We start from the raw sequence: 115,343 nt of genomic DNA, 5'->3' as shown, positions 1-115,343 counted from the left end.
ATCGCATTCAAATTCATGTGCCTTATGTGATGGGAACGGCTCAAGAGCGTATGTTCCGTTGGTATAATGAAGGCTTAAATATTTTTAATCAAATTTCACCAACAGCTCAAACTTTGCAAGAAAACTTTATTGCTGAATTAAAAGATTGTTTATTAGCCGATAAAGGTCAGCAATTTGAAGATTTATTGGAAGAAGTTAATGTACAGCGTCAAGCTTTAGAAGCTGAATTGCACGATGGGCGTGATAAATTATTGGAATATAATTCATGTCGTCCTGTAGTTGCAGGTAATTTGGTTCGTTTAATGGAAGAGCATGATGAGCATAGTCTATTGCCACAATTTATGAAACGCTTTATGAATTCGACCAATATTGATTATGAAGAGCAGAGTAATGGTACGTTGATTATTAAACCAAGCGACCAAATGCAAGTACAAGGACTGGACATTAACGAAGATGGTATGACAGTAACTTTTGACCGCAAACAAGCACAAATTCGTGAAGATGTACAATTTTTGACTTTAGAACATCCATTTATTGAAAGTGTGATTGAAGTGATTTGCACACAAGGTTTTGGTAGTACTAATGTTGCATTATTAAAAACCAATGCTTTAAAAGCTGGTACTTTAGTCATGGAATTATGGTTTAAAGTGAATGTCATTGCACCAAAAAATCTCAATGTACATGGGGCATTAAGTCGTCCATATATTCGTGTATTTTTACATGAAAATGGGCAGGATTTATCGGAAAAAATTCAATCACAAATGTTAAAACCATGTATTAGCCATTTAGATAATAATAGTTGTCGTCAGGTGGTGAAAGCTCGCCGAGAAATTATTGAACAACGTTATGAACAAGCATTGATATTAGCACAACAACATCTACCGCAAATTAAAGAGCAATCAAAGACTAATTATCAAAAACGTTGGCAATTTGAGATTGACCGCCTTAATCATTTAAAACAATACAATCCAAGTATTCGTCAAGATGAAATTGACCGTTTAATTAAATTGCAACAAGAGGGTATAGAAGCACTCAATCAAATGACGGTTAGCCCTGATGCGATACAACTTTTAGTGGCAGTTAAGCCTTGATTGAATAAGTTCGGTCATTGTAGTAGATGAGTTTTATGTAAGGGCAAAAAAATTTTGCTCTTACAATAATTGGCTAGGTCATGAATTTAACTGTACGGAATGAATGATAAATAGGATTAACATTCGTGAAACAGCATATTAAAATTGCTTTTATAATTTACATAGTATTTGCTATATTTTTCCTTATGAAAGAGAAGTATATGGATGTATTTATAGCAACAGATATGTTTGTTTTGTCTATTCCTTTTATATGTCTTAATGCTTTTCTTAATTCTGGAGATAAAAAACCTGAGGATAGAAATCAATCCATAGACATGATGTTTACACTTATTATGTGTATCATCTGTATAATTATATTTGCTTTGTCTTTTAAAGCAAGTGATATTTTATTGGGTCATGTATTTCAAGATAAACCTAGACAAGAGTTTTGTGGTGTGTTTAAACAAGAGTTTAGTACTGGGCAGGGTAAAGGCAAACGTACATATTGGGCAATAGAAAATTCTCAAACTCGACAAACGATTAATTTCCCTAAAAATAGAGATTTTTTCCATGATTTTTATCGTTATGGAGATAGAGTTTGTATAATTTATGCTATTGATGAACGTTGGCTTGAGGTTCCTTATATTTATTCTTTCTCTAAAGATTTTAGTCGTAATTAGTAGTAAATAATCAATAAGAGCGAAAAAAATATTCCGCTCTTACGTAGCAATTTATACTATGAAATAATAATCAATAAATCGCCATATTATTACGATGAATCATTTCTAAAGAACGTGTTTCACCTAAAACTTGCAACACTTTATCTGATGCTAGACCTTTAATCATATCGGCAGATTCAGAACTAAAATTCACACGTCCAACAGCAATACGCACACCTTTTTGGTCGATACACTCTACCACATCGCCACGTTCAAAATGTCCTTCGACTTTAATCACACCTACAGGCAATAAACTACGATGTTGTTGTTTAATCGCATTTACCGCACCATCATCAATCATAATTCGTCCAGATGTTTGTAGATGTGCAGCAAGCCATTGTTGATGAGCGGTAATTCTATCATCATCAGCAGTAAATAATGTGCCTATCATTTCACCAGATATCAAACGTTTTAACACAAACTCACTTTCACCACTGGCAATCAAGGTTGGACAACCCGAACGTGCTGCTAAACGAGCCGCACGCACTTTAGTAATCATACCGCCACGCCCAAGCAAACCACCTTCGCCTGCCATATCAAAGAGTGTATCGTCCATTGCTCGCACGGTAGAGAGTAGTTTTGCATTTGGATTTTTGCGTGGGTCACTATCAAACATGCCTTGTTGGTCTGTTAAAATAATCAATAAATCCGCTTGCGTTTGTCCAGCAACCATTGCTGATAGGGTATCATTATCACCAAAACGCATTTCTTCAGTCGAAACAGTATCATTTTCGTTAATGACTGGAATCACACGCCATTCAATCAACTGATGCAAAGTATCACACGAATTAAGATACCGTCTGCGGTCAGCCAAATCATCATGAATGAGTAAAACTTGAGCAGTTTGAATATCGTATTGTGCTAATGCACTCGACCATGTTTGAATAAGCCCCATTTGTCCAATAGCAGCACAGGCTTGTAAGCTAGCTAAATCAGTTGGGCGTTGCGTTAAATTCATACGCACCATGCCTTCTGCTACTGCACCAGATGAAACTAGAATAATATCATGCCCTTGTTGATGCAATTCAGCAATTTGCCCTACCCAATGATTGATAATCTCCGTGTCTAAACCTTGACCATTTGCCGTTAATAAGGCTGAACCAATTTTAATAACAATACGCTTACACGCTGAAAAATCACGTTGTAACATAGATTTATCCCTAGCTATTAACGAACATAAATGGCTTCAACATCATCAAAATCGTCATCGTCAAAATCATCAACATCATCATAGTCATCAACATCTAAACCTGCATTGAGACGTTGTTCACGCTGTGCTTTACGCATTTGACGATAGGCTTCTTTTGCCATGAGCGTTTGTTCTCGTGTTTCAGCTTCGAGCTGTTCACGGAATGCTTTCATTTTTTGAGCATATTCGGGGTCTTCTTGCTCAAGTTCTTGTTGTTGTTCAATTTGTTCCATCAAATAATAGACAACATCTTGTGTACCTTCAGCCAATAAACCTGAGGTTTTAAATACTGCACCTTGCCAATTTAATTCATCAAGCAAATATTGACACCATTCATCACGGCTTTCTTCGCTAATTTGATCGAGTTTATTTAATACCAATACCATTGGTAATTTTGCCAATGTTGGTGAAAATTTTTCCAATTCTGCCATAATCGCTTTGGCATTATATACAGGGTCAGAACCATCAATCGGTTGTACATCAACAATGTGTAATAAAATGCGTGTACGAGCCAAATGTTTTAAAAAGCGAATACCTAAACCAGCACCATCAGATGCACCTTCAATCAAACCCGGAATATCCGCCATGACAAAAGAACGATGTCTATCCACATCAACCACACCTAAATTTGGTACCATTGTGGTAAATGGATAATCAGCAACTTTTGGTTTTGCCGCACTCACCGCACGAATAAAGGTTGATTTTCCAGCATTTGGCATACCAAGCAAGCCGACATCTGCCAAAACTTTTAACTCAAGACGAATTTCTCGATGCTCGCCTTTAAATCCTGTGGTACATTTGCGTGGTGCTCGGTTGGTTGATGATTTAAAATGAATATTGCCTAAACCGCCATCGCCACCTTTGGCAACGAGAATTTTCTGTCCGTGCTCTACCAAATCGCCAATAATATCACCGCTATCCATATCGACAATGGTCGTGCCAATTGGTACTTCTAGGATAATATCTTCACCGCCACGTCCTGTACAGTTTGCCCCTGCACCATTTTTGCCACGTTCCGCACGATATTTACGAGTATAACGAAAATCGACTAAGGTATTGGTATCTTCATCGGCAACCACATAAATGCTACCGCCTTTACCACCATCACCACCATCTGGTCCACCAAAAGGAACAAATTTTTCACGGCGGAAACTGGCTACGCCATTGCCACCATCGCCAGCTTCTACACTGATTACTGCTTCATCAACAAAACGCATTACCAATCTCCGACATCTAAACAATAAAAATATTAGCCGAATATTATGCCATATTTTTAGGTTAAAGTATGATAAAAATACATCATTATGACAATGATTATTTTATTTTGTTCGTATTTTACCCAATATTAACAATGATTTTGAAATCCTTGTTGTCGCCATGCTTCATAAACGATAATTGCGGTGGCATTGGATAAATTTAAACTACGAGAATGCTCAGTCATTGGTAAACGTATCCAATGTTCTTGCGGAAATTTTAAGCGGATATGTTCAGGCAAACCACGTGTTTCAGGACCCATGAGTAGGGCAATTGGTTGATTTAAATTGAGTGTATAAGGTGTATTATAACCTTTGGTAGTTAAAGGGAATATTTGATTGATACTAATATTCTGTGTAGCTAAATCTGCCAAACAGTCATCAAAATGTTCCCAAATTTTTATTTGAGCATATTCATGATAATCAAGACCTGCTCGTTTCAGTTTTTTATCATCTAATTCAAAACCTAAGGGCTTGATTAAATGTAATTTTGCACCTGTATTGGCACATAAGCGAATGATATTGCCAGTATTACTTGGAATTTCAGGTTCATATAAAATAACGTGAATATGTGGATTAATGTACGGATGTTGTGTCATGTGAATGTTGCCAATTTAATTGTTGGTGTAATTTTACCACTTCGCCAATAATGATTAAAGTCGGTGCTTTAATTTGTTGTTGTGCTACTTTATCGGCAATATCTGCTAAAGTACCAATCACAATTTTTTGTTCAGGTGTTGTGCCTTTGGAAATTAAGGCAATTGGCATATCTGCTCGCTGACCGTGTGCAATCAGTTTTTGACAAATTTGTTCTAATCCAACTAAGCCCATATAAAGAACAAGTGTTTGATTTTCATAGATTAATTCTTGCCAAGGTAATTCAGGTGAGCCTTCTTTTAAATGACCTGTTAAAAAGCGTACACTTTGTGCATAATCACGATGAGTTAATGGAATACCTGCATAGGCGGAACATCCTGAAGCTGCGGTAATCCCCGGTACAATTTGGAAGGGAATATGATATTGCATTAAATGCTGAATTTCTTCACCACCTCTCCCAAAAATAAATGGGTCGCCACCTTTAAGACGGCACACACGTTTACCTTGTTGAGCATAATCCACTAATAATTGATTAATATCTTGTTGGGGAATAGTATGCTGACAGCGAGCTTTACCTACATAAATTTTTTGAGCATCACGGCGACATAAGTCTAAAATGGGTTGTGAAACAAGGCGGTCATAAATAATCACATCGGCTTGTTGCATTAAACGTAAAGCTTTAAGAGTTAATAACTCTGCATCGCCTGGTCCTGCACCGACTAAATAAACTTCGCCTTGTGGAATTGTCCAATCATCTAATGCTTGTTGCATGGCATGATTGGCTTGTTCGATTTGACGGTTAAATACCATTTCACGAATTGGGCTAGCGTAAATATTTTCCCAAAAAATACGGCGTTGTTCTGGATTTTCAATTTTTTGTTTGACTTGTTGTCGCCATTGTCCTGAAAAATCAGCTAATAACCCCATTTCTTGTGGAATAGACATTTCAAGTTGTGTACGAATTTGTCGAGATAATACAGGTGATGTACCATTACTCGCAACAGAAATCACCAACGGTGAGCGGTCAATAATGGCAGGAATCATAAAACGACAATGGGGAACATCATCTACACTATTGACTAAAATATTCTGTTGTTCACACGTTTCAAAAACTTGTTGATTGGTTTGAGTATGATCTGTTGCAGTAATAACTAAACGATAATGGCGTAAATTGGAATATTGTTGTAAAAAATCAGCAAATTTTTGTTGATAATGATGACCATTGCTTTGTTTAATCAGTTCGGCTAATTCTATATTGATTTTTGGAGAAACAATATCAAGAATAGCACCAGCTCGTACTAAAAGCTGTGCTTTACGATATGCAATTTGACCACCACCAACAATTAAACAGCGTTGTTGTTGTAATTTGAGAGAAATCGGAAAAATATCCAAAATATATACCTATCATAATGATAAAAAAGCTATTTTAGCATTGTTCTATTTGAAATTGAATGATTGCGATATAAGCTTTAGTGCATAGCTTAGTGTTAAATTTGAATAAGGTGATAGGAAATAAAATTTATAAGATTGCAATAAAAATAGGGATTATTGCTAACCCCTATTTTTGAAATATTTCAACCCATTATGTTAATTGAGCTGCAATAATTTTCTTATCTACTTTTTTCACATCAACTGAATTAGCAGATTCTGTATAGTCTGCCATTTGGTCGAAGTTCAAATATTTGTAAATGTCGTCTGCCATGCTATCGATTTTCGTTGCATATTGTTGATATTCTTCAACAGTTGGCAATTTACCTAAAATCGCAGCAACAGATGCTAATTCAGCAGAAGCTAAGTACACGTTGGTATCTTGACCTAAACGGTTAGGGAAGTTACGAGTTGATGTAGAAACTGCTGTTGCACCTTTCGCAATACGTGCTTGGTTACCCATACAAAGTGAACAACCTGGCATTTCTGTACGTGCACCTGCACGACCATACACGTTATACACACCTTCGTCCATTAATTGACGCTCGTCCATACGAGTTGGTGGAGCAATCCATAAACGAGTTGCCAATGAACCGCCTTCTACTTTATCCAACAACTTACCAGCTGCACGGAAATGTCCAATATTTGTCATACAAGAACCGATGAAGACTTCATCAATCTTGTCGCCTTGAACTTCAGATAATAATTTTGCATCATCTGGGTCATTTGGACAGCATAGAATCGGCTCTTTGATTTCGCTTAAGTCGATTTCATATATTTTAGTGTATTCTGCATCTGGATCAGCTTTGATTAAGCTTGGGTTAGCCAACCATTTTTCCATATTTTCAACACGGCGAGCCATAGTACGAGCATCACCATAACCTTGAGAAATCATCCACTTTAACATTACGATGTTAGAGCGTAAGTATTCAGCAACTTTCTCTTCAGATAATGTGATTGAACAGCCTGCAGCAGAACGTTCAGCAGATGCATCTGATAATTCAAATGCTTGCTCAACAGTTAAGTCAGTTTCCATTTCTGTTAAGTCGATTTCTAAGATACGACCAGAGAAAATGTTTTTCTTACCTTTCTTCTCAACCGTTAAATCGCCTGCTTTGATTGCATAGTAAGGGATTGCGTGTACAAGGTCACGTAATGTGATACCTGGTTGCATTTTACCTTTGAATTTGACTAATACTGATTCAGGCATATCCAATGGCATAACACCAGTTGCCGCTGCGAACGCAACCAAGCCAGAACCTGCAGGGAATGAAATACCGATTGGGAAACGTGTATGAGAGTCACCACCAGTACCTACAGTATCAGGCAATAACATACGGTTTAACCAAGAGTGGATTACACCGTCACCTGGACGTAAAGATACACCACCACGGTTCATAATGAAGTCTGGTAATGTGTGATGTGTTACGACATCAACTGGTTTTGGATATGCAGCTGTGTGACAGAAAGATTGCATCACTAAGTCAGCAGAGAAGCCTAAACACGCTAAGTCTTTTAATTCATCACGAGTCATTGGACCTGTGGTATCTTGAGAACCAACAGTCGTCATCTTAGGTTCACAGTAAGTACCTGGACGAATACCTTGACCTTCTGGAAGACCACACGCACGACCTACCATTTTTTGTGCTTGAGTAAAGCCTTTACCTGTGTCAGCAGGCTGTTGTGGCTGACGGAATAAAGTTGATGGTTCTAAACCTAATGCTTCACGAGCTTTACCAGTCAAACCACGACCGATAATTAAGTTAATACGACCACCTGCACGTACTTCATCTAAAATAACAGGGGTTTTTAATGGAGCTTCAGCGATTTGAGCACCATCTTTGAATGCTGTAACAATGGCAGTTTCGTGGTTGATTTTTAATACCACTTCATCGCCCATGTTCATATTGGTTACATCGATTTCAACTGGTAATGCACCTGCATCTTCCATTGTGTTGAAGAAAATCGGAGCAATTTTACCACCTAAGCACACACCACCATCTTTTTTGTTTGGAATGTGTGGTAATTCATCACCGAAGAACCATAATACAGAGTTAGTCGCTGATTTACGGCTTGAACCTGTACCAACAACATCACCCACATACGCAACTTGGTTGCCTTTTGCAATCAGCTCTTCGATTTGTTTAATTGGACCAATTTCACCATGTTTTTCTGGGTTAATACCATCACGGGTATTTTTTAACATTGCAGTTGCGTGCAATGGAATATCTGGACGGCTCCAAGCATCTTGAGCTGGCGATAAGTCATCGGTATTGGTTTCGCCTGTTACTTTAAATACAGTGATTTTAATTTCTTCTGGTACTTCAGGACGACTAGTAAACCATTCTGCATCTGCCCAAGATTGTAAAACCGCTTTCGCATTGGCATTACCTGCTTTTGCTTTATCCGCTACATCGTGGAACGCATCAAATACAAGTAAAGTTTTCTTTAAAGCGTCAGCAGCTAAAGCACCCAAGTTTGCATTGTCTAATAAATCAATCAATGGAGCAACGTTATAGCCACCCAACATTGTACCTAATAAATAAACAGCACGTTCTGGGCTAACTAAAGGAGAAGAAGTTTCGCCTTTTGCTACAGCAGCTAAGAAAGCAGCTTTAACATAAGCAGCTTGGTCAACCCCTGCTGGAACACGATTTTCAAGTAAATCGACTAAATATGCTTCTTCGCCTGCAGGTGGATTTTTTAATAATTCAACCAATGCAGCAGTTTGAGCATCATCAAGTGGTTTTGGTGGGACTCCGAGTGCGGCACGTTCAGCAACGTGTTGGCGGTAGGCTTGTAGCACGGTGTTATTCCTCTGATTAAAAAATTATCATTAATATTGTATTGTTCAATTTATATAAAAAAATCACAATACAATACGCTTATGTATAACACAGAGATTGTACTAAAATTGTTTAAGAATGTTAAGTACAAATTCATAATTATATTATGATATTTGACATTTTCTATAAAAATAAAAGAATGAGTTTCATTTTTATAATGAATTAACTTAGGGAATATAGGGTGTATCATTTAGGCATGATTTGAAAATTAGATAATTTTAATTACAAAAAAATATTTGATTTTACAATTTGATTACATTAAAATGACATTAAATGAGAATTAATTTAGAGTAATGTATGAATATCAGAACTTTGCGTATCGTGAGTATTTTAGAAGGTATTTCGTTTTTATTTTTATTAGGTATTGCGATGCCATTAAAATATTTATATGACAATCCTGTATTGATGAAATTCGCAGGTATGTCGCATGGTATCTTATTTATTGTATTCATTGTGGTATTATTAGTCGTTTGTCAAAAAATGAAATGGTCATTAGCTATGTTTGTCATGGGCTTAGTGGCATCATTATTACCATTTGCTCCTTTTCTTTTTGACTTAAAATTGAAGAAATTAGAGCAACAACAATCATCTTTAGACTAGGTAACTTATTAATTATATTAGTTACATGGACTTATAGGAGTGAATAATGATTCACTCTACATTTATTATTGACCACGAAAATGGGCAAAATCTTGCTGTAAGCGTTGTACAGTCGGCACTTGTTCATAGTGGATAAAATGATACCCCACACCTTGTAATGCAACATTAATTTTTTCTTGTTCTGCATGAGTTTGCGGATTGAGTTGAATTAATGCAATCACATTAAAATTTAAATCAAAAATCACAAAATCAACAATTTGTGTCATCAATAAATTATTGATTTTACTTTCTCGTGCTGTGATAATATTACTTAACGGAATTTGCGTAAAAATCGTATGTTGCGGTAAATGATATTTTAATAAAATAAATAGCTGTTTTTGTTCTTCATTTAAAAGAGCTTTACGTGAAAAGGGTGGTGTTTTAGCCTTATTCACATTGACTATAAAATAAATACCAACTAAAACAATGACAATAATAATTGCAAAAATCCAAATTTCCATAATTGACCTTAATCCTGCCATAAGAACGCATGCTCTATCCACTCATAATGATAAGGGATAGGACGATGCTGTTGCAATAAATTTATGGTATTTTGTGTTGAGTATTGAAATTGAATCGCAAATAAATCAAAACGATAATCATAATTTGCATATTCAGGATAATGTTGTAAAAAATGCTGAATAGCTTTCATCATCTTTTTTTGTTTACTGGCGGTTAGCATTTCACTAGCAAGTCCATAATGTTGATTGGAGCGTGCTTTTACTTCCATGAAAACCAATAATTGATTTTTGACTAATACTAAATCTAATTCGCCACCACGACAGTGATAGTTTTGCGTGATAAGATGAAAACCTTGTTGCTGTGCATGATAAGTCGCACATTGTTCAGCCCAATCGCCAAGTTGCTGTTGTGGTGTACGGATAGTATCCATGATGAAATTGAATATAATTACCAAACTTATGCTGATTAGTGTAACAAATTTCTTTATAATAAGGGATAATTTTTAAAATTTTTTGAGTAAATTAATGGCTGGTCAATTATTTGTAGTGGCAACACCGATTGGTAATTTAGATGATATGACATTTCGTGCGGTACAAGTATTAAAATCGGTAAACTTGATTGCTGCGGAAGATACACGTCAATCATTGCCTTTATTAAAGCATTATCAAATAGATACACCTTTGACTGCGTGCCATGACCATAATGAAAGTCAAAAAACGCAACAATTGATTGATAAATTATTAGCAGGCGATGATATTGCATTAATTAGCGATGCAGGAACGCCATTGATTAGTGATCCTGGATTTAAATTGGTGCGTTCCGCCCAACAGCAGGGTATCCGAGTTATTCCAATTGCAGGAGCTTGTGCTGCGATTGCAGGGCTGAGTGCAGTGGGTTTACCAAGTGATAAATTTAGCTTTCAAGGTTTTTTACCAGCTAAATCATCTCAACGTCAAAAGCAGTTGGTCGAATTAAAACGAGAAACACAAACGTTGATTTTTTATGAGGCTCCGCACCGTATTGTGGATTGTTTAACTGATATGGTAGACATTTTTGGTCAGCAACGCTTAGCAGGTTTTGCTCGAGAAATCACTAAAACTTTTGAAACTATTAAACAATTACCTTTAGGCGAGTTATTAGCATTTGTTAAAAATGATAGCAATCAACAAAAGGGCGAAATTGTATTAATCATTGATGGAGCGGAAGCCCAAACCGAAGTAGAAAATGCCGAATTAGATAAATTATTACAGCGTTTATTACAAGATGTATCGGTAAAAGTTGCTTCACAATTAGCCAGTGATATTTTAGGTGTGAAAAAGAAAGTGGCTTATCAACGAGCTTTAGAGTTGGAAAATGGATAATTTATTTGAACATTCTGATATTATTATTACAGATGACTTAACGTACAAAGTGTATGGCAAAGGGAATAATCGCCTTATTCTGTATGATACAAAGTATGCTAATGATTTGATAGAGCAACATCATATCCAAATGACGGTAAAACAAGAATATGTGAGAGATTATCATTGCTTTGTAAATATAAATCTTGAGAATACCATATATCATTTTAAATCATCGATATTACTGTTGATGAATAAGCAAGATATAAATTATGGTTGTTATCAAATTAAATTCAATCGTTATTTTATAAATCAATATGTTCATCTGAATAAGCAATTTATCAATCATATCACATCCTATGATAGTTTGTATAATGCAAGATTGGACTATGGTCAAAAATTACCAAGACAGAACAATAAGCAAACAGAGATAACAACAGGACAAATTTTCTTGTATATCATGATTGCTTTGACTTTATTCTATGCAAGTTTAGATTATTTATCGAGATAGATAAATTTTCATTAGGTTGCTAATGGAATAATATGTAATATCGATAATATTGATAAATAAATCGAATTTTACTATTGATAAAAAAGACATTATAATTTTATGGAATTACTGAAATTGGTCAGCAGTCGCTAGCTATATAGGGTATGCTCATGAATGCAAATGTTAAAAGTAAACACGATAGTCAAGCAAAATCAAATATGAGTTCAAAATCTTTTAAATCAAGAAAACATCAGGTATTACAATTGCTTATGCGTTCAATCTTAGAGCGTGATAATACATGATGATAAAATGGCTTTATGATAACTAAAGCCGTTTTTATTTGCGATGGCATAATATTAAACCCAAAGCAATTAATGCAATACCCATTGCATGATAAAATTGAAACGTTTCGCCTAATAAACTGATGGATAATAATACGCCAAATACAGGAATTAAATGAATAGATAATCCTGCTTTTACTGCTCCAACTTTTTCAATGGCGAGCGTATAGAGTACATAGGCAATCACTGATGGAAAAATACCGACATAGGCAAGACCTAATATTGATTGAGTATTAAAAATCATGGTTTGTTGTGAAAAATATTCCCATAAGAATAAAGGGAATAAGGCGATAATTGCAACCAACATTTGAATTGCTGTTAAACCAATTTTGTTGATGTCTGTTGGTATTGATTTGGTCCAAATGGTATAAAATGCCCAACAGACTATTGCTAAAAATACCCATAAATCGCCAGAATTAAAGGATAAGGTGAATAAACGTTGTAAATCACCTTGCAAGATAATATTGAATACGCCAAATAAAGATACGATTAAACCGACAATTTGTAAAATTTGTAATTTTTGGGCGTAAAATAATCGTCCAAATAAAATAATTAAAATTGGAATACATGAATTTAATAATAGAGCATTGGTGGTTGTGGTATCGTGTAAGCCTTTATAAATTAAACTATTAAAACAGGTAACACCGATAATTGCTGTAGCGAGTATACGTCCATAATGTTGTTGATATAAGGATTGATCACGTTGAATGAATTTCCATGCAAAAGGTAAAATCACTAAAAAAGCAATCACCCAACGTAAAAATGCCAATGAAAAAGGCGGAATATCAGCATGAATAGCTTTGCCAACTACAAAATTTCCTGCCCAAAATAATGGCGGTAAAATTAAAAAGGGTAGGGTATTGAGCATAAAATTTTGCTGTTTCATCGACATTCCTTTGTGCTAAAGCATAGAATGAAAGTCCTATCATAACAGAATTGATAGCGATAAAAAAGTCTAATGACTTTACGTATTGATGTTATGTATGGTAGGATATAAAAATATACGGTTGGTAAACTAAAAGTCATATGATGAAAAAACTATTTAACGATATATTAAATGGTGTATTGTTAATATTCATGCTTTATATGCTTTTTATTCAACCAAATTTGAATAGTGTAACACCATTTCGTGATATTTCAAAAGACTTTATAGTAGAGTTTTTTACCGATATTTTTTACAGTTGCACTCGTGTTTTACTGTGAATTAAAACTCATAAGACATTATCAAAAACAAAATCCTGAGCCATTTTCTATCAAGTGGAATGAAACTGTACCAGCTAAAACAACACGATTTATTCTACTCAATATTTTTATTATCATCATGGGGATAATGATTGGATTGTTCGGTTTTTCTTGGATTTTTAAGCAATTATCAACGATGATATTTTCTTGAAACTCACTTAAAAATGATGTTAGAATAGTGTGATTTAAAATTCACATTTATATATTTTATGAAAATTATCATTATTTTATTGGTTTTAGTGGCTGGGTATTTTGGTTATGACTATTATCAAATTAAGCAAGCTAAAAAACAACAAGCAGAATTACGCGACAAAATTCGTCATGAATTAAAAGTATCGGATATTTTAAAGCCCGATGTTACAGAGTTACAAAAGAATTTACCAAACGCTGTGGTTTCAAACAGTTTGAATTATCCACAATATAAAGTGGTAATACAGACAAAATTGACATCATATCAACAACAAATATTAGATAATAATCAACAAATACTCTCTAAAACTTCATTTGCATTTCATGAAGATATGAGTTGTCGTACTATTATTAGACGTATGGAAAATCGTTCTAAAGATGAAAAACAAGCCTTTGTGTATGTGTTACAAGCAGACAATGTACAAACCGTATTACAAATTAAAGATGGAGCAGGTAAAATCCTTTTAGATACAACTGTTAATCTAGGTTCGTGTAGTCAATTTTATTTATTGGGTAATATGATGTTCAATAATAACAAAGTTGAATTACGCTGACTATTACACACCATTTAAATTTTTATATTATTTCCAATAATATAAAATTGGAAGTTCATCATCAATTAAACTTAAATAATCTAAAATAAATTCTATTGGCGTCATTTGGTCGGTTGGGTCGGGTTTATTATTTAAAACGGATGGATAAAGCAAAGTAATGGTTAAGCGTTGGGAGTGCTGTTCAATATGCTTTAATTTATCGTGTTGTTTCCACGCAATAACACAGCGATTTTCTAATTGTTGAATAGAAATTTTCTTAGACAAAAAATCTCTTGAAACTTTTAAATCTTCCAACAAATTATCAATATTTGATAATTTTAATTTTTGAAATTTTTTCTCAAAAAAATCAATCGTCAAATCCATAAATCTTGGATAAGTTAATTTTTTAATGATTTCATTTTCTTCAATTAAATCATTCACATAAAATGGCACATCATCTGAACCATTTTCTTGGCAATATTGGTAAATTAACTGTTTAATTTCATCAAAACTCATTGCAATACGCTCATTTTATTTTGAATAAAGACAGACTCCTTATTCATCACTTGTTCTAAAATTACACGTATTGAAACAGTCTAATTCATCTATATCAATTATTCAAGATGATTGTACAACAAATATCATGACAAATTTTTCCCATCTCCCCATCAATATCGGGTAAAATATGCTTTTATTTTTGATGAGTGATAGACGATGAACGCACCTTTACAAACCTTTTGGATTACCTGTGCTGATGGTTTAGAACAATTATTACAACAAGAATTGCAAGAGATGGACATAACCATTATTGAGCAAAAAGCAGGGCGAATCGTGGTACAGGGTACGCTGGAAGTGGCATATCGTGTGTGTTTATGGTCAAGATTAGCCTCTCGTGTGTTATTACCAATTGTACAACATCACATTGAATTTAGTCATGATACCCGAGATATTGCTGAAGAATTATACGAAGGTGCAGTCAATTTTGATTGGTCATTAATTTTTGCACCACAAAGCACTTTTGCAGTACGTTTACATTTAGATAAAGATGTCAAAGCCAATAGCCAATTTGCGACTTTACGTGTAAAAGATGGTGTGGTCGATAGTTTTATGGAAAGTGTGGGTCGCCGACCGAGTATTGATTTAAAACAGCCTGAAATTACTTTATATGTATTGGCAACAAAAACAGCTCATCATTATTGTTTAGATTTATCTGGCGATAGCCTACATAAACGTGGTTACCGCCGTGTGATGACCGATGCACCCATTAAAGAAAATTTAGCGGCTGCGATTTTGCAAAAAGCTCAACTGAAACAACGTAAACCAACTGTATTTTTAGACCCGATGTGTGGTTCAGGCACGTTTATTATTGAAGCCTTAATGATTTTAACTGATAGAGCACCGGGATTAGTTCGTCGTTTTGGTTTTAATGGTTGGCACGGACATGACCGTGAATTATGGTTAAAATTAAAAGCTGAAGCAGTTGAGCGTCATGAACAAGCATTACAACAACCTTTACCACGTTTTTATGCTTACGATGCGGATTGGGACGCTGTAAAAGCAACACGACAAAATATTATCGCCAGTGGTTTTGAAAAATTATTAGAGCATATTCGTATTGAAGAACGTACTTTAGCTGATTGGGACGATTTTCATTTAAAAGTTGATGATGTTGCCTTTGTGGTTACAAATCCACCCTATGGTGAGCGTTTGGGCGATAAAGCATCAAATCGTAGTTTATATTTAGGTTTATCTGCACAATTACAAAAATATTTTCCACGACACTATACCGCAATTATTGCATCTCAAGTGGAAAATGCTGATGTATTAGCCTTACAAGACACTGCAACTTTACGCTTAATGAATGGTAAATTACCAATTTATGTGCGTTTTGGGCAAATTAAAGTTATTGAAAATAAACAGCCATTTTTAAAAACATGGAATGCAGAAAAAATTGATTTTCCAGAAGCACAAGATTTTGCCAATCGTTTAATTAAAAATATGCAAAATTTAAAAAAATGGGCAGTGCAAAATAATATCTATTGTTTACGTTTATATGATGCGGATTTACCCGATTTTAATTTGGCGATTGATTTATATGGCGATAAATTACATGTGCAAGAATATGCACCACCAAAAAAAATTGACCCTGAAAAGGCGAAAAAACGTTTTAATTTGGCATTAGCGGTGATTCGTCAAGTAATAGGTTTAAGCCGTGATGCGGTATTTATTAAAACGCGTGCTAAACAAACAGGTAAAAATCAATACGAGAAACAAAGTACAGCATCGAAACGTTTTGTGGTGCAGGAAGGGCAAGCCAAAATTTTGGTGAATTTAACCGATTATTTGGATACAGGATTATTTTTAGACCATCGTGCTATTCGTTTGCGTATTGCTCAAGAAGCGAAAGGTAAACATTTTTTAAACTTGTATAGTTATACATCAACTGCAAGTTTACACGCGGCTTTAGGTGGTGCATTAAGTACGACAAGTGTTGATTTATCGAATACTTATATTAATTGGTCTAAAGAAAATTTTGTCCTTAATGGTTTGACTGTGGAACATGCTGATGAACAGCATATTTTTTATACGAGTGATTGTTTTGAATGGCTTAAGCAAGGTACAGAGCAGTATGATTTAATTTTTATTGATCCGCCAACATTTTCCAATTCTAAGAAATTTTATGGGACATTTGATGTACAGCGAGACCATGTATCATTGATTAAACGGGCAATGAATCGCTTAACTGTTGATGGAGTACTCTATTTTTCAAATAATTATCGAGGTTTTGTGTTAGATGAAAGTTTAGCCCAATGGTATGATATTCAGGAAATTACCGAACAAACCATCGACCCAGATTTTAAGCGTAATCAAAAAATCCATCGTGCTTGGAAAATTCAGCATCCGTTTGAATAATATTTTTGACTATCAGAAATCATAAATTTGGGTGTGTTATAACACCCATTTTTATATTGCGACAACATCAAATTATTCATAGACTTTAGCTGATAAGTTATGTATAATATGTTTTTAAGTTTAAACAGGCTTGTATGCAAATCGGTTTAAAAATCATTGATTTGTATTATATATGCATCATTACAGCTTAAAAAATTAAGGAGTTTTGCCTTGAGCATTCCAGCTATACTCGCCCTAGCCGATGGTACTATTTTTCGTGGTATTTCCATTGGTGCAACAGGACACACGACTGGAGAAGTCGTTTTCAATACAGCCATGACAGGCTATCAAGAAATCTTAACTGATCCAAGTTATGCTGAACAAATCGTTACTTTAACTTATCCACACATTGGCAACACAGGTTGTAATAATGAAGATACCGAATCTGGACGTATTCATAAAGTGTGGGCAAATGGTTTGATTATTCGTGATTTACCATTATTACATAGCAATTTCCGTGCTGAACAATCATTAAGCGATTATTTAAAACAACACAATGTCGTTGCCATTGCTGATATTGATACACGTAAACTCACTCGTATTTTGCGTGAAAAGGGAGCTCAAAATGGGGCAATCTTGGCGGGTGAAAATATTACAGAAAAACAAGCGATTGAATTGGCTCAAAGTTTTAAAGGTTTAAATGGTTTAGATTTAGCCAAAGAATGTTGTGATAAAGATGGTTTTGAATGGACAGAAGGTTCTTGGGAATTAGGCAAAGGTTTTAAACAGCTTGAGCTTAAATATAATGTTGTCGCTTATGATTATGGGGTTAAAACCAACATTTTGCGTATGCTTGCCGATAGAGGGTGTAAATTAACCGTTGTACCTGCCGAAACTCCTGCCGAAAAAGTCTTGGCACTAAATCCTGACGGCATTTTCTTATCCAATGGACCGGGCGATCCGTCTGCCTGTGATTATGCCATTGATGCCATTAAAACTATTTGCGATACGACCAAAATTCCTGTGTTTGGCATTTGTTTGGGTCATCAATTATTGGCACTGGCAAGTGGGGCAAAAACCATTAAAATGAATCACGGTCATCACGGTGCCAACCACCCTGTACAAAACTTGGACGATGGCACAGTGATGATAACCTCCCAAAATCACGGCTTTGCGGTTGATGAGTCCACCTTGCCAAGTACTTTGCGAGCGACCCACCGCTCACTGTTTGACGGCTCCAATCAAGGCATAGAACGCACCGACCGTGTGGCGTTTAGTTTTCAAGGACACCCAGAAGCCAGTCCTGGTCCGCACGATTGTTCACCGCTTTTTGATAGATTTGTGAGGGAGATTGAGAAGTTTAAATCTTGATTTTAAGGGCTAATTTGTTGATTTTGTTTAAGGTTGGTTAAGATGTTCAAAAGCAAAATAATTGCTATTTTTATGGCTATAATTACTTGTCAATCAGTATTTGCCAATAATGAACAAAATCAGCAAATTGCTGAAAAAGTTGCTTATATTTATGCATCGGGTACAATTTCTAATCAAATTTTAAATACTGAATATCAAAGATTAGATAAGAAAAATATTCCGATTGCTACAAAACAAAGATTTGAATGTTTGTCAAGTCATAGTAATGATGCGACTTATGCTCAGTTTTTATTGCCCAAAATTGCTGATTTTATGCAAGGTAAAACAAAATCTGAAATTCGGGTATATCAAAAGGCTTTAAATGATAAAAAATTGATTGAGTTGCTCAGAAATATTGTTTTAAGCAGAAATAGAATGACTAGTCATAATACAGCTTACTATGCAGAACAACTAGAAATGTACGAGAATGCAGAAAATGTAATTGCATTATATGAATTGATGGTGCTGGAAAACATTGATTTAAATAAGGCGACCACATCACAAGAACAATACAATAAAGCTAGTTATTTTGGAAAACAAATGTCAGAGCAGTATTTGGATTATATTTTCCAAAAATGTGATATTATCAAGTGAGTAAAATTGATAGGTAGTGAAATGAGCCAAATTATTTTAACTGTGAATGATGAATTAGCGAGCCAAATGTTTGCTTATACTGCAAAATATCAAATCTCTTTTGATGAAATGACTGAGAGATTATGGGTAGATTTTTTACAAAATCATCTTGAAAATGAATTGTCAATCAATAGTGAGCAACAACAAATTTTAGAGCAACGTTATTTGGCTGTAAAAAATGGTCATGCCGATTTAATTGAACATGATGATATGATGGGTTACTTGAAAAACTCTTTAACTAAAGCCATAAATTTAAAAACTTAAGGTTATTCTTCATCATCTTCCCAATCTTCAAAATTATCATCTACCCATTCATCGTATTCTCTCTCAAACATGTCATCAGAGAAATCATCAGCAAAATCATATTGTTGATGAAATTTATCAATATCACGGCGGTCTTTTTTATTGGGACGATGGGACATAAACATCATACTATTAAGTTTACGCTGTTCGGCTTGTTGAATTCGTCTTTCTATACTTTCTGCTGTTTCTTCATAAAGTTGTTGTGCAATAGGTGCAGAGCCACGCACATCTGATAAGCCTTTAACTAAAACAGTTTTTTTCTCAATGCCTTGTTGAATGGTTAATAGCATACCAATTTGTACTTCACGAGAAACTTTCACTCGTTCGCCATTTAAATGTACTTTACCACCTTCAATTGCATTTTTGGCAATCGAGCGTGTTTTAAAAAAACGTGCTGCCCATAACCATTTATCTATGCGAATACCTGATGTTGGTGTGTTGGTGTTTAGGCTATTTTTGTTGTTTTTGTTTTTATTTTGACGTTTACTCATGATTGTAGCTCGATTTGTTGTAAATGTGGAATTAAGTCTAATAAATCATCAAGTGCAGGGTAAGGCAAATCTTGTGCTAAACGTGCAGGATTAGTTGATGATGGTTGCAAAATAGTAAATTGATAAGCAATACCAAATTGTTGTGCTGTTTCTAATACTTTTAAATTATCATCAATCATGATAGCAGATTGCGGGTTAAATGCAGTCATAGCTTGTAATTGTTGCCAAAATTCAATTTGTTCTTTAGCGTAACCGATTTGCTCACTGCTAATCATATATTTAAAATATGAAGCAAAATGTGGTAAAGTTTCACGTTTAAAAGCTAAATTAGCTTGGTCAGCATTGGTTAAAATCCAACATTCATAACCATGCTGTTTTAAATAATTTAATAATTCAAAACAATGTGGACGTGTAGCGATTTTATGTTGATATTGGCGATGAAGCTGTAAAAGATCAACGCCTGTACGTTGTTGCCATAAATTTAAGGAATACCATGCTAAACTATGTTGATCTTGCTGATAAAAAAGGTTAAGTTTTTCTAAACTATGTTGTATACTACAATCATGTAGAGTGGCATAAGCTTGTGGTAATTGTTGATGCCAGATAAAGTCATCAAAAGCTAAATCGAGCAAAGTGCCGTCCATATCAAACAAAATCGTGGGTTTCATTTCGCTATTCTCAATAGGTTCTAACAATGAATAATTTATTTACAATGACTCAGCCTCCACAGCATTCGTGGTTTATGGCATTAGTACCTATTTTAACTCAAGCGAGTCATTTATTGTTAGTAGAATATCAGTATTATTGTAATGGCGATGAATTTAAAATTTTAGAAAAGAATGATAACTCTCCTGTAACTCAAGCTGATTTACGAGTTAATCAATATTTAATACAGCAATTACAACAGCTTACACCAAATATTCCGATTTTATCTGAAGAAAGTGATTACACACAACGTCATACATGGTCTTTATGTTGGCTACTTGACCCTTTAGATGGTACTAAAGAGTTTTTACATCGCCGTGATCAATTTACCATTAATTTAAGTTTAATTGAGCAAGGAAAAACAATTTTTTCAGCGATTGCTGTACCATGTGAGCAAGTGATTTATTTGGCAGATACGCAGCATTTACCATATAAATATCATATTGTAGATAATGAATGGCAACAATATACGCCACAGCATCGTGGGAAGCGTGATACATTATATATTGCTACAAGTCATCATAGTCATAGTGCGTTATATCCTAAATTTATGGATTATTTACAGCAAAAAATTCCTATTCGTTTTATTGCAGCAGGAAGTGCTTATAAATTTTGTATGATGTTGGAAGGGAAAATTGATTTATATCCACGTTTTCATCCTACATCTGAATGGGATACGAGTGCAGGGCAGGGATTATTAGAACAAATTGGTGGCGGATTATTAGCATTAAATCAAAAGCCTTTTACCTATAATCAACGTCCACAACTACTCAATGGTGGATTTATTGCTGTTACAGATAGTGAATTATTTGAGCTTGCCTTTGAAACGTGGCAAGCAGTTCATTCATCAAATCTAGCAGAATAAATTGTCAAATCGTTCGTAACGGGCGTTGTGTAATTTTACATAATAATTCATAGCCTATACTGGCATGACATTGAGCTACATCATCTATTAAACGATGTTTGCCCCATAGCTCTACAGGTGTTCCTATTTGAATATCAATCCCTTGTGTGATTAAATCTGTTACATCAACCATAGCCATATCCATACTCACACGTCCAAATAAAGGAGCAAGTTGTCCTGCAATACTTACATAATTTTGTTGCTGATACGTGCGTGGATAGCCATCACCATAACCTACAGCAATAATTGCTAAAGTAGTTGTACGTTGTGTTGTGATACTTGAGCCATAGCCTACACTTTCCCCTATATCTAATTGATGTAAGGCAATAATTTCTGTAGAAAAAGTCATGACGGGCTTTAAATTTAAGTTTGCACTTGAGCAATCTGCAAAAGGTGATGCTCCATAGAGCATAATGCCGGGGCGAACATAATCCAAATGTAAATCAGACCAGTTAAAAATAGCGGCTGAATTGCAACAAGAAAATTGAGCTTGGGGAAATTGTTGTTGTAATTGTTTAAACTGTTGAATTTGTTGATGATTTAAACTATGAGTTGGTTCATCAGCATTGGCAAAGTGCATAGTAATGACGCATTGAAAACCTTGTGCTAATAATTGTTGTATCACAGGAATAATATCATTCAATGGGAAACCTAGACGGTTCATACCACTATTGAGTTTAATCCAAACCTTTAGATGTTGTGCGATATAGGCTTGTTGATGATTTAATAACCAATCAACTTGCTGTTGATGATGAACGACACATTCTAAACGATGGGCTAAAACTTGCTCCATTTCTTGTTCATGAAAAATACCTTCAATTAGCGTAATATCTTGTTGATAGCCTAAAGCACGGATTTCTAAGGCTTCTTGTAAACAGGCTACACCAAATGCATCACTACTTGCTAATGAAGGTAAACATTGTGCAATACCATGCCCATAGGCATTGGCTTTTACCATACTCACCACTTTTGCGTGTGGTGCAAGCTGACGAACACGTTGTAAATTATGTTGTAACGCTTGTTGGTCGATATGAATTTGAGTGTTACGCATATTTTCCCTAAATTATTCTTCATCTTGTTGATAATATTCTGGCGATAAATTACTAAAACGAGTATAAACCCCTTCAAAGGCAAGACGTACTGTACCAATTGGGCCATTACGTTGTTTACCAATGATGATTTCTGCTGTGCCTGCATCTTTTGAATCAGGATTATAACGTTCATCACGATAGATAAACATAATCACATCGGCATCTTGTTCAATTGCACCTGATTCACGTAAATCTGACATAACAGGGCGTTTATTTGGACGGTTTTCTAATGCACGGTTAAGCTGAGATAAGGCAATGACTGGACATTTCATTTCTTTAGCTAAGGCTTTTAAACTACGTGAAATTTCTGAGATTTCGCCTACACGGTTATCGCCCATACCCGGTACTTTCATTAATTGTAAATAATCGACCATAATCACGCCAATTTGCCCATGTTCTTTGGCGATACGTCTAGCACGAGAACGTACATCGGTTGGTGATAAGGCTGATGAGTCATCGATGAATAATTTTTTCTCTTGTAGTTGTAAGACTGTGCCTGTTACACGAGACCACTCATCGCTATTCATTTTGCCTGAACGTAAATGTCCTTGATGAATTTTGCCATAAGCTGAAACCATACGCATTAAAATTGAGTCAGCGGGCATTTCCATTGAAAATACTAATGCAGGTAAATCTTTGGTAAATAATACGCTTTCCACAAGATTCATGGCAAATGTCGTTTTCCCCATCGATGGACGTGCGGCCACAATAATTAAATCGCCTGCTTGCATACCAGATGTATAATTATCAAGTTCGATAAATCCAGTTGAATAACCAGTAATATCACCTTCTAAACGTGATAATTCATCTAAACGGTCAAGCATAGCAGCAGCAACAGCCGAAATTGGTTGAGGACCTTGACTATTTTGACGGTTACTGTATTGTTCAGCGATAGAAAATAATTGTGTTTCTGCTAAGTCTAAAATTTCACTAACTTCACGACCTTGTGTTTCATAAGCAGTTTGTAAAATATCTGAGCTGACACGAATCATGTTGCGTAAAGTGGAAAAATCTTTAATTTTTTCTGCATAGGCTTCCAAATGATAAAAGCTACTTGGTGCTTCACTCATCAGTTGGATTAAATATTCTTCGCCACCAGCTGCTTGTAATAAATTTTGTTTTAATAACCAGTTATGAACCAAGAGAGAATCATAAGGTTCATTTTCATTATCTAGGGTTTGAATGGCTCGGAAAATATATTTATGACGTGATGCGTAAAAATCATCTTCACGTAAAATATCACTTACTTTAGAAAATGAGTCTGCAACAGTCATTAATGCGACCAAAATTCCTTGTTCCATCGCTAAGTTATGTGGGGGGTTGCGTAGGTTGCGTAAAGTATTTGATGTAACATCATCTAAATCATTGTTATTATGTTGATTTTTAGTGCTATTCGGTGATGTGTCAGACATGAAACGATACTCTAAATAAAAACGGGAAGCTGATATTTTTCAGTTTACTATCATATCAAAAAAATAGCTTAGACTGTAGCTCTTTTATGTAGATAAAAATAAAGATGGATAAATAGACATCAAATGATTATGGTATTAAAACAAAAAATAGCAGTGAGTATAGCACTGCTATCATGTGAAGGGCTTAACGTCCATATTCTTGAATTGCAATACAAATTTCTTGATTTTCTGCATCGCCTGCTTGTAGAGCAAATGCACGTTCAGTTGCCATAATATCCTTATACTCTGGTGATTCAGTTAATAGTTTAAATTCTGCAACAGGATTTTTAGCATTAGGTAATAATTCTTTAATTACTTTATGATAACCATTAGTAAATGCATCATCTGTTTCAATCAGTGTTGGACATAATTCGCCCAATACGGCAACTGTTGCTAGTTCTGCTGGCATAGCGTGTTGAGTATCAAAATCCAAAACTTGTTCATCGGCTTGAACAGTTGTTATCATAGCACAACTGAGCATAAAAGCGGTTATAGAAGTAAAAAAACGCATAGATGATAATTCCTTAAACTGAGTGATAAGCCACTTAAAATTCATTCAAAAATAACGTTTAAGTAGGATACATATAAGTATCATTCAAAATAATGAATAGGTTTGCCTAAGTTAAAAATAACCATTGGGCATATATGCTTATCTTAAAATAAAATTGTAAAGAAAGCAAAAATGATATGTAAGCAAACGTTGTAAATTGTGTGAATAAAGTCAAATCTATCACATTTTTACGATGAAATTTCAGCTTGATAATAAAATAGGCAATTTAAAATTAAATTGCCTATTTATGGAATTTAAAGTTTTATATTAAGCTTAGAATTTATAGCCGATTTTTAAGCCATAAGCCCAAGCTTTGTTGTCTTTAAATTCTGATGAGTAATCGTTCCCACCTGCTTGTGCACCAGTTTGGGCTTTTGCATCACCTAACCAAAAGTGTTTGACACCGCCTGCAATAAAATAATTTTTCTGTGGACTATATTGTACACCTAAACCTAAATTCCAATAACCTTTGGTAGGACCTAGAATACTTACAAGATCGCTTGTACCACTATCCCAACCTACTGCAACGCTACCAGTCCATTGGTCATTAAACTTGCGACCAACACCTGCAGTTGCTGAAATTTGGTCTTTAGAATATTGGATTAAATTAAAACCATTAGGTCGTTGAGCTAATGCACCGATTTCTTTTGATAATAAGCCAAACTTATGTGGTTGAATAGCAAATTTTGACCAATCCACCCAACGCACATTCACAAATGCTAAAGTATCAGGTGCAATACCACTTTGTAAATCTAAATTTACTGATTGTGGTAAAGTAATTTTAGTTTTATTTTCACTTGCTGCAATAGCCTGCATATTAGCAGTAGAAGAATTAAGTTGTGTTAATAAACCTCCTAATGCTGGGTGTGAAACAACATTTAATGCTGGAATTGATTCAGTACCAGAAATATCATGGTCAATTTCAGAACGATAAGTTACTGCTGCACGTAAAGCAATTTCAGGTTTAGAATAAGCAAAACCTGCTAACCAGCCTACACCACCTGTTTCAGGTGCATTAAAATCATAACCATTAAATAAGCTATAAGCAGTTCCACGCAAATGAACATCGCCTTTTACAGTTTGATAGACTGGACCTGCATAGATATTAAAGTTTTTAGTTGGTTGATAACCAGCAACTAAAGATAAACTTTGAGTATGTACTGATACATTGGTTGCTTCACCATCAGCCCCTAAGAAGTTACCAAAGTTAGATGTAAGAGCAGTAACTTGAGCATTTGTTCTAGTATTAATTTGGCTTTGTACAGCAGGATTTTCAGCAATTGCTTGTAACTGTGCTGATGTTGGGTTAGTAAGACCTTGTTGTCCTGCAACTGCTGTTGTTACAGCACGAGTTACAACAGGTTTAATTAAGTTGGTTAATGAATTAGTTGTATCTGTTGCAGAATTTGCTACAAAGGCATTGTTGCCAGAATACTCAGCTTCAGCACCAAATGGTTGGTCATATAATAAACCTATAGAAAATTTTTCATGTGGCTGTAATTTAAGTGCTGCAGTTGGGAAGATATAGCTTTCCCCCATATCTGGAACATTACGAGAAGTGGGTGTTTTACCAGCTTCTTTACCAGATACAGTTGGGTCTAATACAGAAAGACCTGCTTCAAAATAGTTTCCTTCTTGGAAAAAAGCATTCATTGGCTGACCAGAACGGTCTAAAGCAGCTGCAAAAACGCTCATTGTTGGTAATGTTGTAATTGCAACAGCAAGGGCTAATTGATGTAATTTCATGTGCAATATCCTTGGTTAAAAAAACAGGCATAAAATATCATAATTTGTATTATGAGGAGAGAATAATATAAATTATGAAATTGATATGACTACAAAATAACATATTTTCTAAAAGAGTAAATACTCTAAAATATCTATTTTAGATAAATTATACTAAAATACTATTTTTTTGAGTGAAAAATAAACTATTTGTGAATTTTAGACAAATTAAATTTAAAATTAGATATGTAATTAATAATCAAAATCATTCATAATTTATTTTATTTTTCAATATCTAACATGATTATCTCTAAAAAATATAGCGTGTATCGTATAAGTTCAATGTAGTTTAGTATATAATGTCAAAATTGATGATAATTTGAGATGTTAATCTATGATTTCTGTTGGTATTGTTGGTGGTACAGGTTATACAGGTGTAGAATTATTGCGTTTATTATTACGTCATCCACAAGTGCGTGTTGATGTATTGACTTCAAGAAGTGAAGCGGGTAAACGTATTGATGCAATGTTTCCAAGTTTGCGAGGACATTGTGATTTAGTATTTTCAGATTTAGATGTAGAATTATTAAAAAAATGTGATGTGGTATTTTTTGCAACGCCACATGGTGTTGCAATGAATTTTGCTGAACAGCTATTATCAGCAAATACTAAAATTATTGATTTAGCGGCAGATTTTCGTTTGCAAAATTTAGCACAGTTTGAACATTGGTATAAAATGCCACACGCTTGCCCAGAAATTTTAAAGCAAGCGGTGTATGGTTTATCAGAATTAAATCGTGAACAAATTAAACAAGCACAAGTGATTGGTAATCCTGGTTGTTATCCAACAACGGTACAGCTTGGTTTAGCACCATTATTAAAACAACAAGGTTTAATTGATACCCATAATATTATTATTGATGCAAAATCAGGTGTATCAGGTGCAGGTCGTAAAGCTGAGTTGGGCATGATTTTTAGTGAAGTGGCAGATAGTTTTAAAGCGTATGGCGTGGCTGGGCATCGTCATCACCCTGAAATTGTTGAAGCGTTAGAGAATATTGCAGGTCAAAAAGGCATATTTGGTAATTTAATTTTTACACCACATTTAGTGCCTATGATTCGTGGTATGTTAAGCACGATTTATGTGGATTTAACCGAGCAAGGACAACAAACGGATATTCAAGCTTTATATGAGCAATTTTATGCTAATGAATATTTTGTTGATGTGATGCCTAAAGGTAGCTTACCAGAAACCCGTAGCGTGCGTGGTTCAAATCAGTTAAGTATTGCAATTCATCGACATGGTAAAAAATTAATTATTCTTGTTGCACAAGATAATTTGGTCAAAGGTGCTGCAGGACAAGCTATTCAAAATATGAATTTGATGTGTGGTTTTAATGAAACAACGGCTTTAACAGGTATTGCGTTGTTGCCTTAATCATGATAAAAAAATCATATCTTATGGTAATGTAAGATATGATTTTATGATGATAATATTGCATTTATTTTAGCTAGATGATATTTTATCTGTAACAAGAAGATAATCGAGTTTTTATGAGTAATACACAACATACAACCCCTAAACAAAAGACACATTTATCAAATATTTCACCTGTTAAAGATGCTTTAAAACGTCATGCACCTGTCGTAATTGCAGGATTGGTGTTAGTATTGGGTTGTACATATTTTGGTTATGTTATGGGTAAACGTCAAGGCTTAACCGTTGTTGGTTTTGATATGGATGCAAAACAGCTGAATAATATTGTACAGCAACAAAAAGCTGAACTAGAAGTGATTGGTCAGCGTTTTAATGCTACTGTACAAGAGCGTGATGTTGCGGTAAGTAATGCCAATAAATTTTATCAAGCTTATAATGATGAAAAAGCCAATACCTTACAATTAGAGGGTATTAATAAAATGTATCGTGAGTTACTGAAAGCACGTGGTGGTGTAGAATTAACGATACAAAATATTAGTATCAATTCATTGCCTGATAATGCGTATGAATATGCGATTGATTTAGTACAAGTGAGTCCAAGTGGTCGTAAAGTAGCGGGTAATGTAGAATTACGTTTGATTAATGGCGAAAAAGTGATGGGTGTCCCATTGGAAGACCGTACTTTTAGTTTTGAGCATTATGAACGTTTAACGGGACGTTGGACTATGCCGAAAGGCTTTACACCACAATATGTGGAAGTGCATCTAACAGGTGCAACTCCTGTGGTGAAACGTTTTGCTTGGCAACGTGGTAAAGATCAAGGAGCGACAACAAAATCAATTTCTGAAATTCCACAAGCAAAAGCCAATTCTAAATAATATGAGTGCTTAAATTAAAATGCATATTTTATTCTTAGCTTAAATCATAATATATTGATGTGATTTAGAATATTGAAATTTGTATAGATGAAAAATATTCTATCTCTACACAAAATCAATGAAGTTACTCATGCGTTGAGCGTGGTATTGTAGGTTGTACAAAAATATTTAAACATATCATAATATAGGTAAAATTATGCCCTTGATGATTTCACAATTATCCATTTATGCCAATACGCAACATGATGAGCATGAAGATAGTGATTTAGTTGTACAATCAGCTAAACCTAAATTACAACGTCCACCTTTGTATGCTGTTTTATTATTGAATGATGATTTTACCACGATGGATTTTGTGGTCGAAGTATTGCAGTTGTATTTTGGTTTAGATGGTGATAGTGCGATTGAAGTGATGTTAAATGTACATCATCATGGTAAAGGTGTAGCAGGTGTTTATGTCAGAGATATTGCTGAGACCAAAGCTCAACAAGTGATTGACCATGCACGAGCTGAAGGGCATCCTTTAATGTGTGTGGTTGAAGCTCAAGACAAATAAATTTAAAAAAGGTAAATAACTTATGTTTAGTCCATCAGTTGAAAGAGCATTACAGTCAGTTGTATCATATGCACGCAAAAACGCCCATGAATATTTAACAGTAGAACATTTATTATGGATTGTATTGCAATATAAAGAACCAAGCCAATTTGTACGTGCATGTGGGGCAAATTTAGAAAATTTAAATGATGAACTTGACCAATATTTAGAAGAAACGACACCTAAAAATCGTTATAAAAAAGATGATTCGCCACAACCGACTACAGGGTTTGACCGTGTGCTACAACGTGCAATATTTCGTGTACAGGCACAAACACAGGGTGGTAGTGTTGAATTTATGGATATTTTATTATCTATTTTTATGGAAAAAGAAAGTTTTGCCGTGATGTTATTAAATCATCATCATGTTACTCAAACACAGCTCAAATATTATTTAACACATGGTGAAGTAGAGCAAGATACTGATTCTGATCATATTATCTCAAGTGATGATGACGATGAAGATACAAGTAGTCAGCAAAATGAAGCAACAGCCTTGGCAAGTTTTACACAAAATTTGAATCAACAAGCACAACAGGGACGTACCGATCCATTAATTGGTCGAGAACATGAAATTGAACGTACCGCACAAATTTTATGCCGTCGTCGTAAAAATAATCCTCTATTGGTAGGTGATCCCGGTGTAGGGAAAACGGCAATTGCTGAAGGATTAGCATGGTTAATTACACAAGGTAAAGTGCCTAAACCACTACAAAATGCAGAAGTGTATAATTTAGATATGGGGGCATTATTAGCTGGTGCTAAATATCGTGGCGATGTGGAAAAACGTCTTAAAGCCTTATTAAATGAATTACAAAAAAAGCAAAATGCTATTTTATTTATTGACGAAATTCATATGTTGATTGGTGCTGGTTCGACAATGGGCAATAGCATGGATTTATCGAATTTGTTGAAACCTGCTTTAGCCAATGGTTCATTGCGTTGTATGGGGTCAACTACTTTTCAAGAATATCGCCAAGTATTTGAAAAAGACCACGCTTTATCACGCCGTTTCCAAAAAATTGATGTGGTTGAACCAAGTATTGAGCAAACGATTGCTATTTTACAAGGCTTAAAGAGTAAATTTGAGCAATTTCATCAAGTAAAATATGAAGATGAAGCGATAAAATTGGCAGTAGAATTATCTGCTAAATTTATTAATGACCGTTTCTTACCAGATAAAGCTATTGATGTGATTGATGAAGTTGGAGCAAAACGCCGTTTACAGACTGAAGAATTAGATACGCTGATTAATACACAAGACATTGAGCAAATTATTGCGAAGATGGCTCGTATTCCAGCAAAACAAGTCTCGCAAGATGATAAATTAATGTTGAAAAATTTAGAGCGAGATTTAAAACACGTTATTTTCGGGCAAGATGAAGCGATTGAAGCCTTATCATCAGCGATTAAATTATCTCGTGCAGGTTTAAAATCACCTAATAAACCAATTGCTAATTTTATGTTTGCAGGTCCAACAGGTGTGGGGAAAACGGAAGTAACCAAACAATTAGCTAAATTATTAGGTGTAGAATTAATCCGTTTTGATATGTCGGAATATATGGAACGTCATACCGTTGCTCGTTTAATTGGTTCGCCCCCGGGTTATGTTGGTTATGAACAAGGTGGGCTTTTGACTGATGCGATTCATAAAAATCCGCATTGTGTATTATTGCTCGATGAAATTGAAAAAGCTCACCCAGATGTGTTTAATCTATTATTACAAGTGATGGATAATGGCACACTAACTGATAATAATGGGCGTAAATCTGATTTTAGAAATGTGATTTTAGTGATGACCACCAATGTGGGGGCAGATAGTATTGCTAAAAATAGTATGGGCTTTGTTGAACAAGACCATAGTCATGATAATCAAGAAGCAATGAAACGTGTATTTGCACCAGAATTTCGTAATCGTTTAGATGCGACTATTCAGTTTAAACCACTTGATGAACAGCGTGTGATGGCGGTAGTTGATAAATTTATCACCGAGTTACAAGTACAACTTGAAGATAAACAAGTGGTGCTATATGTTGATGAATCTGCGAAAAAATGGTTGGTTAAGCAAGGTTATGACCGCTTGATGGGGGCAAGACCGATGCAAAAAGTGATTCAAGAGCATATTAAAAAGCCATTAGCTGAAATGATTTTATTTGGTGAATTGGCTGAACAAGGTGGGGAAGTGCATATTACTACGAAAGTTGAACATGATAATGTTATTGGTTTAAGTCTAAATATCAAATGAGTGGCGTGCATATTTTTTACACTATTGGCTTATTTATATTAACAGCAATTGCAGAAATTTTAGGCTGTTATTTTCCTTATTTGATTTTAAATCAGGGTAAAAGTCATTGGCTATGGTTACCTACGATTGCGAGTTTAGCGATATTTGTTTGGCTTTTGACTTTACATCCTGAAGCGTCAGGGCGGATTTATGCGATGTATGGCGGTATTTATATGATCACTGCTTTATTGTGGTTGCAATGGGTAGATAAAATACCGCTAACACGTTGGGATATACTTGGTGGTGTGATTATTGTAATCGGGGCATTATGTATTATTTTACAACCAAAATAAAATGATAAAAAATTAGTCTATCATATGAGCAATACTATGACTAAACGCCCATTAACTTTACATATCTTATTGTTTATTATTGGATTTGTTCTATTTTTAGATGGTGTTATCCTAATCTTATTTAAAAAAATACATTTAGGTACGATATTGCCTATATTGATTGGGGCTAGTTTTTGTGCCTATGTTTTATTTTTCAAACAAATTCAAAATTTTTTAAAGCAGAAAGTATTTTATCAACGTACTTTCAAATTGATACAGATTGGTTTTGTGCTATGGGTGTTGAGTTTTATCGGTTTTTGTATCTATCTTAATCAGTTTATACAGCAACGCCAAACATTTAATTTTAAGCCAGAAATTATTATTGTGTTGGGAAGTCAAGTGAAAAATGGTTATCCCACACCTGCATTAAAATCTCGCTTAGACCAGTCAGCCCTATTAGCCGAACAGTATCCACACAGTTATTTATTAATGACAGGTGGTGTGGATTTTGGCGAACAAATTGCTGAAGCTGATGTCATGGCAGATTATTTGATGAAATTTTATCATATTTCTGCACATCGTATTTTGATTGAAAATAAAAGTACTAGCACCGAGTTGAATTTAAAATATGGTGAAAATATTTTAAATCAGTATGGTTTAAATAAACGACAAGCCATTCTTATTGTAAGTAATGATTTTCATTTATTAAGAGCTGAGAAAATTGCCACAAAATTAGGTTATACGCATATCAGCAGTTTTCCAGCTTCTACGCCATTAACTATTCGTTATAATGCATGGTTGCGTGAATATTTTGCTTTTATTAGTGGTTATGTTTTAAATGAATATTGAGTTGAAATTTGCTTAAAAAACCAGCTTAAATGTAAATTTAAGTGATAATAATTCTTAATAAATATAAAATAAAGTTATTTAAAATCAAATAGTTATTTTTATATCTAAAAAACATCAAACCATTGCATAATTTTGTTATAAATAATATAAAAAAACATTGGATAAAAGGTAAAAATTTGATTAAAATAGCCCCCATTAAATCTTTAGGGTAGCGTGTGCTATGACTTTTGTTGTTACAGAAAATTGTATTAAATGTAAATATCAAGATTGTGTTGAAGTCTGTCCTGTTGATTGTTTCTATGAAGGTCCTAACTTTTTAGTGATTAATCCTGATGAATGTATTGATTGTGCATTGTGCGAGCCTGAATGTCCAGCAAATGCCATTTTTTCTGAAGATGAACTACCTGAAGGGCAAGAAGTCTTTATTGAACTCAATGCTGAATTAGCACAAATCTGGCCGAATATTACGCAAATTGGCGACCAACCAGAAGACCGTGAAGAATGGAACGGTAAGACAGATAAATTACAATATCTTGAGCGTTAATCGTGTAAAATAGCATTAAATTTATTTTAATGCTATTTTTTATTATGAAACTAGTTGCTCTGAATAAACCTTTTAATGTACTTTCACAATTCCGTACTGATGGTGTACATCAAACTTTAGCGAATTATATTGATGATAAAGATTTACGTATCATTGGACGTTTAGACCTTGATTCAGAAGGTTTATTATTATTCACTGATGATGGTCGTCTGAATCAACATATTACACATCCTAAATATAAACAATGGAAAACCTATATCGTACAAGTAGATGGGCAAGTTACTGATGAAGCGGTACAACAATTAGAACAAGGCGTACTGTTGAATGATGGACGTACATTACCTGCTCAAGTGCGTATCATTGAACAACCAGATTGGTTGTGGCAACGTGAACCACCTGTACGTTTTCGTAAAAATATCCCAACATCTTGGTTAGAAATTAAAATTTGTGAAGGACGTAATCGTCAAGTTCGCCGTATGACAGCAAGTGTGGGATTTCCGACCTTGCGTTTAATTCGTACACAAATTGGTTCAATTCATTTGTTAGATTTAGCGGTGGACGTAGGACAAAGTGTTGCGTTAAATGTCGAAGATTATGTAGAATTAAAAGCAATGGGATTGATGGATAAAAAATCATTGACTCAACGTACATCAACCCAGCCACAACGTAGAATGAGAGCAAAATCTGATGTTAAAACTGGTGTATTACGTTCCCGAAAGTCATTTAGAAAGCACTAAACAAGCTATTTTTCAAGCGGGTGCAGGACAGTTTAGTCAAAAAGGACAATTGACTTATACCCAATGTGCATGGCAAGTAAAAGGAGTCGGACAATTTATGCCAATGTTAGGCAGTAACCCATTTTTAGGTACATCGAATCAATTAGAACAAGTTGAAGAATGGCGTGTTGAAGTGATTGTTGCTCAAGATGTGGCTGGTCAGGTAAAAAATGCTTTATTGGACAGCCACCCTTATGAAGAAGTGGCTTATGAATTTTATACAATTTTAATGATTGATTGAGTAAATAAAATGTATTTAAATCCACAATTGGTCTGTAATAGTGATTATGCTTTACGTTTGCGTGAAATAGAATTAGAGATGTTTGTACAACATTTGCATTGGCAAAGTTTAGAAGTTAAGCAAACTGTAGAAAAAATACGTTTACCCATTGCTTTTTTGGATATGTTATTAGCAAAGCAACGGGTGCAAAAAGTTTTGTATTTAGTGAGTGTATCGAGTGCTAAATCGGAAGTTGCACAAAGTTTAGCCTTACATACAAATTGGCAAGTGGTTGATATATTAGATAAAAATATTCAAGATGTGAATGAGATTCAACAGCACGTTATATTAAGTTCGTTGATTGAATTTATTGATATTTTTGCTCAAGCAGCTACAGCAGAACAATTTTTAGCTCAGTTTGATTTAGTTGTGGTGGAACATTCAGATTTAAAAATTTATGAATTGGTACAATATCGTTTAAAATATGTTTATCGTAAGCCTGTTTTTGAGCTCATTTATAAACCGCAAGTGTTGCATTTATAATCAAGCATTATCATCAAAAAGTCTTATTTTTAGGAATATAAATAAGACTTTTTAAAGATAATCAATTTATCGAGCTCGAGTTAGGACTGAATAAGCACGATAAGCAATGGTAAATAAAATTAAGAAAATTGCTAAGAATTTCAGGTAACTGGTAAAAGAATGACTAGAGCCTTGACCTTGCCAAACTTGTAATTCGACTGAACTCACTTTAATATTATTACGCTCACTAAGCTCCCAAGCACTGTGGTAATAGTAATTTTTCGGGTCTTTTGCATTGCCTGAAAATGGGTCAGAACTTAAAACAAGTGTTATGTTTTCATTCATTTTCGCTTTTGTTGTAGGGTGGTCAAAAATGGTTGGTGAATATCCAGAACTCGTTTCTTTTTCAGTACCGCCAAATAAACGAACTTTTACTTCGCCATCATTAATCGCTGTACCTCGAATTACCGTTACAAAACGATAAGGATTTTTCTTTGCATCTAGTTCATAAGAAATCCCCATTTTAGGACGATTTTTAATGTCAGGTTTAGGCATAGCAGTTTGATTAATTTGCTCAACTTCTGCTTGAGTTGCTTGTATAGAAGCAATTTTGACCTGCCCATATTCACCTACTTTGGGCTCATGTTGTTTGCTACTACACCCTGTTAAAATGAGACCTAAGCTTAATAGTGTAGGAATGTAAAATTTTTGCATTTGTTGCCCTTAATAAATTAAATTAGGATGCTGAGATGCATTATAATAATGACCAAAATAACCAAAAAGATAAATTCGTCTTAATTCTGGATTAGGCTCGGATTGAATCTTTTGGATAATAGCAATCATTGCATCACAATTTTGGCGTGTTTGTTCACCGTGTAAATGATGACCTGTACTTTGTTGAATATAATCTGCAAGTTGTTGCATTTTTTCAAGGTGGTCATGTCGATGATAATCAAAATATTCACGATTATCTTGATTTTTCAATGCTTTTTCAAACACACGATTCATTTTATCTTGTGTTCTGTCTGTCAAAATTGAGCGTAATTGTTGTGCATCAATGGTTTCTTGTTTTAGAATCGCACATTGATTTGCACGTCTAATATCACGCAATTGCGAAATATAAGCTTCTAACCATTCAAACATAATTTCGCCACTTACATTAAAAGGTTGATTACCATTTCCCCAGATATTCCAAAATGTTTCAAAATAAATTTTCTGAATATCATATTGAACATTTTTTTGATATTCACTTGGATTTAAGCCATGTCCTGCATTATTTTTAAGCTCTTCATATTTTTGTGGTGAGCCTTGCTGAATGGCTTTAACCAATTGATATTCATGTAATAACTGTAAACGCTGTTCTATAGGCGATGATTGAGCGCTATCATTAGTATTAGAGTTAGATGGGCGACTAAAATAATTGATACACATAAATGCCAACATTACACCAATCACAAGTGCAATCATATTTTTCATGTGGAAATTTCCTAAACTTTTTATTTATTATAAACATAAAGTCTATAAAAATAAAATATTTATGCAAAATAATGGATATTTTATGTTTGCCATCACGCATTTTATGCAAAATAACACGAAAATTTACGCTATTTTGATGATTATGGCGAGGTTTTAAGTATATAATATACGCCATTTAAATAAAACAAATTGGGTAATGATATGTCAGATTGGCCACCAAAACCACAGCAAACACCTGAACCAGCTCCACAAAAAAATAGTCAAGCTCCCATAGGTAAAGAATGGCAATTATTGGAAAAAGCCGTTTTAGCCTCCACGCAAGAACAAGCTCGAGCAAGACGTTGGAGTATTTTCTTTAAAATTCTGACTTTTATTTATATTTTTGTTGTACTTGCGATGATGACTAAAAGTTGTTCAGTTGAAGATGGAGCAATGAATAAAGTTACAGGTGAGCATTTGGCAGTGGTGGATATTATTGGTACCATTGATGCTAATAGCCCTAAAGGGGTGAATAGTGCTGATACAAATGAAGCATTGCAACAGGCATTTAAATCATCACATAGTAAAGCGGTGGTATTGAATATTAATTCACCCGGTGGTTCTCCTGTTCAATCTGATGAAATTTATCAACAAATTCGTGATTTAAAACAAAAATATAGCAATAAAAAAGTATATGCTGTGATTGGTGATACAGGTGCATCTGGGGCATATTATATTGCGGCAGCAGCTGATGAAATTTGGGTAAATCCATCAAGTATTGTTGGTTCGATTGGTGTGATTATGCCGAATTATGGTGTTGATGGTTTATTGCAAAAATGGGGTATTAGAGACCGTACGATGACTGCAGGTGAAAATAAAGCAATTTTGAGTATGACTAAACCGATTGATGAGAAACAACGTCAGCATATTCAAAGTTTGTTGAATAATGTACATCAACATTTTATTAATGCAGTGAAACAAGGTCGTGGTGATCGCTTAAAAGATAACCCAGAGATTTTTTCAGGTTTGTTTTGGACAGGCGAACAGGCGATTGCTTTAGGTGTTGCGGATAAAGCAGGTGGTATGCAACAATTGAAACAAGAGTTAAAAGTTGAGCATATGGTCAATTATACAGTGAAACGTAATGAATTACAGCAATTATTAGGTGGTTTGGGCGTTGTATTTGGACAGGGTTTAAGTTCAGGTATGGCTCAACAAATGCAATCACAACAAGATGTACAATTAAAATAAATGATTAAACGCTATTGATTTGATGTAAGGGTGTAACATTTGCCCATATCAATAAACATCATAACAATAGCGTTTTATTGTTATTATTCCATATCATAGGCATGAATTTATGTTTAAACCGATTTCTCTTTATATAGGTCTGCGATATACCAAAGCAAAACGTAATAATCACTTTATTTCGTTTATTGCGTTAGTTTCCATGATTGGTTTAACACTGGGTGTAGCAGTATTGATTACTGTACTTTCTGTGATGAATGGGTTTGACCGTGAATTAAAAAATCGTGTACTAGGTATGGTGCCACAAGCGATGGTGGCTTCTAATCAAATTATGACCGATTGGACAACAACTGCAAAAGAGTTAGAGCAAAAGCAACATGTACAAGGCGTTGCTCCTTTTATTCAATTACAAGGTATGTTAGCGGCTTACGGGCAAGTTGCTCCAATTCTCGTTACAGGTATTGACCCTGAATATGAAAAAAATGTATCAATTGTACATGACTATATGTTTGCAGGTAAGGTTGAAAATTTACAATCAGGCGAATATGGCATTGTGATTGGTAAGCAAATGGCGGATAATTTAGGTTTAGGGCTGAATGATAATGTAACGCTGGTTTTACCTGAAGCAACGCCATCACCTGCAGGAGTTGTGCCACGTTTTAAACGTTTTAAAATTGTGGGGATTTTTAATGTTGGTGCGGAAGTTGATGCGATGATGGGCTATATTGCATTAAATGATGCGGCAACATTATTACGCTTACCCGATGGGGCACAAGGGATTCGTTTAAAACTTGATGATATTTTTCTTGCTCCACGTGTTTCACAGCAAATGGTACAAGAGCTAAACCAAGATGGTGGACGTTATTATTATGCGTCTGATTGGACACAAACACACGGTAATTTATTTAATGCGATTCAAATGGAAAAAACCTTAGTCGGTTTATTATTGTGTTTGATTGTATTAGTGGCAGCATTTAATATTGTTTCATCATTAGTCATGGTTGTTACTGATAAAAAATCAGATATTGCGATTTTGCGTACCTTAGGAGCTTCACCAAGTACCATTACTCGTATTTTTATGGTACAAGGTACTGTGATTGGTGTGATTGGGACAGTTGCAGGGGCGATTTTAGGGACGATTCTAGCTTTAAGCATTAGTGATATTGTTGGTTTTGTGATAGGCGTTTTAGGAGCTGATGGTTTGATGGATGCTTATTTTATTCAATATTTACCATCGTATTTACGTTGGCAAGATGTTGCTGTGATTGTAAGTGTATCATTAATTTTAAGTTTTTTAGCAACGATTTATCCAGCACGCCGTGCAGCAAAAATCCAACCTGCGGAAGCATTACGTTATGAATAATTCAACAGTTATTTTAGAAGCAAAACATATTTTTAAACAATTTAATGATGGTAAAAATAAAGTTGAAGTGATTAAAGATTTATCATTAACGGTAAATGCAGGGGAATTTGTATCCATTATTGGAGCAAGTGGCTCTGGTAAAAGTACATTATTGCACATTTTAGGTGGTTTGGATTTACCTAGTCAGGGTGAAGTCTATCTCAATGGTCAGCGTTTAGACCGTTTAAATGAAACACAACGTGGCGAATTACGCAATCGCAATTTAGGTTTTGTTTATCAATTTCATCATTTATTACCAGAATTTACTGCTTTAGAAAATGTAGCCATGCCGTTAATGTTGCGTGCAGATGCTGATTTTAAAATAGCCAAACAGCGTGCGGAATATTTACTTGAGCGGGTTGGTTTAGCTCATCGTATGACTCATAAATCAGGTGAGCTTTCAGGAGGAGAACGTCAGCGTGTGGCATTAGCTCGTGCTTTGGTGGCAGAGCCAAAAGTGGTATTGGCAGATGAACCGACAGGGAATTTAGACCGCAAAACGGCTTTGGAAATTTTTGACTTACTTAATGAATTAAAACAAGAATTTAGCATGGCAATGTTGATTGTTACTCATGATGAAATGTTAGCTAATTCTGCTGACCGTATTTTAAAAATGCAAGATGGACGTTGGTTATAAGCGATGTATAAAGGAATATTGATTGCATGGATTGCAGGTATTGCTTGTATGGGAATGGTCAGTCCAATACAGGTAAATATTTTTGTTTATGGTATTTTAATTGCCTTAATGGTGTTTATTTATTGGGGCATTAAACAGCAGATTTATCGTTCGATATTACTAATGTTATGTGCCATGCCTATGGTGTTTAATTTGGGGTATTATTATGCCAATCATCAATTAACACAACGTTTAGCTTACCAAGAAAAAAATGTTCAAGATGGCGAACTCATTGTTTATATTGATAATATTAATCAACTGACCAATAGTGCTATTTTACAAAAAGCGGAAGTATTAAGTGGCTATCAAATACAGAAAAAGGATTTATTGCAACCGATTTACTGGCTGTTACGCACACCATTACATCAAACACAACATCATCCCTTATTAAAAGATTATCGTGATGAACAAGATGATACATCAGTATCTCATCAAGCTGATGATACATCATCGACATCATTTTCTATGAAAAAATCTTCTAATAAACAAAATCCTAAAAAAATTGAAACCTTAAAATTAGGTCAATATTATCGTTTAACAGGACAAATTCGCCCTAATCATGGTTATGCCAATGCAGGCTCATTTGATAGTGAAAAATGGCTGGTGCAACAAAATGTTATGGCGGGTTTTAAAATTAAAACAGTTGAATTACTTTCACAAGATGATGTGATTAAACTTGGTTTTGCTAAACATATTAAACAACAGCAAGCATGGACTAAACGTATCGCATTATCCATTGAGCAAATGAGATTAGATATTCGTGAATTTATTATTTCAAAGCCATTAAACCATAAGGGATTACTATTAGCACTATTAACAGGCGACCGCAGTTTATTGACCGATGAAGTGGAACAGCAATTTCAGCAATTAGGTATTAGTCATTTATTAGCTATTTCAGGACCGCACGTTTTGATTTTAGCGTTAATGCTCACATGGTTAATTAATCGTGTGATTATTCGTTATCGTGTAAATCTGTATTTAAATATCGCTCGTCCTTATGTGTTATGTATTCCATTTTTAACTACGGTTTTATTTTATACTGCTTTTGTTGGTTTTGAAATTCCTGCTTTACGGACTTTATTGGTTAGTAGCGTCATTGTGGTTTTACTGTTATTACATCGTCAATTAAATGCGTTTAGTATTTTGCTAATAAGTGTGAGTTTATTGCTATTGATTGATCCTTTTAGTATTTTATCAGCATCATTTTGGTTAAGTTTTGGGGCATCATTTATTTTATTGCGAGTTTATCAAACCATTAATGTGGATAAAATCCCTCACAGCGAACAAGAGTTAGCACAACAAACATGGTGGGATAAAAGTAAAATTGCGATATGGGCTTTATTTAGTTCACAATGGAAAATTTTTATTGCACTTTTTCCATTAGTGATGATATTTTTCCAAAAAGTATCATGGTTTTCGCCTGTGGTTAATTTAATTGCCATTCCGATTTTAGGTTTAGTAATTGTTCCACTCAATATGATTGCAGGGTTATTGTATTTTATTTATGCAGATTTTGCTTATATTGTGTGGTGGATGGTTGATTTATTATTGAGCTTATTTTTATGGATTTTAAATGGTTTACAAACCTTATTATCAATCGAGTTAATGTCAATTGCGATGCAACCTGCGATGATTATGATGTTAATCATTGCACTTGTTTTATTGTTTTTGCCTAAAAATGTATTGCCTAAATCATGGATTGCTGTGTGTTTTATTGCCGTATTATTATTACAATGGCAAAGACCACATTTTGAATTGCATGTGTTAGATGTTGGGCAGGGGCAATCGATTTTTGTCAAAACAGGGCAGCACAATACACTGATTGATACAGGAGGTTATTATGATGAAGACCGCTTTAGTATTGGGCAAAATGTGGTTGTACCATTTTTATTACGACAAGGGGTAAAACGTCTTGATGATGTGATTTTATCACACTTAGATAATGACCATAGTGGGGCATTGCCGTATATTGTACGTGATATTCAGGTTAATAATATTATCAGCAATGAAAATTTACAAGGTACAGATTATATGGCGATGGTTGAAGCAGAAGCTAAAAGAAATATTCGTCATGAATTGTGTCAAGCAGGGCAACATTGGACACCGACCGTGGAGAGTATGTTTCGTATTTATTCACCTTTTGGTGATGTGCCACAACAGCAAATTGTTAAAAATCGTAATGAATATTCTTGTGTGATACATTTAGAAATATTTGATAAGGCAGGAAAATATAGTAATTTTTTGATTATGGGTGATGCAGGTCATCAAACAGAAAAAGAATTGATGAGACTCTATCCTGATTTAAAAGTAGATGTGTTGATTTTAGGACATCATGGTAGCCGTCATAGTACATCGGCAGAATTTTTAGATTTTTATCGTCCTAAACTTGCAATTGCATCTGCGGGTTATGCCAACCGTTATAAACATCCACATCGTGAAGTGGTAGAACTATTGGCACAGCGTAATATTCCATTACTCAATACGAGTGAGCAAGGGACGATTAGTTTTAAATTGGTTGATGGACAAATGCAACTGGAATCTTATCGTGATGGGTATCGTTGGTTAAAGAAAAAATAGTTGGTTATTCATCTTCATCAGCTTGGTGTTGAATAGCTTTAAAAATAACGTCCATACTAAATCCACGATATTGTAAAAAGCGGATTTGTTTGGCTTTAAGTTTTGGGTCTTTAGTAATTGCAGTACCAAATTTTTTGACTTTTAATTCATAAGCTTGTTGAAACCAGTCAATATTTTTTAAATCATCAGCGATTAAATCAACATCTAAACCTTTATGTTCTAGTGCTTGTTTAACACGATGTATACCTTTGCCTTTGCGTATTTGGCTAGATAACATGGCTTGAGCCATACGCTCATCACTTTGATAATTTGATGTGGCAAATTCTTCAACTAATTCAAGTACTTCTTGTGGATTAATTGCATATAAATTGAGTTTTTCAATCAGTTCAACTTTGGAATATTCTCGCCGTGTGAGTAGGGCAAAAGCATAGGAGCGTAATCTTGCCCCTGTTAATGTCTTTTTTATTTCTTCAGCGCGTTTTTGATAAAACATAGGATTATCTGATATTATAATTCAATTAAAAAATGAACAGTAGGGGCAAATTATATTAGCCTAAGCAATTGATTTTACAGAAGGTTTATGTAATAAACCCCTACATTTGTTGCATTGTTCCGATATAAATCAACTATAAAATGAAAACGCCATAGCAATGATGATATGGCGTTTACGATGGATTTAGATTTAAAATTCATCTTCAGGGATAAAATCATCACCGTCCAATAATAATTCATCTTGTGAAGAATCTGTTGATTCATCAGCATTATCATCTTTTTTCTTATCTTTAGCAGTCGGTGGTGCAACTTGGCTTAATGCGATTTGACGTGCTTGTTGTTCAATAGTTTGGAAAATTTCAGGATTTTCTTCAAAGAAACGATATACATTATTTTTGCCTTGACCAATCTTTGAGCCGTTATATGAATACCACGCACCAGATTTTTTCACAATGTCATAATCTGTCGCAATATCAAGCACTTCACCCATGTAATTAATGCCTTTTCCATATAAAATTTGGAATTGAGCTTCTTTAAATGGAGGAGCCATTTTGTTTTTAACGACTTTCACTTTAGTTTCGTTACCGATTATTTCATCACTGTCTTTGACTTGACCTGTACGGCGAATATCTAAACGTACTGACGCATAGAATTTAAGTGCATTACCACCTGTTGTAGTTTCAGGGCTACCAAACATCACACCAATTTTCATACGGATTTGGTTAATAAACACCACCATACAATTTGAACGTTTTGCATTACCTGTAATTTTACGCAAAGCTTGGCTCATCAAACGTGCGTGTAAGCCCATGTGAGAGTCCCCCATTTCGCCTTCAATTTCAGCTTTAGGGGTTAATGCTGCCACGGAGTCTACTACAATTAAATCAACTGCACCAGAACGCACCAACATATCGGCAATTTCTAAGGCTTGTTCGCCATTATCAGGTTGTGAAACCAATAGATTATCAATATCAACACCTAATTTGCGTGCGTATTGTGGGTCTAATGCATGTTCAGCATCAATAAAGGCACAAGTACCACCTTGTTTTTGATATTGTGCAATAATTTGTAATGTGAGTGTCGTTTTACCAGAGCTTTCAGGTCCAAAAATCTCAATAATACGACCTTTAGGTAAACCACCAATCCCTAAGGCAATATCTAATGATAATGAACCTGTAGAAACTGATTCAACAGGTTGTACCGTATTATCACCTAAACGCATGATGGTATTTTTACCAAAATTTTTCTCAATCTGTGCAAGTGCTGCATTGAGTGCTTTTGATTTATTTTCGTCCACTGTTTAAACCTCAAAATGTATCATAAAACCTTTATATACTCGCAGAATTTTATCTGCTTGTAAAATGTTTTTTGGTTAGAAAAATGTAGTTGAATAAGCTTACTTTTTAGGTGCATCAATTTTAGGACGATTAGGCGTTACTTCACGAGCTTCGCCATCAATAATAGTACTATCGCCACCAAATTGTCCCTGCTGGCGTTGCATTTGTTGCATTATATCAGCAAAAGGATTTTGTCCATTCATACCACCCATACCCATATTATTCATCATCTCTTGCATCATTTTTTGCTGGCGTTTTGCCATAGCAGTCATGACTGCATTTTTAACAATTTTATGCGTAAATGGTAATAAAATTAGCACTGCAAATACATCACTGATTAAACCAGGAATTGCCAATAATAAGCCACTAATTGCCATTAATAAACGTTTACCAATCACACCTTCAAAATTAGCTTGACCTGTCATTTGCATTTGTTGTAGAGCAGGCATAATGGTGCGTATGCTGGACATCATTAGCATTAAGCCTAAAATAAATGCCAACACAAACCAAAAAAATACATACCAACCGCTTACAAATTGGGCAACAATAATCCATACAATAATTTCGATGATTGCACCAAAAACAAATAACAACAGCATAAAAAAATTCCTATTAAATGGGGTTAATCTTATGATTAAACTTAGTGTACAATATTTAAGGTAATATGTGCTAAGTTTTTAATGTCTGTTATGCAATAATAAGGGCATTTTTTAGTTTTTAAAGTAATTTTTTAAGTGATAGATGTAGCAAAATGTCAATTATTATTGGTATCGACCCTGGTTCACGTTTAACAGGCTATGGATTGATTGAAAAGAATGGACAAACATTACGTTTTATTGATGCAGGTACGATTCGCACTGAAACGCAAGATATGCCAGAGCGTTTAAAACGTATTTATGCAGGTATTGAGCGAGTAGTTAAATTTTATCAGCCAACACAATCGGCAATAGAGCAAGTGTTTATGGCACAAAACCCCGATTCAGCTTTAAAATTGGGGCAAGCTCGTGGAGCAGCTATTTCTGCTTTGGTTAATGCTGATTTACCTGTAGCTGAATATACTGCACGTCAAATTAAGCAATCGGTTGTCGGATATGGTGCGGCTGATAAACAACAAGTACAAATGATGGTCATGAAAATTTTAAATCTTGAAATTTGTCCACAAGTTGATGCTGCCGATGCTTTAGCTACAGCGATTTGCCATGCTCATGCGACAGGAAGTTTAACACGGTTACAGGTGTTAAATGAATTATCAGGTATGGCTCGTGGACGTGGGCGTTATAATCGCAGACGTTAATTATCACATTATTAGGATACTTATATGAGTGTACGTTTTATTCATACTGCTGATTGGCATTTAGGACAATTATTTCATCAACATAGTCGTTATAAAGAACATACATATTTTTTACAACAATTATTAGATTATATTGAGCATTATCAACCGCATGCTTTATTAATTGCAGGTGATATTTTTGATGTGATTAATCCACCATCACAAGCACAAAAACAATTGTATCAATTTCTGTATGATGCCCATCAACGTGCAAAACATATGCAAATTTTAATGATTGCAGGCAATCATGATTCTGGTTATCGTATTGAGCAGGTTAATCCATTATTAGATAAATATCATGCCAAAGCGGTTGGTGTTATTCAATGGTTAAATCAAAATGATGATGAGCAGTTAGATTTTGAACATTTAATCATTCCAATTTATGATGAATATCAAGCGATTATTGCATGGTGTGTGGCATTGCCATTTTTAAGAAGTGCTGAAATTACAGGGCATAAATTGACTGATAGCGACCCAATGATTGCAAGTGAAAAGCTTTATCAAATTTTGTTGCAAGAAGTTCAAAGACGTTGTGAACAACATCAAGTGATTATTATGATGACTCATGCACATCTACAAGGTGGAGTAGAATCACCTGATTCGGAACGTCCCATTATTATTGGTTATCAAGAAGCATTATCAATACAGCATTTTATTGAGCAAGTAGATTATGTTGCTTTAGGGCATCTGCATAAAGCACAAAAAGTGCAATATGATTATATCCGTTATAGTGGTTCACCAATTCCACTCTCTTTTAGTGAAATGAACTATCATCATCAGGTAATGTTTGTTGAATTTGATGAAAGCAAAAACATGAATTTAACAGTATTACCAATTCAAAAACAGGTAGAATTATATACTTTAACTGGCGATATTGAACATTTATTTGAGCAAATTGCACAGCTTGAGCAGGGCGAAATTGATGATGTAGATTTACGCCATTTTTTAAATATCGAATATGAAAGTCAGGATATTGCACCGCCTGATTTACGTCAAAAAATTGAGCAAGCCTTACCTAAAAATCGTTATCGCTTGGTACGACTGGCACGAAAAATAAAATCTCAAGTAACATCATCACTACAAGCAGAACAGAAAATCAACATTGAACCCCCAACGCCATTACAATTATTTCAAATGATTTGGCAAAAAAATTATCAAGATTTATCACATTTTGATGAACAAGTTATGCGTGATTTTCAATATTTAGAAGGTTTAGCATTAGAGCAAGACAATGAACAAGGATGAGCTTAAACAGTTGCGTAAAAGCATACGCCAACAACGCCGAGCTTTAACTATTTTTCAACAAAGGCAAGCAGAGCAAGCGATATTAACTTATAGTTATCATCATAAGAAGCTAAAATCAGCTCAACATATAGGATTATATTTACATGATTTTGGTGAGATTTTTACTCGAAAATTGATTGAATATTGTTTTTCACAACAAAAAAGTGTGTATTTGCCACAAGTATGTGAGATGAATCAACGTTTGGTTTGGGTACCGATTTCACGTCATCAATATCGTCATCAGCGTTTTGTGAGACATCGTTTAAAAATGTTAGAGGCAAAAGTGAGTCGTGGGCATTCGATTAAAAAATTAGATGTGGTTTTTATGCCTTTATTAGCTTGTGACCGTGTGGGTATGCGTTTAGGTATGGGCGGTGGATTTTATGATAGAACCTTAGCCAATGTACCATATCGACTGTATCGTATTGGTTTAGCTCATGATTTTCAATATTTACGGTATCTTTTACCTGCACAAAAATGGGATGAAGGCATAGATGAATTGTGGACTCCATCAACATTATATCGGTTTAAACGTTGAAATATTGAGTTTTATCGAAATAATATATTTTATTAAACAAATAAACCATTTGATTTTTATCAATAATTAGGTATATTCAATATACAAAACCGATAAAATCAGGTAGAATAATAGTGTTTTTATATCAATGTAATTGAAATTGAGTTAAATATGGCGACACGCATAACCAATCAAAAACTATCCAAAAGTAGTCGTGCTTGGATGCGAGAGCATTTAGATGATCCTTTTGTTAAGCAAGCTCATAAAGATGGCTATCGTGCTAGAGCTGCATATAAGCTATTAGAAATTCAAGAAAAATATAAAATTATTAAACCGAATATGACGGTGGTTGATTTAGGGGCAGCACCGGGAAGTTGGTCGCAAATTGCAGGTAAATTGGTTGGCGATAAAGGTTTAGTGATTGCGTCAGACATCTTAGCTATGGATGCTCTGCCTGATGTTACTTTTTTACAAGGCGATTTCCGTGAACAAGCTGTATTTGATGAATTATTAAATATTTTAGATGGTCGCCAAGTCGATGTGGTCATTTCTGATATGGCACCAAATACATCAGGTAACCGTGCGGTTGATCAGCCACGACAAATTTATTTATGTGAATTAGCTTTAGATTTTGCACAAAAAGTCCTGCATAAAAATGGACAATTTGTAGTAAAGGTATTTCAGGGCGATGGTTTTGATGAATTTCGCAAACAAGTTTTAGATAGTTTTGATGTACTGAAAACGGCAAAACCTGCAGCTTCTCGAGCACGTTCAAAAGAAGTATTTTTGATTGGGCAAGGGCGAAATAAAGCATTCAAATAGATAAAAATATCTATTTATTTGAGTAAAATGTGTAAAAAATTACACAAATACTACTTTAAATTTACATCATTATCCCCCATATTAGGGAGATAGTTTTAATACGATATATGTAATGTATATCTTCCTTACATCAACACAGGAAATAGAGTTTTGAATAATAGTCTATTCAAGAGTGCCATTATTTATTTAGTCATTATTGGTATTCTTGTACTGATTTTTAGTTCTGTTGGTAACAACAAACAGCCACAAACCATGAATTATTCTGAATTTGTGGCAGCTGTTAATGCTGGTGAAATCAAGAAAGTTACTATTGATGGCGAATTGATTACTGGCGAAAAAAATAATGGCTCATCGTTTGAAAGTATCCGTCCTGCGGTACAAGATACGACTTTGATGCCAAACTTAATCAGTAAAAATGTCGTAGTTGAAGGTGCTGCACCAGAGCGTCAAGGCATTTTTATGCAACTTTTGGTTGCAAGTTTCCCAATTTTGCTTATCATCGCATTATTCATGTTCTTTATGCGTAATATGGGTGGTGGTGCTGGTGGTAAAGGTGGACCAATGAGCTTTGGCAAATCCAAAGCAAAAATGCTCACCGAAGACCAAATTAAAGTTACTTTTGCCGATGTTGCAGGTTGTGATGAAGCAAAACATGAAGTGGTTGAAGTTGTTGATTTCTTAAAAGATCCAGCAAAATTTAAGCGTTTAGGAGCAAGTATTCCTAAAGGTGTTTTGATGGTTGGTCCACCGGGAACGGGGAAAACTTTATTAGCTAAAGCAATCGCAGGTGAAGCAAAAGTACCATTCTTTAGTATTTCAGGTTCTGATTTCGTTGAAATGTTCGTGGGTGTAGGGGCATCTCGTGTGCGTGATATGTTTGAACAAGCAAAACGCCATGCACCATGTATCCTATTTATCGATGAGATTGATGCTGTTGGTCGTCAGCGTGGTTCTGGTACTGGTGGTGGAAATGATGAACGTGAACAAACTTTAAACCAAATGCTCGTTGAGATGGATGGTTTTGAAGGGAGTGAGGGTATTATTGTAATTGCAGCGACTAACCGTGCTGATGTATTAGATAAAGCTTTACTTCGTCCGGGACGTTTTGACCGTCAAGTTATGGTAGGTTTGCCAGATATTCGTGGTCGTGAGCAAATTTTAAATGTACATTTGAAAAAATTACCATCGATTACTGGTGTTGATGTGCAAGTATTAGCTCGTGGTACACCGGGATTTAGTGGTGCTCAATTAGCAAATCTTGTTAATGAAGCTGCATTATTTGCTGCTCGCCGTAATAAAAATACGGTTGATATGCATGATTTTGAAGATGCAAAAGATAAAATTTATATGGGTCCTGAACGTAAATCAATGGTATTACGTGAGGAAGAACGCCGTGCAACAGCTTATCATGAAGCAGGTCATGCCATTGTTGCAGAATTGCTTGAAGGTACTGACCCTGTACATAAAGTAACAATTATGCCTCGTGGTTGGGCATTAGGTGTAACATGGCAGTTGCCAGAACAAGATAATGTCAGTATGTATAAAACCAAAATGTTGAATGATATTTCCATTTTATTTGGTGGTCGTATTGCTGAAGAAATCTTTATCAATCAACAATCAACAGGTGCATCAAACGATTTTGAACGTGCAACGAAAATGGCACGTGCGATGGTTACAAAATATGGTATGTCTGATTCAATGGGCGTAATGGTCTATGAAGATGATGATAATCCGTATGGTAGTTTAGGTCGTCCAATTTCTGAAGCAACTCAACAAAAGGTTGATGCAGAAATCCGCCGTATTTTAGATACGCAGTATAAAGTTGCATGGGACATTTTAGAAAATAACCAAGACATTGCACATGAAATGGTAAAAGCTTTGATGGAATGGGAAACGATTGACCGTGAGCAAGTAGTTGATATTATGAATCGCCGTCCACCACAACCACCAAAAGTGTATGTACCAGAAAATCCAGTGGCAGAGCATTTAGATCTTACAGCTCAAGATCCAAATTCTCCACCACCATTACCTGCAACTTAAAGATGTAAGTGTGTTGATGTAAATAAGCCGATTACTGAAAAGTAATCGGTTTTTTATGACAAATACTGAAAAACATATTAAAATAACATTTTAATTTATTTTATGTAGAGAGTATATACGATGACAACAAAACAGCTTGCACCTGTTGATGCTATGCCATCTGTTTGGATTTTAGCAGCTTTATATCAATTTAAACAAGTAGATAATCCTGCTGATTTAAAACAACGTTTATTAGAGTTAGTGAATAGCATAAATTTATGTGGTACGCTCATTGTGGCTGATGAAGGTATTAATGGCACGGTTGCAGGTGATCGTCATGCAATTGACTGTATTAAACAATTTTTATACGACGAAGGTTTTCATGATTTAGAATATAAAGAATCAACTAGCCAAGAAAAGCCTTTTGGTAAAATGAAGATTAAACTTAAAAAAGAAATTGTTACTTTAGGCGTGGATGTTAAGCCACGAGATTTAGTAGGGCATTATCTTAATCCACAACAATGGAATGAGTTATTAAGCCAAGATGATGTAATTGTGATTGATACACGCAATGACTATGAATATAAAATTGGTACTTTTAAAGGGGCGATTGACCCACAAACTGAAACTTTCCGTGAATTTCCAGATTATGTTGAACGTGAATTAGCACAATATAAAGATAAGAAAATTGCCATGTTCTGTACAGGTGGCATTCGCTGTGAAAAATCAACATCATTGTTATTGCAAGAAGGATTTAAGGAAGTGTACCATTTAAAAGGTGGTATTTTAAAATATTTGGAAGAGATTCCTGAAGAGCAGAGTTTATGGCAAGGTGAATGTTTTGTTTTCGATGAACGTAATGCTGTAACACATGGTTTAAAGCAAGGACAAACGACACGCTGTTATGCTTGTGGTTGGGCTTTATTACCAGAAGATACTCAGTTAGATAGCTATGAAGTCGGTGTATCTTGTGTGCATTGTATTGACAAAACGACTGAGGAGCAAAAAGATAGATTCCGTATGCGTCAAAACCAACGCAGTACAGTGTAAAAAATATCTATGATTTGAAATTACAGGCTATCTAAAATCAGATAGCCTGTAATTTACCATTATTTCTTATTAACTTGCCAAACGTTCCAACGCTGACCTGCTTCAATTTCTTGAATTAAGCGGTCAGCAACATTGGCTTCAGTTGGATATTTAAGTTTATATTGCTTTAAAGTATTGATTGCATTTTTCTTATGTTCCATACCTAAATAAGCATTTACAGTAGCTAAATAGGCTTCTTGTACATTAGCTTTCATCGCTTTATCTAAATAAGGTAAAGCTTCACGTTGAGCACCGCCTTCAGCTAAAGAAAAACCAAACCAAAGATTAAACTCACCATCATTTGCATTCATTTTAGCTAGACGCTGTGCATAACTTAATGATTTAGTTGTATAAATTTGACCCAAATCAAGATTGCGTGCCATTACATTAGCTTTAAATGCTCTTAATAATATATCAAAAGATGCATCAGGTAATACAGCATATTGGTCTAATTCAGTAATAATTTTTTTCAATTTTTGTGAATAGCCGTAGCGTTCATTTTTGCTATGGAATTGAGCTGGATAATGACGTGCTTTACCTTCAAGTAAATTTATAAAATCATCAATTTCGGTAACATCTAATTCGCCTTCATCAGGTAAAACAGCAAAACGTGTTGCACGTTGTGTTTGTTGAGTTAAAGGAATAATGAGCTTATTTTTATCATAGAGAACTACTGAACCATCAGCTTGCGTAATTTGATAGGCTTGTACAGGACTATTTTTAGCTTGTTGTAAAGCAAGTTCGAATACAGGCGGTTGGTCATATTGAAATGGGTTTAGTGCATAAAATGGTGCAGAAATCACAGGTTCTTCAAAAACCGTAGCTTGTGGTGCTTGTACAACGGGTGTGTTTGTTTTGGTTTTTTCAGGTGTGGTTAAACATGCGGTTAAACCTACAGTTAAGCCAATAATACTGAGTGTTTTTAAGTTCATTTTCATATATTTGCATATCATCAAAAGGTTAATATCACATAGATTTTAAAATATCATAGGTTGAGATACAAGCTAAGTGTGTGATAGATTTTGTTGTAATGTTGTTTATAGTCAGTTTATAAATGCTAATTATACATAATACCCCAAAAATAAACGATTTACTTTTGGGGTATTATTGATAAAAATATAGGTGCTGACTTATATTACTTTTTCTTTTTAGGTCCAAGTAACATACCCATTTGGCGACCTTCTAATTTAGGTGCTTGTTCCACTACCGCAAATTCAGCAGTATCTGCTTCAATTTTTTGTAATTGAGCAAGACCTAAGTCTTGGTGAGCCATTTCACGTCCACGGAAACGTAAAGTAATTTTTACTTTATCGCCATCTTCTAGGAAACGTAAAATTGCACGCAATTTGACATTATAATCACCGACATCAGTACCAGGACGTAATTTAATTTCCTTAATTTGCACTTGATGTTGCTTTTTCTTAGCATCTTTTTGCTTTTGTTTTAAGTCAAATAGATGCTTGTTATAATCCATGATTTTACATACTGGTGGTTGAGCATTGCTAACAATCTCAACTAAATCAAGATCAGCTTCTTCAGCCAATTTTAGGGCTTCAGCTATTGCGACAACCCCTTTTTTCTCACCAGTTTCATCAATCAATAGCACTTCTTTAGCGCGAATTTCACCATTTAATGCAGGACGATTACTTTTAGCCCCTTGCTGTTGGTTACGATCAGACGGTTTAATGTTTATTACTCCACTATATAGCGACCACGTTCCGCAATCGCAGATTTCACTAAGTCAATAAATGCTTCTACTGACATAGTCCCTAAGTTTTTACCTGTGCGAGTACGCACATTGACTGTACCTTCTTCTACTTCTCGGTCTCCCAAAACTAGAAGATAAGGAATACGTTCTAAAGTTCTTTCACGAATTTTAAAGCCAATTTTTTCATTACGCAAGTCAGTGATGGCACGTAAACCATGAGCTTTAAATTGCTCTACCACTTTTTGACACGCATCAGCTTGAGCATCGGTAATATTCATTACACAAATTTGTGTTGGTGATAACCAAGGTGGCATAAAGCCTGCATAATGCTCAATTAAAATTCCAATAAAGCGTTCAAAGCTACCCAAAATTGCACGGTGCAACATGACTGGTTGAGCACGACCATTATCTTCAGTTACAAATGATGCTTCTAAACGTTCTGGCAAATTGAAATCGCATTGGATTGTACCACATTGCCATACTCGACCCAAACAATCTTTCAATGAAAATTCAATTTTCGGCCCGTAGAATGCACCTTCACCTGGTTGTAATTCCCACTCTAAACCTGCATTATCCAACGCATCAGCAAGAGATTTTTCTGCTACATCCCACAATTCATCACTACCTACACGTTTTTCAGGGCGTGTAGAAAGTTTCATTTGTACTTCTTCAAAGCCAAAATCTTTATAAACATCTAAAGTTAGTTTGATAAAATCAGCTACTTCTTGACCAATTTGCTCTGTTGTACAGAAAATATGAGCATCATCTTGCGTAAAGCCACGCACACGCATAATACCATGCAATGAACCAGATGGCTCATTACGATGACATGAACCAAATTCAGCCAAACGAATTGGTAAATCACGATACGATTTTAAACCTTGATTAAAAATTTGTACATGGCAAGGGCAGTTCATTGGTTTGACTGCATAATCACGGCTTTCTGAGTTAGTTGTGAACATATAATCTGAATAATTTGCCCAATGTCCAGATTTTTCCCATAAAGCTCTGTCCACGATTTGTGGAGTTTTTACTTCTTGATAGCCATTATCTTTTTGTACTTGACGCATATATTGTTCAAGTACTTGATACATCGTCCAACCATTAGCGTGCCAAAACACCATTCCCGGTGCTTCTTCTTGCATATGGAATAAATCTAAGGCTTTACCAATTTTACGATGGTCTCGCTTTTCAGCCTCTTCAATACGTTTGATATAGGCAGCAAGTTGTTTTTTATCCGCCCAAGCCGTACCATAAATACGTTGTAATTGCTCATTTTTTGCATCACCACGCCAGTACGCACCAGAAATTTTAGTTAATTTAAATGATTTTAAGAATTTAGTGTTTGGAACGTGAGGTCCACGACACATATCAATATATTCTTGATGATAATATAAGCCCATTGCAGTTTCATCAGGCATGTCATCAATTAAACGTAATTTATATTCTTCACCACGCTCTTGGAATATTTTAATAACTTCATCTCGTGGTGTCATTTTTTTGATGACATCATAGTCTTGGTCGATGAGTTCCATCATACGCTGTTCAATTTTTGCCATATCTTCCAAAGTAAATGGGCGTGGCATATGAATATCGTAATAGAAACCTTCTTCAATTACAGGACCAATCACCATTTTGGCTTCTGGAAACATTTGTTTTACGGCATGACCTACTAAATGTGCACAAGAATGGCGAATAATTTCTACACCTTCTTCGTCTTTTGGCGTGATAATTTGAACGGTAGCATCTTCGGTGATTAAATCACACGCATCAACAAGTTTACCATTGACACGACCTGCCACGGTACTTTTAGCTAAACCTGCTCCAATACTTTGAGCAAGCTCCATCACGGAAATTGGTTGTTCAAACTGTTTTTGGTCGCCATTCGGCAAAGTAATAATCGGCATAAAAAATCCTTAAGGAGTGATGCACCCTACATTAGTGCATATCACCGCAAGATAAAAATTAAAAAATATACCTGTCTATTCTAACATGACATGATATATTTAACTAGACTATTCTGCTGTTTTTTTGAAAGTTTGTTCCAATTTATCGATAGGCATAGGTTTGGCTAAAAAGAAACCCTGTGCTTTTGGGCAATTGAATTGTTTTAAAATATCTAATTGAACTTGGTTTTCTACACCTTCTACAGTAGCAATTAAATCGAGTTGTTGTGCCAAATCAATCATATGTTTTAAGATGATACGATTTTTTTCAATATATTCAATATTATGAATAAATTGGCGGTCAATTTTTAGTTCATCAATACATAACTCTTTTAAATACATAAAATTGGAATAGCCAACACCAAAATCATCAATTGAGATTTTTACGCCTAATTGCTGTAATTTTCTACATTTTTTTTGGCTCAGTTGTAAGTTTTTCATTGCTGTAGATTCTGTAATTTCAAACATTAGATCATGTTTCTGTAACTGATAACGTTGAATAAATAATTCTGTATAGTGAAGTAGTTTTTTTTGTTCAAATACCAAACCTGAAATATTAATTGAAATAGGAAGTAAGTGTTCTAAACCTTGTTGTCGCCATAGTTGTACTTGACGGCAACTCTCTTCAAGCACCCAATAGGTCATAGGAATGATATTACCTGTTTTTTCAGCGATATTGATAAAATCCTTAGGGTATAGTAAACCATGTTGTGGATGTTGCCAGCGTAATAATGCCTCAATACCACTAATATGTAAGGTTGATACATCAAATTTTGCTTGATAATGTAACACTAATTGTTGATTTTGATGTGCTGTATATAAATCATTTAAAATTTGCTGATTGAGATGTTCTATATCATAACATAATTGTGGGTTATAAAGATGATAGTTATTACGCCCTTGCTTTTTAGCTTGACTCATAGCAGTGTCAGCATGAATTAATAATTCTTGTAATGTTTTGCCGTGTTGTGGAGAAATTGCAATACCAATACTACAGGTAATATAAATATTTTTATCTTCAATCTTAAAGGGACGACTTAAAGCCTTAATGATTTTTTCAGCCCATTGTTCAGTGTGTTGAGTATGATGGTCTTCAATCACAAATAATAATTCATCACCTGCGATACGAAATAATAGTGTTTTTTCTTGCATTAATGTATTTAAACGCTGTGCAATTAAGTTTAATAAAATATCAGCTTGTTGATGTCCAAATACATTATTAATTAATTTAAATCGATCTAAATTAATATGTAAAAAAGCGATATTTTTTTTAGGAGCTTGTTTGTATAAATATTGATTTAGGTATTGTCGATTTGGTAGTTGTGTTAAATGGTCATGCATGGTCATAAAATCATACATATCTTGATTAACACTTTGATGGGTATAACGATAATAGAGTATGGAAAGATGAATAATCAATAAACTCATCAATGCGATGAAATCAATACGAGTTGGTGCTTTGTATAAAAGATGAACAGTTTGTAGTATAATTAATATAGTAATGGTATAAATTACAAATCGATGTCGGATAAAGTCTACTTTTTGAGTAAATAACCACTGTAGTAATATGATGATGGCAAATACTACACAGGCGGATACGGTGGCATAATAAAGTAGATAGAAGAACATAAAAGGGTGTCTACATTGGATTTTTATAACTATTATAACTATTATAACTATTATAACTATTATAACATAACTATTTTATTTTTAAAATATTTTAGCAAAATATTTAAAGTATTTTTTTTGTAAATTTAAGAGAGATTAAATGTTGTTTTTTACAGTTTATTCTATGATAGGTAACAAAGTGAATATTTCATCAGTAGGGAAAATTTGCTATGATAGCATTTGTTCTAATGATGAATTTGAGTGAAATATGTACAATATTCGTACGATGACTACAGCTGACATAGAAGCAGTTTATGCGATTGAACAGCAGGTACAATCACATCCGTGGAGCTTCAATCAGTTTAAAGATGCTCAACAAAGTTATGTGTGTACCATACTTGAATATCAGCACCATGTGATTGGTTTTTGTATTTTACAAATGGTACTTGATGAAGCAAGTTTATTATTAATGGCAATAAAACCACAGTTTCAGGGTCAAGGGTTGGGCTATCAATTATTAACAGAATCTTTACAACGTTTAAATCCACAACCTGTACAAATTTTTTTAGAAGTACGAGAAAGTAATCATTCAGCAATTAAATTATATGAAAAAGTGGGTTTTCATCAAATTGATATGCGTAAAAATTATTATCCTCATGCAGAGCAAGGGAGAGAACACGCAATTATTATGGTTAAATCACAAGTGGAAAGTTTCCAAGATTTATTTAAGTGATTGATTTTCAATTATTAAGTAAGGTGCGTTATACGCACCATCTATGTTGTTTTACCAATAATTTTCTACCGCAATATTACCTTCACCACGTCGATTCATGGTTAAGCCTTTCTGTTTTAGGCTTTCTTTGGTATCTTCCACCATTTGTGGATTACCGCAGAGCATGACATGGCTTTTTTCTACATTAAAATTTAATTGAGCGTGTTGTTCTAATTGTCCATTTTCAATTAAGAGAGGTAAACGTTGTTTTAAGCCTGCAAAATGCTCATCACGGGTAACAATAGGAATAAATTGAAAACCTGTATGTCCTTCGCCAAATGTTTCTGCAAGTTGTTGAATTTTATCAATATAAGCAAGTTCATTAGCATGGCGTACGCTATAGACCAAACGGATATTTTGATAATTTTTCCATGCTTCAAAATCTTGTAACATAGAAATAAATGGGGCTATTCCTGTACCCGTGGCTAATAACCATAAATCTTGTGGTAAAGGTTTTTGATAGCGAGCTAAAGTTAAAAAGCCATAGGGAACACGCTCTAAATAAACATCATCATTTATTTTAAGATGTTGTAAATTAGAGGTAAATGCACCATCAGGTACGACAATTGATAAAAACTCTAAAATTTCATCAAACGGTGATGAAACGATAGAATAAGCACGTACTACCAATTCACCATCGACTAAAATGCCTAAACGTGCAAATTGTCCTGCGGTAAATTTAAAATGTGCAGGACGTGTTAGGGTAAAACTAAACAGTGTATCGGTGTATTTATGTACAGATAAGACTTTTTCTATGCTGAATTTTTCATTTATCATGATTTATACCATGTCAATAAATTGATGGATATTGTGTTGTACTACTTTCCATTCATCGCCTAAATCAAATTGGCTTGCAATGTTAATTTCTGGAATTTGACCACGCATTTTTTCTAAACGTGCTTGCTTTGGCATGGAAATATTAGCTTGTTGTAAACCTTGTAAAGCAATGATAGCTGATGGGCGGTCATTACACACTAAGCCCATATCACAACCTGCATTTAATGCGGCGAGAATACGAGCATCGGCATTACCTGCAACACAAGCGGCTTGCATACTTAAATCATCAGAAAATAATACACCATCAAAATTTAAGCGTTTACGCAAAACTTCTTGTATCCAAAATGAAGAAAAACCTGCAGGATTTTCATCAACTTGTGGATAAATGACATGAGCAGGCATGAGTGCATCAAGTTGTGGCATCAGTTGGATAAAACTTTGCATATCTTTAGCAAAAATTTCGTCATAACAGCGGTCATCAACCGCAGGTACATGATGGGTATCAGCCTTAACAGAACCATGTCCAGGGAAATGTTTGCCTGTAGTTGCCATACCTGCACTGTGCATACCACGCATAAATGCACCTGCTAAAATGATAATATCATCAGGATTATCTGCAAAAGCACGGTCGCCAATTACATCACTAATATCATTAATATCAAGTACAGGAGCAAAACTAAAATCAATACCGACAGCAAGTACTTCCGTTGCCATTAACCAGCCAGATTGTTCAGCTAAATCAATCGCTTGTTGTGGTTGTTGCTGGTATAATTCGCCTAAACGCCCCATTGCAGGTAAACGGCTAAAGCCTTGACGTAAACGTTGTACACGCCCACCTTCTTGATCGACAGCAATCAAAATTTCTGGTCGAATTTGGCGAATATGGTCAGTCAATGCACGCACTTGTTGTGGTGATTCTATATTGCGTGAAAATAAAATTAATCCACCAACATGAGATGCTTTTAATAATTCAATATCTTCACTTGAAAGTGTTGTACCTTGAATATCAAGCATAAGTGAGCCAATCATGTTATTGTTCTCGTGATTGTAAAAATGATTTATATTTTAGCAAAAAACTCGGAATTAAGGTAAAATAATTCCATTAAATTGATGAATTGATAATTGAGTTTTAAAATGATGTTAATTGCTGGTGTAGATGAAGCAGGGCGTGGACCATTGATTGGTTCTGTGGTGGCTGCTGCGGTGATTTTAGACCCACAAAATCCGATTGTGGGTTTGAATGATTCTAAAAAATTATCAGAGAAAAAGCGTGAGCAATTATTTGTGGAAATTCAACAAAAAGCCTTGGCATGGTCGATTGCAGAAGCAAGCCATGATGAAATTGATGAGTTGAATATTTTAAATGCCACATTGCTTGCTATGCAACGAGCGGTTGATGGCTTAAAAATGACACCAAATAAAGTGTTGATTGATGGTAATAAAATTCCTAAAACCATGACAATTGAGTGTGAAGCGGTGGTTGGTGGCGATGCGTTACACGCTGAAATTAGTGCGGCGAGTATTTTGGCAAAAGTAACCAGAGACCGTCAATTATTAGCATTGGATAAACAATATCCTCACTATGGTTTTGCTCAACATAAAGGTTATCCAACCAAAGCACATTTGCAAGCGATTGAACAATATGGTGTTTTAGTCGAACATCGCCGTAGTTATAAACCAATTAAAATCGCATTAGGTTTAGTGGATTAATCTTAAGTACTTAATCCCTTTACACCATCGACTGCTAAAAATAGGGCAAAAGCCACAAAACATAAACCTGCAATACCATCAATATAACGTTCATTTTTTTGATAAAGTGGTTGGATTTTAGGGTGTGATAATGCCCAAGCTAAAGCTAAAAACACTAAAAATGTTTCGATAATCACCACAATCGCTAAAACAGATTTAAGACTTTGTAATTCAGGTGATTTAATGGCTAAAGAAAATACACTTGCGAAATAAATTACTGCTTTAGGATTAGCTAGATTAGTCAGAAGTCCTTGTGTGAGATATTGCAAATTGCTTTGTTGTTGAATATTGGGTTCATCAATGTGCGGGTGGGGATTTTCTCCTTGTTGAGCATGGGCTAATTTTTGCGTTTGTGCATGATATGAACGAATCATGGCAATACCCATTTTTGCTAAAAATATTGCACCAAACAGCATAATAAGTGGTTGTATCCATGTAAATTGACTTAATAATAGACTGAACCCTGTTAATGTTAAAATAATCCAAATGGCAATACCAAGTGTAATGCCTGTAATAGAAAAAATCGCAGGGATTTTGCCTTTAGTCATCGCTATTTTGCTAATGAGTAAAATATCAGGGCCGGGAGTAATTTGAGCAAGAAAATGTAAAATAATAATACTAAATAAAACAGTCATAACAAAATCACTTATTTTTATGCATGAAAAAAATCCAGTTATAAAAACTGGATTTTTTAAATATGGTGCCGACAATCGGATTCGAACTGATGACCTACTGATTACAAGTCAGTTGCTCTACCAACTGAGCTATGTCGGCTTGTGATGTGTATTATAGTGTATTTTAGAGGTAATTCAAGCATTATTTTAGAAATAATTGTTTGACTGTGGATTATTTGTACAAATCGTTAAATTGATTATCTAGTTACTGTGAGTTTAGCTTAATATTTTTACAGTTTGTTGTAAAAAATATTTTCAATACTGTTAAAATCTGTTATCTTTAGTTATGATTTAAGTGTAGATAATGTTGTATGATATTGTAACTTTATTAGGCTGTTGCTTTTAATATGACATTATGTATTTGATTTTGATAATTTAAATTCTTTTTAGCATGGTACTTTTTAAATTAATCTGAGTTTGCAATGATATAATTTGTATTTAATGATGGATATATGGGTTTACTTAAGATGCTAGAGTGTACATTATGTGCTAGCATATTTTGATGTGTGTTGCACATTCTACTTAAGTCGTATTTTTTAAATCATTGAATAAATTATAATAGCACTAGCAAAAAAAGAACTCATTTTAAAAATTAGTTAAAAAGTGCTAAATGGTATAGTCGTAACTTATTTGATTTGATATTTTTCATATCCGTAAGCATAGACGAGTTGATATAGTTTACCTCGCTGTCGCATGGTAACATAAAGAAGTATTGATTATGGTTGTTAAAAAAGCTCCCTTCTATAAAGCCCTCTATTTCTGGGTGGTAGTTGCAATTATTGCTGGTATTTTACTAGGTCATTTTGCACCAAAAGTTGGTGCTTCATTAGAACCGTTGGGTAAAGCCTTTATCCAATTAGTAAAAATGATTATTGCTCCCGTTATTTTCTTAACCATTGTAACTGGTATTGCAGGCATGAACAACATGAAAACAGTTGGTCGTGTTGCTACTAAGGCAATGATTTACTTTTTAACCTTTTCAACCTTAGCCTTAATTATTGGTCTTGTGGTCGGTAATGTCATTCAACCTGGTGCAGGTATGAATATTAACCCTGAAACCATTGCTAAAGGTGCTGCAAAAGTTACCGAATATGGTGAAAAAGCTCAAAAATCAGGTGTGGTTGAGTTTTTAATGGCGATTATTCCAAATACATTGGTAAGTCCTTTGGTTGGGAATAATATCTTGCAAGTGTTGTTTGTATCAGTATTGTTTGGTTATGCACTTTCAAAAAGTGGTGAAGCTGGTCGCCCAATTACTGAATTTTTACAACAACTTGCAGAACCGATTTTTATCATTGTGAATTTGATTATGAAACTTGCTCCAATCGGTGCGTTTGGTGCGATGGCATTCACAATTGGTAAATACGGTTTAAGTTCTTTAACCAGTTTGATGACGTTGATTGCAACATTCTATATCACTTCTTTATTGTTCGTATTTATTGTGCTAGGTGCAGTGGCGAAATATAATGGATTTTCTATTTTTAAAATGATTCGTTATATCAAAGAAGAATTATGGTTAGTGTTAGGGACAAGTTCATCAGAAGCAGCTTTACCTACTTTAATGAAAAAAATGGAAAAAGCTGGTTGTGAAAAGTCAGTGGTGGGTTTGGTAATTCCTACAGGTTATTCGTTTAACCTTGATGGTACTAACATTTATATGACAATGGCTGCATTATTTATTGCACAGGCTTATGGCATTGACTTGACATTATTTGAACAAATTACCTTATTATTAGTTGCGATGGTGAGTTCGAAAGGTGCGGCGGGTGTTACAGGTGCAGGCTTTATTACTTTAGCGGCAACTATTCAAATGGTACCTAGTATTCCACTTGAAGGTATGGCATTGATTTTAGGGATTGACCGCTTTATGTCAGAATGTCGTGCTTTAACTAACTTAGTAGGTAATGCGTGTGCGACAATTGTTGTGGCTCGTTGGGAAGATGCTTTAGATAAGGAACAGTTAGATAAAGCATTTGCAGGGCAGTTAGATGATAATCTACCACCGCCAGTTGCACCAGCTACTTAATTGATAGTTTGCGAAAATCTATAAATAGAGTGGTGAGTGCCACTCTATTTTTGTGATCTATATTTATCTTGCTATAAATTATGTTAGTATATCGTATCTTTATCTAGTTTATATTTTGTATGAAAAGTATACAGCAAGTTTTACAATATTTGAATTTAAATAAGCTAAAAGCTGGCGAACGCCGTTGGTTGGGAAATATTCAAGGCTCTATTGGTAGTTTATTATATAGTAAAATCACTCATCAACATTTGCTTGTGATGATTGCTCGTAATTCAACCCATTTGCAACAATTAGAAGACGAATTACAATTTTATGGCATAACGCCATACGTTTTTCCAGATTGGGAAACTTTACCATATGACCGTTTATCACCCCATCAAGATATTATTTCTGAACGTTTGCAATTATTGATGAATATTCCATCTACAGGGATTGTTCTCATTTCTGCCAATACCTTGATGCAACGTGTTTGTCCACCATCATGGTTACTCGGACAGCATTTTAATATTAAAAAAGGACAAGCATTTAACGTAACACAAATGCGTGAACAACTGATTCAAGCGGGTTATCATGCCGTTGATACGGTTTATGAACATGGCGAATTTGCCGTGCGTGGTAGTTTGATGGATATTTTTGCATCAGGGCAAAATTTTCCTATTCGCATTGATTTATTTGATGATACGGTAGAAAGTTTGCGTTATTTTGACCCTGAAAGCCAACGCACGACTGAAAAAATTGATGAATTTATCGTTTTACCTGCCAAAGAATTTCCATTGATTGAAGGTCGTAGCACATTCCGTGAGCGTTATGCCCAATGTTTTCCGACCACAAATGCCAAACGTCATAGCATTTATCAAGATGTGATGGACGGTATTGCCAGTCAAGGGATTGAATATTATTTACCTTTATTTTTTGATGAACAACAATTTAAACAAAGCTGTTTCCTAGATTATATTCCGCTGGATAGTTTATTGATTACCCCACAGCATTTAGAACAGGAATTTGACCAACATTGGGCAGAAATTACACGGCGTTATGATGACCGTTGTCATGATAGTCAATTTCCGATTTTAGCACCAGAACAGCTATTTATTCAAAAAAATGATATTTTCCAACGTTTTAATCAACACCCACGTTTGATTGTGAATGTAGAATGTGTTGATGAACAGCAAGCAGGTGCATATAATTTAACCGCATCAATACCGCCAACTTTAACGGTTAATCCACGAGATGAACGTCCATTTTCTGCCTTGCAAGATTTTGTCAGCCGTGCGAAACAACCAATTTTATTGGTGACAGAAAGTGCAGGTCGCCGTGAAAGTTTAAAAGATAGCCTAAAACTTGCCAATTTAGCTACTGTTGCCAATTTCCAAGAATTTTTACAAGCAGGCATTCCATTAGCGATTACTGGAGCTCCTTTGCAACGTGGTTTGTATCTTGAAGGTGAGTTGTGTGTCATCACCGAAACTCAACTCTACGAACAACGCATTATCCAACAACAACGCCGTAGAAAATCACAAAAAGATGTTTCCGAAGAATTTTTAATCCGCAGTTTAACCGAATTGTCGATAGGTTCACCTGTAGTGCATATTGATTATGGCGTAGGACGTTATGCAGGGTTAATTACCCTTGAAATCGATGAGCAAGAGCATGAATTTTTACAGCTTAATTATGCCGATGATGCCAAAGTCTATGTACCTGTCAATAATTTGCATTTGATTAGCCGTTTTAGTGGTACTGACCCAGATTTAGCCCCACTGCACAAATTAGGTACAGATGCTTGGAGTAAAGCCAAACGTAAAGCCTTAGAAAAAATTTATGATGTAGCAGCAGAATTATTGCACACGCACGCACGCCGTCAAGCACAATCAGGTTTTGCTTTTGATATCGATTGGACAGCTTATCATCAATTTGTACAATCATTCGCCTATGAAGAAACGCCTGACCAAGCCAATGCGATTATGGCGACCTTGCAAGATATGCAATATGCTCGCCCAATGGATAGATTAGTGTGTGGCGATGTTGGTTTTGGAAAAACTGAAGTGGCTATGCGTGCGAGTTTTATCGCCAGTCAAAATGGTAAACAAGTGGCGATTTTAGTACCAACGACATTATTGGCAGAACAACATTATGAAAATTTTAAAGATAGATTTGCCAATACTGCGATTCGTGTAGAAGTGCTTTCTCGTTTTGGTACCAGTAAAAAACATCAACAAGTGATTGCTGATATTGCTGATGGTAAGGTAGATATTATCATTGGTACGCATAAAATTTTACAATCGAGCGTACAATTTAAAGATTTGGGCTTAATGATTATTGATGAAGAACATCGTTTTGGTGTACGAGATAAAGAACGGATTAAAGCCATGCGAGCCAATATCGATATGCTGACCATGACCGCAACACCAATTCCACGCACGCTCAATATGGCATTTGCAGGAATGCGTGATTTATCGATTATTGCCACACCGCCTGCGAGACGTTTAGCAGTAAAAACATTTGTGCAAGAACACACTGATGCAACCATTAAAGAAGCGATTTTACGTGAATTGTTACGTGGTGGACAAGTGTATTTTTTGCATAATGATGTGGATACGATTGAACGTTGTGCTGAAAATATTCGCTTATTATTGCCTGAAGCTCGAGTGGCTGTGGCTCATGGGCAAATGCGTGAGCGTGAACTTGAAAACGTCATGCAACAATTTTATCATAAACAATACAATGTGTTAGTATGTTCAACCATTGTAGAAACAGGGATTGATGTACCGAATGCCAATACTATCATTATTGAACGAGCGGATAAATTTGGCTTAGCACAGCTACATCAACTGCGTGGACGTGTGGGACGTTCACATCATCAAGCCTATGCGTATTTGCTTGTGCCATCGATTAAACATCTGAAAGGCGATGCGGAAAAACGCCTCGATGCTATTATGCGTGCCAATACGCTAGGTGCAGGTTTTATGCTTGCCAGTGAGGATTTAGAAATTCGTGGTGCAGGTGATTTATTGGGCGAACAACAAAGCGGAAGTATGCAAGCCATCGGTTATAGTTTGTACATGGAAATGTTGGAAAAAGCCACCACTGCCATTCAAAAAGGTAAACAGCCGAATTTTGATGCCCCACTCTCTTTAACGGCTGATATTAACTTGCATTTGCCTGCGTTAATCCCTGATGATTATTTGGGCGATGTTCATCAACGTTTAGTGTTTTATAAACGCATTAGCCATGCAATCAATGTGGAAAAATTGGAGAATATCCGCCTAGAATTGATTGACCGTTTTGGTAGTTTACCAACTGCGGTAAAAAATTTATTTACACTTCATCAATTACGCTTAAAAGCGGAACAACTTGGGATTGCCAAAATTGATGTCAGTAAAATGGGCGGTTATATTGACTTTTTACCTGATACGCCTGTGCAAGCCATCAGTGTCATTCAATTACTGCAAAAATATCCAACGCACTACAAAATGGAAGGCGGGCAACGTTTACGCATCACTGTCGATGTTCGAGAAAATGAACAACGAATTGAATGTGTAAGTAAAGTATTGGATTATTTTTTAGGTACGATAACATCATAACGCATTGAGCTATGGTCAAAAAATCATAAGGTATTTATCTATAGTTTACCTTATTTTATTGTGTGTTTAGCGTTAAATATATGGGCAGAATATGTACAAACTGCAATGATTGATTTACTTAGATTGTATATTCAAGAGGTAAAAATGAATACGATTTATTTACTACAGGGCGATTATGCACAAACCCAAGCGACATTACGACAATTAAGTGGTTTATTAACCGAACATGATGCTGTAATGTTGTTTGGTGAAGCAATTTTGGCATGGTTAGATCTGGATATACGCTTTAAACAACCGATTTATATTTTAGATGAAGAGTATATTTATGTGCAAAAATTAGACAATTTATCTTTAAAAATGATTAGTTTTGATGAATTGGCTGATTTGATTTTAGCTTATCAACAATGTGTACGTTTACAGTAAAAATGTAACAAGTCTTGCAATTTGTGCATAAAGCCTTATTATATTTGCCAGTGATATTTTATATTTTAGAGATAATTTTATGTTATTACACATGACTAAACAACCGACAGAAATTCATATCAGTCATTTAAATGAAGCGGTTAATCATCATCGTAAGACTTTGTTACAACGTTTAGGGGTTAAACCTGAACTGGGGCAAATGTTGCAAAAATTTACTGATAAGAAAAAGAAAAAACAAGATAGTCGTATTTTTGTGATTGATTTTAAAGGTGATATAAAAGCATCAGCAGTTGAGCATTTACGTGAAGAAATTACGCTGATTTTAGCAACAGCAAATACTGAACAAGATAAAGTTGTTGTACGTTTAGAAAGTCCTGGGGGATTAGTCTATGGCTATGGTTTAGCGGCTGCTCAATTATTACGTTTGCGTGAAGCTGGTATGAATGTAACTATTTGTGTGGATAAAGTGGCAGCAAGTGGTGGTTATATGATGGCGTGTATTGCACATCAGATTATTTCTGCACCGTTTGCGGTTTTGGGCTCGATTGGTGTTGTGGCACAAATTCCGAATTTTAATCGTTTATTAAAAGAGCATAAAGTTGATTTTGAACAATTTACTGCAGGTGAATATAAACGCACCGTAACCATGTTTGGTGAAAATACGGAAGATGATAAACGTAAATTTGAGCAAGAGTTACAGCAAACACATGAATTATTTAAGCATTTTGTAGAAAAATATCGTCCGCAATTGAATATTAGCCAAGTTGCAACAGGAGAGCATTGGTATGGACAAGATGCATTGGATTTAAATTTAGTGGATAAATTAGCAACATCTGATGAATATTTACTCAACTTGATGCAAGAGCATGATGTGTATTTATTACATACACGTGGTAAGCCGACATTAGGCGAAAAATTAGGTTTACAGGCTGCACAAATTAGTGATAAAGTTGTGCCAAGTATTTTAAATCAGGTAACTGAGTTTTGGCATAAATCGAATTTGAATCGTTTTTAAGATAGCAATTTATTCATCAAAATAAAATATCTGTTTAGTCAGTGATTAAACAGATATTTTTTCTGCTAGGCATTTTATTTCATGTTACAATAACGCTTTTAAAATTTTGAGAAGATTACAATGAAAGATTCCTTACGTTTACGCCTTGACCAACTTTGCGACCGCCATGAAGAATTGACAGCATTATTGGCTGATGGGGAAGTCATTGCTGATAATAATAAGTTTAGAAAATTATCACGTGAACATAATGATTTACAAGAAATTGTTGATGTATGGACGCAATATAATCAAGCTGAACAAGATATTATAACAGCTGAGGAAATGCTGTCTGACCCTGATTTTAAAGAAATGGCTCAAGAAGAAATTAAGGCTAATAAAGCTTTATTGCTTGAGTTGGAAGATAAACTGAATATTTTAATGATTCCTAAAGACCCAAATGATGCAAATTCTGCTTATTTGGAAATTCGTGCAGGAACAGGCGGAGATGAAGCAGCAATTTTTTCTGGCGATTTATTTCGTATGTATAAAAAATATGCAGAAACACAAAGCTGGCGAGTGGAAGTTTTATCGGAAAATGAAGGTGAACATGGTGGCTATAAAGAAATCATCTGCCGTGTGGAAGGTGAGGGTGTCTATGGGCGTTTAAAATTTGAAAGTGGTGCTCATCGTGTACAACGTGTACCTGCAACCGAAAGCCAAGGACGTGTACATACATCAGCGTGTACAGTTGCAATTTTACCTGAAATTGATACTGATACTACGGTGGATATTAATCCTGCGGATTTACGCATTGATACTTATCGTGCGTCTGGTGCAGGTGGTCAGCATATTAACAAAACTGACTCTGCGGTGCGTATCACACATATTCCAACTGGTGTGGTAGTGGAATGCCAAGAAGAACGTTCGCAACATAAAAATAAAGCTAAGGCGATGGCATTATTAGTTTCTCGTCTTGAAAATGCTAAACGTCAAGCTCAACAAACAGCAACATCAGAATTACGCCGTGATTTAGTCGGTTCTGGCGACCGTTCAGAACGTATTCGTACCTATAATTATCCGCAAGGGCGTATGACTGACCATCGCATTAATTTAACATTGTACAAATTAGAAGCGGTGATGGAAGGCGATTTAACAGAATTATTAGATAGTTTACATCGTGAATATCAAGCTGACCAGTTAGCATTATTGGCTCAGGAAAATGGTGGTTAAATTTACATGATTATATCATCATATATTGACAATAAAATAGCCATTCTTTAGTATGATAGCGATTAATTTTAGGATTTAAGATGACCATGAAAAAAGCTAAACCGACTGAAAAAAATGCTCCTGAAATGAATTATACATCTTATCAGGAAAATCCTGCGTTACAGCATTTGAAACCGAGTCATTCTTTAGCAAAATTATTGCTTAAACATATTAATGCTCAAAATTTAACACTGACAGATGTGGTAACTCGCTTAGAATATCAACGTATTCATGAAGAAAAAGCCTTAGTCCGTTTACAAGCTGTTTTAAATAGTGAATCTTTAGGGTTATATGACCAACCGCAAGATGTAAAATACAGTCGTAGTGAATTTTTATACGCAATTTTTAAAGTATTAGATATTGATGAAGCTTTATATTTAAATCATTTGCAAAAAATCATTAAATCAGTTGAATATCGTGTAGATAGTATTAGCTATGATTTTAGTGCAAATATTGTTTATAAAGAACGTTTTTCACGTCTTATGTTACGAAGTTTAGAGCAACGTTTTTCACATATTCCTGTGCCAGCGTATTTTTATCAACTCAAACAAGCTGATAAAAATGAATGGATTTTAAATGTAGTTCACCAGCATTATCGTCAATATAAAGATAAATTACCATATGGTGGGCGTATTGTGAATTATTTACTTTATTCTGATGGTCGTTTAGAAGCTGAATTTGAATGTCCAAATTTAGAACGTACGGAGTATTAATGGGTTTTGGGGCGGATATTTTCGCCCTAAATCGATTTAAAATTTATCCAATAAATGATAATTCTTAGCTTGTCTAGGATTATAAGTTGATGGACTTAATTGTTGGTAAAATTGTTGTGATAATTCAGGAGTAATCGTTTCTAAATGAAATGGAAATGTACCATGCTGACGGTCATTAAAATAATGGCGTAAAGTTTGAGCAATCGTTAAAAATGCTAAATCTTGCCATGGGATTTCATGTTCATAAAATAAACGACATTCTAAACTTTCATCGCCTACACCAAAAGTTGCATTTTTTAAGGTGCTTTTAAACATCATATATACATGACCAACATGGGGAATATCATAAGTGCAGTATAAATGTTCAATATCAATCTCAGCTTGAGCTTCTTCCCAACATTCACGCATAGCACCTTGTTCTAATGTTTCGCCAATTTCCATATAACCTGCAGGTAAAGTCCAACGTCCATAACTTGGCTCAATTGCTCGGCGACAGAGTAGTACTTGCTCTTGGTAGGTTACTAATGCACCTGCGACAATTTTAGGATTTTGATAATGAATAAAACCACATTTTGTGCAAATATCACGCAACTGATGGTCTAATTCAGGGATACTTTTATGGGTTGGATTTCCACATTTTTGGCAATAATGAACCATAATTAAATTACAAATAATAGTGTTGATTTTTAAGTTAGCATAACTTAATTTTTATAAAAAGGCTAGTATTCGGAACTAAAATCAGTTATTTTATAAGTCGAAATGATAGTTAAGGTTGCACCAATGTCATCATTACAACTTTTACAACAACGTTTATTTTTTAATGCTTATCAAACTTATGCTGATGCAGCGGTCTTGGTTGCTATTAGCTATGAATCTGAACCACGTTTGCTTTTAACTAAGCGAGCGAGTCATTTACATCAACACGCTGGCGAAGTGTCATTTGCAGGAGGGAAGCGTGAACTTGATGATAAAGATGATATTGATGTTGCGTTACGAGAAAGTCAAGAAGAAATTGGTTTAGAAATTACACAAGTACAAATTTTGGGTGAATTGCCGACACAGCAATCAAAATATGGTTTAAGTGTGCAACCAATTGTGGCATTTATCCCAGCAAATAGTCAATTTGTCGCACAGCCTGATGAAATTGAACGCATTTTTTGGGTGAAAATTGATGATTTCTTAACAGCAGAAATTATGCCTTATCAAATCACATATCAAAATCAACAAATTAGAGTGCCGAGTTTTCAGCTTGAAAATGAAGTGATTTGGGGATTAACCGCACGAATTATTGTTGATTTACTCAATCAAGTCTTTGATTATAATAAAACATGGAAAATGTTGATGTAAATGCATTAAATGATTGATTTATTTAGTATGATGGATTGGATTACTTTGTCATCTGTATGAATATTCTGTATAATACATGACAGATAGGCTGAAAGTAAAGTTTTGATGAGTTGATGTATGTTACCTATTTTTACTATTGTGATTAATTTTGCACTTTTTTTGGTGTTTTTCCGTTTTTTAACACAACTTGCACAAATTGACCGTTTTAATCCTGTGATTATCGCACTCAATAAAGCAACTTTAGTGATTGATTTATTAAGTAAATCTATTCCTACGGTGGCAAAAGGACGTGTTAATTTAGCGTGTATTGTGGTTTTAGTGATTTTATATTTGGTAAAAATTGCAGGTATTGCACAATTATCAGGCGAGCCGATTTATAATCCATTGCATTTAGTGGTTTTAACTTTTGTAACAATGATACAAAATCTCATTACCTTTTGTCGATATTTAATTTTTGGTGCGATTATTGGTAGTTTGATTATGGCATTTACACAAAATTCATCGCCATTTTTCCAAGTTTTGGATGAATTAGCTGAGCCAATTTTAGCACCATTTCGTAAAATTATGCCAAATATGGGTATGTTTGATTTATCGCCAATGTTAGCAATTTTAGTGTTAATTTTAGCTGAAAATATTATGGAAATGGTGGCAAAAGTTTTATTAGCAGGTTTTTGATTATAAAAAATGATGAATGAACTATCAGTACATTTAAAACAAATTTTAGCCAATTTGCCAAAATCCGCAGGTGTCTATAAAATGCTTGCGGAAAATGGTGATTTACTCTATGTCGGTAAGGCGAAAAATTTAAAAAATCGTGTATCTAGTTATTTTGTTAAAACCATTGAACATCCTAAAACACAGGCTTTAGTCAGTCGTATTGCAGATATTGAATTATTATTAACTCGTTCAGAAACTGAAGCATTATTATTAGAACAAAATTTAATTAAACATCATCGTCCGCCTTACAATATTATGTTGCGTGATGATAAATCTTATTTATATATTTTTATTTCTGCCGATGCACCTTATCCTCGTATTGCCAGTGGGCGTGGTAAGGGTAAACATCAAGTGGGGAAATTTTTTGGACCTTATCCATCGGCACAAAAAGTTAAAGAAACCTTATTATTACTACAAAAATTATTTTATGTGCGTCAATGTGAAAATAGTTATTTTAAACAACGTAAAAGACCTTGTTTACAATATCAAATTAAACGTTGTTCTGCACCGTGTGTGGGTTTAATTTCTGCTGAAGATTATGCACAAGATATTCAACATTCTAAAGATTTTTTACAGGGAAATATGCAAAGCATTCAACAAGATTTAATTGCAAAAATGGAATATTCTGCCGAGCAATTAGATTTTGAACAAGCGGTATTTTATCGAGATAGATTGGCGACTTTAAGAGATATTCAAGCTCAACAAGCCGTATATAAAATGAAAGGTGAAGCAGATATTTTTGCGATTGCTTATCAAGCTGGTGTAATTTGTGTACAGATTTTATTTGTACGATATGGACAAATGTTAGGCGGACAACATTATTTTCCAGATGTGCCAATCTTATTAAATGATGATGGTGTACCAGATTTAATGCAGATTTTAACAGATTTTATTATTCATTTTTATTTTCAAGTGAATGATGATATTCCAAGTGAAATTATTATTCCTTTTGCATTGGATAATCAAAAACAACTAACAGAGATATTGGGTGAGCAGGCAAATAAAAAAGTTGAGTTTAAATATCGTGTCAAAGAGTTTCGTGCCGATTGGCAACAATTGGCTCAAATGAATGTGGAGCAGGCAATAAAATCACAGTTGAGCCATCATCTTGAATTAAAACAACGTTTTGAAGCATTATCTGCGATTGTACAACGACCGATTGACCGTATCGAATGTTTTGATATTAGTCATACCATGGGCGAAGAAACAGTCGCATCTTGTGTGGTTTTTGACCAATCAGGAGCGAGAAAACGTGATTATCGTCAGTTTAATATTACGGATATTCAAGCAGGTGATGATTATTCTGCTATGCGTCAGGCATTAACTCGGCGTTATAAAAAGCACGGATTGCCTGATTTATTGTTGATTGATGGCGGAAAAGGGCAACTACATATTGCTGAACAAGTGATGGCGGAATTGGGCTTAAATGCCTTTATGGTTGGTGTGTCGAAAGGTGAAGGGCGAAAAGCAGGTTTAGAAAGCCTGCATTTTACCAATGGTGAACGTGTGCAACTAGCAGAAGATCATAAGGCATTGCACTTAATTCAACAGATTCGAGATGAAGCTCATCGTTTTGCCATTACCAAACATCGAGCAAAACGAGACCAAAAACGTGGACAATCGATTTTAGAAGTCATTCCTAATTTAGGGGAAAAACGTCGCCGTGATTTATTAACTCATTTTGCAGGGTTGCAAGGTGTATTATCTGCATCAAAACAAGATTTAATGCAGGTGAATGGTATTGGCGAACAGCTTGCAGATACGATTTATAAAGTGTTACATGGTGATTGATACACTTTTTCGTTGGAAAAAATGTGATATTTAACATTTTTTCGTAGGAAAAAGTGTGTTTATTCTTTAAAATGATAGTATTGACTTTAGAGTAGCTAAATATGAAAGTAATCAATACCAACGTTATTAGAGACCAATTTGCAGATTTAATTGCAATAGATGATATTATTGATTTTCTATTTGAAGAAGAGCATATTTGGCTGACTTTGCAAACGAATAAAAAGAAAAATTTTGATTATATTCAAATTCATTCTGAAACAGATATTTCAGGTCGTGAAGAGCTTGAATTTTTACAAAATCACCCTAATTCATCGTGGCTGGAACGAGCACAAAATGGAGAAAATCTTTATGTGATAGAAACTCGAAAATATGATGAAAATGGTGATTTTAAGCATTATCGAGCTTTTATTCCTGATGCTGAAGTAATTAAATCTTACTTTGAGAAATTTTTTAATGATGAAGCATATTCACTAGAAAATTGGTTTGATGTGACTGAAGAGTTTAAGTAGTTCAAAAAATGGTTGTGGTCTAGAAAGTATGCTGACTATACTATTCATGAAAAATAATAACTTTGTAAATCAATATGTTACATAAATTTTTATGAGATTAAATATGAATAGCATACTTTTCCAACCACTACCCAAAAAATGATAGTTAGCGGATATGAATATACTTAATTTATTTTTAATTAACATTTTTTAACATTAAAAGTATTTTAGTATCTTTTTTAGCTGTTTTATGAGGTTGAAAAGGATTGTATTTCTGATATTTGGCACCATTCAATCATCAAAAGTTTTTTATAAATATACGTCTAATACAAAAGTATGATATAATTCGCACAATTTGATTAACATAGTTCCGTTTAGCATGACGACAGGTCGTATTCTCAACATTCCCAATATTTTGACGTTGGCACGCATTGCACTGATTCCAGTCTTTGTGCTTGTGGCGTATATTTCGCCTAATGATTGGACATATTCTGCAGAAACGTTGGAAGATACAGGTTTATTGTTACGCAATGTAATTTTGGCATTTATCTTTGTATTAGCTGCAGTTACGGACTGGTTCGATGGTTATTTGGCTCGTACGCTTAATCAGACTTCAGCATTTGGTCGTTTTTTAGACCCTGTGGCAGATAAATTGATGGTCGCTACGGCATTGGTAATTTTGGTACAACAACATCCTAATGTCTCTATGGCATTTGCAGCGATTGTAATTATTTCTCGTGAGATTACTGTATCAGCATTACGAGAATGGATGGCAGAATTGGGGGCGAGAGCCAGCGTTGCAGTTTCAACCATTGGTAAATATAAAACTGCTTTTCAAATGATTGCGATTAGCGTGTTTTTATTACAATGGCAACCTGTGATGATGATTGCTTATATTTTGCTCTATATTGCGGTGATTTTAACCTTATGGTCAATGTTTATTTATCTTAAAGCGGCATGGCCTTATTTAAAACAACCTTGATATTTTGGGGAGAGTGAAAAAATTTTTCCTTTATCTAAGAAATGATAAAAAAGATTTTACAAAATAATGAAATGTTGCAGAGTAATAATATGAGTGATTTAACTTATTGATTTTATTAAATTATTCTTAAACACTAAAATTAATAATTCATTAAAAATCAATATCTTATCATATTTCATATAATTAGTTTGTTAAAAGTCGAAAAATTGACATCTTATTCAAAAAATTTGTTAGAATAACCATTATTTTTTTATGATTGATGATAATTATGATCTACTATATTTCAGAGCAAAAATTGTATACGTTTAATGGCACATCGACACAGGAAATTCCGTGCCAAGCCATTGAACAATATAAGAAAAATTTAAAAGAAATCCATCAACGTAAAGAATGGAAATCTCGTGGTACAGGTGCATCATTTATGGGATTGACCCAAGACTATGAGGTTAATTTAGAGGGTATTTTTCCAACAGATATGGTGGTGCTTGATGGACAAAAAGTAATTTATAGTGCCAATTTACAAGGAGGTAATGCTATTCAAAACAAGGCGATTGATGATTTAAGCCAAGCAGAAGGTTTAGTCTTACGCAATACAGAATATCAAGTTTATGATATGGCGTATGATAAACATCGTCATCGTTTGGCATTATCAGTAGATGGGCAAGGGCATTTAGAACGTTATTTAAGCATTTTACCAATAGATGGCAATCGTATACAAACCATTACGGAGGGCGAATGCCGAGATAGTAATCCATGTTTTGACCCTAAACACGCTGATATTTTATATTATGATAGTTGTGGTTTGGCTTATACACATGATGATATTGTAGAAAGTCCACGTGTGATTAATCGTTTGAATTTGAGTACGGGTGATTTGGAAACCATCTTAACTGATGATAAATATGACTTTTTTAAACCTTATATCGACCAAAATGGGAATTTATATGTGATTCGCCGTCCATATCAAGGGAGAAATTTAGCATCTTCGCCAATGACGACATTCAAAGATATTATTTTTGCACCTGTTAAATTATTAAAAGCAATGTTTGGTTGGTTAGACTTTTTTACTCAACGTTATAGTGGTGAAACTTTAAAAACATCTGGAGCAAATCCAGCCAAAGTCAAACAACAATCGGAAGAGGAAAGATTTATTGAAGGTAATTTGCTAAAAGTTCATCAAAATCGACAAAAGTCTCAGCAAGATGGTGATAAATTTATTGGCGTAATTCCAAAAAGTTGGGAATTGGTAAAATATACACCATCTGGGGAAATGTCTATTTTGAAAAAAGGCGTGATGGCATTTGCCATTGATGGCGAAAATATCATCTATTCTAATGGTCAATATATCATCAAACAGCAGGCTGATAGTTCAGAACAAATGTTGGTTGAAGCAAAATGGGTAAGTAAAATTCGTATTCCTTCACTTTGAATAGAATATCTCCTTATTCTTAACTCATAGTAAGTTATTGATTTTATGTGTGTTGAATGATTATTTTTTCGTACAAAATTCAATATTTTAAATTATATCAATATATTATATATTATGATTTTAAATTGAGAATAGAGTTATTGTTGATTTTGTTCACACTCAACAGCAACCTGCATATTATGTTGATTTGATGACTAAAGTTGAATATTCTCAATGCCATGATAAATAATTTGGTATTCATCATCTGATAAATTGGCAGATATAGAGTTGTATATTTGTATGTGCTATAATGAGCGTGATAGAGTTGGAGATGATTGATATGAGTAACAAAAAATATGCTGTGTGGAACAACAAAGGTGGTGTAGGTAAAACCTTTTTAACTTATAATCTTGCGATTGAGTATGCATCTACTCATCCAAACGAAAATGTTGTGGTGATTGATGCTTGTCCTCAAGCCAATGTTTCAGAAATTATTTTGGGGGGAAATGGGACTGGTGAAAATAATCTGAATAAGTTTGTGGATAGTAATAAAACGATTGCTGGATATATTAAAGAGAGATTTAGACGTTCTCCTTTAAATAAACTTGGAACAGAAACGAATTATTTTGTGAAAGCATATTCCGTGAATGATAAAATGCCTAAGAATTTATATCTGTTATCTGGGGATATAGACTTAGATTTATGTTCACGAATTATTAGTCATATCGCGAGTTCACCGATTAAAGGGGCTTGGAAAGCTAGCCGTTCTTTACTCATTGATTTAATTGAATCTTTTGAACTTAACCCAGAAGAAATCAATAAGCCAGCAACATTTTTTATTGATTGTAATCCGAGTTTAGCTAACTATACAGAATTAGCATTATTAGCTGCTAATCGCTTAATTATTCCTTGTACGGCTGATGCTGCATCTATTCGGGGTATGCGAAATTTGGTGAAATTGATTTATGGTATAAACTTGGGAAAAACGGATTTAACCGATGATTTTTTAGGTTTTCATCAAGAAGCAACAACATATCAATTTGAATTACCAAAATTGCATCTTTTTATACAAAATCGTTCGAGAACTTTAGACAGAGAAGCGACAACAGCTTATACTGCACATTCCGAAGAAATTGCAAGATTGGTTAAAGAATTAAAAAGTAAACATTCACCAATTTTTACCGATTTTTCAGATGAAGTGATTAAACACGTCAAAGATGGTAATACATTAGCTGCAATTATCAATCATGAAGGTTGTCCTCTTCATGAAGTTAAATCGAGAAAATACTCCATTTATGGCAAAGAAACTCAGGCAAATCAAGAGCAAATAAAAACATTGCTTGATAATATCGAAAATGTGATAAAAGATTTATAAAGATATGTTGTTTTCAACTCAATGTAAATTATTGATTTTATGTAGGAGCGGAAAAAATTCTGCCCCTACAAAAACTAAATTATATAAATAATATCAACATATTATGATTTTAAGTTGAGAATGGAGTTAAGGCATTATCCCATCAGCATTTTCATACCAATGTTGAATAAAAATACAAGCTGCCATACTATCGGTTTTAACCCGTTTAGCCTGCCCATTTTGTTGAAAGGCTTTAAGTTTTTCTCGTGCTTGGCGAGTTGTTAGGCGTTCATCAACCATAAGTGTATAAATATTGCTATGATGGCGTAATCGCCGTGCAAATTTTCTTGCTCTTAATGACAATTCTGATTCGCTATCATCCATATTTAAGGGTAAACCGACTAAACATAAATCAGGTTGCCATTGTTGTATAATGTGTAATAATTTATCCCAATCAGGAATACCATCTCGCATAGGAAATGTATCAAGTGGATTGATGCTTTCAATCATGGTATTACCAACAGCCATGCCCATTTTTTGACTACCAAAGTCAAATGCCATAATCAAATTAATGTGTATAGGTGCTGGATAATGTGGATTTGGCTCAAGCATTGCCAATTTCCTCAACTAACCAAATTGGATCAATATTGATTTTGTCATAGGCTGCTTGCCAACGTTGTTCATAAGGTAAATTGAACAATAAATCCATATCAACAGGACAAACTTGCCAATCACCTTGGGCAAGTTCTTGTTCTAATTGATTTTTTTTCCAACTACAATAACCTAATGTCATATAATAATGTTTGAGCTGATTATTGGCAATTGCTTCTAAAATATCACGGCTAGTCGTTAAACAAATATTTTCGCCAATTGCTTCAGATGATTGCCAATGTGGTTGTCCTGTGTGTAAAATAAATCCTGCTTCTGGGCGTACAGGTCCTCCAATTAATACATCATGAGGCATTAATTCATCATGATGAATACGTAAATCTTCAAATAACTCTCGAATATCAATCGGTGCAAGACGATTAACCATTAAGCCATAAGCACCATTTGGTGTATGACGAGCCATATAAATAATGCTTTGTTGAAAAAATGGGTCTTCCATGTGTGGTGAAGCAATCAATAATTGATTTTTTAATGAATTTTTCATGGTTGTTTCCTTACATTATGATACATTAAATTTTAATTTGCGTAATTGTTTAGCATGATTGAGCGTTGTTTCGTTGATTTCTACGCCACCTGTCATGCGTGCCAATTCTAAAATTAAATCATCTTCATTGAGTTGCACAATGGTACTACTTGCTGGGTCAGTTTGTAATTTTTTCACCAATAAGTGTTGGTCAGATTGACCAGCGACTTGTGCTTGGTGAGTAATACATAAAATTTGTACATGTTTAGCTAAATCGGCTAATAAGCGTCCGACAATTTCAGCAGTACCACCGCTAATACCCACATCAATTTCATCAAATACTAAAACTTCAGCTTCGGTTTTTTCAGCATTCATGACTTGCATGACAAGGGCAATACGAGATAATTCACCTCCAGAAGCCACACGAGCCAATGGTTGTGGTGGAATGCCTTTATTGGCTGAAAATAATAATTGAATAGTACTTAAACCTTCGGCATTAGGTTGTTCTAAAGGTTCAAATTTAAATTCAAAATGAGCTTCTGGTAAAGCAAGTTGTTTGACTTGTTCAGTTAATTTTTGTGCAAGTGGTATTGCAGCTTGTTGGCGTATATCATCTAAATATCGAGCTTGTGTTAAAAACTCTTGTTGATAATGTTTGACTTGTTCTGCTAAATCTTCAGGGGCTTGTAACTGATTTAAATTTTCAAGTTCTGCTTGCCATTCATCATATTCTTGTTGTAAATACTCAGGTTGTGTGCGATATTTGCGTGCTAAACGATGAAATACTTCAAGTTGATGATTAAGTTCTTCCATACGTTCAGGGTCAAAATTTTGATGGTCAATAAAATCACGCAATTCGCTAATTGCATCATCAATTTCGCTTTGTGCATTCATTAATGCGTTGTAAATGTTCGTTAAACTGCTGTGGCGTTCAGAATGTTGTTCTAAACGGCGTAAAATATTTGATAATTCACTACTCATATTTTGGTCAGCTTCATCAAGACTATGTAAACTATATTGGCAGTCTTGCATAATACTTTCATGATGGCTAAAGCTATCAAACTCTTGTTCAATTTCGCTATAGTTAAGGTGAATAACTTCTTCTAATTCTTCTAATTGTAGTTGTAAGGTTTGAATACGTTGTTCACGTTGTACTTGATTCTGCAATGCTTCTTGATGTTGGCGAATAGCTTTTTGCCATAAGCTATAATTTTCTCGTACTTTTTGTGCTGGCTCCGCAAAATTACTGTAGCGATCAAGCCATTGACGAGGATAAGGTGGATCAAGTAATTGTTGTTGGCTATGTTGGCTATAAAGTTGTACTAATAATCGTCCTAATTCTTTTAACTCACTTAGGCTTGTTGGGCGACCATTAATCCATGCTTTACTACGTCCTGTAGCAAAAATCACACGGCGTAAATGAATTTCACCAGAACCATCATCAAGTTCATGTTGTGCTAACCACTCAGCTTCAGGACTGTGTTCATGAAAGCTAAATACTGCGGTAACATCAGCTTTTTCAGTGTCATAACGTACATAATTACTATCAACACGCTCACCTAAACAGGCTGATAGAGCATCGAGTAATAATGATTTTCCTGCACCCGTTTCACCAGTCAAGACATTAAATCCTTGATGTATATCGATACTTAAATGTTCAGCAAGTGCAAAATTAATTAAGGTTAGATGAGTGAGCATAGGTGTATATCTCAGAATGACACTGATAAAGTGCTTATTTTAATCAAAAAAATCGTTGATGAATAGTAGAAAACACAGATTTAAAATCATAGTTTCAATATATAGTCAAATAACTTAAAAACTGGTACAAAATTAACCATTATGCTGTAGGGGCGAATCATATTCGCCCAATAAACACAATGTTTTCACAGGGCAAATGTGATTTGCCTCTACAAATCTGTACCAATTTTTAAGTTGAATTAGTATAGAAAGTTAAGTTGATTTAGATAACTCATTGAAAATAAATAAAAAGTAAGGTGCATGATATGCACCCTACGAGCTAAGATGGTATTGTAAATCTATCATTCTATTGCGTATTTTTATCTTTACCCAATAATCCAAAACTTAATCTATTTAATAGACTAGGTTTTTCTGTTGATTGTGGTATCGCTTGATAAGATTGTTGTGTTTCGGTATTTTGCCCAAATAAACCTAAAGTTGCTTTATTCCATACGCTACGTTCTTTACGAGCTGCACGTAAATTCACTTCATTATTAGATTTAACTAAATGTGGATAATTGGCTTTAAGCAATTCGATATATTGGTTTGCAGCTTGCGTATTACCAAGTTTATCGTAACAATAAGCAATGGTAGCAATCGCCTCAGGAATTTGTGGGGTTTGCGGATAACGTTCAAGTACCCATTGTGCACGTTCTAAAGCAGCTAACCATGCTTTACGTTCAATATTAAAACGAGCGACATTTAATTCACTTTCTGCTAATTCTTGACCGATAAATGTCATACGCTGTGCTGCATCTACTGCGTATTCGCTACTTGGAAACCGTACAATTAAATCACGGAAATTATGATAAGCAAGTTTTAAATAGCCTGTATCACGATGTGCTTGTTTTAATGATGTATAGCGAATAAGGCTATCATAGTTTTGTTCCATATTGGCAACACCACGTACATAATACACATAATCTAAACGTGTAAATTGTGGGTGTAACTGAATAAAACGCTCAGCAAGCTGAATAACGGTAGGATAATCTTTTTGCTGGAATTTACTATAAATTAAATCGAGTTCGGCTTGTTCTGCATAATTACCTGTAGGGTAATAGCTTGTAATGGCTTGTAAATTTTTGGTTGCTTCGTGATACTGACGTTTATTTAAAGCTTGTTGTGCTTTTTCATAATACGCTTGTTCGGTCGCTTGTGGTCCTAAATCAACCACGTCTTTCTCTTTTTTCAATCCTTTAAATGTACTACAACCTGTAACAGTTGCACCTAAAGCGAGACTCAGTAACGCTATTTTATAATGTTGTTTCATAGAAAATCCTCAAAAAGATGTATAAACATTTCAAGTGTAAACGAATGTGAAATGTTTGCATACTATATTTGTGCTATAATACCACAAATTTAGTCAATAAAAGCGTAAAAATCATGTCTATCACGTTATTGAATGTAGAACAATGTCAAGATTTATCAACAGAATTGTTTGATGATGAGCAAGAGTTGGCAGAAAGTTTGGAAAATAGAACAAAAATCACATTACAAGCCCAGTTAGATAATACAATGCTTGGTATGCGTATTGACCAAGTCGCAGCAGAATTATGGTCAGAATTTTCTCGTGAAAAATTAAAACAATGGATTAAAGATGGGTATTTATTAGTCGATGGACAACAGGTTAAACCTAAATATCAATGTAAAGGCAATGAATTATTATCGTTAAATGTGGTGTTAGAATCACAAACGCACTATCTGCCTGAAGCAATTCCGCTCAATATTATTTATGAAGATGATGATATTTTAGTGATTAATAAAGCAGTGGGTATGGTGGTTCATCCTGGTGCGGGTAATACATCAGGTACTTTATTAAATGCTTTATTAGCCTATTATCCAAAATCAGCAGAGTTAGACCGAGCTGGTATTGTTCATCGTATCGATAAAGATACCAGTGGCTTATTGGTAGTTGCCAAAAACTTAGAAGCACAATTTGCTCTTAGTCAGCAATTAGCACAAAAAGCGGTCTATCGTTTATATGATTTAGTGGTTTATGGTGAGGTGATAGCAGGTGGTACGATTGATAAACCAATTAAACGCCACCCAACCGACCGAGTGAAAATGGCAGTGCAAGCAGGCGGTAAAGATGCGATTACTCATTATAATGTAAAAGAACGTTTTAAGCATTTTACACGTTTATATGCTCAATTAGAAACAGGACGTACACATCAAATTCGTGTGCATTTTAGCTATTTGGGTTATCCTTTGGTGGGCGACCCTGTGTATTTACAGCGTGTGCGAGTGCCAGCAGGTGCAAGTGCTGAATTAAAAGAAATGTTACAACAATTTAAGCGACAGGCATTACACGCTTATCAATTAGGTTTAGTTCATCCACGCACGGGCGAAAAAATGACCTTTGAAGCCCCGTTACCTGATGATTTTGAACAATTATTGCAAGTATTGCGTCAGCAAAATCCTGCAGATTATTAAAAGAGTATCCATATGTCAATTCGTTTTGTACAAGGTTTACCACAGGGTGTTTATGTTGGGCAAACTAAAATCAATAACTTACAGCCATTAAACAGTGAACAGCCAGATTTGGCAGGATTAAATTTAGCATTACATGTACACGATGAGCCTTATCGTGTACATCAACATCGTATGCAATTATTAAATTATTTTGCACCTTATGGCGTAACACGTTTAACATGGTTAAATCAAACGCATAGTACCATTTGTCATCGTGTTGATGGGCAATATCATATTGATGCTTTAACGGGGGATAGCTTGGTTACGTCAGATGTAGGGAATGCGTTAATGATTATGACGGCAGATTGTTTGCCAATTGCTTTAGGGAATGCTGATGGTACAGAAATTGCTAATTTACATGCAGGCTGGCGTGGTTTAGCCAATGGTGTGATTGAGCAAACCATTCAACAAATGAAAACTAAACCAACATGGGCATGGCTAGGTACAGCAATTAGTCAGCCTTGTTTTGAAGTAGGGCAGGAAGTTAAAGATAGATTTACGCAAGCTTATGGAGAAAAAGTTGTTAATTATTTTCAAACAGTAAAACAACAGAACAAATATCAAGCAGATTTATATGCGATAGCTCGCTATATTTTAGGACAACAAGGTATCCAAATTATTTTAGGTGGAGAGCAATGTAGTTATCAAAATATACAAGATTATTATTCTTACCGCCGTAATGCAAAAACAGGGCGTATGGCGAGTTTTGTATTTTTAGGTAAATGAAATAAAGGAGTATTTTAATTTTTCAAAATTTAAATGTTTATCTAAAATATAAACATTTCTATTTGAAAACTATTGACATTTGTGAGGCTTAAAAGTAAAGTTATAACGTTATTATTTATCTGCATGGCGATGCTTAAAGTCATGATATATTTAATGATTTATAATTTAAACATCACAAGCAAATAGATGATTAAGTGGATTATATTGGTTCAATATATTTTGAGAAATATTTAAAAAATATCATATGAATATAAATAGCAGTTAAAATAAATTGAATATTGGTGTATCAATGTTTGTAAACTAATTTTAATGAGCTATCTTTATCACATAGAGATGATATTTAAGCGAGAAGGTACAATTATGGCGAAAGTATCTACAGATTTTAAACAATCATTTGAGCAATTGAAACATCATCACGGCTTAAAAAAATATCAGCATTTATTGGTTTTAATTGTATGCTTTTTGGTTTTAACCGTGAGTATGTTATTGCTCAGTGCTTATACAACACGTAAAGCTGCTATAGATGCACAAAGTGTTGATGTTGCAGCACGTCAAGGGCGTTTGTTGCAGCAAATGTCTAAGAATATGATTGACTTAGAACTGTATATTACGAAGAATTTAGGACGTTCAAAAAACATTAATACTCAAAATTTAAGTCCTGAAATTTTAGCAAAAATTAAAGAAACGCAAGAGTTGGAAACAGCTTTTAATGATGTGGTGCGTGCTTTTGATAAAAGTGGTACTATCATGTTAGCAGGGAATACGAGAGTAGAGGTTGCTGAACTTAAAAGTGATGAAAGTAAGCAAGTAATTCAAAAAGTATATGGTGTATGGAATCCTTATAAAAGTTCTATGGATCATTTATTTGGTGATATTTCACGTGGGCAATTTACTTTAGATAGCGTTGAAAAAGTGGTCGCTTATGGTCGTCAGCATACACAAGGTTTGATGATGGATACTATTCAAATGAATATCCAACTCAAAGCAGAACTGGCGAAAAAAGCAAAAATATGGAATATCTTACAGTTTTTAGGTATTTTGGTTTCATTTATTTTATTTGCATGGATTGTATTTGGTGCATTACGTCAATTATTGGCAACTGATGAACAGTTGGATATAGCTCGTCAGCAAACTGCTGAAATTTTGGATACAGTGCATGAAGGTTTATTTTTGATTAATAAAGACTTCGTGATTTTTGATGAATATTCAAAAAGTGTAGAAACTATTCTAAATCAAAAGAATTTACGTGGTAAGACCTTGACTAGCGTATTAGATGGTACAGTATCTTACCAAGATTTGGAAAATGTAAAATTATTTATTGAACAACTTTATAATCCATGGGTAGTTGAGGAATTAATTCAGGATTTAAACCCATTGCAAGAAGTTAAAATTAATCAATTGTTAGCTGATGGTACAGTACAAGTAAAATATCTTGACTTTAAATTTTTGCGAGTAAATAAACCTGATAGTGAAGAAATTGAAAAAGTATTCGTAAACGTGGTTGATATTACTGATGCGGTTCAGTTGCAGAAGAAGCTTGATAAGATAAATATGCAACATGATCGTGAATTAGAAATGATTAGTGTAATTTTGACGGTAAATCAACAGCATTTATTCTCGTTTATTGAGAATGTTCAACAACGTGCATTTAAAATGAATGATATTTTGAAGATGAGTACTATGACTAATGCTTTAGATTTACATAGCAAAGCACGTCAATTATTCCGTGAAGCACATAGTTTGAAAGGGGAAGCATCTGCATTACAATTACATGCATTTGTCAATTCAATTGAAAAGTTGGAAGGTCAATTAACTGAGTTACTTGAAAAACCACAATTAAGCGGTCATGATTTCTTACCATTTACGGTTAGTTTAGATGAATTATTAGATTTAAATCGCTTTATTAGTAAATTGTTAGAACGTTTACGTCAAATGAGCAGTAATAATGATACTTCAGACTCTATTCTCGTAATGTCAGATACTACGCTAGATGCTAAAACGAGTTGGAAAGATTATTTTACAAAATATGCACAAGATATTGCACAACGTCAAGCGAAAAAAGTAAATCTTGTTTGTGAAGGTTTCGACGATTTTACTAGCCATACTCATTTTGAAACTTATAAAGATATTGCTATGCAATTATTGAAAAATGCTATCGTACACGGTATTGAAACTCCAGCACAGCGTGTACAGCAGGGTAAATCTGAAGTAGGTGCAATTAAACTGACTTTAGCAAAAAATACAGAGAATGAAATTATCTTGAATATTGTTGATGATGGTCAAGGTATTAATATTGAGCGTATTCGTGCGAAAGCAGTACAATTAGGTTTTGTGACTGCTGAACAAGCACCACAATTGTCAGATAAAGCATTGTATGAATTTATGTTTAAGTCAGGTTTCTCTACGGCTGAAACACAAGATGAAGATGCTGGACGTGGTGTGGGTATGGATATTGTACAGAAGCTGATTGGTTCAGTACAAGGGCGACTTGGTATGAAGAGTGTGCCTAAGCAATCGACACAATTTATGATTAAATTTTTAGCGAAATAAGTTTGAGAGTAGTAATTTATGGCATATTCTTTAATGATTGTAGATGATTCTAATATTATCCGTAATCGTATTGAGCGTAGTTTTAGCAGTTCTGATATTAAGATTATTACTACTGCGTCAAATGGTGTAGAGGCTTATGAAAAGTTTTTGGTCATGAAACCTGATTTAATCACTATGGATTTGACAATGCCTCAAATGGATGGTTTAGAATGTATCAAAAAAATTGTGGCTCATGGTACAGGGGTAAGTATCTTAGTGGTTTCTGCTTTGACGGATAAAGCAACAGGATTACAAGCACTTCAATATGGTGCTCGAGGTTTTATTTGTAAGCCATTTAGTGAAGAAGAGCTAGTTGTTGCTTTGAATCGTTTAATTGCGATGAAAGATAAAGTGAAACGCTAAATTTCTTTCAATGATAAAAGTACCTTTAAATTGAGTTTAAAGGTGCTTTTTATTGTAGGAATTTATGTCATTATGGACGAATATCAATCATTGCATTATGTTTCACGGCGGTAAAGAGTTCGTCCATTTCACGGTCTGTTACCGCAATACAGCCATCTGTCCAATCTTTTAATAAATGTTTTTCACCAATAACTTTACCATATCCATTTTTGATACCATGAATTTTAATATCGCCACCTGCTGATTTACCCTGTGATTGGGCAAAGGCTTTATCTTTTTGATTAGGATAAGAAACACCTAAGTTTTTATGATAAGCACTATTCGCATTACGGTCATTGATATAATAAATGCCTTCTGGGGTCTTTTTATCGCCTTCAAATTGTTTATGTCCAATTGGATTTAACCCTAAAGCAATCGGATAAGTCTTAACGAGTTTACCATTGGCATAAGCTTGCATTTCACGTTTGCTTTTATACACAATCAGTTTATCAATTTGAATGTCTGATGATAATGCAGGTTGAGCCAATAATTGCTTTTGCCGTTCGCTTAAAGTAGGGGCTTTGATTTGTGTGATTACATGAGATAAAGTTGATTTATCACTCACTAAGTACCAAATACTAAAACCAATACCCAATACGAGAACGAATATTGCGGATATAAAAGCTATTTTCTTTGATATTTTCATGATGAATATTCCAAAAAATATACCATTCTAAATCTTAGAATGGTATATTTTATCGCATAAAATAATTTTAGCCGACTACTTTTGGTAAATGTCCTGCTTCAATTAAGAATGGCACATTCATAATCAATAAGCCTAGCACCAAAGCAAGGATTAAAGCAATACGTCCGCCCATTACTTTATACGGTAAATCAGGATATTTGTTGCGTAAAACCCATGCCATTGCTACAGGTAAAACTAAACCATAGAATGTAAACATTTGTCCTGCATAACTTAATACTTTTAAGAAATCATTATAGAATAATGCAAATAACAACGTTGGTATAAAAGCGAATAAACTTAGACTTAAACGGTTTGCATGAATATTTACACGTTTTAATAAGTCATTTAACGCTTCAAGCAAAGATAATCCCACACCTAAAAATGATGTAATTAATGCTAAAGCAGAGAAAGTACGCACCGCAGAACTAATAAATTGGCTACCTGTTGCTTGGAGTGTGGCTTCGACTAAACCATTTAAGGTTGGGTCTTTACGAATGATTTCAATAAATTGTACTTGACTAAATACACCATGAGTTGCCATTTGCCAAACGATATAAGCCAATAATGGAATACCTGTTCCAATTAGAATCGCAGCTCTTAAACGTTTAACATCTCCTTCCAAATAATCGTTGATGCTCGGAATAATCACATGGAAACCAAATGAAGTAAAAAACACAGGGCTTGCTGAAATAATCAGTAAATAATGTAATGGCATTGCTCCAAGATTGTCTAAACTTACCTTAGGTAACATCATTAATAGTACAAATAAAAAGGCAATAATTTTAAAAATGAATAATAAACGTGTAAAACCATCAACCGCTTTAGTACCAATGGTAATGGCAATACCAAAAATAACCACAAAACCAATAATGGCTACTTGCATAGCATTATCGCCTGCAAAGCTTAAAAACGGTGCAAATAAACTACCACCACCTAAAGCATAAACAGTTAAAATGGCATACATAAACACAATCAGCGAAAAAGTTGTAACTACTCGCCCTACAATACCAAAATGTTGTTCTGCTAAAGTCGCAATCCCTGCATCGGGACGCTCCGCTTTTTGGTATACTTCAACAAATAATAAGGCACTATAGGACAACAATGCCCAAAGTCCAAATAATAAGATTAAGGTAAAACCAAAGCCCATTTCAGCTGAAGTTAAAGGCATGGCTAACATACCCGCTCCGATTGTAGTGCCTGCGACCATTAAAGCACTACCAAAAGTTTTGTTTTTCATTTATGCGTTCCATTTTGGAAAGATGTTGTTAGATTGTAAAAATATATTTCAATAAATACAAGAGATTTTGTCGGATTTATGGTATTAAAGACTGTTATTTTGTTTATAAATACAACAAATTATGAGAATATATGACTAGGATAGTAGATTTATAAAACACTCTATTTTTTATAATGTTGTAAATAAATACTTGTAATTAAATCATTTTTATATCAATAGTACAATGATAAAGATATATTGATGATTTAATATCCACACGCATTAGATGTGTAAATAACACTCCACAATAGTACGAATATTAGTTTTCGCCTGCAATACCGTCATAAAGGTATAAGCCCCCATAAACTTACGACTAATAAACATAAACTCTTTTGGTGGCACGGTAAAATGGCGAGAATTAACCGATGTACTGGTTTTTTGCATGATACGAGCATATAAATGACTAGCTTTCCAGTCATACCGCCCTTGTTCATCAAAATAGGCTTGAGATTGTTCGGTTGGTTGCCCCATAGCTTCGGTAGTCATCAGAAAAATTGTTGCCATATCTGCTTTAGATTGTGGCGGAATCAGATTAAAATATGGATAACCTGTCATAGCATTCATCATCGCTTGTAAATTTTGCTGATAACCTGCAGAAATTAAACCATGTGCGATATTCAACAAATGTTGGTCAAATTGGCGGATTGCACCAAAATCAAGTAAAATAATTTGGTCTGGTTGTTGTTCTTGTTCAGCAAAACGTACTAAATAATTACCAAAATTAGGGTCGGTTTGCATCTCGCCCCATTCAAAAATTTCACGAATGACAATTTCTAAAGAAGCTTCGCCTAAAGCATTACGGCGATGTTGTTCCAAATCAAGCACTTGTGGACTATTCAATGGAATACCATATTCATAGGTCATACATAAAACTTGAGAAGTGCAATATTCATCAATGATTTGCGGTACGATATAACGTGGATCATCTTTTAAACGTTGATAAAAACGCTTAGTGGTTTCTGCTTCTTGTTGATAATCCACTTCACGGTGTAACATTTGACGTACTTCTTCAAACCATTGGTCAAATTCTCGCGTTTGTGGTGCTAGTCTAGCCAACTTAAGTAAATCTTTAAACAAAGTCATATCACTATCAATGGCATTCGCAACATTGGGATATTGTATTTTTAAAACTAATTCTAAACCATCAGATTTACGTTTTGCTCGATGAACTTGTGCTAATGATGCCGAACCTAAAGGCTCTCTGTCAATGATTAAATCATCAACTTTACTGCCTAATTGATGACGTAATTGGCGAAAAATTACTTCCCATTCTAAAGCAATCGTTTGACTATTCAATTGATTGAGTGCTTGTGTAACTTCAGCAGGTAAAAAATGTTCACCATATAAAGCCATCATCTGTCCAATTTTAACCACAGAACCTTTTAGTTTACCTATCTCCGTGACTAAATATTCGGCTTGTTCTTTTAAAGCCTGTTTGCGTAAATGCTCTTTTTCACCTTCACTGGCAAAAAATGAACTAGCACTACGAGTGGCAAATTTCGCCCCAGCCAATAAAGATGCTTTGGCTAAAGATAAGCGGCGGTCAGTCGCTGATGTTTTTAAATTTTTCATTTTATTATTAGTAAACATAGTAAAACTCCTATCAATATAATCAATTATAAACAATTTGCAGGTTTGGGAACACCTGCCACACGACATAAATGACGTGCTACTAAACCTGTATTAAAACGTTGTTGTAACATCGCATTATCAATATCAGCTGAAATATGTTTAGCTAAAAATTTAATTAATGGACGTGTCGCAGGTGCATAGCCAAATTGTTGATAAAATTGACGTACGCCCAATAATACTTGAATATGCCAATCATCAAGTTGAATATCTAAATTATCAGCAAGTTGTTGAGCAATCTGCTCATTCCATTGGGTATGGTCGAGTAAGTGACCATCATCATCAAGTATTAGCGACATGATATAGAACAACCTAAAAATAATCAGCAGTATAACAAAAAATCAGATATTTTTTTAGCATATCATGATGAAATAATGTTAAGATAATTCGATTATTTAATCATTTATGAAAATACGATGTCAAAACGTCCTTTAATTCATTTTGCTCATGCTACAGGAATGCCTAGTCCAATTTATCAACCTTTATTTGATGCCTTGGCGAAGGATTATGATTTTATTCAATTACCAAGTTATTTAGGTACAGACCAACGCTATCCTGTTGATAATCATTGGCATTCTTTAAAATATCAAGTAATAGACAGTATCGTTACTCAAGCACATGGACGTAAAGTGATTGGTATTGGACATTCTTTAGGTGCTGCTTTAACTTTATTGGCATCTTATGAACGTCCTGAATTATTTGAACGAATCATTTTACTTGACCCACCTTTGATTTTAGGGAAAGCATCTTTACAATTACATTATGCAAAATATTTTAACCATATATTATTGGATAAAATTACTCCTGCACATTTATCACTTAAACGCCGTGACCATTGGCATAGTCGTGAACAAGCAAGCGAATTATTAAGACCTAAGGGTTTTTATAGAGATTTTGACCAGCGTTGTTTTGATTTATATTTACAATATGCACTGTGCAATGATACAGTGCGTGGTGGTGTTACTTTAACCATTTCACGAGAGACAGAGGTGGAGATTTTCCGTACTAATCCATCATATTGGTGGCGAAAACAACCTAAACCTAAAGTCAAAGTCGATATGCTAATGGGGCAAGATAGCCTATTTTTAAAACAAGGCTTTTCAGAGATAGCACGGCGTGATTTTGCTATTCCTTATCAAGTAATACAAGGCGGACATATGTTTCCATTGGAACACCCCAATATCACTGCTCAATTCATTCAAAATATTTTGGCTCAATCATGAATACAAAAAAAATTATTCACGTTGCAATTGCAATTTTAAATCAACAGGGTAAAACTTTAATTGCTTGGCGAGATGAACATTTACATCAAGGTGGGCAATATGAATTTGCAGGAGGGAAGGTGGAGCAAGGCGAAACACCTATGCAAGCCTGCCGCCGTGAAGTGCTTGAAGAAGTGGGAATTGATATTGAACATTGGTGTTATTTTGATGAAATTGTTCATCAATATGATGATAGAACAGTGCATTTACACGTTTTCCAAGCTAGTGTACCATTTGATTTAAATCATCAAATTGTACCGAGATGGCAATGGGTTTATCGTGATGAATTGGCAAATTTCCAATTTCCATCGGCAAATCAAAGCATTATTCAACGTTTAATGTGGCGACCTTATATTAAAATTAGTGCTGATTTTGCTGATATTGAACAATTAAATACACGTACCCAATTTTATTGGCGATGTTTTGAGCAATTGAATGTTACTCAAGCGGTTGAGCAATTAAATATCGTTGCACAGCAAAATCCACAATTATTGGCTCAATGCATTATTAATCAAACAATTTATCAGCAATGTTCTATCGATGTACAAAAAATGATAAAAGCCATACATTTAACTGAACAGCAATTATTAGCACAAACACAACTTGATGATGATAAAAGTTATATTGCATCATGTCATTCATTAGCCAGCTTAAAATGGGCAGAGCAAATAGGTTGTGATGCAGTATTTTATAGCCCTGTACAAAAAACAACAACGCACCCTGATGTTAAGCCTTTAGGTTGGGAAATATTTGAACAATCAGCAAATAACAGTTTATGTATGATATTTGCACTGGGTGGTTTACAGCCGAATGATTTAAGTCGTGTGCGTGAATGTGGTGGATTTGGTGTGGCAGGTATTCGAGCATTTTAAATATATAAAAATCGACCGATAAAATTGATTTATCGGTCGATTGATGTCGATTGATGATTTAGAAATCAAAATTGACAGTGAAGTTAATTTGACGTGGATTGCCAACAGCAATCACATTACCATTTGAATAAACACCAGCATAATACTGTTTATCAAAAAGATTTTTGATTGCTAAATTGGCAGACCAACGATGAGCTTTATAACCTGTTTCAACATTGAATAAATAATATCCTGCTAAATTTTGATTGAGACGAGCAACAGGTGTTTTACCTTGTCCTGATATACCTGTACCTATATACCAACCTTGTTCACCAATGTGGTTGGGATAATAGCGTGTATTAATATTATATTGATGTTTTGCTACATGATTAATCCAATTACCTACCGTATTTGGCTCAGTATGTTTGGTAATTTTGGCAAAAGGTGTATAGCTATATGCACCTGTGAGTTGCCAATGTTGATTTAGTTCGGCTCGAATTTCTGTTTCAAAACCTTTGGTGCGTTGCTCACCTACTGATACATTGTAACCGTCATTATCTTCATTAACAACATTTGCTCTAGTCAAGTCAAAATAAGCTAATGTCCCAGAAATATTCTGCTGACGATTTTGCCATTTTAAACCAATTTCATATTGTTTACCTGTTTCGGGGTCAAGCACTTGATTATTACGGTCTAAATCAGTTACAGGTAAAAATGAAGTCGAATAACTTACATAAGGAGCAAATAATTGGTTGATGTTATACAACGCAGAGATATTTCCTGTAAAGGCATTTTTACGTACATTTAGTTGATTGTTATTGATTAAATTATTGATTTTGCTCTTTGTCCAATCATAACGACCTGCTAAATTGACTACAAAATTTGGTGTTAAGTGCATACGATTACGTAAATATAAGCCTGCTGATTGTAAACGAGTATCAGTATAATCTAAGCGATTAAAATTAGTGGTTGAACGGTAGCAGTCAATATTTTGTCCATAGACAGGTTGATATAAGTTGAAATTACCAGATGGACGACAACGTTTATTATAAATTTCTAAATCTTCATGGGCTAAATCTAAACCAAGCATAATATGATGTTGGGTTGAGCCTAAATTGAAAGTTTGTTCAACATTTGAGTCTAAATTCAGTATTTTACTTTCAAAATCTTGATAGCGGGCTTCTCGGCGAATGGTAAGTTTATCACGACTTAAATCACGGAAAAAAATAGGATGTCCAATTTGTTGGCTTTGCTGTGTTGCAAAAGATTGTTTGAATTTTGCACCATTATCAAATAGATGTTGTAATTGATAACCTATACGATAGACTTCATATGTATTAGGGTTATGGTCAGGTTCACCAATAAAACGTTGATTGGGAATTTTGCCTAAGTTTAGACCATTATCAATTAATGTACCTACAGTTGGAATACCATGCTGACGTAAATATTCTCGATATTGATAACTTGCTAATATGGCTAAGTCTGTTTTATCGCCTAGATTAAAACGATATGATGGAGCAATATAATAGTTTTTTGCATAAACATAATCAGTAGGGTCATTTTGGTCAGCAATACGTCCGTTGATACGAAATGCACCTTGATTTGTTTGATTGGGTGCATAGTTAATATCGAACGTTGCTTCTTTTAATTGTTGTGAGCCATAGCTCAATGAACCACGATAAAAGGTATGGTTTTGTGGTGTTTTACTAACTAAATTAATAATCCCGCCTGGTAGAGTCAAACCAAAATTAGTCGATGATGGACCTTTGACGATTTCAACTTGTTCCATACCTGACATTTCAACTGCACCCATGCGGTCTTGCGTAAGGCGTAAACCATCGATAAATAATGAGTTGATTGCATCTTGCCCACGTATCATCACATCATCCCAGCCACGTCTACCTAATTGGTCTGAAACAACACCAGCCGTACCTGCTACTGCTTCAGCTAAGGTTTTTGCTTGTTTTTGTTGTAATTGTTCTTGGGTAATAACAGATACAGATTGAGCAGTTTCAAATAATGGTGCATCTGATTTTAATGCAGATGTTGCTTTTTTAGCAATGATACCTTGATTATCATTATCGTTCGCTTGAACTTCAATAGTTTCGAGCTGTTGTGTTGTTTCAACTGCTTGTTGTTCTGTTGTTTGTTGTGCAAAAGCAGAAGAATAAATGGTACATAAAGCTATTGCGAGTAAGCTTTTAGTGAGTAGGGGAGATTTTGACATATAAATAGCCTAAAATAAAAATTTTATACATATTATGATACAATTAAATTTAATTTAAGTGTAGTTATTAATGATTAATATTATCAATAACAATTAGGCGGTTGATATGTTTTTTAGATAGCTATTGAGCAATGAAAAAGAATTCATTAGAAAGTAGATGGTTTATGGTTCATGTACAAAAAACTAAAATATAGCAGATGATTTTTAGCTAAAATTTTAGTAGAATAATATAATTTTTATAGATTAGATTATTCGGATTTCCTATGGAAAATTTTCGTAAATTTGTGACTGGTTGGTTTGGTAAAGGCTTATTGGTACTGTTTACTATTCCTTTTGCTTTCTTGGGGATAGAAAGCTATTTTGCTCAGTCTAACTCAGTGAATGCAACGCACGTCATTAATGGTGACTCCATTGCTAAAGAAGATTTAGATGCACAAATTCAAAGTTTACAAAGAAATTTTTTGCAGTCTGTGGGTGGAGATACGACTTTATTAAATCAAGACTTTATTTATAAAGCGGCTGTTGATAATTTAATTTCACGCCACCTATTAGTACAACAAGCAGATAAATTAAATTTGGCATTAAGTGCAGAACAAATTGAACAAATGCTGATGCAAAATGAACAATTACAAGAAAATGGTGTGTTTTCAGCACAAAAATATGAACAATATCTGCGTGATACACGTCAAACAAATGATTCTTTTGTTGCTCAAGTACGTCAAGACCAAGCGTTGCAAATGTTAGTGGCTGGTTTGAGTATGGCGTTGGTTAATCCAAAAGATGTACAACAAATCAATAGTTTAGCTAGTGAACAACGTCATTTATTTTTAGCTAGTGTACCATTAAAAAACTATTTACAAGAGGTAACAGTAAGTGATGCTGAAGTGAAAAGCTATTATGATAAACATCAAAAGAAATTTATCCAGCTTGCTCAAGCAGATGTGAGCTTTATCGTTGTTAAGCCAGAGCAATTATTGAAAGAACGTATTTCAATAAGTGATGAAGATTTAAAACAAGCATATCAACAGTATGTACAAAATTTACCACGTAAAGTAAAGCATATCTTAATTACAACATCTGGTCGTACGGAACTGGATGCACAAAAACGAGCAAAAGAGGCGTATGAAAAAATTGAGTCAGGTGAAAGTTTTGCTCAAGTTGCTAAAAACTATTCTGACGATGTGGATTCTAAGGATAACGGTGGTTGGATTAGCAATTATGCTAAAGGTAGCGTATCAGAGAATTTTGACCAAACAATTCAGAAGACAACGGTAGGTAAGGTTTCTCAACCGATTAAAACTCCTTTTGGTTACCATTTAATTAGTAGTGAGTTGAGTGAAGCCCCTAGTTTTGAAAGTCTCAAGGCAACTTTAACTGCTCAAATACAAAAACATAAAACTGAAAATGCGGTGGTGGAAGCGATTAATCAGTTAAATGAAGATGTAATGGGAAGTGATAGTTTAGAAACTATTCAGCAGGCGGTGCAAGGTTCAAGTGTACAAAATACACACGTAATTGCAAATACACAACATCCGATTTTAAGCCAAACGGTTGTAAAAAATCGTATATTTGGTGATGAGAGTAAACAGGGTGAATATCGTGCTTCAAGTAGTTTGCAATTGTCTAATGGTGATGTGGTGTGGGTCAAAGTAAGCAATTATACTCCTGCGGGCGTACAAACTTTTGATAAAGTTAAAGAATATGCAAAAACGTTAGTCTTGAATGAAAAAGCAACAGAGCTTGCTAAGCAAAAATTGCAAACAACTCTAGCTGATTTTAAAACTAAACCTGCTCAAGAAGTGGTAGCAAATAGTCAGTTAAAATTTGAAGACGCAGGCTTTTTACGCCGTGGACAAAACTTATTACCACAAGTACAAAATGTTGCTTTTAGTTTACCTAAACCAGCGACGGGTAAATGGTCAGTTGGCACATTAAATATGGGGAATGAGTTAATTTTAATTGCTGTTTCTGAAGTGAAACATCCAACAATAGATAAAGCTGAGCAAATTGGAAAAAATGAATTGAAAAATTATTATGCACAACGTGAGTTAGGCGATTATTTGTATTATTTACGTTCAAATGCTCAGATTAAAGATGTTCAGAATAAATAATTAATTCAGCTCATAAATAAAAGAGATAGTCTAATATTTAAACTATCTCTTTTATTTTGTTTATTTTTTACTTAAATAGTTATAAAAATACTTGAATTATTAATGTAAAATTTGTATGATATTAAACATGGAAGCGTGGCAGAGTGGTTTAATGCACCGGTCTTGAAAACCGACGAGGGTTCACGCCCTCCGTGAGTTCGAATCTCACCGCTTCCGCCATATTTAAATCATAAAAAAGACATCATTGTGATGTCTTTTTTATTTTTAAGTATAATTTTATAATTTGATGATATACTCACTCAATTTTAAAAAATTATAAGGGCGAAGCATCATTCATCCTTATATCATGATATTTTAAGCTACATTTAGAATAACATTAATCATCATATTCTACTTTAGATTGTACCACTTCGCCTGTATTTGCATTAATGCGTACTTCATAAGGATGCCCATTACTTGCTAAGATTTTAATTTCATAATGTGCGTGGATATATTCATAGTCTAAGCTCGCTTCAAGCACTTGACCTGAAATATTTTTTTGTGCAATATCAATAGCTTGACTTAGGTTAATTTTAGCTTTAGGCTTTAAATCCAATTCACGTTCGCTATAGCTTGATAAAATTTGTCCTGTTTTTGCATCAATTTGTACACGGTGCTGATGTGTACCTTGAATTGTTTCTACATCATAAATGGCAGAACCATGATTTTGATGAAATTCAAGTTCAACAGCTGTACCTTTAGTATGTTGCTCAGCAAGTTGAATCGCTTGATGGATATTGCTTAATGTTTGGTTTGCTGTTTGAGTAGGCGTTACGATAGTTGATGGTTTTTGCACAACAGTTGTAGGTTGTTGGATAATTTGTGGTGGTTGAGTATTTTCCGCAGTAGAGGCATTAACTTTGCACCCTGTTGCGATAATAGCAACACTGGTCATAATGGCAATTTGATAAAATTTCATGATCTTTCCTCGTTTATATCAACACATAGAAATAAATTAGGCGTATAATACAGAATTAGATTTAGCTTAAAATTAGCATTGTGTAAAAATATGTAATAGGAATGAACTTATGAATCAGGCTCAAACCGCATTAATTATTGTTGATATGCAAAATGATTTTATGCCAAATGGTGCTTTAGCTGTACAAAATGCTGATCAAATCATTCAGCCGATTAATCAATTGGCTCAGCATTTCCAAAATGTGATTTTAACGCAAGATTGGCATCCAAATGAGCATATTTCTTTTGTGGATAATCATACAAATCAACAAGTATTTGATTATATTGAATTAAGTTATGGACAGCAAGTTTTATGGCCAAGACATTGTGTACAAGGTAGTCAAGGTGCAGAATTTCATCGAGACTTAAATATTCCTCATACACAATTAATTATTCGTAAGGGGTATCATGTGGAGATTGATAGCTATTCTGCTTTTTTAGAAGCGGATAAAAAAACAGCAACGGGATTAGCCAGTTATTTACGAGAGCGACAAATAAATACGGTATATATTGTTGGGGTGGCAACGGATTATTGTGTAAAATGGACAGCCCTTGATGCACAACAAGCTGGATTTAAAACCTACGTTATTGAAGATATGTGTAAGGCAATTGACATCAATGGTTCATTAGCACAAGCTTGGTTAGAAATGTCGCAAGCAGGTGTACAGCGAGTACAAAGTTGTCAAATGGCATTTTAAATTTGAATTAAAAATGTTACTATTGATAAAATATTTATATGATAATTTGATGAATGAAGATGAATAATATCCAACAACACGCAATTATTATTGGTGGTGGTATGGTTGGCTTAAGTTTAGCACTTATGCTAGCACAACAACATATCCATGTTACTTTACTGGAAAATATTCGTTATCCACAACTTGATAATAATGATGTACCGTATCATTCGAGTTTTGATGCACGCAATACAGCATTATCTCGCCGTAGTGTGCAAATTTATCGTCAGTTGGGTATTTGGCAAGATTTAGTACAGTATAGCACTCCCATTCATCAAGTTCAAATGAGTGAGCAAGGTGGTTTTGGGCGAGCACGTTTAGTCGCTGAGCAGGAAAATGTTGAGAATTTTGGCTATGTGATTGAAAATGCATGGTTTGGGCGAGTATTATTGCAAAATGTACAGAAAAATTCATATATTCAACTCATTGATGATATTGAAGTAACGCACATTGAGCAAGATGAACAGCAAGTGCTTGTACAAGCACAGAAAAAACAACAAACAGAACAATTTAGATTTACTGCACCATTGCTCATTGGAGCTGATGGACGAGATTCATTCACTCGACAGGCTTTAGGTATTGGTTTTGATGAATATGATTATGAGCAAGTGGCGATTGTAAGTACGGTACAAACATCAAAACCACATCAACAAATTGCTTTTGAACGTTTTAGTGAAAATGGACCTTTAGCATTATTGCCATTAATTCAAGAGAATCGCCGTTCTATTGTGTGGACAGTTAAAAAAGGCACAGAACAACAATGGTTAGGTGAGCAAAATGATGAATATTTCTTAAATGCCTTACAACATACCTATGGCGATAGAGCAGGGCGTTTTGAAAAAGTCGGAAAGCGTTTTTGTTATCCTTTAAAGCAAGTTTTAGCTCATAAACAAGCGGTTGGGCGTGTGATTTTAATGGGGAATGCTGCACATACTTTACACCCAGTTGCAGGGCAAGGTTTTAATCTCTGTTTGCGTGATGCTGATGTATTGTTACGTTATATTCGCCATCAACAAGCACAAAATGCTGATATAGGCGATGCTGAAATGCTCCAAGCTTACGAAACTGCACGTTTGAGTGACCAAAAACGTGTCATTCATTTTTGCGATACGGTGGTTAAAACATTTAGTAGTACGCAAATTTCGATAAAATTATGGCGTAATTTAGGCTTAATTGCCTTTGATTTAATGCCACAAGTGAAACCAATCGTCGCCAATTATGCAATGGGGTTAAAAGCATGATAAATCAAACTGATATTTTAGATGTAGTGATTGTTGGTGGTGGTTTAGTTGGTGGTTTGACAGCTTTACTTTTGGCACAAGGGGGAGTGCAAGCTACTGTACTTGATGCAAGTCCAATTTTAGAACAAGAAAAAGTTTTTAATGTACCTAATGCTCGTGCATTAGCTTTAACTCAAGCTACAATTCAATTATTAAAACATGCTGATGTATGGCAGGCTTTATTAGATACGCAACGTACGATTGCTTATACAGGTATGATGGCGTGGAATAATCATGGTTATGGTGATATTTTACTGGGTAAAGCAACACAAAATCCAATGGTTGATGATGTGTTAGGCGTCATGGTTGAGCCAAGTATTTTAAATTATGTGTTACAACAAAAAATGTTACAACAAGTCAAAGATTATCGCTCACAAACTCGTGTACAATCGCTTGAAAGAATCACACAGCAAGGACAAACAATTTGGCAAATTCAGCTTGCAAATGGCAATATTTTGAACACTTATTTAATTATCGGGGCTGATGGTGCCAATTCATTTGTACGCCAGCAAGCAATGATTGATATTGATGTACTTGATTATCAACAATCTGTCTTAAGTTGTGCATTATTAACCGAGCAACATCATCAGCACGTTGCTCGGCAAATGTATAATCCAACGCCATTCGCATTGTTACCAATGGCAAGCCAAAATCCAGCACAAAATGGTTACTTACATTCCTTAGCATGGACATTACCAACAGAATTGGCAAATGAATATAAGCAATTATCATTGGTTGAATTTGAGCAATTATTAAATCAAGAAAGCCATTATATGTTGGGTAAAATTCAAGTTTTAACTGAGCCGATGTCATTCCCATTAAAAGCACGAGCAGCACAACGTTATATTGATGATGGTTTAGTATTGATTGGTGATGCAGGGCATACCATTCACCCTTTAGCAGGACAAGGTATGAACTTAGGTATGCTTGATGCTGGTGTATTATGTGATGTTTTATTGCACGATTTACAGCGTGGTAGTTGGGCAAATATAGCAACTTTAGAGCGTTATCAACATCACCGTCGTGGACATAATTTAACCATGATGCATAGTATGTCGATGATGGGCTTTATGGAAAAATTCCAAGATACGCCTTTACGCTGGGCATTGAATTTTGGGCGTAAAACTATTGCAAAATCGGATTTAGCCAAGCAATTTTTAATGTATCAAGCGAGTGGTGTTCAACAATTAAAAGCAACACGTTATGCGATTGCTTAAATTTTGCATTGTATAAAACATTACATTTTTGTAGAATGATGGGTGTGAAAATAGATTTAAATCATTGTTCAATCTAGCTAATAGTGGAGCATATTATGAACGATTATGATGAAATTGATGAAAATGAAATTGACGATGAGCCAGATACTGATGATGAACCTGTATTAAGTGAAACTGATGATGAAGTCAGTGATATTGATATTGCTGAAGCTGAAAGTTTAACGGTTACTGCAAAGCAAAAACAACGTGATGCTTTAGCTGATGAAGTGGCAGCATTTTTAGCACGTGGCGGTAAGATTACCGAAGTTCCGCCAGATGAGAGTGCGAGAGATTAAGACTAATCAGCATTTTATTGAACCAGCCTTGTGGACGAAAGCATGACAATTCATATTCTATATGTCAGTGATAATAAAGCTGGACATCGTTCACAAGCTATGGGTCTTTATCAGGCTTATCAACGGCAAAATCCATATCAACGAATTGAATTTCATGAAGTTTTAATTGATGATATTACTTATATGGATTTGTGTTTGGCGATTTTAGGTAAATCACTTTCTAATATTGATTATCAACCTGATTATCTTATTGGTGTGGGGAGCCATACGCATTTAAAAGTCTATTTATTAAGCAAAGTTTATCGCCGTGCCAAAAGTATCATTTTAATGAAAACATCATTGCCATTGCCATGGTTTGATTATCATATTATTCCACAACATGATGGGCAATTTCATCAATCAAATGTTATTAGTACACAGGGTGTATTAAATCCTATTATTAATCAACATCGCCATCAACAAAATCGTATTTTAATTGCATTAGGTGGATCATCAAAACGTCATCAATGGCAAAATGAAACGATATTTACACAAGTGATTGATATTATTTATCAAAATCTACAAAGTGAAATTATTATCACGACATCAAGACGTACACCAAGTGATTTTTTAGTAAAATTACAAACACACTTTCCTATAACAGATTATCCTAAAATTCAATTTTTTCCTGTAGAGCAAACGCCACAAGGTTGGATTTTTGAGCAAATGCAATTAGCAGAAACGGTATGGGTAACAGAAGATAGTGTTTCCATGATATTTGAAGCCCTAACTTCTGGTGCAAATGTAGGTATTTTACAGGTTAAGCGTTTAAAATCAGACCGTATTACTATGATGTTAGATGAATTATTAAATCAGCCTCAACCGATGAAAATGCAGTTAAATGAAGCGGATAGAGTAGTGAAATTGGTATTTTAAGAGTAAAAATCATGAAAATTTTACATATTGCAAATTTTGGTTTTAATAAGCAAGGTACACATTTTTATTGTACTGACCGTAAAATTTCGGCTGGATTAATTGAAAATGGACATTTTGTTTATGATTTTAGTTTTCGTGATATGGCAAGAATGGGGACAATCTTTAAAACTAAAAAATTAGGGGCAAATTGGGCAGGGAAAGAAGTTTTAAAAATTGTAGATAATCTTGAGCCTGATTTGGTATTAATTGGGCATAGTGATTTAATGAAAGCAAGTGTATTACAAGAGATAAAACAACGTTATCCACATATTAAAATTGCATTTTGGTATGTAGATCCACTTTATTTAGAACACAAATTAGATTTTATCAGAGCATTTTCGCCGTATTTAGATGCTATTTTTTGTACTACAGGTGGTGAGTATTTACAAAAACTAAAACAGCCACATTTAAAAGTTGCCTATATACCAAATGTTGCACATACAAATGTTGAGATATTGCAACAATTTAAACAACAAACATTTCAACAGCAATTTATTTTTTGTGGAATTATTTATAAAGAACCTGAACGAGAGCGGTTTTTGGCAAATTTAGCACAACAATTAAAAAATCATCATATTCCATATCAATATTATGGTTGTTTTGGTTCACAGCCGATTTATGGTAAGGGCTACTACAAAATTTTAGCAAATACACAAATGGGACTAAATTATTCTCGTAAAAATGATGTAACTTTATATAGCTCTGACCGTATTGTACATTTAACGGGTAATGGCTTACTAACTTTTAGCCCACGTATTCCAAAATTTGAACAATTATATACTGAAAATGAATTGGTTTATTTTGATAATCAAGCTGATTTAGCTGATAAAATTCATTATTATCATCAAAATAGAGATGAAGCCAATAGAATTGCTCAAGCAGGTTGGCAAAAAACACATCAATCATTTAATGCTAGACGCATTACACAATTTATGCTAGAAACAGTGTTTAATTTGCCTTATTCACAGCAATATGAATGGCTTGATGAAGTGTATTAAGCAACTTTTTTTGCTAACTTTCTACGTCTTAGATTTTTTTTTATCGCAGGCATTAAATCATTAAACTCTTCAATACGAAGCATACGAATATCATTAACACATAATTCAAACCATTGATATTCTTGGGCTAATTCTTGTACAGCTGTTACACAAGTAACAGCCGTTACTTCATCATCGCCAAAATAAACACTTCCTTGCTGACGAGTAAAACCAAATTCTGTCAATAATAATTCAATATCATTGTAGGCATTACGCCATGATGAATGTGGATAATGTTGCTCAAGAGTTTTAGTATTGAGGTCAAAAGTAATAGCGTACATAAAATAATCTCACATCACAAATCAAAAAAACTGCTATATAATTAAATGACTAAGGTGTATAATAGCGAATAATAAGTTGTCTTGCAAGTTGGGTCTGATAGAGAGCTATAAGGTGTTGATTTTATATATTTTAATTGCGATTTTAGCATTTGCTTTATTATTATGGTTGATGGGTAATTATACTTTTTGGTTGCCCTATCGTTCTAAAAATTTACCACGCATTATTATGTTTCATCAGGTTAATCCCCATGTACCTGCATCTGGTATGAATACGCCACCAGAAAAATTTGAACAATTTTTACAAATCTTAGTAAAACAAAATAGTGAATTTAAATTTGTATCAGAATTGGAAATGAATCATCATCAACCAAATCAAGTTGCGATTAGTTTCGATGATGGTTTTTTAGATAATTATCAATATGCTTTTCCATTACTCAAAAAATATCATGCTAAAGCTACGATTTATTTAGCCACTCATATTGAAGGGATTGAAACACTTCAACCTGAACATATTCAAGAAATGCAAGACTCTGGTTTAATTGAGTTTGGAGCTCACACGCAACATCATATCAATTTGCTTAAAGTTGATGATGAAATTGCTTATCAAGAAATTTTACAATCAAAACAAGATGTGGAACGATTAACAGGACAATGTTTGAGTTTTGCTTATCCATTTGGGCGATTTAATGAAAAACATCAACAAATGGTCAAGGAAATGGGGTTTAAAAATGCCGTTTCTACACGCAAAAAAATTGAGCAATATTCTGAACAAAATCAATATAATATCCCACGCATTAGCACACATGGGGCAATGAATGCTTTACAAATGCGAATCGCACTTGCTAAAGGACGTTATAAGTTATGAATGATATTTCACAAAAAATCCCGTGTAGTGTATATATTGTAACGCTGAACTGTGGACAATGGTTACATGATACTCTAACTAGTGTGCAAGATTTTGCTGAAGTGATTATTTTAGATTCAGGTAGTCATGATAACACTTATGAAATTGCACAACAGTTTGCTAATGTTAAAATTTCCCATCAAGATTGGCTTGGTTATGCACAGCAAAAACATCAAGCCTTACAATTGTGTCAATATGATTGGGTATTAAATTTAGATGGTGATGAAACTTTATCGCCAGAATTAAAACAGGAAATTATACAAACGATTTCGGCAAATCAAATTGATGGCTTAATCATTCCAATTAATGATGTATTTTTAGGTGTGGCAAATAGTCAATATACCAAAAAGCACGCAAAAACTCGCTTTTTCCGTAAAGAAAAAGGCGATTATGATTTAAGTAATTTTGCTCATGAAAATATTGTGGTACACGGTCAGCTTGCTCAAGCAAAAGGTGATATTTATCATTATGGGGAAAGCAGTATTTTTGTAAAAGTGCAAAAGAATAACCAATATTCTGAGTTAAAAGCACAAGAAAAATTTGCCAAACATAAAAAGCCAAGTATTTTAAAATTAGTCGCTGTAATGCCTTTAACATTTTTTAAATCGTATATGATTCGCCGAAGTTGCTTGAATGGTTGGCGTGGTTTTGTAAATAGTATGATTAATGCGTTTTATGCTTTTTTAAAAGAAGCAAAATTGTTTGAACAATATTTGAATAAAAAATAATATTAGGTTGAGTGAATGAAAATTATACAATTTATGGCGAGTAGTGGTGGCGTTGGTGGCTTAGAGCAACATACTTTTAATTTAGTGAATGAATTAGCCAAACAGCATGAAGTACATTTTATTGCTCACCCATGCTATGCTGAAAAAGTTGCTAGTAATGTACATTTTCATTCACTTGATTTAAGCCGTAGTCGCTTGAATATTGTGTTATTATGGCAATTATTGAGTATGATTAAAAAAATTAATGCTGACATTTTACATTGCCAAGCGGGAAAAGCGTCAGAATTGGTCAATATGATTTCGGTATTTTTACCAAATATTAAACGAGTAAATACGATTCACGGTACTAAAAAGAATAAGAAAGTGTATCATCAAAAGGCAGATGCCGTGATTGGTGTGAGTAAAGCCTTGATTGATGGTGTGCCATCACATAAATCTTATGTGGTGTATAATGGGGTTTTAGCACATCATAAGTTGTCAGATGATGAAATTACCCAACAAAAACAAAAAATTATAGAGCAATATCAACTTGATTCATCATTTAAAAATATTATTTGTATTGGACGTTTAGAGCCTGTCAAAAATATTGCTTTACTCATCCAAGCTATGCAATTTGTACAAGCAAATCTATGGATAGTGGGTGATGGTTCATTACGCCAAAATTTAGACTTGCAAGTTAAGAGTTTAAATTTACAACATAAAGTGGCTTTTTTAGGCTATCGTGCAGATGCTAGAGATTTATTACAATGTGCTGATATAGTAGCATTATCATCAGACCGAGAAGGATTTCCCTTGGTAATGGTAGAGGCTTTACAAGCTGAAAAAGTAATGGTTTCAACTAGAGTAAATGGGGTAGTAGAGTGGTTGCCAGAGCAGTTTTTAGTAGATATAGGCAATGTAGAGCAATTGGTTTCCGTGATAAATTTAGCGTTAAAGGATAATAGCCAGCATGATTTTGCTATGCTATTTAAACAGGCTCAACAACAATTAACTGTAGAAGCAATGGCACAGCAGACGGTTGCAATCTATCAGGATATGATAAAAAAGTTTTATTAACTAACGGTTGAGAAATATTGTTTCGTAAGACGTACCTTTATATAAATTTTTATCAAATGGTGCGTCTTACGTCGCTTTAATTGTTACTTAATCCTACTTAATCTTTATATTTCAATAATTTAAAATATTTAATTTAAGCCGAATTCACGTTATACTAAATGTAAAGCATCCATAACTAATACATTTTCAGAAAAACTAAAGGTATGTGAGCCCATACAATTAAAGGATTGGGGATTGATTTTATCGATACATTGTTCACTATATTGTTGTGGTGAAAGTTGGTTGATTTGTCTTAACTCCATTGCACCGCCATAGCGTTTAATAGAGTCTTGTACAGGACGATAGAGTTTATCATTGTATGTAAATAAATTGCCAGCAGGGCGTTCATAGAGTAAAGTTTGCTTTACAGGATTTTGTGGATGAGCTTGCCATGTTCCATTTAGTAAATCATTACTATAAAAGATATCTAAACGATTACCAAATTTTTTAGTATTTTGTTTGGTACTTGTAAGCAAATAAAATAGACCATTATGTTGATAGAGCGTACTATCTACTGCTTCAATATTGTCAATTAAAACTTGTTTTTTTTGCCACTGATAAGGAAAATCAACCTCTTGCCATAATTCTATGGTTTTATTAGCAGATGTTTCTGGAATCATAAACCATTGATTATGATAATTAAAAATAAATGGATAAGATAAATGATATTCACAGTTTAAAATGGTCTGGACTTCACTATGTGTGCCATCGGCAAAAATTTCACACGCACCGAGATAGCCATGCGGAGATTGATGATTATCAATTTCAAAAATAATAAATGTTTTGTTTTGATGCTTAGCGACAAAAGGGTCAGCATAAATCATATTTTTGGGTGGATGGATTTCAAAAAAATGTAAATCTCTCCATTTGAATGGATTGTCAGTAAAAGCAAAGCGTAAAAACCATTGTTCGTGCTGTTGATGTTTTTGACGTGTTAAGTCATAAAATTTTTTTTGTAAATGACGAAGCATAAGTATGTTCTACAAATATTGATGAATATTCTCATTTTAAAAAAAATCAAGTATAATTTGCAAGTACAAATTGATTTTTGAGCAATACAATGAAAAAATATATAGTCAGTATTGAGCAAGTAGATAGTCCAAGATTACAAAGTTTTTTAAATCAAGAATTTATTAAACCTTTTGTTAATGAGTTTCAAATTGTAGGATTTAATGCTTATCAGCAGTCGGCAAAAGATTATTTTCAACAAGCAGTTGCAGGACGTATTCGACCACTCACTTTAGGAGAATGGGGGTGTACTAAATCACATTTGATGTGTTTACAGGATTTTTTAGATTCTGATGAGCAATATGCATTGATTTTTGAAGATGATGCTATCCAAACTTGTTCTATTGATTTAAAACAACTTGAGCAAGAAATCCAGCATTTAGCACTTTCCTCTCCATTTTTTCTAAGTTTAGGTGGTGTACAAATGAAAATTTGTAGAAAAGTGCGAGGCTATTTATTATCACAAAGTCTTTTTAATCGTCCTATTCTACAAGTACATCCTTATTTTTATGAGCGTATGCACTTTACTTATGCATATATAGTTGATAGAGCAATGGCAAAAGTGCTATTAGATTATCATCAACCTATACAGATTTGCGACCATTGGCAAGGTTTAATGAATGAAAATGTTCATTTTTATATGACTTATATTTTTAATCACCCTGATTTAGATGAAAATCAGAATATGAGTTATATTGAGCAAGAGCGTAATATGAAGTATTCTGAAAAAATAGTATCTCTTTCCCATATAGAGAAAATTAAAATGCAAATCAATAAATTATCTTTGAATTCATATCCACAATAGTAGGTTTTCTATGCAAAATTTATCTTTACCGAGTATTCATGCTTTATGGATTGGGGATACTTTAGGTAGAATTTCTAGTTGCTGTTTGAGTTCTTTTGTTAAACAAGGGCATCAAGTTTATTTACATACCTATGGAGAAATTAAAGATTTACCCAAAGGTGTCATAATTTGTGATGCAAATCATATTATTCCCAAACAAAATATTATCCGTCATAATGCTACAGGCAGTTATGCGTTATTTTCAGATATATTTCGTTATGAGTTATTAAAACATATTGATCATGGTATTTATGTAGATTGTGATGTGTATTGTATTAAGCCTTTAATTATTCCTGAACATGGATATTTATTGGGTTTTGAAGATGATAGCAAAATTAATGGTGCTATTTTAGCATTACCTAAAGAGAGTGTTTTACTACAGAAATTGATAGAGATTAGCCATGATGAAAATTTTATTCCACTTTGGTATCCTAAAAAGAAACAAAGACGGTTAAAATTTAAAAAAATGTTAGGTATGGCAAAACATATTGCAGATATGCCATGGGGTGCAATAGGTCCTGAAGCTATTACATATTTTGTACAACAAAATAAGATTTTACATTATGTACAAGATATTGATATTTTATATCCTGTACATTATACATGTATTAAACATCTTATTAATGGAAATTTAGATATAGCAGATATTACGACTAAACGTACGTTATGTGTTCATTTATATAATGAAGTTTTACGAAAAATTGATTTAGAAAAAATAGATGAACAGAGTGTTTTAGCTAAAATGTTAAATAATGAGATTTAATTTATGAATAATTATGTGATTAGTCTTGTAGCTTCTATTGAACGTCGTTGGCATATTGAGCAAGAGTTTGGTAAGCAAGGAATACAATTTCAGTTTTTTGATGCTATTACTCCTTCTACAATGCTTGATGTAATAGATAAATTTAATATTAATATTGAAAACGTTAGTTTAACTCAAGGAGAGATTGCTTGTTTATTAAGTCACGTTTGTTTATGGCAAAAAGCAGTTGATGAGCAACAAAAATATATTGCTATTTTTGAAGATGATATTTATTTAGGGCAAAATGCACATTTATTCTTGAATGAGAGTAATTGGATCTTACCACAATGTCATATTATTCGTTTAGAAGTTTTTAATCCCTGTGTGAAGATGTCTAATGATAATATAGATGTTTTTGATAATCGTAAGTTAAGACAGCTTCAAGATATTAGTTGGGGAACTGCAGGGTATATTTTATCATTAGATGGAGCGAAAAGTATTTTAGATTATATAAAACAGATGAAGAAAATAACAATTGCTGATAATTTACTATTTGGTCATTATCCTTTTAATTCCCATATTCAACCAAGTGAATTGAAAATTATTTATCAACTATCACCTGCTTTATGTATTCAAGGGCAAAATGTTATACATAATGGTGTGAATATTGATGTATCAACATTATTTAAATCAGAAATTTATACCGATATTTCAGCTTTACCAAATGCTGAGCAGCGTAATTTTTTTAGTTTAAAAACCAAACGAACATTAAAAGAAAAGATAATTAGAGAAATAAATAAGTTATTTCCTAAACAAAAACATAAATATACCGTTGATAAAATTGGATTTAAATGATACAACTTATTTGAGAGTACTGATTTTGGGATTTAAATCTGAAGAAATCATTAATATAGACTGCTTTAGATGTTTTTTGTCATGTGCTTATGTATAATATATTAATGTGAGCTTGGAGTATTTTAAAATATAATTATTTGATATTAAAGCAAAGATAAATTTAATCGATCGGGGGTAGGAATGGAAAAACACTGTTTCGTAAGACCTGTTTTTTACAAATTTTATCGAAACGGTGCGCATACTTTTTTCCTACTTAATCTTTATACTTCAATGAGTTATAAAATTTAATGTAAACTGAATTCATGTTAGTTTATAATTGAATTAATTAGGTGTAATTTAATGTCCACATCTACAACAACATGGCAACAACGTTTAACTGCATATTATTATTTATGCCGATTTGATAAACCAATTGGCACGGAGTTGGTATTTTATCCAACCATGTGGGCATTATTTATGGCAAGTCAAGGCTTACCTGATGTTAAAACTTTTATCTTATTGACTTTAGGTGCAATTTTTATGCGTGCTGCAGGGTGTGCGATTAATGATTTTGCTGACCGTAAAGTTGATGCTCATGTGGAACGTACCAAACATCGTCCATTAGCTACTGGTATCATTAAAAGTTGGGAAGCGGTTGCAGTTTTTCTATTTTTTGTGTTAGCAAGTGCAAGTTTATTATTATTTTTGCCGATTGAAGTGTTTTATTGGTCTTTTGGTGCGGTAGGGTTGGCATTTATTTATCCATTTATGAAACGCTATACACATTTACCACAAGTTTTTTTAGGTATGGCATTTTCATGGTCCATTCCGATGGCTTATGTAGCGGTTGGTAAAACGCCTGATTTGAGTTGCTGGTTATTGTATTTTGCTAATTTGGCATGGACAGTCGCTTATGATACACAATACGCCATGACAGATAGGGAATATGATTTAAAAATTGGTGTAAAATCGACAGCTATTTTATTTGGTCGCTATGATTTAATAATTATTGCAATATTACAAGCAATTGCGATGTTTTTATTAGCGATAGTGTTTTGGCGAGAAAATATTTTACAACCTTATGGTTGGGTATGCTTAATTGGAATGCTATTTTTATTTGTATATCAATATGTTAAAACTTATCAACGTGAGCCTAAGTGGACATTTTGGGCATTTTTAAATAATCGTTGGGTAGGATTATGGGTATGGTTGAATATTTCATTTTCTTTGTGGTTTGGTAGTTAAGAATTAAAATAGACCTATTATTTTTATGGTTTTGTTGTAAATACGTAACTAGTGAATATAGGGTAATTTATAAGAATATAATAATATCAATGATTTATATTTTTTAATAGAATAAATCGATTTAAAATAAAAAAATATTCTATTTTACCGATTTTAAAAAATGTATTATACTGAGACTATAGAGAAAGCAGGTTGGTTTTAATACTGACCCATTATATCAACCCAAAGCCGAAGTTAAGAAACTAGGCAAAATACTATAGGTGTAATTCAATGACACAACAAACTCAAGGTTGCCCATTTCACGGTGGCGTAACATCAGACCAACAAGGTCCTATGGCTTGGTGGCCAAAAGCTTTAAATCTTGATATTTTGCATCAACACGACAGCAAAGTAAACCCACTTGGTGAAGATTTTGACTATGCAAAAGAAGTGGCTAAACTTGATGTGGATGCGTTGAAAAAAGACATCGCTGATTTACTTCGCAATAGCCAAGAATGGTGGCCAGCTGACCACGGCTATTATGGTGGTTTAATGGGTCGTTTAGCATGGCACTCAGCAGGTTCTTACCGTGCTATGGACGGTCGTGGTGGCTCAAATACTGGTAATATCCGTTTTGCTCCATTAAACTCTTGGCCAGATAATGCGAACTTAGATAAAGCTCGCCGTTTATTACAACCAATCAAACAAAAATATGGTAACAAAATCTCTTGGGCTGACTTAATTATTTTAGCTGGTACAATGGGTTATGAAGCTGCTGGTTTAAAAACTTTCGGTTTCGCATTTGGTCGCCGTGATATTTGGCACCCAGAAAAAGATACTTATTGGGGTTCTGAAACTGAATGGCTTGCACCAACAGGTTCAAAAGGTAACCGTTGGTCTGGCGATCGTGAGTTGGAAAACCCATTATCATCAGTAATGATGGGCTTAATCTATATCAACCCAGAAGGTGTTGATGGTAATCCAGACCCAATCAAAACTGCTCGTGATATGAAAATTACATTCAAGCGTATGGGTGTAACTGTTGAAGAAACTGTTGCTCTTGTGGCAGGTGGTCATACCATTGGTAAACAACATGGTAATGGTGATGCGTCTAAAGTAGGTGCTGAGCCTGAAGCTGCTGATATTGCTGATCAAGGTTTAGGTTGGAAAACTGACGATAAATCAGTTGCTAAAATCACATCTGGTATTGAAGGTGCATGGACCACTCACCCTGACCGTTGGGACAATGAATTCTTTAAATTATTGTTCAAATACGAAGATAAATTTGAAATCGTTCGTTCACCTGCTGGTGCAAAACAGTGGGAACCATCAGAGATGGACGAAGAAGATATGCCAGTGGATCAAAACGACCCAACAATTAAACGTAAAATCACAATGAATGATGGTGATATGGCGTTAATTAAAGATCCAGAATATCGTGCAATTTCTGAGAAGTTCTTAAATGACCCACAAGCGTTTGATGATGCCTTTGCTCGTGCATGGTTTAAATTAACTCACCGTGATTTAGGTCCTCGTAGCCGTTACTTAGGTCCTATCGCTCCGCAAGAAGATTTAATTTGGCAAGACCCAATTCCTGCTCCTAAATATGTTCCAACAGAAGCAGAAATTGCAAGCCTTAAAGAAAAAATCTTGGCAAGTGGTTTGAGTGTATCTGAATTAGTAGCAACTGCTTGGGATTCTGCTCGTACATTCCGTCAATCAGACTATCGTGGTGGTGCGAATGGTGCTCGTATCCGTTTAGCTCCACAAAAAGACTGGGTTGGTAACGAACCAGAGCGTTTAGCTAAAGTATTAGCGGTATATGAAAAATTATCTGCTGAAACCAATGTTTCTATCGCTGACTTAATCGTATTAGGTGGTACGGCTGCTGTTGAAAAAGCGATTAAAGATGCTGGCTTTAACGTAACTGTTCCATTTGCTGCTGGTCGTGGTGATGCAACTGCTGAAATGACAGATGCTGAAAGCTTTGAATACTTAAAGCCTATCCATGATGGTTTCCGTAACTTCCAAGAAGCTCACTATGAGCCGACTCCAGAAGAGTTATTACTTGACCGTGCACAGTTAATGGGCTTAACAGCAGTTGAAATGACTGTATTAGTTGGTGGTTTACGTGTATTAGGTGCGAACCATGGCGGTAGCAAACATGGTGTATTCACTGACCGTGTAGGCGTATTAACAACTGACTTCTTCCGTAACCTTGTAGATATGGGTAACAAATGGGAGCCAACTGGCCGCAACAGCTATAACATCGTTGATCGTAAGTCTGGCGAAACTAAGTTTACTGCAACTCGTGTAGATTTAGTATTCGGCTCTAACTCTATCTTACGTGCGTATGCTGAACTTTATGCTCAAGACGATTCTCATGAGAAATTTGCTCAAGACTTCGCTAAAGCATGGGTGAAAGTAATGAACGCTGACCGTTACGATTTACAAAAATAATCTAAGCGGTTAATTAAGAAAACGGCACTCTGTAAAGGGTGTCGTTTTTTGTTTTTTTTTTTGCGATTATGATAAAATTCAAATCAAGATAATTTTTTATTTTAAGGGTTTTTATGAAAAAAGTAGCACTTTCTGCGGTTGTACTATTAATGGTTGGTTGTACCAACACAGGTACAACGAGTGGTAATGGCACAACTCATAGTGAATATGGCAATTATTCTGGTAAAGGTGGAATGACGGCTTATAGCATTGACAGTAATACTTATAAATATCATTATGACAATGGTTTTACTGGAGTTGATGCAATGGGGTGGGATAGTAATTTGCAATATGCGTGGTCAAGAACGGCAGGGGCAAAAACTTGTGGCATGGCTGTGGATAGTAAGAAAATCATCACATTCCTTGCTAAAAAATACGGACACGATGAATTTATTCACGAAATCAATGGCATAGATTTTCATTTTATCCAGCAACAAAAAATTAAAGATTTTTGTAATGAAAGACGAGTTGCTGAACTAAAACAAGTCATTCCTCAAATGATGAATGGGCAGTTTGTGAAAAAATTTTAAGTTTGTTTAGCAAAAATGGCAATACTCTTTATGGTAGAGTTTACGCCTACCATAGTGAAAAACAACATGCTCCAAATGGGGCGTGTTGTTTTTTATTGTTTGGTGATTTAAGCTAAAAATTAGTACAGACCTGTAGGGGCAAATCACATTTGCCCAATAAATACGATATTTATACAGGGCGAATATGATTCGCCCCTACGGTACAATGGTGAATTTTTTACTAGTTTTTAAGTTATTTGACTATAGACGTGTTTAGTATTTTTTGCGATAATCAAAATAATCATATTTTATGGAGAATACCGATGAAAAAATCAGTGAAAATACTTCTTATGAGTATTGGACTATTCGTGTCAAATCATGCGTTTTCGGCTTATGGCACTTTTGAAAATATGAAAGCGACTTGTTATATTTTCAAAAACAACCAATTACATCAGCAACAATCTTGTATCTATAGCGGTATGTCAGGGCGAGATATAGAAGATAATACGAGTACAGACATTGACCAAAAAGAATTTATACTCGCTAACGGTCATAAAATAAAGACCACAAATAATATTAAAATAGCCCATAATAGTGAGCGTATCGTTGCTAAAGAGATGACTGTAAATCAAAATAAGGCAAGGATTTATTATCGTAGTTTGTCTTTTAAAGAGATTAGTAAATTGAACGCTGATAAAAGCTGGAACAAAACATTAGTATGCTATAAAAGTAAACAGCTCGATTTTTGTTATATTACACATTAGTGTGTTGATGCGATTTCATATCAGAAGAACAATTTTGAAATTCTGCCAAAAACTTCCCAAACTCATCATCAACATCTGCGACAACGGTCATTTTAGTGTTTAAAATAGGGTGAGTAAAACTTAACGAACGAGCATGAAGCATTAAACGGCTAATACCAAGATTTGCTATAACAGCCCGATTTTGTTTTTTATCGCCATAGGTGGTATCGCCAACAATCGGATGAAAAATATGCTTTAAATGTCGTCTTAATTGATGTTTTCTGCCTGTGAGTGGGCGAAGTTCAAGCCATGAATAGCGAGAAGTGGTAAATCGCTGACACGACACAAAAGGTAACTCTACCGTACCTAAACAACAATAATCGGTAATAGCAGGTTCGGCTTCTTTATCTTGATTGGCAAATTTATCGGCAATTTTATCAAGGCGGGGTTTTAGGGCATAATCGATACGAGCAGGATTTTTGATGGCACCACGCACAATTGCCCAATACACTTTTTCAACATGATGATGTTCAAATTGTAAGGCTAAAGTGTGAGCAACTTGTGGATTTAACGCAAATAATAACACGCCAGATGTTGGACGGTCTAAGCGATGAACAGGATAAACCAATTGCCCAATTTGGTCTCGCAGAGTTTGCATAACAAATGTCGTTTCATATTTATCTAGCCACGAGCGATGAACCAACATTTTAGCTGGCTTATTCACGGCAACGATATAATCATCTTGATAGAGAATAGTGAGTGTCATTTTTGATACATTATCATAGATTATTGTTGAATCAACATACGTCCATTATAAAAATATTGCTC

General features: G+C 34.3%; 109 protein-coding genes, 2 tRNA genes and 2 pseudogenes (2 of these 113 running past the window's edge). 70 read left to right on the top strand and 43 right to left on the bottom strand.

The annotated features are described in order from the left end of the window. Together rapA and LU301_RS07475 are read left to right on the top strand one after the other, a co-directional pair. On the top strand, window positions 1-1,091 hold the end of the coding sequence (rapA, locus tag LU301_RS07480) for an RNA polymerase-associated protein RapA (protein WP_305269288.1). The gene continues 1,753 nt to the left of window position 1, outside the view; the window shows 1,091 of its 2,844 coding nt (coding positions 1,754-2,844); its start codon lies beyond the left edge, outside the window; its stop codon occupies window positions 1,089-1,091. A gap of 125 nt (window positions 1,092-1,216) precedes the next feature. Continuing rightward, a complete protein-coding gene (locus tag LU301_RS07475) occupies window positions 1,217-1,750 on the top strand; it encodes a hypothetical protein (RefSeq protein WP_305269285.1) in 534 nt (177 codons plus the stop codon). A gap of 70 nt (window positions 1,751-1,820) precedes the next feature. Here the strand turns inward: LU301_RS07475 and proB are convergent, their stop codons facing one another. From proB to LU301_RS07450, 5 genes are all read right to left on the bottom strand, one after another. After that, entirely contained in the window at window positions 1,821-2,939 is a 1,119-nt protein-coding gene (gene proB, locus LU301_RS07470; RefSeq protein ID WP_305269282.1) for a glutamate 5-kinase, read from the bottom strand. A 17-nt stretch (window positions 2,940-2,956) separates the two neighbouring features. Next, window positions 2,957-4,195 (bottom strand): Obg family GTPase CgtA, encoded by a 1,239-nt coding sequence (gene cgtA / locus LU301_RS07465; protein ID WP_305269279.1) that lies wholly within the window; start codon window positions 4,193-4,195, stop codon window positions 2,957-2,959. A gap of 128 nt (window positions 4,196-4,323) precedes the next feature. Further along, on the bottom strand, window positions 4,324-4,830 hold the full coding sequence (locus LU301_RS07460) for a tRNA (cytidine(34)-2'-O)-methyltransferase (RefSeq protein ID WP_305269276.1): 507 nt from the start codon (window positions 4,828-4,830) through the stop codon (window positions 4,324-4,326). Then, window positions 4,808-6,220, bottom strand: a complete 1,413-nt coding sequence (gene cysG / locus LU301_RS07455) for a siroheme synthase CysG (protein WP_305269273.1) — start codon at window positions 6,218-6,220, stop codon at window positions 4,808-4,810. The genes LU301_RS07460 and cysG overlap by 23 nt, the downstream gene beginning before the upstream one ends. A 190-nt stretch (window positions 6,221-6,410) precedes the next feature. After that, entirely contained in the window at window positions 6,411-9,062 is a 2,652-nt protein-coding gene (locus tag LU301_RS07450; protein WP_305269270.1) for a bifunctional aconitate hydratase 2/2-methylisocitrate dehydratase, read from the bottom strand. Between the two features lie 337 nt (window positions 9,063-9,399). Here LU301_RS07450 and LU301_RS07445 point away from each other — a divergent pair, with 337 nt between their 5' ends. After that, window positions 9,400-9,702 (top strand): DUF3817 domain-containing protein, encoded by a 303-nt coding sequence (locus tag LU301_RS07445; protein WP_305269268.1) that lies wholly within the window; start codon window positions 9,400-9,402, stop codon window positions 9,700-9,702. A 65-nt stretch (window positions 9,703-9,767) separates the two neighbouring features. Here the strand turns inward: LU301_RS07445 and LU301_RS07440 are convergent, their stop codons facing one another. Both LU301_RS07440 and LU301_RS07435 read right to left on the bottom strand, forming a co-directional pair. Next, window positions 9,768-10,202, bottom strand: coding sequence for a DUF2726 domain-containing protein (locus LU301_RS07440; protein WP_305269265.1), 435 nt, complete (start codon window positions 10,200-10,202; stop codon window positions 9,768-9,770). Between the two features lie 8 nt (window positions 10,203-10,210). Further along, a complete protein-coding gene (locus tag LU301_RS07435; RefSeq protein WP_305269261.1) occupies window positions 10,211-10,633 on the bottom strand; it encodes a YraN family protein in 423 nt (140 codons plus the stop codon). Window positions 10,634-10,727: 94 nt separating this feature from the next. On the opposite strand from LU301_RS07435, the gene rsmI reads away from it, so the two are divergent. Then, complete coding sequence (gene rsmI / locus LU301_RS07430; protein ID WP_305269259.1) at window positions 10,728-11,564, top strand: 16S rRNA (cytidine(1402)-2'-O)-methyltransferase; 837 nt, start codon at window positions 10,728-10,730, stop codon at window positions 11,562-11,564. Then, complete coding sequence (locus LU301_RS07425; protein WP_305269257.1) at window positions 11,557-12,054, top strand: hypothetical protein; 498 nt, start codon at window positions 11,557-11,559, stop codon at window positions 12,052-12,054. Before rsmI ends, LU301_RS07425 begins: the two co-directional genes overlap by 8 nt. A 315-nt stretch (window positions 12,055-12,369) precedes the next feature. Here LU301_RS07425 and LU301_RS07420 read toward each other — a convergent pair whose 3' ends face one another. Next, window positions 12,370-13,260 carry a DMT family transporter gene (locus LU301_RS07420; RefSeq protein WP_305269256.1) on the bottom strand — a complete coding sequence of 297 codons (891 nt, stop codon included), beginning with the start codon at window positions 13,258-13,260 and terminating at the stop codon, window positions 12,370-12,372. Window positions 13,261-13,825: 565 nt separating this feature from the next. Here LU301_RS07420 and LU301_RS07415 point away from each other — a divergent pair. After that, window positions 13,826-14,359, top strand: coding sequence for a hypothetical protein (locus tag LU301_RS07415; protein WP_305269254.1), 534 nt, complete (start codon window positions 13,826-13,828; stop codon window positions 14,357-14,359). Window positions 14,360-14,386: 27 nt separating this feature from the next. Here the strand turns inward: LU301_RS07415 and LU301_RS07410 are convergent, their stop codons facing one another. Beyond that, window positions 14,387-14,854 carry a hypothetical protein gene (locus LU301_RS07410; RefSeq protein WP_305269252.1) on the bottom strand — a complete coding sequence of 156 codons (468 nt, stop codon included), beginning with the start codon at window positions 14,852-14,854 and terminating at the stop codon, window positions 14,387-14,389. A gap of 198 nt (window positions 14,855-15,052) precedes the next feature. On the opposite strand from LU301_RS07410, the gene rlmKL reads away from it, so the two are divergent. From rlmKL to LU301_RS07390, 4 genes are all read left to right on the top strand, one after another. After that, window positions 15,053-17,251, top strand: coding sequence for a bifunctional 23S rRNA (guanine(2069)-N(7))-methyltransferase RlmK/23S rRNA (guanine(2445)-N(2))-methyltransferase RlmL (gene rlmKL / locus LU301_RS07405; RefSeq protein ID WP_305269250.1), 2,199 nt, complete (start codon window positions 15,053-15,055; stop codon window positions 17,249-17,251). A 210-nt stretch (window positions 17,252-17,461) separates the two neighbouring features. Beyond that, window positions 17,462-18,601, top strand: a complete 1,140-nt coding sequence (carA, locus tag LU301_RS07400) for a glutamine-hydrolyzing carbamoyl-phosphate synthase small subunit (RefSeq protein WP_305269248.1) — start codon at window positions 17,462-17,464, stop codon at window positions 18,599-18,601. Window positions 18,602-18,673: 72 nt separating this feature from the next. After that, window positions 18,674-19,234, top strand: coding sequence for a hypothetical protein (locus LU301_RS07395; RefSeq protein ID WP_305269246.1), 561 nt, complete (start codon window positions 18,674-18,676; stop codon window positions 19,232-19,234). A gap of 21 nt (window positions 19,235-19,255) precedes the next feature. Continuing rightward, window positions 19,256-19,537, top strand: a complete 282-nt coding sequence (locus LU301_RS07390) for a hypothetical protein (RefSeq protein WP_305269243.1) — start codon at window positions 19,256-19,258, stop codon at window positions 19,535-19,537. A gap of 2 nt (window positions 19,538-19,539) precedes the next feature. On the opposite strand, the gene LU301_RS07385 is transcribed toward LU301_RS07390, so the two are convergent. After that, window positions 19,540-20,067, bottom strand: a complete 528-nt coding sequence (locus LU301_RS07385; protein ID WP_305269240.1) for an RNA-binding S4 domain-containing protein — start codon at window positions 20,065-20,067, stop codon at window positions 19,540-19,542. Then, window positions 20,064-20,735 carry an HAD-IA family hydrolase gene (locus tag LU301_RS07380; RefSeq protein WP_305269237.1) on the bottom strand — a complete coding sequence of 224 codons (672 nt, stop codon included), beginning with the start codon at window positions 20,733-20,735 and terminating at the stop codon, window positions 20,064-20,066. The genes LU301_RS07385 and LU301_RS07380 overlap by 4 nt, the downstream gene beginning before the upstream one ends. Before the next feature lie 26 nt (window positions 20,736-20,761). Here LU301_RS07380 and LU301_RS07375 point away from each other — a divergent pair, with 26 nt between their 5' ends. Then, window positions 20,762-21,637 carry a 3'(2'),5'-bisphosphate nucleotidase CysQ family protein gene (locus tag LU301_RS07375; RefSeq protein ID WP_305269235.1) on the top strand — a complete coding sequence of 292 codons (876 nt, stop codon included), beginning with the start codon at window positions 20,762-20,764 and terminating at the stop codon, window positions 21,635-21,637. Between the two features lie 4 nt (window positions 21,638-21,641). On the opposite strand, the gene alr is transcribed toward LU301_RS07375, so the two are convergent. The 4 genes from alr to LU301_RS07355 form a co-directional block, all read right to left on the bottom strand. Then, window positions 21,642-22,727, bottom strand: a complete 1,086-nt coding sequence (gene alr / locus LU301_RS07370) for an alanine racemase (RefSeq protein ID WP_305269232.1) — start codon at window positions 22,725-22,727, stop codon at window positions 21,642-21,644. 12 nt (window positions 22,728-22,739) lie between these two features. Further along, window positions 22,740-24,179 (bottom strand): replicative DNA helicase, encoded by a 1,440-nt coding sequence (dnaB, locus tag LU301_RS07365; RefSeq protein ID WP_305269230.1) that lies wholly within the window; start codon window positions 24,177-24,179, stop codon window positions 22,740-22,742. 184 nt (window positions 24,180-24,363) lie between these two features. Beyond that, window positions 24,364-24,729 carry an MCR_0457 family protein gene (locus LU301_RS07360; protein WP_305269228.1) on the bottom strand — a complete coding sequence of 122 codons (366 nt, stop codon included), beginning with the start codon at window positions 24,727-24,729 and terminating at the stop codon, window positions 24,364-24,366. Window positions 24,730-25,041: 312 nt separating this feature from the next. Further along, window positions 25,042-26,514, bottom strand: coding sequence for an outer membrane protein transport protein (locus LU301_RS07355; protein ID WP_305269226.1), 1,473 nt, complete (start codon window positions 26,512-26,514; stop codon window positions 25,042-25,044). A 373-nt stretch (window positions 26,515-26,887) separates the two neighbouring features. On the opposite strand from LU301_RS07355, the gene argC reads away from it, so the two are divergent. The 10 genes and pseudogenes from argC to LU301_RS07305 all read left to right on the top strand — a co-directional run bounded on the left by argC (window position 26,888) and on the right by LU301_RS07305 (window position 34,892). Continuing rightward, window positions 26,888-27,931 (top strand): N-acetyl-gamma-glutamyl-phosphate reductase, encoded by a 1,044-nt coding sequence (gene argC / locus LU301_RS07350; RefSeq protein ID WP_305269222.1) that lies wholly within the window; start codon window positions 26,888-26,890, stop codon window positions 27,929-27,931. 116 nt (window positions 27,932-28,047) lie between these two features. Further along, complete coding sequence (locus tag LU301_RS07345; protein WP_305269219.1) at window positions 28,048-28,809, top strand: DUF6776 family protein; 762 nt, start codon at window positions 28,048-28,050, stop codon at window positions 28,807-28,809. A 205-nt stretch (window positions 28,810-29,014) separates the two neighbouring features. Next, a complete protein-coding gene (clpS, locus tag LU301_RS07340; RefSeq protein WP_370692250.1) occupies window positions 29,015-29,365 on the top strand; it encodes an ATP-dependent Clp protease adapter ClpS in 351 nt (116 codons plus the stop codon). Window positions 29,366-29,387: 22 nt separating this feature from the next. Then, entirely contained in the window at window positions 29,388-31,649 is a 2,262-nt protein-coding gene (clpA, locus tag LU301_RS07335) for an ATP-dependent Clp protease ATP-binding subunit ClpA (protein WP_305269213.1), read from the top strand. Beyond that, window positions 31,646-31,981, top strand: coding sequence for a YnfA family protein (locus LU301_RS07330; RefSeq protein ID WP_370692187.1), 336 nt, complete (start codon window positions 31,646-31,648; stop codon window positions 31,979-31,981). Before clpA ends, LU301_RS07330 begins: the two co-directional genes overlap by 4 nt. 36 nt (window positions 31,982-32,017) lie before the next feature. Next, entirely contained in the window at window positions 32,018-32,809 is a 792-nt protein-coding gene (locus tag LU301_RS07325; RefSeq protein ID WP_305269208.1) for a YdcF family protein, read from the top strand. A gap of 220 nt (window positions 32,810-33,029) precedes the next feature. Then, entirely contained in the window at window positions 33,030-33,353 is a 324-nt protein-coding gene (gene fdxA, locus LU301_RS07320) for a ferredoxin FdxA (RefSeq protein ID WP_305269206.1), read from the top strand. Between the two features lie 44 nt (window positions 33,354-33,397). Continuing rightward, window positions 33,398-33,899 (top strand): annotated as a pseudogene (locus tag LU301_RS07315) (pseudouridine synthase); the annotation flags it as partial. 141 nt (window positions 33,900-34,040) lie between these two features. Next, on the top strand, window positions 34,041-34,370 hold the full coding sequence (locus LU301_RS07310) for a YqfO family protein (RefSeq protein ID WP_305269203.1): 330 nt from the start codon (window positions 34,041-34,043) through the stop codon (window positions 34,368-34,370). A gap of 9 nt (window positions 34,371-34,379) precedes the next feature. After that, on the top strand, window positions 34,380-34,892 hold the full coding sequence (locus tag LU301_RS07305; RefSeq protein ID WP_305269200.1) for a hypothetical protein: 513 nt from the start codon (window positions 34,380-34,382) through the stop codon (window positions 34,890-34,892). A 66-nt stretch (window positions 34,893-34,958) separates the two neighbouring features. Here the strand turns inward: LU301_RS07305 and LU301_RS07300 are convergent, their stop codons facing one another. Then, a complete protein-coding gene (locus LU301_RS07300; protein WP_305269196.1) occupies window positions 34,959-35,585 on the bottom strand; it encodes a hypothetical protein in 627 nt (208 codons plus the stop codon). A gap of 9 nt (window positions 35,586-35,594) precedes the next feature. After that, a complete protein-coding gene (locus LU301_RS07295) occupies window positions 35,595-36,347 on the bottom strand; it encodes a hypothetical protein (RefSeq protein WP_305269193.1) in 753 nt (250 codons plus the stop codon). 201 nt (window positions 36,348-36,548) lie between these two features. On the opposite strand from LU301_RS07295, the gene sppA reads away from it, so the two are divergent. The 4 genes from sppA to LU301_RS07275 all read left to right on the top strand — a co-directional run bounded on the left by sppA (window position 36,549) and on the right by LU301_RS07275 (window position 42,229). Continuing rightward, window positions 36,549-37,577 carry a signal peptide peptidase SppA gene (gene sppA, locus LU301_RS07290; RefSeq protein WP_305269190.1) on the top strand — a complete coding sequence of 343 codons (1,029 nt, stop codon included), beginning with the start codon at window positions 36,549-36,551 and terminating at the stop codon, window positions 37,575-37,577. A 109-nt stretch (window positions 37,578-37,686) separates the two neighbouring features. Beyond that, complete coding sequence (locus LU301_RS07285; RefSeq protein WP_305269187.1) at window positions 37,687-38,937, top strand: lipoprotein-releasing ABC transporter permease subunit; 1,251 nt, start codon at window positions 37,687-37,689, stop codon at window positions 38,935-38,937. Continuing rightward, a complete protein-coding gene (lolD, locus tag LU301_RS07280) occupies window positions 38,930-39,613 on the top strand; it encodes a lipoprotein-releasing ABC transporter ATP-binding protein LolD (protein WP_305269185.1) in 684 nt (227 codons plus the stop codon). Before LU301_RS07285 ends, lolD begins: the two co-directional genes overlap by 8 nt. 3 nt (window positions 39,614-39,616) lie before the next feature. Further along, window positions 39,617-42,229 (top strand): DNA internalization-related competence protein ComEC/Rec2, encoded by a 2,613-nt coding sequence (locus tag LU301_RS07275; RefSeq protein ID WP_305269183.1) that lies wholly within the window; start codon window positions 39,617-39,619, stop codon window positions 42,227-42,229. A 4-nt stretch (window positions 42,230-42,233) separates the two neighbouring features. Here the strand turns inward: LU301_RS07275 and LU301_RS07270 are convergent, their stop codons facing one another. The 3 genes from LU301_RS07270 to LU301_RS07260 form a co-directional block, all read right to left on the bottom strand. Further along, entirely contained in the window at window positions 42,234-42,722 is a 489-nt protein-coding gene (locus LU301_RS07270; protein WP_305269182.1) for a regulatory protein RecX, read from the bottom strand. A 189-nt stretch (window positions 42,723-42,911) separates the two neighbouring features. Continuing rightward, a complete protein-coding gene (gene recA / locus LU301_RS07265; protein ID WP_305269181.1) occupies window positions 42,912-44,018 on the bottom strand; it encodes a recombinase RecA in 1,107 nt (368 codons plus the stop codon). A 99-nt stretch (window positions 44,019-44,117) separates the two neighbouring features. Beyond that, the gene (locus LU301_RS07260; protein ID WP_305269180.1) at window positions 44,118-44,657 is read right to left on the bottom strand and encodes an FxsA family protein; all 540 of its coding nucleotides are present in this window, start codon (window positions 44,655-44,657) and stop codon (window positions 44,118-44,120) included. A gap of 152 nt (window positions 44,658-44,809) precedes the next feature. Between LU301_RS07260 and ruvC the strand changes: the two genes are divergently transcribed. The 6 genes from ruvC to trhO all read left to right on the top strand — a co-directional run bounded on the left by ruvC (window position 44,810) and on the right by trhO (window position 51,083). Further along, a complete protein-coding gene (gene ruvC / locus LU301_RS07255; RefSeq protein WP_305269178.1) occupies window positions 44,810-45,352 on the top strand; it encodes a crossover junction endodeoxyribonuclease RuvC in 543 nt (180 codons plus the stop codon). Window positions 45,353-45,376: 24 nt separating this feature from the next. After that, window positions 45,377-46,636 carry an exonuclease SbcCD subunit D gene (locus LU301_RS07250; RefSeq protein ID WP_305269175.1) on the top strand — a complete coding sequence of 420 codons (1,260 nt, stop codon included), beginning with the start codon at window positions 45,377-45,379 and terminating at the stop codon, window positions 46,634-46,636. Beyond that, the gene (locus tag LU301_RS07245) at window positions 46,623-47,213 is read left to right on the top strand and encodes a 5-formyltetrahydrofolate cyclo-ligase (RefSeq protein ID WP_305269172.1); all 591 of its coding nucleotides are present in this window, start codon (window positions 46,623-46,625) and stop codon (window positions 47,211-47,213) included. The genes LU301_RS07250 and LU301_RS07245 overlap by 14 nt, the downstream gene beginning before the upstream one ends. A gap of 150 nt (window positions 47,214-47,363) precedes the next feature. Further along, window positions 47,364-48,014, top strand: a complete 651-nt coding sequence (gene rlmE / locus LU301_RS07240; RefSeq protein WP_305269169.1) for a 23S rRNA (uridine(2552)-2'-O)-methyltransferase RlmE — start codon at window positions 47,364-47,366, stop codon at window positions 48,012-48,014. A 150-nt stretch (window positions 48,015-48,164) separates the two neighbouring features. Then, the gene (ftsH, locus tag LU301_RS07235; protein WP_305269167.1) at window positions 48,165-50,054 is read left to right on the top strand and encodes an ATP-dependent zinc metalloprotease FtsH; all 1,890 of its coding nucleotides are present in this window, start codon (window positions 48,165-48,167) and stop codon (window positions 50,052-50,054) included. A gap of 120 nt (window positions 50,055-50,174) precedes the next feature. After that, complete coding sequence (gene trhO, locus LU301_RS07230) at window positions 50,175-51,083, top strand: oxygen-dependent tRNA uridine(34) hydroxylase TrhO (protein WP_305269164.1); 909 nt, start codon at window positions 50,175-50,177, stop codon at window positions 51,081-51,083. A gap of 59 nt (window positions 51,084-51,142) precedes the next feature. Here trhO and LU301_RS07225 read toward each other — a convergent pair whose 3' ends face one another. From LU301_RS07225 to LU301_RS07210, 4 genes are all read right to left on the bottom strand, one after another. Next, window positions 51,143-52,054 carry an ABUW_2363 family tetratricopeptide repeat lipoprotein gene (locus LU301_RS07225; RefSeq protein ID WP_305274017.1) on the bottom strand — a complete coding sequence of 304 codons (912 nt, stop codon included), beginning with the start codon at window positions 52,052-52,054 and terminating at the stop codon, window positions 51,143-51,145. Between the two features lie 203 nt (window positions 52,055-52,257). Beyond that, window positions 52,258-52,809, bottom strand: a complete 552-nt coding sequence (gene infC, locus LU301_RS07220; RefSeq protein ID WP_305274015.1) for a translation initiation factor IF-3 — start codon at window positions 52,807-52,809, stop codon at window positions 52,258-52,260. A gap of 5 nt (window positions 52,810-52,814) precedes the next feature. Next, window positions 52,815-54,737 (bottom strand): threonine--tRNA ligase, encoded by a 1,923-nt coding sequence (thrS, locus tag LU301_RS07215; RefSeq protein ID WP_305269162.1) that lies wholly within the window; start codon window positions 54,735-54,737, stop codon window positions 52,815-52,817. A gap of 108 nt (window positions 54,738-54,845) precedes the next feature. Beyond that, window positions 54,846-56,204, bottom strand: coding sequence for a putative bifunctional diguanylate cyclase/phosphodiesterase (locus tag LU301_RS07210; protein WP_305269159.1), 1,359 nt, complete (start codon window positions 56,202-56,204; stop codon window positions 54,846-54,848). Between the two features lie 448 nt (window positions 56,205-56,652). Here LU301_RS07210 and rimI point away from each other — a divergent pair, with 448 nt between their 5' ends. Continuing rightward, window positions 56,653-57,117 carry a ribosomal protein S18-alanine N-acetyltransferase gene (rimI, locus tag LU301_RS07205; RefSeq protein ID WP_305269154.1) on the top strand — a complete coding sequence of 155 codons (465 nt, stop codon included), beginning with the start codon at window positions 56,653-56,655 and terminating at the stop codon, window positions 57,115-57,117. A 51-nt stretch (window positions 57,118-57,168) separates the two neighbouring features. Here rimI and LU301_RS07200 read toward each other — a convergent pair whose 3' ends face one another. Together LU301_RS07200 and nagZ are read right to left on the bottom strand one after the other, a co-directional pair. Beyond that, the gene (locus tag LU301_RS07200) at window positions 57,169-57,933 is read right to left on the bottom strand and encodes a ferredoxin--NADP reductase (protein ID WP_305269151.1); all 765 of its coding nucleotides are present in this window, start codon (window positions 57,931-57,933) and stop codon (window positions 57,169-57,171) included. Window positions 57,934-57,936: 3 nt separating this feature from the next. Further along, the gene (gene nagZ / locus LU301_RS07195; RefSeq protein ID WP_305269148.1) at window positions 57,937-58,962 is read right to left on the bottom strand and encodes a beta-N-acetylhexosaminidase; all 1,026 of its coding nucleotides are present in this window, start codon (window positions 58,960-58,962) and stop codon (window positions 57,937-57,939) included. A 108-nt stretch (window positions 58,963-59,070) separates the two neighbouring features. On the opposite strand from nagZ, the gene rnhB reads away from it, so the two are divergent. Next, window positions 59,071-59,643, top strand: coding sequence for a ribonuclease HII (rnhB, locus tag LU301_RS07190; RefSeq protein ID WP_305274011.1), 573 nt, complete (start codon window positions 59,071-59,073; stop codon window positions 59,641-59,643). A 2-nt stretch (window positions 59,644-59,645) separates the two neighbouring features. Here the strand turns inward: rnhB and LU301_RS07185 are convergent, their stop codons facing one another. Together LU301_RS07185 and LU301_RS07180 are read right to left on the bottom strand one after the other, a co-directional pair. Continuing rightward, the gene (locus LU301_RS07185) at window positions 59,646-60,317 is read right to left on the bottom strand and encodes a LysE family transporter (RefSeq protein ID WP_305269145.1); all 672 of its coding nucleotides are present in this window, start codon (window positions 60,315-60,317) and stop codon (window positions 59,646-59,648) included. Window positions 60,318-60,380: 63 nt separating this feature from the next. Then, window positions 60,381-60,456 (bottom strand) — tRNA-Thr (locus LU301_RS07180). 618 nt (window positions 60,457-61,074) lie between these two features. Between LU301_RS07180 and LU301_RS07175 the strand changes: the two genes are divergently transcribed. The 6 genes from LU301_RS07175 (at window position 61,075) to LU301_RS07150 (ending at window position 69,362) form a co-directional block, all read left to right on the top strand. Next, window positions 61,075-62,382, top strand: a complete 1,308-nt coding sequence (locus tag LU301_RS07175) for a dicarboxylate/amino acid:cation symporter (protein WP_305269142.1) — start codon at window positions 61,075-61,077, stop codon at window positions 62,380-62,382. Between the two features lie 119 nt (window positions 62,383-62,501). Then, window positions 62,502-65,963 (top strand): transcription-repair coupling factor, encoded by a 3,462-nt coding sequence (gene mfd, locus LU301_RS07170; RefSeq protein WP_305269140.1) that lies wholly within the window; start codon window positions 62,502-62,504, stop codon window positions 65,961-65,963. A 144-nt stretch (window positions 65,964-66,107) separates the two neighbouring features. Then, a complete protein-coding gene (locus LU301_RS07165; protein WP_305269138.1) occupies window positions 66,108-66,386 on the top strand; it encodes a hypothetical protein in 279 nt (92 codons plus the stop codon). Window positions 66,387-66,465: 79 nt separating this feature from the next. Next, entirely contained in the window at window positions 66,466-67,401 is a 936-nt protein-coding gene (gene sohB / locus LU301_RS07160) for a protease SohB (protein WP_305269135.1), read from the top strand. A 120-nt stretch (window positions 67,402-67,521) separates the two neighbouring features. Next, window positions 67,522-68,610 carry a peptide chain release factor 1 gene (prfA, locus tag LU301_RS07155; RefSeq protein WP_305269134.1) on the top strand — a complete coding sequence of 363 codons (1,089 nt, stop codon included), beginning with the start codon at window positions 67,522-67,524 and terminating at the stop codon, window positions 68,608-68,610. Window positions 68,611-68,690: 80 nt separating this feature from the next. Continuing rightward, window positions 68,691-69,362: a hypothetical protein gene (locus LU301_RS07150; RefSeq protein ID WP_305269132.1), complete on the top strand. Its 672-nt coding sequence runs from the start codon at window positions 68,691-68,693 to the stop codon at window positions 69,360-69,362. Between the two features lie 36 nt (window positions 69,363-69,398). Here LU301_RS07150 and LU301_RS07145 read toward each other — a convergent pair whose 3' ends face one another. After that, window positions 69,399-70,019, bottom strand: a complete 621-nt coding sequence (locus LU301_RS07145) for an NUDIX hydrolase (RefSeq protein WP_305269129.1) — start codon at window positions 70,017-70,019, stop codon at window positions 69,399-69,401. Between the two features lie 123 nt (window positions 70,020-70,142). On the opposite strand from LU301_RS07145, the gene LU301_RS07140 reads away from it, so the two are divergent. The 7 genes from LU301_RS07140 to LU301_RS07110 all read left to right on the top strand — a co-directional run bounded on the left by LU301_RS07140 (window position 70,143) and on the right by LU301_RS07110 (window position 77,470). Next, a complete protein-coding gene (locus tag LU301_RS07140; RefSeq protein WP_305269127.1) occupies window positions 70,143-70,709 on the top strand; it encodes a CoA pyrophosphatase in 567 nt (188 codons plus the stop codon). A gap of 117 nt (window positions 70,710-70,826) precedes the next feature. Beyond that, complete coding sequence (locus LU301_RS07135) at window positions 70,827-71,384, top strand: YggT family protein (protein ID WP_305269125.1); 558 nt, start codon at window positions 70,827-70,829, stop codon at window positions 71,382-71,384. A gap of 9 nt (window positions 71,385-71,393) precedes the next feature. Continuing rightward, complete coding sequence (uvrC, locus tag LU301_RS07130; protein WP_305269122.1) at window positions 71,394-73,217, top strand: excinuclease ABC subunit UvrC; 1,824 nt, start codon at window positions 71,394-71,396, stop codon at window positions 73,215-73,217. A 101-nt stretch (window positions 73,218-73,318) separates the two neighbouring features. Next, complete coding sequence (locus LU301_RS07125) at window positions 73,319-73,726, top strand: hypothetical protein (RefSeq protein ID WP_305269119.1); 408 nt, start codon at window positions 73,319-73,321, stop codon at window positions 73,724-73,726. A 358-nt stretch (window positions 73,727-74,084) separates the two neighbouring features. Beyond that, entirely contained in the window at window positions 74,085-74,687 is a 603-nt protein-coding gene (gene pgsA / locus LU301_RS07120) for a CDP-diacylglycerol--glycerol-3-phosphate 3-phosphatidyltransferase (RefSeq protein WP_305269116.1), read from the top strand. 259 nt (window positions 74,688-74,946) lie between these two features. Continuing rightward, on the top strand, window positions 74,947-76,116 hold the full coding sequence (locus tag LU301_RS07115) for a hypothetical protein (RefSeq protein WP_370692186.1): 1,170 nt from the start codon (window positions 74,947-74,949) through the stop codon (window positions 76,114-76,116). 319 nt (window positions 76,117-76,435) lie between these two features. Continuing rightward, on the top strand, window positions 76,436-77,470 hold the full coding sequence (locus tag LU301_RS07110) for a ParA family protein (RefSeq protein ID WP_305269113.1): 1,035 nt from the start codon (window positions 76,436-76,438) through the stop codon (window positions 77,468-77,470). A gap of 126 nt (window positions 77,471-77,596) precedes the next feature. Here LU301_RS07110 and ruvX read toward each other — a convergent pair whose 3' ends face one another. From ruvX to LU301_RS07090, 4 genes are all read right to left on the bottom strand, one after another. After that, window positions 77,597-78,061, bottom strand: a complete 465-nt coding sequence (gene ruvX, locus LU301_RS07105) for a Holliday junction resolvase RuvX (RefSeq protein WP_305269110.1) — start codon at window positions 78,059-78,061, stop codon at window positions 77,597-77,599. Next, entirely contained in the window at window positions 78,054-78,602 is a 549-nt protein-coding gene (locus LU301_RS07100; protein ID WP_305269107.1) for a YqgE/AlgH family protein, read from the bottom strand. Before LU301_RS07100 ends, ruvX begins: the two co-directional genes overlap by 8 nt. Before the next feature lie 15 nt (window positions 78,603-78,617). Continuing rightward, window positions 78,618-80,279, bottom strand: coding sequence for a DNA repair protein RecN (gene recN, locus LU301_RS07095; protein WP_305269103.1), 1,662 nt, complete (start codon window positions 80,277-80,279; stop codon window positions 78,618-78,620). A 346-nt stretch (window positions 80,280-80,625) separates the two neighbouring features. Beyond that, the gene (locus tag LU301_RS07090) at window positions 80,626-81,588 is read right to left on the bottom strand and encodes an outer membrane protein assembly factor BamD (protein ID WP_305269100.1); all 963 of its coding nucleotides are present in this window, start codon (window positions 81,586-81,588) and stop codon (window positions 80,626-80,628) included. A 215-nt stretch (window positions 81,589-81,803) separates the two neighbouring features. Between LU301_RS07090 and rluD the strand changes: the two are divergent. The 4 genes and pseudogenes from rluD to LU301_RS07070 all read left to right on the top strand — a co-directional run. After that, window positions 81,804-82,751: pseudogene (gene rluD, locus LU301_RS07085) on the top strand (23S rRNA pseudouridine(1911/1915/1917) synthase RluD); the annotation flags it as partial. Between the two features lie 18 nt (window positions 82,752-82,769). Continuing rightward, a complete protein-coding gene (pgeF, locus tag LU301_RS07080) occupies window positions 82,770-83,516 on the top strand; it encodes a peptidoglycan editing factor PgeF (protein WP_305274007.1) in 747 nt (248 codons plus the stop codon). Window positions 83,517-83,876: 360 nt separating this feature from the next. Further along, the gene (locus tag LU301_RS07075) at window positions 83,877-86,066 is read left to right on the top strand and encodes an ATP-binding protein (protein WP_305269096.1); all 2,190 of its coding nucleotides are present in this window, start codon (window positions 83,877-83,879) and stop codon (window positions 86,064-86,066) included. A gap of 18 nt (window positions 86,067-86,084) precedes the next feature. Further along, entirely contained in the window at window positions 86,085-86,468 is a 384-nt protein-coding gene (locus LU301_RS07070; RefSeq protein WP_305269093.1) for a response regulator, read from the top strand. Window positions 86,469-86,538: 70 nt separating this feature from the next. On the opposite strand, the gene LU301_RS07065 is transcribed toward LU301_RS07070, so the two are convergent. The 4 genes from LU301_RS07065 to LU301_RS07050 form a co-directional block, all read right to left on the bottom strand. Continuing rightward, window positions 86,539-87,153, bottom strand: coding sequence for a L,D-transpeptidase family protein (locus tag LU301_RS07065; RefSeq protein ID WP_305269091.1), 615 nt, complete (start codon window positions 87,151-87,153; stop codon window positions 86,539-86,541). A gap of 67 nt (window positions 87,154-87,220) precedes the next feature. After that, the gene (locus LU301_RS07060; RefSeq protein ID WP_305269088.1) at window positions 87,221-88,429 is read right to left on the bottom strand and encodes an aromatic amino acid transport family protein; all 1,209 of its coding nucleotides are present in this window, start codon (window positions 88,427-88,429) and stop codon (window positions 87,221-87,223) included. A gap of 261 nt (window positions 88,430-88,690) precedes the next feature. After that, on the bottom strand, window positions 88,691-90,058 hold the full coding sequence (locus tag LU301_RS07055; protein ID WP_305269084.1) for an ABC1 kinase family protein: 1,368 nt from the start codon (window positions 90,056-90,058) through the stop codon (window positions 88,691-88,693). A gap of 26 nt (window positions 90,059-90,084) precedes the next feature. Beyond that, window positions 90,085-90,396: a TusE/DsrC/DsvC family sulfur relay protein gene (locus LU301_RS07050; RefSeq protein WP_305269082.1), complete on the bottom strand. Its 312-nt coding sequence runs from the start codon at window positions 90,394-90,396 to the stop codon at window positions 90,085-90,087. Window positions 90,397-90,513: 117 nt separating this feature from the next. On the opposite strand from LU301_RS07050, the gene LU301_RS07045 reads away from it, so the two are divergent. Further along, window positions 90,514-91,320: an alpha/beta hydrolase gene (locus tag LU301_RS07045; protein ID WP_305269079.1), complete on the top strand. Its 807-nt coding sequence runs from the start codon at window positions 90,514-90,516 to the stop codon at window positions 91,318-91,320. After that, entirely contained in the window at window positions 91,317-92,231 is a 915-nt protein-coding gene (locus LU301_RS07040) for an NUDIX domain-containing protein (RefSeq protein ID WP_305269077.1), read from the top strand. Before LU301_RS07045 ends, LU301_RS07040 begins: the two co-directional genes overlap by 4 nt. 58 nt (window positions 92,232-92,289) lie before the next feature. On the opposite strand, the gene LU301_RS07035 is transcribed toward LU301_RS07040, so the two are convergent. Next, complete coding sequence (locus LU301_RS07035) at window positions 92,290-94,437, bottom strand: TonB-dependent siderophore receptor (RefSeq protein ID WP_305269074.1); 2,148 nt, start codon at window positions 94,435-94,437, stop codon at window positions 92,290-92,292. 263 nt (window positions 94,438-94,700) lie between these two features. On the opposite strand from LU301_RS07035, the gene LU301_RS07030 reads away from it, so the two are divergent. Together LU301_RS07030 and LU301_RS07025 are read left to right on the top strand one after the other, a co-directional pair. After that, on the top strand, window positions 94,701-96,548 hold the full coding sequence (locus LU301_RS07030) for a SurA N-terminal domain-containing protein (protein WP_305269071.1): 1,848 nt from the start codon (window positions 94,701-94,703) through the stop codon (window positions 96,546-96,548). A gap of 129 nt (window positions 96,549-96,677) precedes the next feature. Further along, window positions 96,678-96,767: transfer RNA gene (locus LU301_RS07025), tRNA-Ser, on the top strand. 157 nt (window positions 96,768-96,924) lie between these two features. Here the strand turns inward: LU301_RS07025 and LU301_RS07020 are convergent. Then, window positions 96,925-97,506 carry a PepSY domain-containing protein gene (locus tag LU301_RS07020; RefSeq protein WP_305269068.1) on the bottom strand — a complete coding sequence of 194 codons (582 nt, stop codon included), beginning with the start codon at window positions 97,504-97,506 and terminating at the stop codon, window positions 96,925-96,927. Between the two features lie 109 nt (window positions 97,507-97,615). Here LU301_RS07020 and pncA point away from each other — a divergent pair, with 109 nt between their 5' ends. From pncA to LU301_RS06990, 6 genes are all read left to right on the top strand, one after another. Then, complete coding sequence (gene pncA, locus LU301_RS07015) at window positions 97,616-98,242, top strand: bifunctional nicotinamidase/pyrazinamidase (RefSeq protein ID WP_305269065.1); 627 nt, start codon at window positions 97,616-97,618, stop codon at window positions 98,240-98,242. A gap of 68 nt (window positions 98,243-98,310) precedes the next feature. Beyond that, window positions 98,311-99,522, top strand: a complete 1,212-nt coding sequence (ubiH, locus tag LU301_RS07010; protein WP_305274005.1) for a 2-octaprenyl-6-methoxyphenyl hydroxylase — start codon at window positions 98,311-98,313, stop codon at window positions 99,520-99,522. Further along, complete coding sequence (locus tag LU301_RS07005) at window positions 99,519-100,778, top strand: FAD-dependent monooxygenase (RefSeq protein WP_305269062.1); 1,260 nt, start codon at window positions 99,519-99,521, stop codon at window positions 100,776-100,778. Before ubiH ends, LU301_RS07005 begins: the two co-directional genes overlap by 4 nt. A 95-nt stretch (window positions 100,779-100,873) precedes the next feature. After that, window positions 100,874-101,113 (top strand): hypothetical protein, encoded by a 240-nt coding sequence (locus LU301_RS07000; RefSeq protein WP_305269060.1) that lies wholly within the window; start codon window positions 100,874-100,876, stop codon window positions 101,111-101,113. A 48-nt stretch (window positions 101,114-101,161) separates the two neighbouring features. After that, window positions 101,162-102,028: an ELM1/GtrOC1 family putative glycosyltransferase gene (locus LU301_RS06995; protein ID WP_370692249.1), complete on the top strand. Its 867-nt coding sequence runs from the start codon at window positions 101,162-101,164 to the stop codon at window positions 102,026-102,028. 11 nt (window positions 102,029-102,039) lie between these two features. After that, window positions 102,040-103,065, top strand: coding sequence for a glycosyltransferase family protein (locus LU301_RS06990; protein WP_305269055.1), 1,026 nt, complete (start codon window positions 102,040-102,042; stop codon window positions 103,063-103,065). Here LU301_RS06990 and LU301_RS06985 read toward each other — a convergent pair. Continuing rightward, window positions 103,062-103,385 (bottom strand): hypothetical protein, encoded by a 324-nt coding sequence (locus LU301_RS06985; protein ID WP_305269053.1) that lies wholly within the window; start codon window positions 103,383-103,385, stop codon window positions 103,062-103,064. The genes LU301_RS06990 and LU301_RS06985 overlap by 4 nt on opposite strands. A 169-nt stretch (window positions 103,386-103,554) precedes the next feature. Between LU301_RS06985 and LU301_RS06980 the strand changes: the two genes are divergently transcribed. From LU301_RS06980 to LU301_RS06970, 3 genes are read left to right on the top strand one after another with little or no spacing between them, the layout of a single operon-like run. After that, window positions 103,555-104,250, top strand: a complete 696-nt coding sequence (locus LU301_RS06980) for a polysaccharide deacetylase family protein (RefSeq protein WP_305274002.1) — start codon at window positions 103,555-103,557, stop codon at window positions 104,248-104,250. Next, a complete protein-coding gene (locus LU301_RS06975; protein WP_305269050.1) occupies window positions 104,247-105,017 on the top strand; it encodes a glycosyltransferase family 2 protein in 771 nt (256 codons plus the stop codon). Before LU301_RS06980 ends, LU301_RS06975 begins: the two co-directional genes overlap by 4 nt. 15 nt (window positions 105,018-105,032) lie before the next feature. Then, window positions 105,033-106,073 carry a glycosyltransferase gene (locus LU301_RS06970; protein ID WP_305269046.1) on the top strand — a complete coding sequence of 347 codons (1,041 nt, stop codon included), beginning with the start codon at window positions 105,033-105,035 and terminating at the stop codon, window positions 106,071-106,073. A gap of 149 nt (window positions 106,074-106,222) precedes the next feature. Here LU301_RS06970 and LU301_RS06965 read toward each other — a convergent pair whose 3' ends face one another. Further along, the gene (locus LU301_RS06965; protein WP_305269044.1) at window positions 106,223-107,083 is read right to left on the bottom strand and encodes a glucosamine inositolphosphorylceramide transferase family protein; all 861 of its coding nucleotides are present in this window, start codon (window positions 107,081-107,083) and stop codon (window positions 106,223-106,225) included. An 89-nt stretch (window positions 107,084-107,172) separates the two neighbouring features. Between LU301_RS06965 and LU301_RS06960 the strand changes: the two genes are divergently transcribed. From LU301_RS06960 to LU301_RS06930, 7 genes are all read left to right on the top strand, one after another. Then, window positions 107,173-107,925 carry a glycosyltransferase family 25 protein gene (locus LU301_RS06960; protein ID WP_305269042.1) on the top strand — a complete coding sequence of 251 codons (753 nt, stop codon included), beginning with the start codon at window positions 107,173-107,175 and terminating at the stop codon, window positions 107,923-107,925. 10 nt (window positions 107,926-107,935) lie between these two features. Continuing rightward, entirely contained in the window at window positions 107,936-108,727 is a 792-nt protein-coding gene (locus LU301_RS06955; protein WP_305269039.1) for a glycosyltransferase family 32 protein, read from the top strand. A gap of 3 nt (window positions 108,728-108,730) precedes the next feature. Further along, window positions 108,731-109,561, top strand: coding sequence for a glycosyltransferase family 25 protein (locus LU301_RS06950; protein ID WP_305269035.1), 831 nt, complete (start codon window positions 108,731-108,733; stop codon window positions 109,559-109,561). A 339-nt stretch (window positions 109,562-109,900) separates the two neighbouring features. Beyond that, window positions 109,901-110,785 carry a 4-hydroxybenzoate octaprenyltransferase gene (gene ubiA / locus LU301_RS06945; protein ID WP_305269032.1) on the top strand — a complete coding sequence of 295 codons (885 nt, stop codon included), beginning with the start codon at window positions 109,901-109,903 and terminating at the stop codon, window positions 110,783-110,785. 270 nt (window positions 110,786-111,055) lie between these two features. Continuing rightward, window positions 111,056-113,224 carry a catalase/peroxidase HPI gene (katG, locus tag LU301_RS06940; protein ID WP_305269029.1) on the top strand — a complete coding sequence of 723 codons (2,169 nt, stop codon included), beginning with the start codon at window positions 111,056-111,058 and terminating at the stop codon, window positions 113,222-113,224. Between the two features lie 113 nt (window positions 113,225-113,337). Beyond that, on the top strand, window positions 113,338-113,793 hold the full coding sequence (locus LU301_RS06935) for a hypothetical protein (protein WP_305269027.1): 456 nt from the start codon (window positions 113,338-113,340) through the stop codon (window positions 113,791-113,793). Window positions 113,794-114,095: 302 nt separating this feature from the next. Then, complete coding sequence (locus tag LU301_RS06930; protein ID WP_305269024.1) at window positions 114,096-114,536, top strand: hypothetical protein; 441 nt, start codon at window positions 114,096-114,098, stop codon at window positions 114,534-114,536. On the opposite strand, the gene truC is transcribed toward LU301_RS06930, so the two are convergent. Beyond that, the gene (gene truC / locus LU301_RS06925; RefSeq protein WP_305269021.1) at window positions 114,526-115,281 is read right to left on the bottom strand and encodes a tRNA pseudouridine(65) synthase TruC; all 756 of its coding nucleotides are present in this window, start codon (window positions 115,279-115,281) and stop codon (window positions 114,526-114,528) included. The two genes, LU301_RS06930 and truC, sit on opposite strands and share 11 nt — an antisense overlap. Window positions 115,282-115,301: 20 nt before the next feature. Continuing rightward, window positions 115,302-115,343, bottom strand: partial view of a biotin--[acetyl-CoA-carboxylase] ligase gene (locus LU301_RS06920; protein WP_305269019.1) — the final stretch only. It continues 726 nt past the right edge of the window; the window shows 42 of its 768 coding nt (coding positions 727-768); its start codon lies off the right edge, out of view — the gene reads right to left on this strand; its stop codon occupies window positions 115,302-115,304.

It is taken from the genome of Moraxella sp. ZY210820, from assembly GCF_030674635.1.
Classification (GTDB): Bacteria; Pseudomonadota; Gammaproteobacteria; order Pseudomonadales; family Moraxellaceae; genus Acinetobacter.
Note: the sequence above shows the minus strand (reverse complement) of the source record. Positions and strands in the feature narration are given on the sequence as shown.

Excerpts from the sequence above, each read along its gene's own strand:
- proB (WP_305269282.1), bottom strand. The coding sequence starts at position 2,939 with ATGTTACAACGTGATTTTTCAGCGTGTAAGCGTATTGTTATTAAAATT.
- cgtA (WP_305269279.1), bottom strand. The coding sequence starts at position 4,195 with ATGCGTTTTGTTGATGAAGCAGTAATCAGTGTAGAAGCTGGCGATGGT.
- LU301_RS07460 (WP_305269276.1), bottom strand. The coding sequence starts at position 4,830 with ATGACACAACATCCGTACATTAATCCACATATTCACGTTATTTTATAT.
- LU301_RS07445 (WP_305269268.1), top strand. The coding sequence starts at position 9,400 with ATGAATATCAGAACTTTGCGTATCGTGAGTATTTTAGAAGGTATTTCG.
- LU301_RS07440 (WP_305269265.1), bottom strand. The coding sequence starts at position 10,202 with ATGGAAATTTGGATTTTTGCAATTATTATTGTCATTGTTTTAGTTGGT.
- LU301_RS07435 (WP_305269261.1), bottom strand. The coding sequence starts at position 10,633 with ATGGATACTATCCGTACACCACAACAGCAACTTGGCGATTGGGCTGAA.
- rsmI (WP_305269259.1), top strand. The coding sequence starts at position 10,728 with ATGGCTGGTCAATTATTTGTAGTGGCAACACCGATTGGTAATTTAGAT.
- LU301_RS07425 (WP_305269257.1), top strand. The coding sequence starts at position 11,557 with ATGGATAATTTATTTGAACATTCTGATATTATTATTACAGATGACTTA.
- LU301_RS07420 (WP_305269256.1), bottom strand. The coding sequence starts at position 13,260 with ATGAAACAGCAAAATTTTATGCTCAATACCCTACCCTTTTTAATTTTA.
- LU301_RS07415 (WP_305269254.1), top strand. The coding sequence starts at position 13,826 with ATGAAAATTATCATTATTTTATTGGTTTTAGTGGCTGGGTATTTTGGT.
- LU301_RS07410 (WP_305269252.1), bottom strand. The coding sequence starts at position 14,854 with ATGAGTTTTGATGAAATTAAACAGTTAATTTACCAATATTGCCAAGAA.
- rlmKL (WP_305269250.1), top strand. The coding sequence starts at position 15,053 with ATGAACGCACCTTTACAAACCTTTTGGATTACCTGTGCTGATGGTTTA.
- LU301_RS07395 (WP_305269246.1), top strand. The coding sequence starts at position 18,674 with ATGGCTATAATTACTTGTCAATCAGTATTTGCCAATAATGAACAAAAT.
- LU301_RS07390 (WP_305269243.1), top strand. The coding sequence starts at position 19,256 with ATGAGCCAAATTATTTTAACTGTGAATGATGAATTAGCGAGCCAAATG.
- LU301_RS07385 (WP_305269240.1), bottom strand. The coding sequence starts at position 20,067 with ATGAGTAAACGTCAAAATAAAAACAAAAACAACAAAAATAGCCTAAAC.
- LU301_RS07380 (WP_305269237.1), bottom strand. The coding sequence starts at position 20,735 with ATGAAACCCACGATTTTGTTTGATATGGACGGCACTTTGCTCGATTTA.
- LU301_RS07375 (WP_305269235.1), top strand. The coding sequence starts at position 20,762 with ATGAATAATTTATTTACAATGACTCAGCCTCCACAGCATTCGTGGTTT.
- alr (WP_305269232.1), bottom strand. The coding sequence starts at position 22,727 with ATGCGTAACACTCAAATTCATATCGACCAACAAGCGTTACAACATAAT.
- dnaB (WP_305269230.1), bottom strand. The coding sequence starts at position 24,179 with ATGTCTGACACATCACCGAATAGCACTAAAAATCAACATAATAACAAT.
- LU301_RS07360 (WP_305269228.1), bottom strand. The coding sequence starts at position 24,729 with ATGCGTTTTTTTACTTCTATAACCGCTTTTATGCTCAGTTGTGCTATG.
- LU301_RS07355 (WP_305269226.1), bottom strand. The coding sequence starts at position 26,514 with ATGAAATTACATCAATTAGCCCTTGCTGTTGCAATTACAACATTACCA.
- argC (WP_305269222.1), top strand. The coding sequence starts at position 26,888 with ATGATTTCTGTTGGTATTGTTGGTGGTACAGGTTATACAGGTGTAGAA.
- LU301_RS07345 (WP_305269219.1), top strand. The coding sequence starts at position 28,048 with ATGAGTAATACACAACATACAACCCCTAAACAAAAGACACATTTATCA.
- clpS (WP_370692250.1), top strand. The coding sequence starts at position 29,015 with ATGATTTCACAATTATCCATTTATGCCAATACGCAACATGATGAGCAT.
- clpA (WP_305269213.1), top strand. The coding sequence starts at position 29,388 with ATGTTTAGTCCATCAGTTGAAAGAGCATTACAGTCAGTTGTATCATAT.
- LU301_RS07330 (WP_370692187.1), top strand. The coding sequence starts at position 31,646 with ATGAGTGGCGTGCATATTTTTTACACTATTGGCTTATTTATATTAACA.
- LU301_RS07325 (WP_305269208.1), top strand. The coding sequence starts at position 32,018 with ATGACTAAACGCCCATTAACTTTACATATCTTATTGTTTATTATTGGA.
- fdxA (WP_305269206.1), top strand. The coding sequence starts at position 33,030 with ATGACTTTTGTTGTTACAGAAAATTGTATTAAATGTAAATATCAAGAT.
- LU301_RS07310 (WP_305269203.1), top strand. The coding sequence starts at position 34,041 with ATGTTAAAACTGGTGTATTACGTTCCCGAAAGTCATTTAGAAAGCACT.
- LU301_RS07305 (WP_305269200.1), top strand. The coding sequence starts at position 34,380 with ATGTATTTAAATCCACAATTGGTCTGTAATAGTGATTATGCTTTACGT.
- LU301_RS07300 (WP_305269196.1), bottom strand. The coding sequence starts at position 35,585 with ATGCAAAAATTTTACATTCCTACACTATTAAGCTTAGGTCTCATTTTA.
- LU301_RS07295 (WP_305269193.1), bottom strand. The coding sequence starts at position 36,347 with ATGAAAAATATGATTGCACTTGTGATTGGTGTAATGTTGGCATTTATG.
- sppA (WP_305269190.1), top strand. The coding sequence starts at position 36,549 with ATGTCAGATTGGCCACCAAAACCACAGCAAACACCTGAACCAGCTCCA.
- LU301_RS07285 (WP_305269187.1), top strand. The coding sequence starts at position 37,687 with ATGTTTAAACCGATTTCTCTTTATATAGGTCTGCGATATACCAAAGCA.
- lolD (WP_305269185.1), top strand. The coding sequence starts at position 38,930 with ATGAATAATTCAACAGTTATTTTAGAAGCAAAACATATTTTTAAACAA.
- LU301_RS07275 (WP_305269183.1), top strand. The coding sequence starts at position 39,617 with ATGTATAAAGGAATATTGATTGCATGGATTGCAGGTATTGCTTGTATG.
- LU301_RS07270 (WP_305269182.1), bottom strand. The coding sequence starts at position 42,722 with ATGTTTTATCAAAAACGCGCTGAAGAAATAAAAAAGACATTAACAGGG.
- LU301_RS07260 (WP_305269180.1), bottom strand. The coding sequence starts at position 44,657 with ATGCTGTTGTTATTTGTTTTTGGTGCAATCATCGAAATTATTGTATGG.
- ruvC (WP_305269178.1), top strand. The coding sequence starts at position 44,810 with ATGTCAATTATTATTGGTATCGACCCTGGTTCACGTTTAACAGGCTAT.
- LU301_RS07250 (WP_305269175.1), top strand. The coding sequence starts at position 45,377 with ATGAGTGTACGTTTTATTCATACTGCTGATTGGCATTTAGGACAATTA.
- LU301_RS07245 (WP_305269172.1), top strand. The coding sequence starts at position 46,623 with ATGAACAAGGATGAGCTTAAACAGTTGCGTAAAAGCATACGCCAACAA.
- rlmE (WP_305269169.1), top strand. The coding sequence starts at position 47,364 with ATGGCGACACGCATAACCAATCAAAAACTATCCAAAAGTAGTCGTGCT.
- trhO (WP_305269164.1), top strand. The coding sequence starts at position 50,175 with ATGACAACAAAACAGCTTGCACCTGTTGATGCTATGCCATCTGTTTGG.
- LU301_RS07225 (WP_305274017.1), bottom strand. The coding sequence starts at position 52,054 with ATGAACTTAAAAACACTCAGTATTATTGGCTTAACTGTAGGTTTAACC.
- thrS (WP_305269162.1), bottom strand. The coding sequence starts at position 54,737 with ATGCCGATTATTACTTTGCCGAATGGCGACCAAAAACAGTTTGAACAA.
- LU301_RS07210 (WP_305269159.1), bottom strand. The coding sequence starts at position 56,204 with ATGAGTTTATTGATTATTCATCTTTCCATACTCTATTATCGTTATACC.
- rimI (WP_305269154.1), top strand. The coding sequence starts at position 56,653 with ATGTACAATATTCGTACGATGACTACAGCTGACATAGAAGCAGTTTAT.
- LU301_RS07200 (WP_305269151.1), bottom strand. The coding sequence starts at position 57,933 with ATGATAAATGAAAAATTCAGCATAGAAAAAGTCTTATCTGTACATAAA.
- nagZ (WP_305269148.1), bottom strand. The coding sequence starts at position 58,962 with ATGATTGGCTCACTTATGCTTGATATTCAAGGTACAACACTTTCAAGT.
- rnhB (WP_305274011.1), top strand. The coding sequence starts at position 59,071 with ATGTTAATTGCTGGTGTAGATGAAGCAGGGCGTGGACCATTGATTGGT.
- LU301_RS07185 (WP_305269145.1), bottom strand. The coding sequence starts at position 60,317 with ATGACTGTTTTATTTAGTATTATTATTTTACATTTTCTTGCTCAAATT.
- LU301_RS07175 (WP_305269142.1), top strand. The coding sequence starts at position 61,075 with ATGGTTGTTAAAAAAGCTCCCTTCTATAAAGCCCTCTATTTCTGGGTG.
- mfd (WP_305269140.1), top strand. The coding sequence starts at position 62,502 with ATGAAAAGTATACAGCAAGTTTTACAATATTTGAATTTAAATAAGCTA.
- LU301_RS07165 (WP_305269138.1), top strand. The coding sequence starts at position 66,108 with ATGAATACGATTTATTTACTACAGGGCGATTATGCACAAACCCAAGCG.
- sohB (WP_305269135.1), top strand. The coding sequence starts at position 66,466 with ATGTTATTACACATGACTAAACAACCGACAGAAATTCATATCAGTCAT.
- prfA (WP_305269134.1), top strand. The coding sequence starts at position 67,522 with ATGAAAGATTCCTTACGTTTACGCCTTGACCAACTTTGCGACCGCCAT.
- LU301_RS07150 (WP_305269132.1), top strand. The coding sequence starts at position 68,691 with ATGACCATGAAAAAAGCTAAACCGACTGAAAAAAATGCTCCTGAAATG.
- LU301_RS07145 (WP_305269129.1), bottom strand. The coding sequence starts at position 70,019 with ATGGTTCATTATTGCCAAAAATGTGGAAATCCAACCCATAAAAGTATC.
- LU301_RS07140 (WP_305269127.1), top strand. The coding sequence starts at position 70,143 with ATGTCATCATTACAACTTTTACAACAACGTTTATTTTTTAATGCTTAT.
- LU301_RS07135 (WP_305269125.1), top strand. The coding sequence starts at position 70,827 with ATGTTACCTATTTTTACTATTGTGATTAATTTTGCACTTTTTTTGGTG.
- uvrC (WP_305269122.1), top strand. The coding sequence starts at position 71,394 with ATGATGAATGAACTATCAGTACATTTAAAACAAATTTTAGCCAATTTG.
- LU301_RS07125 (WP_305269119.1), top strand. The coding sequence starts at position 73,319 with ATGAAAGTAATCAATACCAACGTTATTAGAGACCAATTTGCAGATTTA.
- pgsA (WP_305269116.1), top strand. The coding sequence starts at position 74,085 with ATGACGACAGGTCGTATTCTCAACATTCCCAATATTTTGACGTTGGCA.
- LU301_RS07115 (WP_370692186.1), top strand. The coding sequence starts at position 74,947 with ATGATAATTATGATCTACTATATTTCAGAGCAAAAATTGTATACGTTT.
- LU301_RS07110 (WP_305269113.1), top strand. The coding sequence starts at position 76,436 with ATGAGTAACAAAAAATATGCTGTGTGGAACAACAAAGGTGGTGTAGGT.
- ruvX (WP_305269110.1), bottom strand. The coding sequence starts at position 78,061 with ATGCTTGAGCCAAATCCACATTATCCAGCACCTATACACATTAATTTG.
- LU301_RS07100 (WP_305269107.1), bottom strand. The coding sequence starts at position 78,602 with ATGAAAAATTCATTAAAAAATCAATTATTGATTGCTTCACCACACATG.
- recN (WP_305269103.1), bottom strand. The coding sequence starts at position 80,279 with ATGCTCACTCATCTAACCTTAATTAATTTTGCACTTGCTGAACATTTA.
- LU301_RS07090 (WP_305269100.1), bottom strand. The coding sequence starts at position 81,588 with ATGAAACAACATTATAAAATAGCGTTACTGAGTCTCGCTTTAGGTGCA.
- LU301_RS07075 (WP_305269096.1), top strand. The coding sequence starts at position 83,877 with ATGGCGAAAGTATCTACAGATTTTAAACAATCATTTGAGCAATTGAAA.
- LU301_RS07070 (WP_305269093.1), top strand. The coding sequence starts at position 86,085 with ATGGCATATTCTTTAATGATTGTAGATGATTCTAATATTATCCGTAAT.
- LU301_RS07065 (WP_305269091.1), bottom strand. The coding sequence starts at position 87,153 with ATGAAAATATCAAAGAAAATAGCTTTTATATCCGCAATATTCGTTCTC.
- LU301_RS07060 (WP_305269088.1), bottom strand. The coding sequence starts at position 88,429 with ATGAAAAACAAAACTTTTGGTAGTGCTTTAATGGTCGCAGGCACTACA.
- LU301_RS07055 (WP_305269084.1), bottom strand. The coding sequence starts at position 90,058 with ATGTTTACTAATAATAAAATGAAAAATTTAAAAACATCAGCGACTGAC.
- LU301_RS07050 (WP_305269082.1), bottom strand. The coding sequence starts at position 90,396 with ATGTCGCTAATACTTGATGATGATGGTCACTTACTCGACCATACCCAA.
- LU301_RS07045 (WP_305269079.1), top strand. The coding sequence starts at position 90,514 with ATGTCAAAACGTCCTTTAATTCATTTTGCTCATGCTACAGGAATGCCT.
- LU301_RS07040 (WP_305269077.1), top strand. The coding sequence starts at position 91,317 with ATGAATACAAAAAAAATTATTCACGTTGCAATTGCAATTTTAAATCAA.
- LU301_RS07035 (WP_305269074.1), bottom strand. The coding sequence starts at position 94,437 with ATGTCAAAATCTCCCCTACTCACTAAAAGCTTACTCGCAATAGCTTTA.
- LU301_RS07030 (WP_305269071.1), top strand. The coding sequence starts at position 94,701 with ATGGAAAATTTTCGTAAATTTGTGACTGGTTGGTTTGGTAAAGGCTTA.
- LU301_RS07020 (WP_305269068.1), bottom strand. The coding sequence starts at position 97,506 with ATGAAATTTTATCAAATTGCCATTATGACCAGTGTTGCTATTATCGCA.
- pncA (WP_305269065.1), top strand. The coding sequence starts at position 97,616 with ATGAATCAGGCTCAAACCGCATTAATTATTGTTGATATGCAAAATGAT.
- LU301_RS07005 (WP_305269062.1), top strand. The coding sequence starts at position 99,519 with ATGATAAATCAAACTGATATTTTAGATGTAGTGATTGTTGGTGGTGGT.
- LU301_RS07000 (WP_305269060.1), top strand. The coding sequence starts at position 100,874 with ATGAACGATTATGATGAAATTGATGAAAATGAAATTGACGATGAGCCA.
- LU301_RS06990 (WP_305269055.1), top strand. The coding sequence starts at position 102,040 with ATGAAAATTTTACATATTGCAAATTTTGGTTTTAATAAGCAAGGTACA.
- LU301_RS06985 (WP_305269053.1), bottom strand. The coding sequence starts at position 103,385 with ATGTACGCTATTACTTTTGACCTCAATACTAAAACTCTTGAGCAACAT.
- LU301_RS06980 (WP_305274002.1), top strand. The coding sequence starts at position 103,555 with ATGGGTAATTATACTTTTTGGTTGCCCTATCGTTCTAAAAATTTACCA.
- LU301_RS06975 (WP_305269050.1), top strand. The coding sequence starts at position 104,247 with ATGAATGATATTTCACAAAAAATCCCGTGTAGTGTATATATTGTAACG.
- LU301_RS06970 (WP_305269046.1), top strand. The coding sequence starts at position 105,033 with ATGAAAATTATACAATTTATGGCGAGTAGTGGTGGCGTTGGTGGCTTA.
- LU301_RS06965 (WP_305269044.1), bottom strand. The coding sequence starts at position 107,083 with ATGCTTCGTCATTTACAAAAAAAATTTTATGACTTAACACGTCAAAAA.
- LU301_RS06960 (WP_305269042.1), top strand. The coding sequence starts at position 107,173 with ATGAAAAAATATATAGTCAGTATTGAGCAAGTAGATAGTCCAAGATTA.
- LU301_RS06955 (WP_305269039.1), top strand. The coding sequence starts at position 107,936 with ATGCAAAATTTATCTTTACCGAGTATTCATGCTTTATGGATTGGGGAT.
- LU301_RS06950 (WP_305269035.1), top strand. The coding sequence starts at position 108,731 with ATGAATAATTATGTGATTAGTCTTGTAGCTTCTATTGAACGTCGTTGG.
- ubiA (WP_305269032.1), top strand. The coding sequence starts at position 109,901 with ATGTCCACATCTACAACAACATGGCAACAACGTTTAACTGCATATTAT.
- katG (WP_305269029.1), top strand. The coding sequence starts at position 111,056 with ATGACACAACAAACTCAAGGTTGCCCATTTCACGGTGGCGTAACATCA.
- LU301_RS06935 (WP_305269027.1), top strand. The coding sequence starts at position 113,338 with ATGAAAAAAGTAGCACTTTCTGCGGTTGTACTATTAATGGTTGGTTGT.
- LU301_RS06930 (WP_305269024.1), top strand. The coding sequence starts at position 114,096 with ATGAAAAAATCAGTGAAAATACTTCTTATGAGTATTGGACTATTCGTG.
- truC (WP_305269021.1), bottom strand. The coding sequence starts at position 115,281 with ATGACACTCACTATTCTCTATCAAGATGATTATATCGTTGCCGTGAAT.